Raw genomic sequence first — 115,343 nt, 5'->3', positions numbered from 1 at the left:
TTCAGTAGGGACATTTTTTTCATCTGCAGTTCCATCTCCGTCCGGATTAAAATAATAAATCGTCACCCCTTTGTTATATCGTAACATTCGGATTATTGCGACCAGCCAAATATTTCAGCCTTTTACCGAGTATTGCAGTTCTGTTCTTTACAAAAGGTAGTTTTTTCTGCTTTTGTGAGTCTTACAGGGTTGCAGATAAAGTGTAAAACGCCATAATCAGCCAATATCAGTGACTACAGGGGCATCGCGATGGAAATTCGTGGATTTCGCCAGGAAGATTTTGATGAGGTCATTACCTTATGGGAGCGTTGTGATTTATTACGTCCCTGGAATGATCCTGAAATGGATATTGAAAGAAAAATGCAGCATGACCCGGATCTGTTTCTGGTGGCTGTGGCCGGAGGGCAGGTGGTGGCTACTCTGATGGGCGGATATGACGGACACCGTGGTTCAGCCTACTATCTGGGGGTTGATCCCGATTTTCGGGGCCGTGGTTATGCCAATGCTCTGATGAACCGGCTGGAAAAAAAACTCATTGCCAGAGGATGTCCGAAAGTTCATCTGATGGTTCGGGAAGAGAATGACGCGGTGATGGGTTTTTATGAAAAGCTGGATTACGAAATCGTTGATTCCGTTCTTTTAGGGAAGCGGCTGATTGAAGATCGGGAATATTAAGATTAATGCGTGGGATTTTCACACTGTACCAGGATAACTGATTAACATTGATTCACTATTCTCCCGAAAATTATGACAGTGAAGGGCAGCTTAAACTGCCTTTTTTGTTCTGGCTGATTCTGATATTACAGGCACGTACCTGGATAGTCTTAGTGATTGCCGGTGCGTCAAGGCAACAGGGCGAGACATTGCTGAGTTTATTTTATCCGGACAGGCAAGGTTTTTATCCTGGTCTGGCACTGGGACTGATCGCTGTGGCTGCATTTTTACTTAGTGGTTACCGTCAGCGGATGATGCGTCTGTGGTCGGCCTGGCGTTGGGTGCTGGTCGCCGGTTCATTGATAACATTCGGCTGGCAACTGACACAACTCAATTATGTTCTGTTAGAGCAGTCGCCGGCGCCGGTCATTTTACTGATCTGTGACCTGTTATCCGCTTACTGGCTACTCGCGAACCACAGATTACGGGACTGTTTTATACCCGACTCTTCTGCCGGCGAATAAACTTTTTACGGTTTTATCACTCCAAGCTGACATTGAGCAAATGTAAAAGGGACAGAAATGTCGATGAAATTATTGAAAACCACACTGCTAACTGGTGTGCTGATCGTGAGCGGTTGTGCCGGTACTGCGCAAACCAGTCATAGTACCGATAGTGTTAAATGGTGGAACCCGCTGACGTATTCCTGGTCATCTGCATTGCCCTGGCACTGGTTTGGGTCTTCACTGGAGGTGACTGAACAAGGAGTTGACGGGTTAAACAGCATGACACCCATGACTGAGTCCGGCATTCGTAGCGGATTAGGCAGTCATTATCAGTTGCGGGAGGGTATGCGTACCGAAAAAGGCGAGATTGTCACTTTCTGGCAGGCTTTGAAAGACGGTCAGGTAATGCTGAACATTCAGGGCCAGAGTACGGTCTCGCGTATCGAGGTATCTGACCCCGGAGTCGCTACCTCTGACGGAGTGAAAATTGGCAGCAAGTTCTCCCGGGTTTACAGCAAAGCCTTTGGTCATTGCCAGCCAACGGCTAATGGTGATGTTGTCAGTTGCCGGGCGCCTGATAGCCAGCATATCCTTCTGGAATATCAGGGAGAATGGCATGGTCCACAGGGGATAATGCCGGCCGACGATACACTGCAAAACTGGACCCTGTCACGGATTATCTGGCAGCAATAGTCGCGGATGATTCGCTATTACTCAGATGAAATAATCTTCTGATCTACAATAAGTTTTTGAATCACATTTCCGGTATAATTAATTAAAAATTAACTGTTTTTACTTAATTCCGGAGATGTGAGTAGTGGCAGACTATCAGAGTGGTATATTGCCTGAACATTGTCGTGCAGGACTTTGGCTGGAGGGATTTTTTAGAGCTGATACGGCGCAAGCCGGACCTCAGATACGTTTATTCCTCGATCGCCAGGCAGAATTGCAGCAAAAATATCCTGATGCCCGCCTGGGTAGTGTGATTGCTTTTGGCGATGAGATATGGCGTAAAATGAACGCTTCATCAGCGTCGGCCCCGGAGCTGAAGCCGTTTCGGGCGCTGGGTAAAGGTATGGCTCCGGCAACCCAGAGTGACGTGCTGATTCATATTCAGTCACAACGTCAGGATGTCAATTTTGCACTGGGTCAGATTGCTATGGAGCTGTTCGGCCCATTACTGGATATTCGCGAGGAAACGCAGGGCTTTCGCTGGGTTGAAGATCGCGACCTGAGTGGTTTCATTGATGGAACCGAAAATCCTCAGGGAGAAAAACGTCATCAGGTAGCGATTATTGCCGACGGTGAAGATGCCGGGGGCAGTTATGTGCTGACTCAGCGCTGGATACATAATCTCACCCCCTGGAATAAACTGCCGGTGGAAAAACAGGAAGCGATGATTGGTCGTACAAAACAGGCCAATGAAGAGTTGCCGGCTGAATCCCGGCCAGTGACTTCTCATCTGAGTCGCGTCGATCTGAAAGAGGATGGGGCAGGGCTGAAGATTTTACGCCAGAGTCTGCCCTACGGATCGGTTAGCGGGACGCATGGACTCTACTTTATTGCTTACTGTGCACGTCTGCATAATATTGAGCAGCAATTGCTAAGCATGTTTGGTGAAACGGACGGTAAATACGATGGATTACTGCGTTTCTCTAAACCAGTCAGTGGCAGCTACTTCTATGCCCCTTCGCTCAGTCAGTTAACCCGCCTTTGATTTCAATTCACAGCCATGGTCGCCGGTATCTCTGAATGTTATAAGAGGGCTATGGCTGTTAGTTTTTTCCCGAAGTCCTGAAGTTTGACCTGCAGTTGGTCCGCAATTCCATCCCCTTATGCATTTTTAAACTTTTAAAGCAATAAACGGTATATAAAACCGCTACAGCTTTACCCTGAGAAATAAATACACTAATTATGCGGCTAACGGGTGCCGCTCAAGTGCTCAGAGGTTGGCCAATGAATATTATGGGAAAAAAATGGATCGGTGCTGCATTACTGACGTTGATGACGGCTGGTGCAGCCAATGCTACAACTTTACTTAACAGTTCTTATGACGTTTCCCGTGAATTATTCACTGCATTGAATCCGTTATTTGAAAAGCAATGGGATCAGGCTCATCCCGGAGATAAACTGACAATACGTCAGTCTCATGGTGGCTCATCAAAGCAGGCTTTGGCTATTTTGCAGGGATTACGAGCCGATGTGGTGACTTATAATCAGGTTTCTGATGTACAGATTCTGCATGATCGTGGCAATCTGATCCCCGCAAACTGGCAAACCCGTTTGCCCAATAACAGTTCACCGTTTTATTCCACCATGGCGTTCCTCGTCCGTAAAGGAAACCCTAAACATATTCATGACTGGGCTGATTTAACCCGCAGCGGAGTTCAACTGATTTTCCCTAATCCCAAAACCTCCGGAAATGGTCGTTATACCTGGCTGGCAGCCTGGGGCGCCGCCTCCAAAGCTGATGGTAATGATCAGGCAAAAACCGAAGCCTTTATGACGCAATTTGTGAAAAACGTTGCAGTATTTGATACCGGCGGCCGGGGAGCGACTACGACCTTTGCTGAGCGTGGGCTGGGGGATGTCCTGATAAGTTTTGAATCAGAGGTGAATAATATTCGCCTGCAATACCCTAAATCTGAGTTTGAGGTTGTGGTTCCGAAAACCAACATTCTGGCAGAATTCCCGGTTGCCTGGGTAGATAAAAACGTCAAAGAAAATGGGACTGAGGACGCAGCAAAACAATACCTGCAATTTCTCTACACTCCACAGGCCCGCAAGGTCATTCTTGGCTTCTATTATCGTGTTAACGATCCGAAGCTAATGGCTGAAAATAAAGCACGTTTCCCGGATGTTTCGCTATTCCGTGTTGAAGATGTTTTTGGCAGTTGGGATAACGCTATGAAGACTCAATTCGCCAATGGCGGAGAATTTGATAAATTGCAGTCAGCAGGACATGAGTAATGAAATCTGTGCGTCATAAACGGGTGTTGCCCGGATTTGGATTAAGTCTGGGTACCAGTCTCTTTTTTACCTGCCTGGTATTATTACTGCCGATGAGTGCGTTGGTCATTCAGCTTTCAAAAATGACCTGGGCTGATTATTGGCACGTAGTGACTGAACCGGAACTGGTAGCCGCGTATAAGGTCACTATTTTATCAGCCGCACTGGCATCAGCATTTAACGCGGTGTTTGGCATGCTGATGGCCTGGATACTGACACGCTATCAGTTTCCGGGGAAAACGCTGCTTAACGGATTAATGGATCTGCCGTTTGCTCTGCCGACCGCTGTGGCAGGTCTGACGCTGGCGGGAATTTTTTCGACGACCGGCTGGTATGGCGAATGGCTGGCACAGTTTGGAATTAAAGTGTCCTATACCTGGCTGGGTATTGCAGTTGCTATGGCATTTACCAGTATTCCTTTTGTGATTCGTACCGTGCAACCGGTACTGGAGGAACTGGGACCGGAATATGAAGAAGCCGCAGAAACACTGGGCGCCAGCCCCTGGCAGGCTTTTTACCGTGTGATACTCCCTGAAGTCGCTCCGGCCTTGCTTGCCGGTACCGCGCTATCGTTTACCCGTAGTCTGGGTGAATTTGGCGCAGTCATCTTTATTGCCGGGAACATTGCCTGGAAAACCGAGGTGATTTCGCTGATGATTTTCATTCGGCAGCAGGAGTTTGATTTTCCGGCATCCACCGCGATTGCTTCGGTGATTATGGCGGCGTCATTGTTACTCTTATTTGGGATTAATGTACTGCAGAGCCGTTACGGTCGTCGCCTGGGAGGCCACTAATGACTGAATTAACTTCCGGCAGTTATGCGGCTAAATCACAGTTTCGCTGGGGCCGCTTTTTGCTGATTAGCCTGGGGGTACTTCTTTCGGTTCTGATGCTTGTTGTGCCTTTAATCTCCATCTTCTGGCAGGCATTGGGTAAAGGAGTAGTCGCGTCATTACATAGTCTGACCGATCCGGACATGTTACACGCCATCTGGATGACGGTAATGATTGCTCTGATCACTGTGCCGGTAAATCTGGTGTTCGGGATCTTACTGGCATGGTTGGTCAGCCGGTTTAATTTTCCAGGTCGTCAGTTATTACTGACGTTATTTGATATCCCGTTTGCTATTTCTCCGGTTGTCGTCGGTTTACTGTACCTGTTGTGCTGGGGAGTTAATGGCCCGCTGGGGCACTGGCTGGATGCTCATAATATTCAGATTATGTTCGCCTGGCCGGGTATGGTTCTGGTCACCATTTTTATCAGCTGTCCGTTTGTTATTCGCGAGCTGGTCCCGGTGATGTTGAGCCAGGGGAGCCAGGAGGATGAGGCCGCAATCCTGTTAGGTGCCAGTGGCTGGCAGATGTTCCGTCGGGTCACCTTGCCAAATATTCGTTGGGCATTGCTGTATGGACTGGTACTGACCAATGCCAGGGCGTTAGGTGAATTTGGAGCAGTATCGGTAGTCTCCGGATCTATTCGCGGTGAAACCTATACCTTGCCATTGCAGGTTGAACTCATGCACCAGGATTACAATGAAGTCGGGGCATTTACGGCTGCGGCATTACTGGCTCTGATGGCCATTGTGACATTATTTTTGAAAAGCGCACTGCAATGGCGACTGGAGCGTCAGCAACAGCGTCAGCAACAGGACGGCAACTATGAGCATTAATATTCATCAGATTAATAAGTCTTTCGGCAAAACCCCGGTACTGAACGATATTGACCTGGATATTTCTTCAGGAGAAATGGTGGCCTTGCTGGGGCCTTCAGGTTCCGGAAAAACCACCTTATTACGCATTATTGCCGGACTGGAACATCAAAACAGCGGTCGTATTTCCTTCCATGACCGCGATGTCAGCCATTTGCATGCCCGCGATCGCCATGTTGGCTTTGTGTTCCAGCATTATGCCCTGTTCCGGCATATGACGGTGTTTGACAATATTGCTTTTGGCCTGACCGTCTTGCCTCGCCGGGAACGTCCTTCCGCGGCCGATATCCGTAAGAAGGTGCTGAATTTGCTGGAGATGGTTCAGTTGTCTCATCTGGCAGGACGCTATCCGGCACAATTATCTGGCGGCCAAAAACAACGGGTTGCGCTGGCAAGGGCGCTGGCGGTTGACCCACACATCCTGTTGCTGGATGAACCCTTCGGGGCTCTGGATGCTCAGGTGCGTAAAGAATTACGCCGCTGGTTACGTCAGTTGCATGAAGAGTTACAGTTCACCAGTGTGTTTGTCACCCATGATCAGGAAGAGGCGATGGAAGTCGCTGATCGCATCGTTGTGATGAGTCAGGGAAATGTAGAACAAACCGGTACTCCGGAACAAGTCTGGAAGCAACCCGCATCACGATTTGTACTGGAGTTCCTTGGGGAGATTAATCGTCTGCAGGGTCACCTTGTCGGCAATAAGCTGCAGGTCGCTGGCCACCAATGGCCGCTGGATTTTACCCCTGCTGTTCAGGGAGAAGTGGATTTGTTTCTGCGTCCGTGGGAAACCGATATCAGCCGCGACCAAAGTGAAGCGACACCTCTGCCTGTTAAAGTCGTGGAGGTAAGTCCGCGGGGCCATTTCTGGCAATTAGTCGTTCAGCCGGAAGAGTGGGCAGAGGGAGATTTAACGCTGGTCTATGAGCATGAAGATCATCCCCCTGTCCGTGGTGATAAATTGTATATCGGAGTGAATAAAGCCAGAGTCTATCAGGGCGAACAGTTAGTTCAGCCTGTTGCCTTTGCCAAAACTGCCTGATATTTTCATTCCATCGTCTGTAAAACAGCCTGGCGCTATCACAGTGAACAGGCTGTTTTCGTTTCTGAATGCAGGGATCTCCCCCGTGATTACTCTGGAAAATACTATAGGTAATACCCCGCTGGTACGGTTGCAGCGGTTGGTGGTTGATAATGGCAGTGAAGTTTGGGTGAAACTGGAAGGGAATAACCCTGCCGGGTCAGTCAAAGATCGTGCGGCATTCTCAATGATCCACCAGGCTGAGCTGCGGGGAGAAATAGCCCCCGGAGATACATTAATCGAAGCTACCAGTGGCAACACAGGCATTGCTCTGGCGATGATTGCCGCCATGAAAGGTTATCATCTGAAACTGCTGATGCCTGACAACATGAGTATGGAACGTCAGGCCTCGATGAAAGCTTATGGTGCCACTCTGGTCCTGGTGAGCCAGCAGCAGGGGGGGATGGAAGGAGCCAGAGATATTGCCGCTGAAATGGCAGCCTGTGGGGAAGGTAAAATACTCGATCAATTTAATAATCCCGATAATCCGCTGGGTCATTATCTGACTACCGGACCGGAAATCTGGCAGCAGTCACAGGGCAGACTGACACATTTTGTCTCCAGCATGGGGACGACCGGGACTATCAGTGGTGTGGGGCGTTATCTGAAAGAACAAAATCCTGCGGTGCAGGTGGTGGGATTGCAACCCGAAGATGGTGCGCAAATTCCCGGGATCCGTCGCTGGTCAGAGGCTTACCGGCCGGGGATTTTTCAGGCTCAATGGGTCGATCGAACGATTGATATGTCTGAAGAATTAGCGACTGAAACCATGCGTCATCTGGCTCGCAGAGAAGGTATCTTCTGTGGCGTAAGCTCAGGTGGGGCTGTGGCCGGAGCACTGCAGATTGCTATTGATGAGCCGGGATCCCGGGTGGTGGCCATTATCTGTGATCGTGGTGATCGTTACCTTTCGACCGGGGTTTATCAATAATTCCCCCGGGATTAACTGAATTTGCAGCTACTGGATAATAATCATGTAAGGATAGTGAAAATCCTGCAGTAACTACCAGATTCTGCGGTCAGAATAGAGTCAATTTACAGAAAGGGAGCATTTCATGAAAATTTTGCTGGTCGATGACGATCATGAACTGGGAACCATGCTTAGCCAGTACCTCGAAGGGGAAGGATTTGCGACAGAGTTGGTCACTACCGGTAAAGAAGCGATCTGTAGTGCCACATCTGGTCAGTACAGCGCAATGATTCTGGATATTATGCTGCCAGATATGAGTGGCATTGATGTGCTGCGTCAAATCCGGCAACGTAGTCGTTTGCCTGTGATTATGCTCACTGCTAAAGGCGATAATATTGACAGAGTTATTGGTCTGGAAATGGGGGCTGATGATTATGTGCCTAAACCGTGCTATCCACGTGAGCTGGTCGCCAGATTACGTTCAGTGATGCGCCGTATTGATGAACAGCCTGCACCCGCAGAGAAAAAAGATATTCTGATGCGGGGTGAGCTGACACTTAATCCTGCGACCCGGGCGACAGCATGGAAAGGCGAAGCTTTCGATCTGACGGCTTCAGAATTCAATTTACTGGAACTGCTGATGTCTGCCAGCGATCGGGTGGTCTCAAAGGATGAGTTGTCTGAGAAAGCCTTAGGCAGACAGCGTGAAGCTTATGACCGAAGTGTCGATGTGCATGTCAGTAATATCCGACAGAAACTGAGCAAACTGACTAACGATCAACTAAATATCGAGACTGTCCGCAGTATCGGTTATCGTATCCGATGAGCAACGATTATCCCGGACGTTTGTTCTGGAAAATGCTTCTTGGCTTTATGCTGGTGTTCCTGGTGATTAGCCAGTTAATGTGGCTCGGGTTTAGTTTGTTGGGTTCTGAACCACCGGAACAAAGACTGACGCGTCAGTTATTGTCCACTCAACTGGAATTGGCTGCCGATCGGGTTGAGCTACAAGGACCGTCAGGTTTTCAGCAAGTAACTTCCAGATGGCCGGAATTGCTCCGCTCAGCCACTCTGTTCCGTGAGACTTTTCAACCGACAACACCTGCGGTCGCGCCGAATAATACGGATAATCAACCCGAAAATGACAAACCTGATTCTGGAAGGCCAGATCCAATGCTGACCAGGGTGGTACAGGCCCCTGATGACAAACACTATCTGATTTCGATTGATATGCGCCTGCTACATTCAGGCAGAGAATGGAAAACGTTGCCTCTCATTCAGCGCTTTTTGCATGTGCCGATGCCGGTGCTTATTTTTATTATTCCTATGGGCTTGCTGTTTAGTCTGCTGCTTGCCTGGAATTTGATCCGTCCAATGCGTCAGCTAAGGGATGGTTTCGGGCAAATTTCCAGTGGTGACCTCAGTGTCAGGTTGTATCATAAAATGCAGCGTCGACATGACGAGTTTTCTGTGGTGGCCAGGGAATTTGATGCCATGGTGGAACGATTGGATGTGCTGGTCAAAGCCAGAGAAGAGCTTCTGCACGATATCTCGCATGAATTGAGAACGCCGCTGGCCCGGCTTCAGCTGGCGACAGCGCTGGCTCGTCAGGCTCCGGCAAATGTTAATGATTCACTGGAACGGATAGATAACGAAGCCCAGAAACTGGATAAAATGATTGGCGAATTGCTGACATTATCTCGAGCTGAGCATGGGCATTCCGAACAGGACCAGTATTTTGATTTAACCAGTTTACTGGATGTCGTAGTGGCTGATGCCCGATTCGAAGCACAGGTTCCGCAGGTGAAAATTAATGTCAGCTATGATTTAAATGCTGACTTTATGGTGCAGGGTAATGCGGAGATGGTCCGTCGCTGTATCGAGAATGTGTTGCGTAATGCACTGCGTTTCTCATCTGCAGGTCAGACTATCGATATCACGATGAATTCCGGACAGGACTGGCTGACATTACTGATTAAGGATCAGGGGCCTGGAGTCGAACAGGATAAGCTTTCCAGTATTTTTGATCCCTTTGTACGGGTGAAAACGGCCAAATCAGGAAAGGGATATGGATTAGGGCTGGCGATTGTACGTAAGGTTATACTGGCCCATAATGGTGAGGTCAGAGCGCGCAATCGTCCTGAAGGGGGACTGGAGATTGCATTGCGGTTACCTCACTGGCACCCAGACTGAGCAGATGCTGGCAGGAGTCCTGCCTGTCTTGTCATCGTTTAGCTGAAGGCATACACACCAGCATCACCCCGCAAATGACAGATAAAATACCCGCCAGTGTGGTTAATGAGAAGCGTTCTCCCCAAAAGCCCAGAGTTACCGCTATGGCCCAGACAATAATATAACTGAGACTGAGTAATGCATAGGCCTTGCTCAGGGGCAGACGTTTCAGAGCCAGAAACCAGCATCCCATCGACAGAGCGTAGCCTGCAAGACCGGCCAGCAGCCATCCGGCGTCAGTCGGATGCCCGGATAACTCACGGATGATGTCCGCGATACCGGCACTGGCAGGGAAACGGCTCATCGCGTATTTCATGGCGACCTGAGCAAAACTGACCAGTAGCACACTACAGATAGCTGGGATATAACCCATCAGACAGCTCCGCTGATTAACACAATGCCGAGAATAATCAGACCTGTACCGCACCAGTGGCGCAGGCCGACAGGCTCACCCCATAGCCAGTATGCTGAAAGAGTTATCCAGATAAAATTCATGCTTAGCATCGGATAAGCAATCCCAACCGGCAGAGAACGTAACACCTGCAACCACAACAGCATAGCCAGCCCCAGGCACACGATAGCTAATCCCAGCCAGCGAATCAGATGGCCGCGACGGGAAGAGCCTGACACGGGGGCGGCAGCCTGTTTCTGACACAGCTGCCCAAGGCAGCTGATCAGGCTGGAAAGTATCAGCAACAACCAGGTCATTTCACCGGGCCGTATTCAACATACAACAGACGTCCCTGCTGATAACTAAAGTCTGGCACCGGGAGCTGTAATTGCTGCAACGCCTGGTTTTTATTTAATTTCAGTACCAGAGATACACCTTTACTGCGATGGGTGGCCAGCCAGTCAGGAAAAGCGCTGCGACTGATCAGCCGTCCCTGACCGTTCGGGTAGGCCAGCCCGTAGGCCATTTCTCCGGACTGATTGTACAGATTAATATCTGATCGTCTGAGCTGCCAGGCAATCCCTGAAGCCAGACCCACGCCATCAGCCAGAATGTAACCACTATTTTCCATACGGTCGCTGACCTTACTCAGAAAATCCTGCGGTTGTTTAGAGTCGCGAATCCGTTCAGGGATGGCATAACCCATCGTGAGAACCAGCACTAACGGGCAAAGTACCGCAACATGCCAGTATTTTTCGGCTTTCATCAGGGTCACCGCACCGATGATGGCCCAGAAAAGAAACGCCAGCATTCCCAGTGTGAAACCCATGACCTCGCCTGGTGCAAATAGTGGGTGCGATGGCAGCAAGCGGCAAACCAGCAAGGCTGCCATTCCCAGCACACCAAACATCAGATTAATCCAGCCGTTAGCCTTAGCGCTGCCCCTGATTTGTTGATATCCACCACAGGCCACATTGGCCAGTAAAATAGCCATCGGCCCGAAGCAGGGCAGGATATAGGTGGGTAATTTCCCTTTGGCGATACTGAAAAACACTAACGGCATAATCACCCACCCTGCCAGGTAAATGGCTCCTGGGTTGATATGGCGTTGCTGCCAGCCATTTTTTAGAGCTGCCGGAAGATAACCGAGCCACGGCAATGTTCCGATCAACAGAATCGGGACGTAATACCAGAAGGGGGCTTTATGCTGGGCATTCGGTTCAGCAAAACGCTGAATATGCTCTATCCAGAAGAAATAGTGCCAGAAATCAGGCTCCCGGGCATTGATTGCCAGCGCCCAGGGTAGGGTAATAATAGTGGCGCTTATCACGGCAAGCGGGCCGTAAATCAGTACTTCCTTCCAGCGGCGGGTCACAATCATCCATGGGATGATACTGATCACCGGTATGGCCAGTGCGAGGAAACCTTTGGTCATCACCCCCATACCGCAGGTGACTCCCAGTAGCAGATAGCCGGCGGCTCTTTTCCCTGAACTCTTTGCTTCGCTGGCCAGCCAGAAAGCAGCCATGGCGGCACTCATCCACAAGGTAATCATCGGGTCCAGTACTGCATAGGTACCAATGCCATAAACCAGCATACAGCTTAAATAGATAACTGCAGCTAACAGCGTTACTTTCCGGTCGCGCCAGATATTGGATGCCAGCCAGCTGACCAGCATGGCACTGACAGAGATGGAGAACACTGAGCCAAAACGAACAGCAAAATTATTATGGCCAAAAAGCCACTGGCTAATATTATTGATCCAGTATCCGGCGATAGGTTTTTCAAAATAGCGCAGACCAAAGAAATGCGGCACTACCCAGTTATCTGTGGCCAGCATCTCACGGCTGATTTCTGCGTAACGGAACTCGTCAGGCTGCCACAGTGCGCGCATATCTAACGGCAGCAGGTAACAGAGTGCAAAAAGGAACAGCAGGATAAAACCGGTTTTTGTCACTTTCATTGGTTCAACGCCGTGTAACAGGAGTTTGACATCCCAGCCAGCCTTCCCGGCCAGGTATCGAATCCCGGGTAACTTTCCCTGCTGGCAGGGAATGATCGGACTCAGGCAGCAACTCACTGAGCGGAACAAATTCAATACCTTCTTCACGCGCCATTGACAGTAGCCGGACGAAATCATTCAGACCAATGATCCCTTCCACTTCCGCATGGATAGTATAAACAGGACTGCCCTGGTCTTTATGCATAGCATCCAGAATAAAACGGTTAAACCCGGAAGCTTCCACCTGACGACCGACAACCTCATCCCAGGTTGGTAAGGTTACCGGAATCTGAACCGTGCCAGATAAGGTCGAGGTCAGTTCCGGAAGAAACGGTGCTGTCCCCCGACAGTCGCTGTTATAGCGGAATTTAAAGGGTTGTTTTGCCCTGACGACCCGTTGGTCAGCCCGCCAGCCAGCGACTGCGGAACAGGTAACTTTGGTACCGATAATGGCTTCCAGTGCCTCTTTTCCGCGTCGAATATCTGCAGTTAACCGGGATTGATCCCAGACCCCGGCCCACATTTGCCAGGCATGGTGGTCCCAGGCGTGTAAGCCGGTTTCATGATGACTTGCAGTACGGCGAATAACTTCTGCATTGCCCGTACCAATGATACGCCCTGGCCAGGCGGTACCGGCCAGTAAAATATTCCAGCCATACAACGAGGGCGCCCCCGAACGCAGCATTTTCCATAAAAATGCCGGTTTAATCAGGCGCCACAGGTGACGCCCCATATTATCCGGTCCGACACTGAAGAATACTGACGCCCGGATACCGGCATTCTCCAGGGCATCCAGAAGTGCTGGCATTCCCTGACGGGTGCCCCGCCAGGTATCAACATCAATGCGCAGGCCGACTTTTTTCATGGATTTTTATCCGACGTAATGACTGTACTCAGGAAAAAATCCAGTGTTTGCTCTACCGTGGTTTCCATTTCGGTCTGTGGTGTCCATCCCAGCAGGCGACGGGCATTACGGATATCGGGTTTACGGTGTTCGACATCCTGGTAGCCTTTACCGTAATAGCTGCTGCTTTCCACTTCCCGGTAACCGGCGAATGGCGGGAAATGGTGACGCAGCGGATGACGTTCAAAGCAGCGATACAACATTTCGGCCAGTTCTCTGATACTGGCTTCATTCTCAGGGTTACCGATATTAATAATCTGGCCATCACACTGACCATTTTTATTTTCTATAATCCGGAATAGTGCTTCGATACCATCACTGATATCGGTGAAACAACGTTTCTGTGCTCCGCCGTCGATCAGTTTGATCGGCGAGCCTTCCACCAGATTCAGGATTAACTGAGTAATCGCGCGGGAACTGCCAATGCGTGCAGAGTTCAGGCTATCCAGTCGTGGCCCCATCCAGTTAAATGGACGGAACAGGGTGAACCTCAGATGTTCTTTTTCACCATAAGCCCAGATCACCCGATCCAATAGCTGTTTGGAGACAGAATAGATCCAGCGCTGTTTGTTGATCGGACCGACCACAAGATTTGAGTTATCTTCATCAAAAGTCTTATCAGTACACATACCATAAACTTCTGAAGTTGAAGGGAAAATAATGCGTTTTTTATGTTTCACACAGCCACGGATTATTTTCAGGTTTTCTTCGAAATCAAGCTCAAAGACCCGTAACGGGTTTCGGGTATATTCGACCGGAGTGGCAATGGCCACCAGGGGTAACACGACATCACATTTTTTGATGTGGTAATCGATCCATTCCGAATGAATGGTGATATCACCTTCAACAAAATGGAATCTGTCATTAGCCAGAAAACGGGATACCGCATCAGATCCGATATCCATGCCATAGATTTCGTAATTATCGTCCTGCAGCAGGCGTTCAGTCAGATGATTACCGATGAAACCATTCACCCCAAGAATAAGTACGCGGGTACGTTTTTTATCGCGGGTCACTGGCATATTGCTTAACATCGCACCTTCCACCAGTCCCAGGGTTTTTGCCAACTCGCTACCCTGCATGTACACACTGTTATCCGTCTGGCCGGTAACCACTTCCAGTGCCCCCTCTGCAGTGGCAATGATTAACGGTGAAGTAGCAAGCACTCTGCCCGGAACCGCAGATGGCAGATCCTGGCGGACACGTGATTTCCAGACAATAAACCGGGTGGTTCCGGAAAAACTGAAGGCTCCTGGCCAGGGTTCACTCACTGCCCGAACCAGATTGTGCAGTTCGTTCGCACTGCGATTCCAGTCCAGACGTCCATCTTCAGGTGTTCTGCGCCCCACATAGGTGGCTTTGGTTTCATCCTGCGGAGTTAACTGCGACTGGCCTTTTTGGATTAAAGGCAACTGTTCGGTTAACAGCTCCCTTGCCGTATGGGTCAGCTTTTTGTGCAGGCGTAAGGCATCATCAGTATCATCAATGGTGACTATATATTGGGCTGCGATGTCGCCGGCATCGGCACGGTGTACCATTTTATGCAGAGTGACGCCGGTTTCGGTTTCACCATTGACCAGTACCCAGTTTAACGGTGCTCGTCCACGATAACGGGGCAGCAATGAACCATGAAGATTGAATGCCCCCTGCGTGGGGATCGACAGGATTTCATCACAGATCAAATCACGATAGTAAAATGAGAAAATAATGTCGGGGGAACTCTGTTTAATCCGCTCTATCCACAGAGGGTGGTTGACGTTTTCCGGCGAAAAAACTTCGATATTATGCTCTGCTGCCAGATGGGCGACCGATCCAAAGAAATGGTTTTCACCAGGATTATCCAGGTGGGTATAAATTGCCGTTATCTGATACCCGGCGTCAATCAATGCTTCAATACCGACGCATCCCATGTCGTGATAAGCAAAGACAATAGCTTTCATTTTGTTTCTTCCTCAGTAGTTGAAGCCGTGGCGTGATTGACAACTCGTTGTACGAAATAGCGCGGACGGGCTCTGACATCACTGTATATCCGGCCGATATACTCGCCCAGTAAACCCATTCCAATAAACTGGGCTCCGATAAAAATAAACAGAATAGCGAACAGGCTAAAGACACCTTCTGCACCCCAGTAAGCACCGTAAATCAGGCGCAGCACCAGTAACAGGAATGCAAACAGAAAGCCTGCGCAGGCAATCAGTGCTCCAATGACACTCAGCATTCTCAGAGGTGTGGTGGTCAGGCAGGTGACAAGGTCATACATCAGGTTAATCAGCCGCATAAAGCTGTATTTTGAGGTACCGTGTTCGCGTTCAGCATGAAGCACCGGAATTTCGGTGGTATGTCTGGCAAATGTATTGGCCAGAATAGGAATAAAAGTGCTTCTCTCCTGGCAATGCAGCATGGCTTCAATAATCGAACGGCGATAGGCCCGCAGCATACAACCGTAATCGCCCATCGCTTTACCGGTGGTACTCTGAATCAACCGATTAATCATTTTTGAAGCAATCTTACGGAACGGGCTGTCCTGTCGGTTCTGCCGGACCGTACCCACTACGTCATAACCTTGTTCGGCAGTGGTGACCAGGCGGGGGATCTCTTCCGGAGGGTTTTGCAAATCAGCATCCAGAGTGACTATCAAATCGCCAGTGACATAGCTGAAACCGGCCATAATTGCAGAATGCTGACCATAATTGCGGTTAAGCAATACTGCCACGACTGAACTGCCAGGTTGTTCTGCTGCAGCGATAATTATCTGTGCAGAGTCATCGCTGCTGCCATCATCTACTAACAAAATTTCATAGGGTCTGTTCAGCAATTCACAGGCGGCAGTGGTTCTGGAAATCAGAAGCGGAAGACTGTCCTGTTCGTTATAAACCGGAATAACGACGGAGACTTTATTTACCAGGTAAGAATTTTGCATTTCAGCTCTCTGCAATCTCATGAATAGCGGCAATGACTCTGCTGCAATCAGCATCAGTCATGTCCGGAAACAGAGGAATGGAACAAATGCGGTCACTGTTCCACTCCGTTGCGGGGAGTTGTAATAACGGGTAGCGCTCACGGTAATACTTCTGGGTATGCACCGCCCGGAAATGCATCCCGGTGCCGATATTTCTTTCTTTCATTTGTTGCATAAACTGATCGCGATTCAGGCCACAACGTTGTTCATCAACACGCAGCACAAACAGGTGCCATGCATGCTGATGTGGCCAGTCAGGAGCTTTCAGTGGCATGAAAGGGGTATCGGCCAGTTCACTAAGGTAACGCTGAGCAATAGCTTCCCGCCGTGTATTTATTTGTGGCAGACGGCTAAGCTGATTCAGGGCTATCGCTGCCTGAATATCGGTCAGGTTGTATTTAAACCCCGGAGTGATGACCTCCGCCTGAGGCTTACGACCCAGCGTTTCACGGTCAAAGGCATCGACACCCAGTCCATGGAACTTCAGGGTACGGATACGGTTAGCCAGTTCTTCATCATTGGTGACAATCATTCCGCCTTCAGCACAGGTGACATTTTTTATAGCATGGAATGAAAAAATGGCGGTCTGATGGAGGCCGACATGCTGACCTTTGTAGTAACATCCCGCCGCGTGAGCAGCATCTTCAATGACCGGAATATTATGTTGCTCTGCGATGCTACAGATGGCATCAAGGTCAGCAGGAGCTCCTGCGAAATGCACCGGGATAATGGCTTTAGTTCTGGGGGTGATTGCTGCCTCAATGGCTTCCGGGGTCACCATCAGTGTATTAGGGTCAATATCGACCATTACGGGTTCGGCACCCAGTAATGCTATCATATTGGCTGTGGAAACCCAGGTGAGGGAAGGGGTAATCACTTCATCTCCCGGGCCAATTCCAAGTGCCATTAATGTCACATGCATCCCACCGGTTGCTGAGCTGACGGCAATAGCGTGACTGGCAGCGGTTAACTGTCGAAATTCGGCTTCCAGTGCCTGATTTTTAGGACCGGTGGTAATCCATCCTGATTGCAGTACATCCCGGATAGCTGATACATCATCTTCATTCAGTGCTGGCCGGGAAAAAGGGAGAAAGTCTGTCATACATTGTCCTGGCATTAAATTTAGTGCTCTCAATAAAATGGTCATGTCGAAACAAATAAATACCCTTTATGGAACGGGATTCTACCCATACACAGATACATCGTCCGTCAACAGGCTGGTATTAATTTAATTCAGGATGAAGAATTTACATTTGTTATGATAGCTAGTGAAGAGAAAAGTTCATGCTGGTGGATGAATTTATTTTATTGTTGAGTATGAAATAAAAACTTAATCTTTCCTTAATAATATCTTAATGGGGGAGGTTAAATGAATAATAAATAAAATCGATGTTTTATTCGATTCCTTAAACCAATCCTCATATTTCATCAGGAACAGGTTGACACTTTATCAGGGTTTATACTTGCCTGCCTGCCTGCCTGCCTGCCTGCCTGCCTGCCTGCCTGCCTGCCTGCCTGCCTGCCTGCCTCTGATGGTCATTCCCGGTTTCTATGTGAGATTCATCGGGAGACAATCCATCCCCGGGGAAACAGGTTAACGGAAGTAAAAAATAATTAACTTAAGTTGCTAATGTCAGCCAGTCGAAACGACACCCCCAATGAACCCGGTAGTCTGCTAGTATTTTTCAGGATTTAGTCGGGTAGAAAAGTATTTGCGAGTATGAATATACAAGGACACATGATTTTTAAATTGTTATTAAATGAAAGCGTTTATGAGGATGCACCCTGGTGAAGATATGCTTTAGGAGAGTATTAAGATAATATTAAATTGGATATCCTGATTCGGGAAATATCTTACCAGTTTAATAATTAAGTCATTTATTTCACATAGTAATCAACAGAAAACCAAAAAAAACAGCCAGAAAAAATTCTGGCTGTGAGTTGACTGCGTTGTACTGAGCGGAAACCAATTATTTTTTGATGCGAATCACCGGTGTTTCACCCGCGACTACCTGTCCGGTCAGTTTAACCAGTTCTTTGATTTCATCCATGTTTGAGATAACAACAGGGGTGAGTGTTGATTTTGCTTTCTCCTCCAGCAGTGGGAGATCGAACTCAATCACGATATCGCCTTTCTTAACTTTTTGTCCTTCAGAAGCGATACGCCTGAAACCTTCGCCTTTCAGTTCGACAGTATCAATCCCAAAGTGGACGAACAGTTCAATACCGTTATCAGACTCGATGGAAAAAGCATGGTTAGTTTCGAAAATTTTACCGATGGTACCATCTACCGGGGCAACCATGGTGCTACCATTCGGTCGGATAGCAACGCCATCGCCGACAATTTTCTCTGCAAAAACCACATCAGGCACATCTTCAATATTTACAATTTCGCCAGACAGAGGGGCAACGATATCAATCGTACCAGAGGTACTTTCTGCTTTGTCGCCAAATAATTTAGAAAACAATCCCATGATCTTCTCCTGAGCAGTAATTTCGGTCTTACGAATAGCAGACTAGCAGAGAGTTTTCTCTTTGATGAATTTGTTCACCAGATTCATCAGGTCTTCTGCTGTAGGCTGTTCCAGTGCCTGTTCTGCTAACGCTTTAGCGTCCCCAAAATTAGTATTGCGAATAATTTTTTTGATACGTGGAATTGAAATGGCACTCATACTGAATTCGTCCAGCCCCATTCCCAGTAATAATAGTGTAGCACGTTCATCACCAGCTAACTCACCACACATCCCTGTCCATTTTCCTTCAGCATGCGAGGCATCAATGACTTGCTTGATAAGACCCAGCACTGAAGGACTCATAGGATTATAGAGATGTGAAATTCTATCATTACCACGATCGACGGCCAGAGTATACTGGGTCAGATCGTTGGTGCCGATACTGAAAAAATCGACTTCTTTAGCAAGATGGCGGGAGATCACTGCAGATGCAGGAGTTTCCACCATAATTCCGATCTCAATACTTTCGTCAAAACTTTTACCTTCGTCACGTAATTGTGACTTAAGCAACTCGATTTCGTTTTTCAAAAAGCGGACTTCTTCGACAGCAATAATCATCGGGAACATAATTCGCAGCTTACCAAAACTTGATGCTCGCAAAATAGCTCTCAACTGTGCATGAAGTATTTCTTTGCGATCCATCGCGATACGGATGGCACGCCAGCCCAGGAACGGGTTATCTTCTTTCGGCAGGTTCATATAAGGCAGGTCTTTATCGCCACCGATATCCATGGTGCGAACAATTACCGCCTGCGATCCCATTGCTTCAGCGACCGCTTTATAAGCAACAAACTGCTCTTCTTCTGACGGCAGGGAATCTCTGTCCATAAACAAAAATTCAGTACGGTATAACCCAACACCCTCTGCGCCATTACGTTCTGCACCCGCAACATCACGTACTGTTCCGATATTGGCACACACTTCAACCTGGTGCCCATCCAGGGTAATGGCCGGAAGGTCTTTCAGTTTGGCCATTTCAGTTTTTTCGCTGAGGTACTGTTCCTGGATGTCTCTCAGTCCACTTACTACATCGGTTGGCGGATTGATATAAATCTGGTTGTTCACTCCGTCCAGTACCAGGAAATCGCCGTTACTGACCTGAGTCGTAATATTGCCGGTGCCTACGATGGCGGGGAGTTCGAGAGAACGAGCCATAATGGAAGTATGTGAGGTTCTGCCACCGAGGTCCGTAATAAATCCCAGTACTTTTTGCAGATTCAGCTGAGCGGTTTCTGAAGGGGTCAGATCTCTGGCGACCAGAATGGATTCTTCGGTAATCGCACTTAAGTCGACGATATGCAGTCCAAGAATGTTCTGTAGCAAACGTTTACCAATATCACGAACATCAGCGGCACGTTCTTTAAGATATTCATCATCCAGTTCTTCGAGCGCAACGGCTTGCCCTTCAATGACAGTATGAACAGCGGCGTCGGCAGATTTATGATCCTTTTTGATGAGATCAATAATTTCCTGCTCGAGTTCCTCATCTTCCAGCAGCATGATATGCCCTTCGAAGATAGCTTCTTTTTCGGCACCAAAAGTTTCACCGGCCTTAGTTTTTATGGCTTCAAGTTGAACGGCGGCTTTACTGCGCCCGTCGAGAAAACGGGTAACTTCTGACTCTACCTGATCATCAGCAATTTTTTTCTGGTTGATGACGATCTCATCTTCTTTCAGCAGTAGTGCTTTGCCAAAAGCGATACCTGGGGATGCGAGAATGCCTGAAATCATAACCTTACCTTTGAGTACGATGGCCAAAAAGAATGACGATGCGCCATTTGCCGTGATGTAGAACAATCTACGGAAAGAATAGCGCGGACAAATTGTCCGCGATCAAGACCTTTACAGAGTTTCAGTTTTATCTGCACTTACTGCTGGCAGAAAAAAGCCTTATTCCAGTTCAGCCATCAGTTTGACTAAATGTTCAACCGCTTGCTGTTCATCTTCTCCTTCGGCTGCGAGAGTGATAACTGTGCCCTGGGTCAGACCCAGAGTCTGCAACTTGAACAGGCTTTTAGCACTGGCTGATTTACCGTTTGACGTGACGGTAATTTCAGACTGAAACGCTTTCGCTTCTTTAACAAACTGCGCTGCAGGACGGGTATGCAAACCGTTAGGAGCTGTGATAGTGACTTCTTGCTGGAACATTTTTATTTCCCCAACGTTATCAGAGTTTATTGATGGCACCAGAGTCGGCGATGAACTGCGCAGAACTCTTGTCATCTGCAATTACATGGTATCCACTGCAGATGGCTGACCAGATTTAACCTCAGAACTTTCCGCAGACTAACGGAAGCTCTGCCAGTCATTATGCCGATGTTTTGAATTATGCCCTATCAGTAATTGTGCTGGTTTTGATCCGCTTCATAACAATGACTAATTATTTTGGGCTTCTAAATAAATAGTAGCGCGATAGCATACCCGCGAATATTAAATCCATCACATGTATAGTAAAAGTGAGATCCAGAGCACAAAAAAAAGCACCACCAGGGTGCTTTAGCATTTATCGTCATTTGACGCCAAATCTGGCAGCTTACTGATTTAATTCTTTCTCAGTAAACAGGTCGGCGAACAATGCCGTGCTCAGGTAGCGTTCACCGGAAGATGGCAGAATGACGACGATATTTTTATCGGAAAATTCGGGTTCCTGTTGTAACTGCAGCGCTGCAGCAACCGCTGCACCGGAAGAAATTCCGGCCAGAATACCTTCAGATTCCATCAACTGGCGGGCCGTCGCAATCGCATCTTCGTTGCTGATAGTCACTACACGATCGACCAACGAGAGATCCAGGTTACCCGGGATAAAACCGGCGCCAATTCCCTGAATTTTATGCGGGCCGGGTTTAATTTCTTCACCAGCCAGCGCCTGGGTAATGACCGGAGAATCGGTGGGTTCAACGGCAACACTGACCAGAGACTTTTTACCTTTGGTGTTCTTCAGATAACGGCTGACGCCAGTCAGAGTGCCGCCGGTGCCCACTCCCGCAATAAACACATCCACTTCACCATCAGTATCTTCCCAGATCTCAGGGCCTGTGGTTTGTTCATGAATTTGCGGGTTTGCCGGATTGCTGAACTGCTGTAGTAATACATATTTTTGGGGATCAGAGGCGACAATTTCTTCCGCTTTGGCAATTGCCCCTTTCATTCCCTGGGCGCCGCCGGTCAGAACCAGATTAGCACCTAAAGCTTTCAGCAGCTTACGGCGCTCGACGGACATGGTTTCCGGCATGGTCAGTGTGAGTTTATATCCGCGGGCTGCGGCGACATAAGCCAGGGCAATCCCGGTATTACCGCTGGTGGGCTCTACCAGTTCTACACCAGGTTTCAGGATACCGCGTTTCTCCGCATCCCAAATCATGTTGGCGCCGATACGACATTTAACGCTAAAGCTTGGATTACGCGATTCAACCTTCGCCAGAATACGCCCGTTACCAATGCGGTTTAATCTGACCAGTGGAGTATGGCCAATGGTTAACGAATTATCTTCGTAAATCTTACTCATAGCTTGTCCTTAACTCTTTGAAATATGGAGAACCCAATGAGAATACGCTTTCTGTCCTGACAGTGAAGTAAAGAAATAGTATATCGTTATGTCAGGGGGCAATAACGCCGCTCGTTTCATGGCTGTGACCGGCGGCTGTCCGCGGCCGATAATGGTCAACCCACATGGCGGTGGCACCACACACTGCAACCGGCATTATCACCAGATTAATCAGTGGAACTAAGGTAAAAATGCTGACCAGCGCACCAAACTGTAAATGTGCTGTTCTGTGCGTCGCGAGCATCCGGCGCATCTGCAGGAACGGTATGCGGTGGTTATCGAACGGATAATCACAATACTGAATGGCCATCATCCAGGCACCAAACAAAAACCATAGCAATGGAGCAAGGGTTTGGCCAATCACCGGAATAAAATGCACCAGTAACAGGACAATGGCCCGTGGTAAGTAATATTTCAGCTTCTGCCATTCGCGTAACATAATACGTGGCACATCTTTAATCAGCCCTTTCCAGCCACCGTCGGGCAGAGGGTGTCCGGTGAGGCGGCCCTCCAGTTGTTCTGCCAGCAGACCGCAAAAGGGGGCTGCTATCCAGTTAGCCAGAGTTGAAAAGAAGTAACCGAATATCAACAGCAGCGACAATATGGCCAATGGCCACAGCAGATAATCCAGCCATTGTAACCAGTGGGGAATGTGTCCCAGTAGTCTTGGGATCCATTGTTCAAGACGCAGGAAAAGCCAGGTAAACGCAGCTCCCATTAATAGGATATTAACCAGCAACGGCACGATGACATAACGACGAATACCCGGCAATGTCGCTAATTGCCACCCCTGACGGAAATAGTGGATTCCATTAAGCTCCGTTGCGGAATTCCTGTTCTGCATAATCGTTCTCTTATTAAGGCCGTGAGTGGGTCATCATAGCGTGGTTTGAGCGACGGGTAAGTAAAGTTTTGTGTGAAAAAGCAGCAGTCACGCGACGGATATCAGAATATTTGTCAGAAAATACTAAGCAGACTTGCACTTGTTGGGCCTGGCAAATACATTTAAGGGTAAAGGTGCCTTTAGCAGGGCAAAGTATTGGAACAACAGAGAATACAATGATGCAGGATTTGCGTCTGATATTAATCGTTGTTGGTGCGGTTGCCATCGTTGCACTTCTCCTTCATGGTCTTTGGACCAACCGCAAGGAGCGGTCTTCGGTTTTCCGTGACCGTCCGCACAAGCGTTTAAAGCAACGTGACAACGATGACCTGAGTAGCGAAGACGACGATATTGTAGATTTTCGTGCCAGCCGTGAAAATCATGAGGAAGATGAGGCACCTGCTTATATTCAGCAGAGGCGGAAGTCTGACGATGTGAACTCACCGGCACCGGCGGCGAAAACTTCATTGCGTCACCGGCAGGAACCTGTTGCTGATCCCTTAATGGATTCAGACCATGGTTATTCTTCTGCGCCAGAGCGCCAGTCTCAGGAGGTTTATCATGAGGAACCACGGGAACCCGAACCAGAACCCGCCGATCGTCATGCCTGGTCTGAGTCGCAGAAAACGCAGGTACAACGGCCACAGCCAGGGGTGACAGAAGTCCCGGAACATTATCGTGCTCCGACACCCACAGCGGCATCGTTGCATCCGGAACAGCCTGATACACATGTTGAGTCACACTCTCCCGTGACCTCATCCAATGAGGAAGAGCCTGAACCGGTGGTCGCAGATGCTCCGGAACAACCGGCAGCTAAAGAAGCTGTACTGGTTCTGCATGTTGCAGCACATACCGGAGGGGAACTGAACGGAGAATCTCTGTTGCAGGCTATTTTGCAGGCAGGTTTTCAGTTTGGTGAAATGAATATTTTCCATCGTCATCTGAATCCCTCTGGTAGCGGCCCGGTACTTTTCAGCCTGGCCAATATGCTGAAGCCCGGATCTTTTGATCCGGAGCAAATGGGGGATTTCACCACTCCGGGTGTCTCTATCTTTATGATGGTTCCATCCTATGGCGATGCACATCAGAACTTTAAACTGATGCTGCAATCCGCACAGCGGATTGCTGATGACGTCGGCGCCGTAGTACTGGATGATGAGCGTCGGATGATGACGCCACAAAAGCTCGAAGTCTACAAATCACGGATCCGGGAAGTGACCGACCAGAATTAATCCCGTTTCCCGGTTATCTCAACCCCCGCTTGTCGGGGGTTTTTTATCTTATGGGGTAGTATGAACGATATCCTGCAGCAGCTTAATGATCTGCGTACCCGGTTGCGTCACCACGAATATCTTTACCATGTGCTGGATGCGCCTGAAATCCCTGACGCTGAATACGATAAACTGATGCAGGCGCTGAAGGCGCTGGAAGAACAACATCCTGATCTCATCACCCGGGATTCCCCGACCCAACGGGTTGGGGCCACACCATTGTCTGCTTTTGAACAGGTGCGGCATGAAGTGCCCATGTTATCCCTCGACAACGTTTTTGATGACGAAGGGTTTCTGGCATTTAATAAACGAGTCATCGACCGGTTAAAGAATGATGCCTCGGTAGAGTATTGCTGTGAGCTAAAACTGGATGGGCTGGCGGTGAGCTTACTGTATGAACAGGGCGAACTGGTTCAGGCAGCCACCCGCGGTGACGGAACTACCGGAGAAAATATCACTGAGAACGTTCGTACCATCCGGGCGATTCCGTTGCGTCTGAGTGGAGAAGATATTCCGGCACGTCTCGAAGTCCGTGGTGAAGTGTTTATGCGGCAGCGTGGATTCGAAAAACTGAACAACGATGCACGTAAAACTGGCGGAAAAGCCTTTGCCAATCCGCGTAATGCAGCCGCTGGTTCACTGCGACAACTCGATCCGAAAATCACCGGAAAACGACCGCTGACTTTCTATTGTTACGGGATTGGGGTGGCGGAAGGCGGGGTTCTGGCTGAAGGGCACTATCAGCGTCTTCAACAGCTGAAAGGCTGGGGATTACCAGTTAATGACCGGGTAACCGTCTGCCAGACGCCGCAGCAGGTACTGGCGTTTTATCATCAGATTAATGAACAACGTGCTGAACTGGGTTTTGATATTGATGGTGTGGTCATTAAGGTGAACTCACTGGCTCTTCAGGAACAGCTCGGTTTTGTTGCCAGGGCTCCACGTTGGGCAACGGCATTTAAATTTCCGGCCCAGGAGCAACTGACCACCGTACGGGATGTGGAATTCCAGGTCGGCCGTACCGGTGCGATTACTCCCGTGGCTCGCCTTGAGCCGGTGCAGGTCGCCGGGGTAATGGTGAGTAATGCCACATTGCATAACGCCGATGAAATTGCCCGGCTGGGGATCCGTATCGGAGATACCGTCGTTATTCGTCGTGCCGGTGATGTTATCCCGCAGATTGTTAATGTGGTGACAGAAGATCGTCCCTCTGACAGTCGGGAAATCCTTTTTCCTGAACATTGCCCGGTATGTGGATCCGATGTCGAACGTGTCGAAGGTGAAGCCGTTACCCGTTGTACGGGAGGGCTTATCTGCGGTGCACAACGTAAAGAAGCACTGAAACACTTTGTATCCCGCAGAGCACTGGATGTGGATGGAATGGGCGATAAAATTATCGATCAACTGGTCGAGAAGGAGTATGTGCATACTCCGGCCGATCTGTTTCGCCTGAGTGCGGGTAAACTGACCGGCCTGGACCGGATGGGGCCAAAATCGGCACAGAATATTGTCGATGCGCTACAAAAATCCAAAACGACCACATTACCACGTTTCCTGTACGCGCTGGGAATTCGTGAGGTAGGTGAGGCTACTGCATTAAGTCTGGCTTCCCATTTTGAAACGTTACCAGCACTGATGGATGCGCCACTGGAATCTCTGACTCAGGTGGCCGATGTTGGACCGGTGGTCGCCAGCCATGTTCGCCACTTTATGGATGAGGAAAGTAACCGTGAAGTCATCCGCCAGTTGGTTGAAGATATTGGTATTCAGTGGCCGGATATGCCATCGCAAAATGCACCAGTGACAGATAACCCGTTTGCCGGTAAAACGGTTGTGCTGACCGGTTCACTCAACCTGATGACCCGGGATGAGGCCAAAGACCGTCTGACAGCGTTAGGGGCAAAAGTCAGTGGTAGTGTTTCGAAAAAAACCGATCTGCTGATTGCCGGTGAGGCTGCCGGTTCTAAGCTGGAGAAGGCGAATGCTCTGGGGATTCAGGTCATTGATGAACTGCAGATGATTGAGTTACTGGGAGGATGATGCTGGACAAGCACAATCTGCTGGAACTGGCGAACACCAGGATGCCGTTTGGTAAATATCAGGGCAGGGTTCTGATTGATTTACCTGAGGAGTATCTTCTGTGGTTTGCCCGTAAGGAGGCATTTCCTGAGGGCCATCTTGGCTCACTGTTGCAACTGGCTCTGGCAATTAAGATCGAAGGTTTGCAGGCACTGGTTGATCCGCTCCGAAAATAATCCCGCCCCCTGCTTCAGGGGGCGTATTGAATATTACTGACTGTCAGTGGTGACTCCTGTTTTCGGTGTATCTCCAAAAACATGATAGTCAGGGAGTGTCACTTGCTGGTATTCCTGCCATCCCCCACCCAGCGATTTATATAAAGCGACCAGGTCGGTTGCTGCCGTCGCCTGAACCTGAACCACCTGCTGTCTGGTTTGTGCTAACTGCCGTTGGGCATCCAGAACATCTATGTAGGTGGTAATGCCTTTCCGGTAACCTTCAGAGGAAAGTGACCAGGCCTGTTGCAACGCGTTTTCTGAAGCCTGTAATGAAATGAGCTGCTGCTGATCGGCCCTGTAACTGACCAGAGCATTTTCTACTTCCTGTAATGCTGTCAGCACTGTCTGGCGGTAACTGAGCGCTGCATTAGCTTGCTGAGCTCTGGCCAGTCGAACATTAGAGACCAGTTGACCGCCCTGGAAAATAGGCAGTGAGATACCCGGACCAATACTGTAGAAATGACTGCTCCAGTTATCCAGATAGCTGGCATCGGTATTACGTACCCCCAGTTGCCCGGTAAGAGAGATACTCGGGAACAGCTGAGCGACCGATACACCGATATTCGCTGTCTGAGCATGAAGTGTCGCCTCAGCCTGACGAATATCAGGGCGGCGGCGGGCCAGTTCCGAAGGAACTCCCACTGACACGACATTCGGCAGGGCAGGTAGCGGACGCACCGTTTGGAGTTCATTATCCAGTGCTCCCGGCGTTTTTCCGAGCAGAACCGCCAGCCCATTCATTGCCTGAGCAATCTGAGACTGATAGCCAGGAAGTTGTGCCTGTAATGAAGTGACGCTGGCGGTCGCATTCTCCAGATTGGCCGCTGGCGCCAACCCGTTTTCTAACTGGCTGGCAGTAAGTTGGGCGGTCTGCTGTGCAATGGATATCTGTTGTTCTGTCACCTGCGTTATGGCCTGTGCGGCACGTAATTGCAAATAGGTACGGGCGACTTCAGCTTCCAGTGAGACCATCGCATCATTACGTTGTTCGATAGCGGCCTGTTGTTCCGCTACAGCCATTTCCCTCGTACGGCGGACTTTGCCCCACAGATCCAGTTCCCAGCTGGCATCGAACCCGCCCTGGTAAAAATTAACACGACCGGTAGCCTTATTGACCAGACTGGTTTCATCGTCAGTCAGGTTGTCATAGACATGGTGGGATTTTAGTATGCCTTTCAGTCCCGGCTGTTGAAGAGCATAGCTGGCCTGGGCGTTGAGCGACGGCATCAGTGCTCCTGTGGCCTGAGCAACCTGCTCACGTGCTCCGGCGATACGTAATACGGCCTGTTGCAGGGTCAGATTGCCGGCAATAGCCCGGCTGATCAGGCTATCTAATTGCGGATCTTTGAAATTACTCCACCAGTTCACTGCAGGATCTACCGCCAACGGGCGGGATTGCTGATTAGAGGCCATATCATGCCACTGAGACGGCAGTTTATTGGCCGGGGGACTGAAGTCAGGCCCGACGCTACAGCCGGCCAGTAACAGGCTGATAAACAGTACACCGAACCGGTAACTGACAGGTTGCATAGTAAATTCCTTCATTTTAATGGCCTCCGGCACTGCCTTCGCTCTTGACCGGGGAGAGCAACAGACAGAATGGAATCATTACCAGCCCGATAAGGCAAAGCCCGGAGAAAACATCAACATAGGCCAGAAAACGCGCCTGGCTTATCATTTGTTTATACAGTTGCCCCATTGCCACTGAACCGGCATCCCCGGCAATACTGGTAAAGTTTTTAACAGCGTCAGTCATCTGGGTAACTGCCTGATTAAACGGCTGATCAAGGGTACTCATATGGACCGATAAGTCAGCGGACCGGGCTTGCTGGCGCTCCGTAATGGCTGCAGTGGATAGCGAAATACCTATCGAACCCGCTACGTTTCTGAACATCGTGAACAGTGCCGAAGCATCACCATTCAGACGTTGAGGTATGGTGATAAAGGCAATAGTCGTCAGCGGCACAAACAGGAACCCAAGACCTATCGACTGAAAACTGCGCATAAATACCAATGCTCCAAAATCAAGGTCCGGAGTCAGGTGAAGGGCCGAGAAATAGAACGAAGCAGTCAGACACATAAAACCAAACATAATGATAAAACGTGTCTGCACTACCGGCATCAGTCGGAGAACCAGAGGAATGGTCAGAATAATACAGATGGCTCCGGGGGTAAGTACCAGTCCGGCCAGTGTGGCGGTGTAGCCGAGATCCTGCTGGGCCAGTTGCGGAATGACCACCGAACTACCATAAAGAATGAAGGCCATGCCCGCCATCAACAGACCAGACACCCAGAAATTCCGGTCACGCATCACCAGAATATCTACGACGGGTTTTTTTGCGTACATTAACCAGTAAATCGCGCCGACAATACCAATTGCCGCGAGTGTTGCGAACAAAATGATGAAGTTTGAATTAAACCAGTCTTCATCTTCTCCGCGGTCAAGGAATACCTGCAGGCAACCAAGCCCTAAAGTGATCAGGCTGATCCCGATATAATCGACTTTCATTCGCCCAGCCGATTTTTTCTCCCACGGCGGATCTTCCAGCAACTGGTAAATCGCCAGTGCAGTCATAATGCCAACAGGTATGTTAATAAAAAAGATCCAGCGCCAGCTATAGTTATCAGTGATCCAGCCACCCAGTGTCGGGCCAATCACCGGAGCGACAATAATCGCGATGGAAGATAAACCAAACGCTTTACCACGGTCCTTTTTACTAAAATAATCGAGTAGTACAGATTGTTGAACTGGCTGGAGACCTCCACCAAAAAATCCCTGTAGAATGCGGAACAGAATTAACTGCCACAGTTCTGTAGCAATACCGCACAGGAATGAGCACAAAGTAAACATGACAATACACAGCAGGAAGTAATTTTTCCTGCCAAAGTAGCGGCTCAGAAAGGCCGAAATAGGCAGTACAATACCGTTTGCCACGAGGTACGACGTCAGAACCCAGGTAGACTCATCATAACTTGAAGAGAGTGACCCTGCGACATGAGGCAGGGCGACGTTGACGATAGTGGTATCCAGCACTTCCATAAAAACCGCCAGCGTCACCGTCAGGGCGACCAGCCAGGGGTTACTGGACGGCCTCCAGCTCTCTGAGGCACTCATTTCACTGTGACCTCTGGTTCAACGGATAATCCCAGCGGCAACGGATGGTTCGGGTCCAGTCCCTTATCAATCACAATTTTAACAGGCACACGCTGGACAATTTTTACAAAGTTACCGGTGGCATTTTCTGCAGGGAAGGCTGAGAAATGCGAGCCTGATCCCATCTGAATACTGTCTACATGCCCTTCAAGTTTCAGGTCAGGATAGGCGTCAACGCTGATGCTGACGTGATCCCCCGGCTTCATATACTCGAGTTGTGATTCTTTGAAGTTGGCGGTGACCCAGATGTTCGGTGATACCAGTGAGAACAGAGAACTTCCGGCCTGAACCAGACTGCCCAACTCGATATTACGCTTGGTAATATATCCACTATAGGGGGCAGTCACCCTGGTATAGGAAAGATTCAGATTCGCAGTTTCCAGTTGAGCCTCTGCCTGACTCACTTGCTGTTGACGGGCTTCAACATTAGTTTCCTGCTGACGAATCTGTAAAGCAACCTGAGATGCGATTTCTACCTGAGCGGTAGCATTCTGATATTCAGCCTGAGCTGAGCGCCACTGAGCGGTAGCACTGTCGATATTGCTCTGAGTCGTCGCTTTTGGATCAACCCCATGTTGACGGCGATAAGCGGCTTGCGCATTTTGTAACTGAGCACGGGCCTGGGCCTGGCGCGCTAATGCCTGATCTCGCTGGGCAGGGTACTGAACTTTTGACAGCGCCAGCTGAGCTTCTGCCTGATGAAGTTGAGCGATTGCCAGCCCAAGCTGCGCCTGCGCCTGCGCCCGTTGAGCAGTGGCATCTTGCGGATCAATTACTGCCAGCAAATCACCTTTATTGACTCTCTGGTTATCATTGACCAGTAACCGGACGATATATCCGGAAGTTTTAGGTGAAATAATGGCAGCATTACCGTCAGTAAATGCGTCATCTGTAGTTTCCAGACCGCGGTTCATCAGCCAGTAAACAATGGCTGTAATCACGACAATGATGACAATAATGACCAGAATGATGAGGGGTTTTTTGCCCGGTCGCTTACGTTCTTCTTCTGCTTCAGTACCTTTAGCCTGAGTTTGTTCGGCGTGCGCAGAAGATTCTTCCGATGACTGCTGTGAGTCATCCTCATGTGTCTGTTGATTCATATCTGTTCCTGCCATTAAAGGTGAAGGTACAACCCGTTGAGTGCTCAGTTAGTTTTTTTGGTATGGATGATCCGGGCTGATGTATTGCCATAACAATCATTTAATCATTGTCATAAGCTTCAGAAAAATCAACAGGAAGAAATGTCGTGTGCGTGACAATCTGTTAGGTATAGTGACGAGAGAGCCGGGGAATAACAGAGATCAGGGTTGCTGAGACAGCACTGGTGCTGCCTCAGACGGGTGTCTACTGACTTTCAGAAGCTTTAGCGGTAACGGATGGTTGCTGCTGATTTTTTTTCTGATAACGCTGAGCAATATAGGAGCACGTCATCAACTGAACCTGATGAAATACCATCAGAGGCAGCACAATGATACCGACGGCACTGGCCGGGAATAAAATATTGGCCATAGGCACACCGTTGGCCAGACTCTTTTTTGAGCCACAAAACAGGATAGTGATTTCATCAGGGCGGCTAAAACCACAAGCGCGGGCAACGATGACGTTGATCAACAGTACTATCGATAACAGCAACAAGCTACCGGCAATAATCCACAGCAATGTGCTGACTCCGACCCGGTGCCAGATACCATTGACTACAGCTTCACTGAAGGCAGAATAAACAACCAGCAGTATCGATGTCTGGTCGGTTTTACCAATCAGACTACGGTGTTTTTCGACCCATCCGGCAATCCAGCGTCGTGAAAAATGGCCGATCAGGAATGGTACCAGCAGTTGCAGCATGATTTTTCCAATCTGCTCCAGACCATTACCAGGCATGCTGCTATGAACATTCATCACCAGATTAACCAGCAGCGGAGAGATAAACACTCCCAGCAGGCTCGACGCTGAGGCACTACACACAGCGGCGGCGACATTTCCTCCCGCCAGTGAAGTAAATGCAATGGACGACTGCACGGTTGCCGGCAGAATGCACAGATAAATAAAACCGGTATAGATTTCCGGAGATACATCGACCGGATGCCACCATACCAACAGCAAACCGAGGATCGGGAACATGACAAATGTACTGAATAAGATCCACAGATGAAGCCGCCAGTGGCTGCTGCCGGCGATAATTTTATCACGGGATAGTTTGGCGCCATGCATAAAGAATAGCAGGGCAATGGCGGCAGTGGTCAGCCATTCGAAAAAAGGAACAAAAATCCCTTTTGCTGGCAGAAAGGTGGCAAGCAGTACAGTAATAATCAGTTTGATCATCATCGGATCGAGACGAAAGATGCCCATCGGTAGTTTCCGGTCTGAAAAAAAAAAGATTGTGCTGGATCAGGGCTTAGAAATAAAATTGATTTATTAAATCTATATATGAATTTAATGCATGAATTATACCTTACGTCAGTTAAGAGTGTTTGCCGCCGTAGCCAGTCAGCGCAGTTTTAGCCTGGCAGGACAGGTTATTGGTTTGAGTCAGTCTGCGGTCAGTCACAGTATTAAAGAACTGGAAGCTGAGATAGGAGTGAAACTTCTGGACAGAACCACGCGGGAAGTCGTGCTGACTCATGCGGGACAGCGGCTTGCTTCACGTCTGACGGTGCAACTTGAGGAACTTAACAGCACGCTACTGGAGTTACGACGTTATGGCGGAAATCGTAGCGGTACCGTGAGGCTGGCTGCCAGTCAGACTATTTCAGCGCGGCTAATGCCATTATGTCTGGCTGAGGCCCAGATCTGTTATCCGGAAATTCGTCTGATGTTGCAGGACAGTGTTCAGCAATCAGTGCTACACAGTGTGCTCAATGCGACGGTAGATTTTGGTATTGTCATTGAGCCACAGGTCGGGGAGTTTGAGTCACAGCCAGTATTGTATGACCCCTTTCTGCTGCTCTGCCGTCAGGATGATCCGCTAAATCGGGTGGAAAGAGTGGAATGGCAGCATCTGCAAGGCCGGCGTATGGTTTTGCAGGATTATGCTTCGGGTAGCCGCGCGTTGGTGGATCGTATTTTCCAGCAACAACAGGTGACTCCGGAAGTCATTCAGCAGGTGGGTCACCCCGTTACCCTCTATCCTATGGTGGAGGCCGGTATTGGTATCAGCATTTTACCGGGTCTGGCGTTACCCCTACCTTCCGGCAGCGCATTACAGGTGCGGCGTATTTATCCTGAAGAGCACCGTACGTTAATGCTAATCCGCAGGAAGAACCGTTCTCTGAGTCCGGCGGCAGAAGCTATCTGGCAACTGGTCAGCGATCAGGCAAAACTTTTAAGCCAGCAAAGCAGGCTGTTACCGGACAGGTAATCCGTGGCGAGAAATAAGTGCGGAGCAGCAGTCAGTGACGTGATTATCTGTAATACTGAGACGGGGATTAAACTTTTGTCTGAGATTGAGATAAGCGATGAACCAGAAAATGAATGATGATTTGCCCGTTTACCGGTTACTGACGGGGCCTGATGGTGCAGGTTTCTGCCGCAGAGTCAGTGAGGTACTGAATAAAGATTATCAGCGGTATGGTTCACCCCGGTCACTTATGACCCGGAGAAGAAAACAGTCATTGCAGCACAGGCAGTGATCCGTATTACAGATAGCAGAGCATTCCTTAACCTGCCGGAGTGATTTTCTCTGTGATGCAGGAAATTCCTTTTACCTTAATGTCCGGCAAAAACAGGCATTAACTGTCAACTTAAAGAATGTAATTGTTCAGCCAGTAATATCAGTGATACGACTATCATTGTTCCGCCTGAAATTTTACTGACTATGCGCGCTGCCTGTGGGCGTGTCGATAACAACCCTCTGGCGGTGTAACCCACGCCGAAATAGATTGATGAACAACTCACAAGATGTAGCCCTCCCAGTAACATCAGTTGCAGACTGACCGGCCACTGCCCGTCAGCCCTGATAAATTGCGGCAGTAGTGCGAGAAATAACAGAAACACTTTGGGGTTCAGGCCGCTGATACACAATCCCCTGGTAGCCCATTGCCGTTGTGTCTGCCTGACGGATGATGTTGTGCTGGTGATATCTGCCGGCTGATGTAACACGTTATAGCCCAGCCAAAACAAGTAGGCAGACCCCGCGAGGGTCAATGTATTGAGCACGGCAGGGTGGCTGGCGACCATGCCTCCCACACCAGCGATCACAATGACTAGCGCCAGAAAATGCCCGGACATTAGCCCGCAGACAGCTGCTGTAATTTTACGACTGTCAATGCCAGAGGCAATAACATATGCCCAGTCTGCTCCGGGGGTGAGACTCAGGAGTAACGAAATCATCCAAAATCCCAAAACCATTTCTGAATTCACCGCATTATCTCCGTTTATGATTTACACTCAGTAGAAGAATACGCTTGTCCGACGGGGATTGATTTTTATAATTACCCCTAAATCATCTAATTACAGGAAGGAAAAACCTCATTGGATACCACAGACAGAAAGATTCTTGCTGAGCTTCAGTTGGATGGTCGTCTTTCTTTGACCGAACTGGCTGACAGAGTGAATTTGAGTCTCTCGCCATGCCATCGCCGGGTCAGAGCCCTCGAGCAGGACGGGGTCATTACTGGCTATCGGGCAGACCTTGATCCAGGTAAGATGGGTTTTAACTTTGTCGCTATTGTGTTCGTCACATTAAAGGAAGGAGATAAAAAAGCGGTCGAGACCTTTGAACGGGCGGTAGCAGATATTCCGCAGATTATCCTGGCGCAGCGTCTGTTTGGTGACCCGGATTATATGATGCAGGTTGTGACTACTGATCTTGCCGCTTTTCGGCAATTATATGATGGCAGGTTGTCAGCAATGCCTGGTGTTCTGCACCTTCGCTCAACATTAGTGATGAAAACAGTGGTCCAGGATCGGCCTTATCCGTTAGGGGTTGTTACATGGTAAAGCTGCAATGTCCGGTGACCTTCCAGATAGTTTGTCAGGTACTTTGTCACTCTCTGTCAGGTTGCGATTAGAATCATCATCTCAGTTTCCAGCATTGGTACTGTGCACCGGGGTGGTTTACCGATCCCCTGGCGCTTACCAGCCTGCCCTTTATCAGGGAAAGATTTTTAAACCGCTGAATGAAGGGCGATAACACGGTCCTGGTAGGACTCACGGTATCCGTGTGTTGGCCTGAAACATTCTGCGATCACCATGACTTCACTCCGCTATGCAAGCAACCCCCTCATATCGCGGTTTCCAGCCTGATTTAACCTTAGTATTGCGTCGTGGCAGATATCACCCCGTGCGATGAACTTGTAAGATCAGGTAGTGGATAAATATTTTTGCTGTATTATGATCTTTATTGCGATATTTTGCGGTTTTTGGTTTATCTATGCATAAAACAGCCAGGCAGAAGTTACTTATGGAACTGCTTCTCAGAGAGGGGCAGGTGGGGATTCGCCAGTTAGTGGAGCAACTTCAGGTTTCCGCAGATACTGTGCGACGTGACCTGGCAGAACTTGAAAAGAAAGGTCTCGCTCAGAAAAATCATGGCGGGGCCGTGGCTCTTGATCTTTCCGCGATGAGCCGGCATGAACGAAGTGTGCTGATTCCGACGGTCAAGGCAAATCTGGGAAGCTATGTTGCAGATAAAATTCCTGCAGGGTCGACACTATTCCTCGATGCGGGCAGCACAATATTCGCCGTGGCATCAATGCTGAAAGGACCTGCGACGGTAATTACCTCATCACTGGATATCGCGTATCACCTTAGTGACAAACCTGATATTGATCTGATTGTTTTGGGTGGGCAATGGGACAAACAACAACGCTTATTTTCAGGCAGTGCCACACTGACACTGCTGGAAAAATACCGTGCAGACATTGCTATTTTAGGCGCATGTGCGTTGCATGCTGAGTTCGGACTGAGTGCCAGTCAGGAGGGGGATGCAGAGGTCAAACGCGCAATGTTGGCGGCCAGCAGTGAGCACTGGGTGGTGGCCGATCATATGAAGCTCAACCGATGCGAGCCTTATCTGGTCGCTCAACTCACGGAGATTCAACAGCTTTTTTTGAATTCTCCGTGGAATGAGTTTGAAGGGGCAGGTTCGACTCAGGTCAGTATCTCAAACAATTAATGGTATGGAGAAAGCAATGACGACCAAAAGAGACATCAACGTTGCACTGATTGGCTATGGATTCGTAGGTAAGACATTTCATGCACCTTTGATTGCTTCAGTTCCGGGGTTACACCTTCTCGTGGTTTCATCCGGCAGTGAGGATAAAGTCAAAAAAGACTTACCCGCTGTTAAGGTCGTTGCTAAAGCAGAAGCGGTCATCAAAGATCCTGAGGTTGATCTGGTCGTTATCGCATCGCCGAATGATACGCACGCACCGCTGGCAAAGATGGCACTGAACGCGGGTAAACATGTGGTGGTTGATAAACCTTTTACGCTAAACCTGGATGAAGCCAGGGCTCTGGCCCTTCTGGCTAAAGAAAAAAAATTACTGCTCTCAGTCTTTCAGAACAGACGCTGGGATAGTGATTTCCTCGGCATCCGAAAGGCGATCGATTCCGGAATGATTGGTCAGGTGAAGCACTTCGAATCTCATATAGACCGGTTCCGTCCGGAAGTGCGTGACCGTTGGAGAGAGCAGGATTTACCCGGCAGTGGATTATGGTTTGATATCGGCCCCCATATTGTTGATCAGGCTTTACAGATTTTCGGCTTACCCGACTCTGTCTCCGGCGATTTAGCCATTCTGCGTCCGGGCGCCAGCATTAATGACTGGGCTCATGTCACCCTGAGCTATCCCGGGCATAAGGTCATTCTTCATGCCTCAATGCTCGCTGCCGGAGGTGTGTCTCGTTTTACGGTGCACGGTGATAGAGGCAGTCTGATTAAACAAAATGCGGATCAGCAGGAGAAACAGCTAATTGCAGGCATATTCCCGGGTTCTGAGGAGTGGGGGAATGACGGTGATGACCTGGTTGTTTTTGATGGCCATCAACAAAAAACCAGGGTACAAACTCCGCGGGGAGATCAGCGTCAGTACTATCTTCAGGTTTATGATGCATTAAGCCACGGAAAAGCTAATCCGGTATCGCCGGTTCAGGCGATTGCTGTGATGGCGGTACTGGAAGCTGCTGTGAAATCATCTGACACAGGTACTGTGCAGAAGGTGGGGTTAACTGAAGATGAAGTGGCAGAGTTTCATAAAAACTAACTCTCAATGCTGACGGGCTGAACTCTGAAACGAAAAAAGCACACCGCTGTTTATAACAACGGGGTGCTCTTTTCTGAATGGGTGGGTCGTGCAGGATGACTCGCTTCGCTCGCCCTGCGGGCCGTTGTTAAACAACGTTGTCTCACTGCGTTCGACCCGAACCTGCGGCAGGTTCTCATCCTGCACGTTTTATTTCTGTGCCCAGAAACGAAAAAAGCACCCTGAAGGGTGCTCTTTTCTGAATTGGTGGGTCGTGCAGGATTCGAACCTGCGACCAATTGATTAAAAGTCAACTGCTCTACCAACTGAGCTAACGACCCGAGTGGTGGGTGATGACGGGTTCNNCTACCAACTGAGCTAATCACCCCCGCTGTGTGGAGTCGCATTATAGGGATAGTTGAATATGAGTCAACGATTTTTCTGAGGAAAATGTTTGTTCGTCTTAAATTTAGCCATCATGCGGGGTTTTCAGGCAGAATGTTTATTTTTTTACCGGAATGAAAAGATTAAACGCGCCGATACTGCGAGCAATGATTGAGGATTCACTGCCAGGTGTTAAAATGAAGCCACTGAATTCCGCTTTTTTTTCTGGTTTTTGGCGTTTGTGATCGAAAACCCGCGTCCTAAGGCAATGTTTAATGAAGATTAAGACTCGTTTTGCGCCAAGCCCTACCGGCTATCTCCATGTCGGTGGTGCACGTACTGCCCTTTATTCCTGGTTATATGCCCGCCACAATAAAGGTGAATTTGTTCTGCGTATTGAAGATACCGACCTGGAACGTTCAACCCCGGAAGCGATAGAAGCAATTATGGACGGTATGAACTGGCTGAGTCTCGACTGGGATGAGGGTCCTTATTACCAGACCAAACGTTTTGACCGCTATAACCAGGTGATCGATGAGATGCTGGACGCGGGCACTGCGTATAAATGCTATTGCTCAAAAGAGAGGCTGGACGCGTTGCGTGAGCAACAGATGGAAAACGGTGAAAAACCACGTTATGACGGTCATTGCCGTGACAGCCATGAACATCACAGTGATGGTGAACCTTGTGTGGTGCGCTTTCGTAACCCACAGGAAGGGTCGGTTATCTTTGATGATCAAATTCGCGGGCCGATCGAATTTAGCAACCAGGAACTGGATGATTTAATCATTCGCCGTACCGATGGTTCACCGACCTATAATTTCTGTGTCGTCATTGATGACTGGGATATGCAGATTACCCATGTGATTCGTGGTGAAGACCATATCAACAATACCCCGCGTCAGATAAATATATTGAAAGCGATTGGTGCTCAGGTACCAGTGTACGCACATGTCTCAATGATTCTTGGAGACGACGGTAAGAAGTTGTCCAAGCGTCATGGCGCGGTAGGGGTGATGCAATATCGTGATGACGGCTATCTGCCGGAAGCCTTACTCAATTATCTGGTGCGTATGGGATGGGCTCATGGTGACCAGGAAATCTTTTCCATTGCAGAAATGACTGAGTTATTCCGTCTGGAATCAGTGAGCAAATCGGCCAGTGCGTTCAATACCGAAAAACTTCAGTGGCTGAACCATCACTATATTAACAACCTGCCGGCTGAATATGTGGCGACTCAACTGCAATGGCATATTGAGCAGCAGAATATTGACACCAGCACCGGCCCTGAACTGGCTGAACTAGTGAAATTGCTGGGTGAACGTTGTAAAACACTCAAAGAAATGGCCGAAAGCTGCCGTTACTTCTATGAAGACTTTGATGAGTTTGACGCAGATGCAGCGAAAAAACATCTGCGACCTGTCGCCCGTCAGCCTCTGGAGTTGGTGGCTGAGAAACTGGCAGCAGTAACCGACTGGACCGCTGAAAATGTGCATCAGGCGATTCAGGATACTGCCACCCAGTTAGAGGTAGGTATGGGAAAAGTAGGCATGCCGTTACGTGTTGCGGTTACAGGTGCAGGACAGTCACCGGCACTGGATGTCACGGTGACTGCAATTGGTCGTAAACGTAGTATCGAACGCATCGGTAAGGCACTGAACTATATCAGCGAACGCGAAGCACAGTCATAACAAGCCGTCTGCGGCTTGGCACCGGGAGCCTGCGGGCTCCGGTGTTTTCTATTCCCGTGCATCAATTTCCAGCCGTTTCAGCACTCCTTTAATTCCTTCACGTAACAACAAAGCACTGAACTGATCTTTTTCATGGGTATTCATCTGACTGATGCTGCTTAATAACAAGCTGGCAAGAGTGTCATTGGCCGCAAAATACTGGCCACTCGGTTCGGCAACATGGCGGATAGCATGCAGAAACGAAGTGACATTTTCGTCGATATGAATAAGCCGGGCTTTACCACCCTGTACGCCAGGTTTCGGTAGTGTTGACCAGCCTTCACGTTTAATCCATTTATTAATTGTCTGGCGGCTGTAACCTGTTTCCAGCGCCAATTCTTCCGGAGTCATCCATTCCTTTTTCACGGTATTTCCCTTTCGTGGTTAATGTAACAATGGCATTTTACAATGAAAGGTAACGTGAACCTTAAAAAAAGAAAAGATTTTCACTCGACTGCTATGTGCCGTTTCACCTTTTTTGTGGTGAATGCCGGTAATTCACCCTGTGAATGTGGCTGACTGTGGACGATGATGGTGTCTTTTTCAGCAATCAGACACAGATTCGTAATTTGCCGTTGACACCTACCGACCGGTTTCATATTATGCCGTCCGTCAGGTTGACCCTGACAACTTTTCGGCCTGGGGGTATAGCTCAGCTGGGAGAGCGCTTGCATGGCATGCAAGAGGTCAGCGGTTCGATCCCGCTTATCTCCACCAAACTCTTTAGTTTTAGAGTTCAGGCACCGAAAAGATTCCAGATGTGGGGGTATAGCTCAGCTGGGAGAGCGCTTGCATGGCATGCAAGAGGTCAGCGGTTCGATCCCGCTTATCTCCACCATTTCTGCACTATTTTTTATAACTTCCTTTCGTTTCTATACCCTGTTATCGACATTTTCTGTTTGTTCACGAATAGTTGATTGCGACTGTTAATCAGCTATCACCACTACGTTTACTTCAGTTTTCCTCCCACTTACAACTCATAAAATTTTACCGATCAATTGTTGTAATATTAAGGTTATTTACTACATTTAACAGCAGGTTAATTGTGCCGGGAGCACTCCATGAAAGTGAAGGGAATTAACGAAGGTTTCTTTGTACTGCTGCTGCTTCTGAGTACACTGGCCTTCTGTATGGTACTTAAGGCTTACTACTCATCTATATTTTGGGGCGTGATCCTCGCGCTGTTGTTTTATCCGCTCAAAACCCGGATCCGTAAGGCCCTGGGAGATAAGAACGGACTCGCTGCTTTTCTGACTCTGCTGATAATCTGCCTGATAGTGTTCATTCCTTGTGTGATTGTCATGACTTCACTGGCTTATGAAGGTAATGAGCTGTACAACAATATTCAGCAAAATAATCAGGCGTTGACTACGTCAATTACCAACGCTTTAAATCATTTGCCTGGTTTTGTTCAGGATTTCCTGAACCGGTATGATCTGAATAACGTTGATAAATTACAGCAAAAGATTTCCGGACTGGCGATGCAGGGTAGCAGAACCATTGCCGGCAGTGCGTTGGTGATAGGCCAGGGGACCTTCAGTTTCACCGTTGGGTTTGCGATCATGCTATATCTGCTGTTTTTCTTCCTGAAAGACGGTTCTTATCTGATCAACCTGATGCTGGATTCTTTACCGCTCACTGATTATGTAAAACATCATCTGTTCAAAAAACTGGCCGCGGTATCTAAAGCGACAGTCAAAGGCACCGTAGTGGTGGCTCTGGTTCAGGGGGCATTAGGTGGTCTGGCTTTTTGGTTCCTTGGCGTGCAGGGAAGTGTATTGTGGGGCGCGTTAATGGCTTTCCTGTCATTGGTGCCCGCCATTGGTTCGGCAATTATCTGGGTACCTGTGGCTATTTATTTTCTGGCCGCGGGTCCGTTGTGGAAAGGTATTTTTCTCGTCGTGTTTTTTGTGGTGGTTATCGGACTGGTAGATAACATATTACGTCCGTTACTGGTCGGTAAAGAGACCAGAATGCCGGATTATCTGGTGCTGATTGCTACTCTCGGTGGTATGGAATGGTTTGGGATTAATGGGTTTGTTATCGGTCCATTGATTGCGGCTCTGTTTATTGCCTGCTGGAATCTGTTATCTGGTCGCGATAATGAAGAAAACTCTGATCAACTTGATGCCGGATTTATCGCTGAAGGGGAGGAGGAAAAACAACATCAGGAAGAGAACAATAAACAAGAACAGCCGGGAACGGCTGGCTAACCACCAAAAATGCCTGATGCCTGTCGGAAGCCCATGTTTACATGGGTTTTTTTTTCGTTTCAATCAATCTCAGCTTTATCACCGGAGTTGAAATATCCTGCAGCAATTGATGTTATAGCATCGTATAAAGCACGTATCGATAAAAAATAGATGAATTTGAAGCCAGTGAATGTCAGGGAATCAAAATTGTAATCCGTGGTTATCAGGCTGGTGACCGCTGATAACCACGGATTACAGCTCTGGCGGGCTGAATTATGAGCCGGTTAACCGGTGAGGGATGAAGATGATGGTATTTAGGCAATGGTATGAAAATATTAATTATTTGCAGAGATAATATCGGGGATTTGATCATGATTACCTCGTTGATTGCTTCCCTTGCCCACATTTTGGTGGAACAGTTGATGAACTGGTGAATACTTATCATCAGGCGGTACTGAAGAATAATCCTCATATCGGCACCGTACATCTGTACAGTAAATTGCACTATCGTCACAGCGGGCAGTCCTCACCCGGTGTGATATTTAACCGGTTAAAAACGTCGTTGCAGCTGCATCGTGCAGGTTATGATGTGGTCATTATTGCCAAAGAACACTGGGATAAGCGGCCTTTATAGTGGGCAAGATTCTCTGGTGCTAAAAGAATTATCGCTGTTGGTAATCAGGCACCTTCAGCCATTACTGATTTAATTCCAAAACATTGTTGAACCGCTTTTGCAACTGGCGCAGCCTCCGGGAGTCTCGTTGCCGCCTGCCGGGCTGGAACTCTATCACGGAGAAGAAGAGGTCTCTGTATTGCGTCAGCGCATCGAGTCCACCGAAGGATTACCGGTATACGGGGTTCAGAACAGTGTGCGTAAACCCGGTTAACGTTGACAGACAGAAAAATTTATCCGGTTCATACATGAAATTGCCGCACAACATCCGTGTCAGTTCCTGCTGTTCTGGTTACCGGGAACGGCAGATAATAAAAGCCATCCGGGAGATGATGAGAAAGCCAGAGAGATTCTGGAGCATGGCACCGATATTAAGGTGACCGCGGAACATACCGCGGGATTACGTGAACTGATAGCCGGAATGTCAATACCTGCAAATTCTGACCAGTGACGGTGGAGCATTGCATGTGGCCGCCGGCATTAATGTGCCGATGGTCACCATGTTTGGTTACAGCGATGCCAGGTTTTGGGGGCAGTGGGGAATTCCATCGGAAATGCTGGAGATGCCGGGTCAGGATGTTGCACAACTTACCGCTAACGGCACAGCCGGCGATGGCAGCCAAAAAAAACGGGGCAACCAGAGCCCCGCATTTCTTTTGGCAGTTACCAGGCCAGTACCAGGCCGGCAATTGCAGCGGAAAGCAGGCTGACCAGGGTTGAGCCATAAAGTAATTTCAGTCCGAAGCGTGAAACCACATTTCCCTGCTCTTCGCTTAAGCCTTTAATCGCACCGGCAACAATCCCGATAGAAGAGAAATTAGCAAAAGAGACCAGGAAAACCGACAGGATGCCTTCTGAGCGTGGAGTGAGTTGTCCTGCCATTTTTTGCAAATCCATCATTGCCACGAATTCGTTAGAGACCAGTTTGGTCGCCATCACACTGCCGACTTTTAATGCTTCATCAGCCGGAACACCAATAACCCAGGCAAAGGGATAGAACAGATAGCCCAGCACGCCCTGGAAGCTGATGCCAAAAATAGTGCTAAACAGAGCATTAATCGCAGAAATCAGAGCGATAAAACCTATCAGCATGGCGGCCACGATGATAGCGACACGGAAACCGGCAATAATATACTCGCCCAGCATTTCGAAGAAACTCTGTCCTTCATGGGTGTTTTTCAGTTGTAAATCTTCTTCCTGATCCACTTTGTACGGGTTAATCAGTGATAACACGATAAAGGTGCTGAACATATTCAGGATCAGTGCTGCAACCACATATTTCGGTTGCAGCATAGTCATATATGCGCCAACGATGGACATCGAAACGGTAGACATCGCAGTGGCTGCCATAGTGTACATACGGTTCTTAGACATCTTGCCCAGAATATCTTTATACGCAATAAAGTTCTCTGACTGACCAAGAATCAGGGAACTGACGGCGTTAAATGATTCCAGCTTACCCATCCCGTTAATTTTGGACAGTAGGGTACCAATTGCCCGTATCACCAGCGGCAGAATTCGGAAATGCTGCAAAATACCGATCAAAGCAGAAATAAAGACAATAGGACATAAAACATTGAGGAAGAAGAAGGCCATGCCTTTGTCATTCATGCCTCCGAACACAAAATTTGTACCTTCTGCGGCATATTTCAATAGTGTGTCAAAAAACGCGGCAAACCCTTTTACAAAACCCAGGCCAGCTTCCGAGTTGAGGAAAAACCATGCCAGCAGCACTTCAATCACCAGTAACTGAGCCACGTAACGTAAGCGAATCTTTTTCCTGTCCTTACTTACCAGCAGGCAAAGTACGGCAACCACCACCAATGCCAGAATAAAATGGAAAATTTGTGACATACAGACTCCAAGTTTGAGGAGAGTTATATTTTGTTATGTATTCTATGAAACGTTACATATAAAAACGAGAGCAAAAACCCATTATAAGTAAGAGATCTCGTTAATTTTCTGAAAATTGTTGCTCTGTACTCACTTTTCGGCGGCGGTGGTTATTTTTTGGTATGTGGAATGTTGTGGACATTTTTCTGACCGATGGCCGTACAGTTAACGTCCTGCTAAGCTCCAAAAAGCGATTGCTCAAATTTTGTTAATCAGGTAACGTTGCTGACTGATTTATAGCAATGGCTATACTTTTTAGCATAGTCTATTGAATCGATAAATATTACCGATTTAACGGCTCTGTCCGGGACAGGTAAAGTGACGAAATCACAGAGAATTACGGGGATGTCAGATGTCAGAAGGTCAGACCGCCGACAGTAACAAGAGGCAGAGAAAAGTTAAGCTCGCGTTGATGGGCCCTGCATTTATTGCGGCAATCGGCTATATCGATCCCGGTAATTTCGCCACAAATATTCAGGCAGGCGCCAGTTACGGCTATCAGTTACTTTGGGTGGTCGTCTGGGCCAATATTATGGCTATGCTGATCCAGTTGTTATCAGCAAAGCTGGGGATTGCGACCGGGAAAAATCTGGCGGAACATATTCGTGATCGTTTTCCACGCCCTGCTGTCTGGTTCTACTGGGTGCAGGCTGAACTGATTGCGATGGCGACGGATTTGGCTGAGTTTATCGGCGCAGCGCTGGGTTTCAAATTGTTGTTCGGCGTTACCCTGTTGCAGGGGGCTATTATAACCGGAGTCGCAACTTTCCTGATTCTGATGTTGCAGAGCCGGGGTCAGAAGCCACTGGAGTGGGTGATAGGCGCAATGTTGTTGTTTGTTGCCGGGGCGTATGTAGCAGAAATGTTTTTTTCCCAGCCTAATCCCGGCGGACTCCTCCGTGGCATGGCATTACCTGTATTGCCGGATTCTAACGCACTGTATCTGGCCGCCGGGGTACTTGGAGCGACCATTATGCCGCACGTCATTTACCTCCACTCGGCGCTGACCCAACAGGATGATGGTGCCAGTAAAAAGCAGCGTTATGCCTCAACCAAACTCGATGTCGCCATTGCTATGACGATTGCCGGATTTGTCAATCTGGCAATGATGGCCACAGCTGCTGCCGTGTTCCATTTCAATGGTCATACCGGAATTACCGAACTTGATGAAGCTTACCTGACACTGAAACCTCTGCTGGGAAGTGCTGCTGCCCTGGTATTCGGTCTGAGCCTCGTGACTGCCGGTTTATCTTCTACTGTCGTAGGGACTTTGGCAGGGCAGGTCGTCATGCAAGGCTTTGTTCATTTTACTATACCGTTATGGGTTCGCAGGGTAGTCACGATGCTGCCATCATTTATTGTTATTTTTGCCGGAATGGACCCCACCAGGGTACTGGTTCTGAGCCAGGTATTCCTGAGCTTCGGTATTGCACTGGCATTAATCCCCCTGCTGGTTTTCACCGGCAACCGGCAATTAATGGGCGCACTCACCAATAAAAGAAAAACGCATATCACCGGTATTGTGATTGTGGTTCTGGTCATTGTGCTAAATGTGGTTGTGCTGAGTGGAGAGATACCGGAGATGTTCTGACAGGCCTTTATATGCCGGGCGACTATGGTTACCGCCCGGCAGACGAAACCATGATATAGTGTTTTTTTTTCCGGTTTTATACCTTTATTTTGTTGCAGCCATGCGCGGTTCTGCCAGTGATTATTCAGCATCTTACCTATGTGCATTGGCTGGCAGGCGAGGTATGGTAGATGACTGTGAAAATGATGAACTAATTTCACCTGGTTACCGGTGACCAGCAGATTTGAAGAAGGCGAACCCGTCTTCACCATTAATTACCCCCAAGCGGAGTAGCATAAGAATGACAAACTATGCCTTGGTCGGCGATGTAGGCGGAACTAACGCCCGTCTTGCGTTGTGTGATGTGACTGACGGCAGCGTCTCGCAGGCCAAAACCTTTTCAACCGATGATTATCAGAGCCTGGAAGATGTTATCCGTGAGTATCTGGCGGATCAACAAGCTATCACCTGTGCATGTATCGCCATCGCCTGTCCGGTGAAAGATGACTGGATTGAAATGACTAATCATAGCTGGGCGTTTTCTATCAGCGAGATGAAACAGAATCTCGGGCTGGAACATCTGGAAGTGATTAACGATTTCACTGCGGTCTCCATGGCCATCCCGATGCTAAGCAATGATGATGTCATCCAGTTCGGTGGTAGTGAACCGGTGAAAGATAAACCTATTGCTATCTATGGTGCCGGGACAGGATTGGGAGTGAGCCATCTGGTACATGTCAACAAACGCTGGGTCAGTTTGCCAGGTGAGGGTGGGCATGTTGACTTCACCTGCGGGACCGAAGAAGAAGACATGATCATGAGTGTTCTTCGTGCCGAACGTGGCAGAGTTTCAGCTGAACGGGTACTCTCAGGTAAAGGTCTGGTAAATATCTACCGGGCTATTGTCATTTCTGACAGTCGTGTGCCTGAACGACTGCTCCCACAGGACGTGACCGAACGCGCACTCTCCGGTAGCTGCACAGACTGTCGGCGTGCGCTGTCACTGTTTTGTGTCATCATGGGGCGTTTCGGTGGAAATCTGGCACTGACCCTTGGGACTTTCGGTGGCGTATATATTGCCGGGGGAATTGTGCCACGTTTCCTGGAGTTCTTTAAAGCTTCCGGTTTTCGGGCTGCATTTGAAGACAAAGGACGTTTCCGTTCTTACGTACAGGACATTCCGGTCTATCTGATTACACATGACCAGCCCGGACTGCTGGGGGCAGGCGCCCATATGCGTCAGACTCTGGGGATGGTACTGTAATTTCTGTGTCATTCCTGAGCCGTGTGGTGTTTGCCACACCGGCCAGGAATGCATTCTGCTACAAATGCATCAGCTGACGAAATTCTTTGACCTTACTGCGGCTGACTGGGATCTGAAACTCCAGTTCCCGTAATTTAAGAATATAAGTATTGTTAAACCACGGCTCTATTTCGCTGATTTGATTCAGGTTTACGCAATATGATCGGTGGCAGCGAAAAAACTGACTCTCTGGCAGTCTCTGACAAAACTCACTAATACTCATCGACATAATAAACTGATCCCGTCGGGTGTAGACGATGGTGAGTTTTTCGTGCGCTTCTGCGTAACAAATATCGTGAATATCCGTCACGATGATCCTGTCATCTTTTACCAGGTTGATAGTCTGCTGTATTGTCGAATGATTTTGCGCAGAGATAGCATTTTGCTGGTGATGCCAGCCAGCTTCCAGCTTATTCAGCATGCTGATGATTCGGGATTCCTGATAGGGTTTCAGAATATAATCAAAAGCATCCAGCTCAAAGGCTTCCACGGCATGCTCTTTCCAGGCCGTAATAAACACAATCAGAGGCTTAATCGCAAACTGACTGATATTTTTTGCCAGTAGCATGCCGTCAAGTGATGGAATGTTAATATCCAGAAAAATAACATCTGTCTGATGTTGTTGAAGATACTTAAGAACATCCAGACCGTCAGTAAAACAGGCTTCAATGCTGATGTGACTGTACTGTTGTATCATCCAGCTGAGTTCCTGCTGGGCCAGGTACTCATCTTCGACAATGATAGCCTTCACGTTACATTCTCCGTACTGAATTGTCTTTTACTGTTGTCTGCCACACTGGAAGGGGAGGTTTTGCTGACAGTAAAACTGATTTCGGTGCCAGGGGATAGGCGGCGAATTTTCAGACCCTCTCCGTATAGCAATCTGACCCGATGATGAACGTTTAGCAAACCAATCTTATTACCTGGCATTTCGTTATTCGCCACTCTGCGGATGACTTCCTCGCTGATACCTTCCCCGGTATCCCTCACTGAGATGAGGACGTTATCTTCACAATCTCCCTGGCGGATAGTTATGGTCACCACGCCTTTTCCCTGGGTCCGCTGAATTCCATGGACAATGGCATTTTCAACCAGTGGCTGGATAAGCAGGCTCGGGATTTTACAGGAAATTTCTTCATCGATGTCATAGATTATCGATAGCTTGTCGCCAAACCTGGCTTGCTCGATAGCAATATAATCCATTACCTGGTACAGCTCTTTCCTGATATCAATCACTTCATCATCACTAAGTTCCAGGTTGTAGCGCAGATAGCGCGACAAGTTAATGACTAACTGACGGGCAGTATCCGGATTCATGCGGATTGACGAGGAGATAGCATTTAGTGCATTAAACAGAAAGTGCGGGTTGATTTTACTCTGCAGGGCGCGCAATTCGGCTTTATTTGCCATCTCACGTAACTGCTCAGCCCGGGAGACTTCCAGTTGTGTTGAGATGATTTGTGATAAACCGACGGCCATCTCTTTCAGTGAACCCGTAATCCGGTGTGCCCGACGGTAATAAATCTTCAGGGTGCCGGCAACCTCACCTTTTTCCCGCAGTGGTATCACCAAAATAGAGTGGATATCCCGCGTCCGGTTGGCTTCATCATTATTACGAATAATAATTTTTCCGCTGGTAATCGCGAGCGTGGTGGTGGTGCTCAGACCAATATTGCCGGTCTGATACTGCTCTTCACCATAACCGACGTAAGCAAGAATTTCCTGGCGATTGGTCAGTGCTACCGCATCGGCATTGATATCGTGGCGAATAATTTCGCAGACCTGGCGTAATGACTGGCTGTTGATGTTCCTGAATAATGGCAGAGTTTTATTGGCAATATCCAGGGCCAGTTTCGCCTGACGTGCCGCCTGCGCTTCACGCTCTCCCTCAACGCTTTGTACCAGCAATACAATCAGCCCGATGCTGGTCGCACCCAGAATCATTGGCAGCGCAATTTCACTGACAATTTCTATGCCCAGACTGGTGGGGCGGGCCAGTAATACAATCAGGATCATTGTCAGGCTTTCACATAACATGCCACAGAGGATACCAACGCTCCAGCGCCGTGATTTTTCGATATGCCTGTATATGAGCCCGGAGACCACACCCGCCAACACACTGGTTATCAGGCAGGGCAGGGCGGTCACACCGTGAACATCGATTAAAAACCGGTGTAATCCGGCTATGACCCCGGTGGTAATGCCTACCCAGGGCCCAAACAAGATTCCCCCGGACATGACCGCAATGATTCGCACATTGAGCAGCGACCCATCCACATTGATTCCGGTCCAGGTGCTAAACAGCGCAAACAGAGAAAAGATGGCTGTTACGGCCATTTTTTCTGGCACGGTATAATCATCTTTTTGTAACAGTTGGCGGAAGGGCGCTGCACGGGTCAGAAAAAACAGGCAGATCAGCATTAATGCTGCACGGTCAAAAACCGCCAGTAACTTATCCAGATGGAGGAACATCGCGGCGGGCCTTAGGTGAAAAAACAACAAAACAGGCAGTTATGATAGAAAAATTCCCTGTCCTGCACCAGCGCTTCACCTGGATAATTTGCGTAAAACAAAATCAGGATCAATTCCGGGTTATCGGTTAAAAAATATCTGTATCGTCTGAAGAGCATTTGCTGGACAAACACTGAACCCGGCAGGTATGTTGATTTTACTCCATTCGGAGTGCGTCGCTCGGACGGTCCGGGCGCTAACGTTTAACGGAGTTTTTTATGTCAGATAATCAGCCAGTCCGTCGTTTTACCCGTATTGATCGCCTGCCTCCTTATGTTTTCAATATCACCGCAGAATTAAAAATGGCTGCCCGTCGTCGGGGCGAGGATATTATTGATTTCAGTATGGGGAATCCGGATGGCCCTACACCACCACATATTGTCGAAAAACTCTGTCAGGTCGCACAGCGCGAAGATACCCATGGTTATTCCACCTCCAAAGGTATTCCCCGGTTACGCAGAGCGATTTCCCGCTGGTATGCAGATCGTTATCAGGTAGATATCGATCCAGAATCTGAAGCCATTGTGACTATTGGTTCGAAAGAGGGGCTGGCACACCTGATGCTGGCTACACTGGATCACGGTGATACCGTACTGGTACCTAACCCAAGTTACCCGATTCATATCTATGGCGCGGTTATTGCCGGTGCACAGGTGCGTTCGGTACCGCTGGTATCCGGCGTTGATTTCTTTGCAGAACTTGAGCGGGCCATCCGTGAAAGTTATCCAAAACCGAAAATGATGGTTCTGGGATTCCCGTCAAACCCGACAGCACAGTGTGTTGAGTTGGACTTCTTTGAGCGGGTTGTTGCTCTGGCTAAACAATACAATGTGCTGGTGATACATGATCTGGCCTACGCAGATATCGTTTACGATGGCTGGAAAGCACCTTCAATTATGCAGGTTCCTGGTGCCCGTGACGTTGCTGTCGAGTTCTTTACGCTGTCGAAAAGTTACAATATGGCCGGTTGGCGAATTGGATTTATGGTGGGCAATAAGGAGCTGGTTTCGGCGCTGGCAAGGATTAAAAGCTACCATGACTATGGTACCTTTACCCCGTTACAGGTTGCGGCGATAGCGGCACTTGAAGGAGATCAGCAATGTGTCCGTGATATTGCCGAACAATATAAGCGTCGTCGCGATGTGCTGGTGAAAGGGTTGCATGATGCTGGCTGGAGGGTGGAAAACCCGAAAGCATCGATGTATGTCTGGGCAAAAATTCCAGAGCATTATGCCCATCTCGGATCGCTGGAGTTTGCTAAGCTGCTGCTTGAAGAAGCAAAAGTGTGCGTTTCCCCCGGAATCGGCTTTGGCGATTATGGTGATACTCATGTCCGGTTTGCTCTGATAGAGAACAGTGATCGCATCCGCCAGGCGGTGCGTGGCATCAAAAACATGTTCCGTGCCGCAGGATTGGCTCCCCAAAATAGCAGTGAAACTGTCTCTCCGGAGAGTTCAGCGCCCTGATAGTTTTGCTCAGGGGAGAATCCCCTGAGCTTCCCCGGTTTGTGCCCCAAATGAATCTTCTCTGACAGCCACAGGCCACTAGTGTGGTCGTTACAGCTGGTAACTTCGCTACATCAATCGTTGTGGTTTTGAAAATTAATTAAAATCTGTTTTTCCCCCTGCAGTCCTGGCTTTAAAATTAACTGTATTTCTCTTTGCTACGGCATTTTTCCGGCAGGAGTGAGAAAATCAGCCAGGTAATACTCTGACAATTAAAGCAAATCAGGATACATTAACGGGGAGCATATCACGGGCGGTGTCAGGAGCCTGTTGTTCCGGGCAGTCTTTACAGGTCTGATACCGGTATCTACTACTCTCCGGAAGGGAGCTGGATAATGAAAACATTATTAATGGCTATTGATCGCCAGGCCTCAATGGCGGAAAAAATTATCAGAACCACCCTGGATCAGGCTCAGGCGCATCAGGCGTCGGTGGTTATTGTGTGTTGTGTGATGTCTGATGATATTTCCGGCAGCCAGCCGATAGAAATTGATACTGCAGAGAGCGGGTCATTGTTGCTGAATGCCAGAGACAGCCAGAATTCGGCAGAACAGATGCTGCGCTTTGCGCTGTATCCGTTTGCTCAGGCTGGAATTCCCGCTCGCGGATTGATCTGCAGTGGCGAACCGGCTACCACCATAGTCGAACAGGCTGATCGTATACAAGCCTCAATGATCATTATGGGACGTCGCCATCTTTCTTCTTTCAACCGAATTCTGAAAGGCTCAGTGAGTGCTGCTGTTATTGAACGAGCCCATTGTCCTGTTCTGGTTGATGTTACCCAAGAGACTTCGTCTACGGTATGACCGAAACACTACTCCCTTCTGTCATCAGCCTGATTGTTTTAGGGCTAATACTGACTGTCATTGTCAGAAAGCATCGTCTTTCGCTGGTGGCTGCTATTTTACTGACGATTGTTCCTGTAGTAGCAGGAAATCTGTGGTGGTTTTACGCCTATAAACCACAGCATGATGCTGAACTTTTGGCTCAGCACTCGCTGGCAGAATTATCAGCAATACCCGGTTACCGGATTCTGAAACAGCAGGAACCGAAACTCTGGTCGGTTTTGCAGCAATCTTTTCTGCGCTCGATAAACCAGGGGATGAGTGTACCCCTCGCCATCGGGCAGTTGCGTGGCATGCTGGCTGATGTGGTGAATCAGCGAATTGGCCGTGCCAGTGACCAGGCGGTTATTGATTATGTCACGGTCAATGTGGACGAAATGATTGCGCTGGAGAAAATCTCACCGGAATACTGCTTTCGCTTTCTGTATCCACAGGTTGAAGGTGGCGTCAATCTGATGCAGGTACTCCCGCAGTCGCTGAATGATCGTGATTCGGCGGCAATGGAACAGTTGTTACTGACCAGCGAAGGGCCTGATAAACCACTCAATAAAACTCTGGCCAGTGAAACGTTGAAACAAGTCGTGAGTACCCTGTACTCACGCTGGGGCGACAAGCTGAAGCAGCTCAATGAGCCGGGTGACACATCTTCTGATCATCAGTCACTGTGCGCGATGACGATTGATTTGTACCAGACCATCCTGAAACTGCCGGCGCCTCAGTCGGCCAACCTGTTACGTATGATGGTCGTCAGTGCAGATTAGTCCCTGAACACTGTCTGCCGGCGGGTGGCAGACAGAAATCTCTGATTTCTCCATCCTGATGTGGGCTTACGGTCTAATCCGATGTGCAACCACCGGAGGAGGGATACATTACTATGCCTGTAAATTTTACTTTTCGGATAACAGTTCTGAACATGACGAAAAATCTTAGAGTTCTCTGTATGGCGGGAGTGCTGAGCACTCTGCTAAGTGGCTGCGCACATCAGTATCCCGGGGGGTACACACAGGTAGACAATGATAAAGCTTCCCACAGTCTGCAGTTTCGTTACAAACCTTCACAGGTCAATCTGACCGCTCTCAACACCACAGTGGCAGATTATTGTCACCAGCATGGTTTTGATAAAGTTGAACCGCTTCCGGAAGAAAACAGCGCCTGGCCAGGAGACAAAACCCGTTGGTTCCAGTGCAATTATTCGGTAGATAATTAACAGCAGCGAAGTCAGGAATACTCGTCACCGGGAAGCAGGGGCAATACTATGATTTTCTCCCACAGGAGTTTTGCACATTGATCGGTGAAAAACTGTTGAATCCGGTAAACCGCTATCGCAAGTGGCTCAATATTCTCTGGACGATTCCTACGTTATTTATCTGGGCGATGGTGGGGGCACGCGTGGGGATGCAATACGATCCTGATGCCCCCGGTGGCATCTATATCTTTGCCGGAGTAATGGTATGGTTTTTTGTGCATCTTCTGTCGGTTATGGTTTTGGCGATAGTGCTGGCGATTTACCGCCGGAGAGTCAGGACTGCGTTAAGAGTGAAGTGATTTTTCGGGAAATAGTGTCAGACAAAGACAATATTATGCCCCGGCAGGCGGGGCATCACGAAATAACAGGCAGGTTGTCAGTTTTGTACCAGTGTGGCAGGTTGTTCTGAATTTTGGCCCGGCTGTCGAACGGTCAGCGACAGGATCAGTGAAACGGCCAGTAGTACCATGATCACTGCAAATGTCACCATAAATCCGCCGAAAATTGACGCGACCAGTGAACCAAGAATACTGCCAACGCCAAAACCGAGATAAATAACGCCGTAGTTTTTTGTCAGATTATTCAGACCAAAGAAATCGCTGACCAGTGACGGGAATACGGTAATCGAACCACCAAAGCTGAAAGCGATACAGGCAACAGCGAAGAAAAATGAATCCTGTTGTAGTCGGGTAAACAGCAGCAGACTCATCCCTGCCAGTGAGACGATCTGCGCCAGTGAAATCACGCGGATACGTGGCAGCTTGTCGGATAACACTCCCAGCACCAGACGACCCGCCAGATTGGCCATGGCTATCACCGTCACTGCGTTGGCTGCGGCCAACGCGGGTAAATGCACCAGATTCTGGCCGATGTCTTTGGCGATCCCGATGACATATAAGCCGCTCATACAGGCAGTCAGGAACATTAACGCCAGCATCCAGTATTGTGGCTGACGCATAGACTCTGCAAGGGTAAAGTCACCCGCGGAGTCACTACCTTGCTGAACCTCTGTACGCGGAGCATCTTTCATCAGCAAAGCACCGACCGTCACTATCACCAGAGTGATCGCTCCCCACAGCATAAAGGTATGCTCCAGACTCTGATGGGCCAACAGATAGCTAAAAATAAATTTAAAGCCCAGGCTTCCTAAACCATAAGCACCGATAGAGCATGCAGAAATGACCCCTTTACGCTCAGGAAACCATTTTACGCAGTTGGATAATATCAGCAGGTAGCCGGTGCCATCAGCCAGACCGACCAACACTCCGGCACTCAGATACAGCATGCCGATGGAACTAGATTCTGCGGTTAGAAACAGGCCGATAGCCAGTAAAATACCGGCACTGAGGGTCACGTTACGTACACCAAATCTTTCCTGTAGTTTACCCGCCATAGATGATGCCAGAGCGAGGGTGAGGCTGAGGATACCAAAGGACAGAGCGATTTTGCTGACCGGGGCGGAGAGTTTCTGAGACAAGGGCTGATTAAACAAACTCCAGGTATAAACAGATCCTAATGCAAACTGGGTAATCACAGTCCCGCACAGTGTCAGCCAACGGGTAGCTGATGGCGGTTGTTTGGTGGTGTTCATGTTCGCGCTCCGCGAGAGATTCAATTTCTACGGACAGGATAATTAATTACCGGGAGTTTGTGTGGGATTATGGTATGAGCTGCCGTTTCCGCGGCATGAAATGCATGATACAGGGTATGAATGACGTTTATCGGGTATTTATGCCATCCATATCACCTTGTTTTCAGACTGCTCGTGCGCGTCGGCCTGCCGGTAAGCGGACAAACATCATCAGGTTCGCGAGAGAAATACTCATCAGTCCGAGGACGGCATGGGGTTGCCAGATAAAACCTTCAAACTCCGCAGATAATGCCAGTGCGACTAACGGAAATAATAAGGTACTCCATGCGGCCTTTGCCGCACCGATTCTGCCCAGCAGGGTAAAGTAGGCACCGAAACCACACACCGACCCTATCACTGCCAGATAACCAACGGCTGCCAGCCAGTGAGTATTCAGTGACGGTGCCAGAGACTGGCCGGAGAACAGGCTGAGCAGGGCCATGACCAGGGCTCCGTACAGCATGGCATACCCGGTGGTTGTCATGACATCCTGTTTCTGGCGCTGGTGGCGCACACTCAGCATATTTCCCAGCGAGAAACCCAAGGTCCCCAGAGCGGATAAACCAATACCTGCCAGCAGTTGAACTGAATAATGGTTGGCCTTCAATTGTGGCCAGAACATCACAATCATCCCTCCGAGGCCGAAGATCAGCGCTGGAATAAATTGTACCGGTGGTTTCTGACGAAAGAAGATCCAACTATTGATGGCGTTATAAATCACCGCCATTGAAAAAATCACAGATTCGAGACCACTGTTAATCCACTGAGCAGCAGTATAAAAGCAGATAAAATTTACGCCAAAGATACAGCATCCCTGCAGCAAACAGTAAAAATGGGTCTGACGGGATAGTTTTTTCAGGCGGTGAGTCAGCTTTAGCGCAACCAGCAGTAGGATTGCCGCCAGCAAAAAACGCCAGAAGACGGAGGTCATCACCGGAACACCAGCAGAATGTTGCTGGACAAAAATAGCTATCCACGTGGTGCCCCAAATCAGTACTACGGTAAAATACAGAACGATGTTCATTTGATCTCCTCCCTACGCTAAGCTGCCATTATGGCGGGCTGCTGAGAAGACCGTTGATACCGGTTTGCGGTCAGTTTGCATAATCCTGCGGTTTTTTTTCTCTTAACAGAGTCAACACTGGCAGCTGATAAGACACCCGATTACACTGAGAAAGTGACAGCGGAGGACCGGAGAAACGATGTCTTATCAGACTTTTGATATTTTACGACACCACAAGACAAAATTGCGTGAAGCAGTCACGCTCGACAGTGGCATACAGTTAGCATCGTGGTTCAACTGTCAGGACATGGTGACAAATCTGAGTGATCACCATACTCTCAGTTTGTATATAGCCGATGGCTACGACACCTGGCATAAAACTCCGCATGGCTGGCGTAATGGCGGTGGACCAGATCGTTTCTGTCTGATGCCCGCTCACAGTGAGTCCTGCTGGGATGTCCGTGCGAGACTTTCGTTTGTTCATCTTTATTGCACCGAACAACATTTGATGAAACTGGCGGGTGAAATTTGGGATCGCAGCCCGCAGATGATTTCGCTGGATGAACAGGTTTTCGCTGAAGATCCACGAATTACTCAGCTGTATCGCCACTTTATACTCAGTTGCGACTGGCAACAACCGGCGAATCATCTGATGCTGAGTACCGCCACCACATTATTAATGACGAGTTTAGTGCAACAATACAGTACCGTTAACTGGCAATTGCCTAAAGTTCGAGGTGGGCTGGCACCAAAGGTGCTGAAAAGGGTGGATGAATTTATTACCTCACAGTTAAGTTCACCTTTAACTCTGGCAGAACTGGCCGCAGAAGCAGCATTAAGTGATTATCATTTTGCGCGGATGTTTCGTCAGAGTACCGGTCAGTCGCCACATCAATATGTGATGATCAAACGGATGAACACGGCAGAGCAGTTACTTCTGAATACTCCGTTGTCACTGACGGCTATTGCGGAGGAATGCGGCTTTTCCTCTCTGAGCCATTTCAGTCACCGGTTTCGTGCTCACTTTGGTCAGAGCCCGTCAGTCTATCGTCAGGCACGGCCATAGAGCCGTGTCTGTTGCTGATAAGTCTTAGTTTTTATCATCACTTTCGCCCAGGAAAAAGTACCAGAGCGGAATGGAGAGCAGGCCAGTGAACACAGCAGTGTAGATGACAATCATAAAACATTGTGTCAGATACAGGTCGGCAGGCCACTGACTGAAGGGAATATGATATTCGTCGATCACACCTCCGATAATCGCCCGGGTCATAATGGTACCAACGATTAAAGCGACCACCACCACGCCACTAATAAAGTGACGGGTTTTTTTATTCTTAAACATAATCACCGTACCTCTCCCTGGAAAAAAACGCATAAATATACATTGTTACTCACCGTTATTAATGAATATTCCGGACTATGAATTATTTAGCCGATATAGTGTAACCCGGTCAGGAATAAAATCCGACGCCTGTCAAACGGTATATTGCCTGTTAATATTTAAATGATATATCCGTCATGATTTTAATTCTTTATATCCATATGCAGGGACCAGGACATCTGGCGGAAAATCCACCTGTCGGGGAGATTAGAGATGGCGTGTTCTGGTGAGTACGGGAATCTGATTTTAATTAATGAATTGAAAAATATGATTTTTATTTTAGCCCGTGATAAAAAAAGCCAGTGTTTGCATCACTGGCTGTCAAAAAGGTGGTTGGCTATCATCATTTTTAAGTTATTGAACAGTAATTAAACACAGTTGTTGTATGTTGTTAAATATGATTTTTGTATTAATTAATCTGCCTCTACCGGTGGGCGGACATGTCCTACCTACTGGCACTTTACGCTTCTTCAAAACTCAGGGGTGATGAAGCTTCTCTCTGTGCTCAGCCACTTTGATGAAAGTCGGGGATGGGTGTGCCTGAGCTCTGACTCAACGACAAGAGGGGAGGGGAGAATGAGAGCGATCATGAATTACGTTCACAGCCGTTGATCTGAAATTTTGCGCTTAGTGACTGCCTGCTTTCATTGTGCTACGGCAGCAGAAGCCATTAACCAAACGACCAGGTTTTAGGGCCCTTTGCAACTCTGGCGGGGGTATTGCTTCTGACATGCAAAACGCCGGGTCCCGGGTAGCTGATAAAGCTTCAGAGGTCACCGGAGATACTGAAGCCAGAGAAATGAAAATTTGCTGTATTTAATAAAATTATATCATGCTTATAAATGGTAAATATTCTTATTCTCATCTTCACGATGTTAATGAAAGGTTATTTAAGTTATAAAGTATCGAGCCAGGTGTATTTTATGTTTATGCGCTGATAACTTAATTGAAGTTTTATTTTGATCGTTATCTGTTTTTATATTACCTGTAGGTTATTGAAAATATTATCTGATCCAGAATTGTTTTCTTAACTGAATATATAAATAGTTAACGATATGTGCTAGTTCGTTGTGGTTTTTTTTGTATGTGGCTGATTTAAATGGTTAAAACCAACATTAATTTATCGGTTTTTGACCGTGAGGCGATGTTTGAATTGCCGCAGATTAAAAATTAATTTTCGTTTGGTTACAATTGCATTATTGAGTGGGGAATATTTTGTGCGGTGTGAATGAATATAATACACCGTGCAACAAAAAAGCGGTTTACCTACATTTTTCTTGACAAGATCCGGGTGCGGAGGAATATACTTGGGCTCATTCGGACTACACAGAACCAGTATTGTGCTCTTTTATGACAATATTTGCGTCTCGAATATCTGGGTATATCTCTATATAAACAAATTCAGATTCTGCAGTAATTTGCTTGTCGTCAATACTGCATAGCGCTTATCAAATAAGCTTTGCCGACAAAAGCTCCGTAGTGAGTGATGTGACAGGTTCCATCTCTGTGAGGAAATGGACGTGGTGGCGATTTTTTGTTCTTCTTTCCGGTGGGAAGCAGAGATATGTGCTATAGAAACAGTATGACGTTTAGAGGAAAGGATGGTGCGACACCTGATTCTACTCTTCCTGTCTCATCTCTTATCATTCTACCTGCCTGGTAAGAGACAAGGCACCTGGGTGTCGTGGGCTAATACGGTCACTTAATACAAAAGAAGATAGCAATGTTAAGCAATGATCTCACATCGCTGATTACGCGGATTGACTTCGCGCTAATCTCATCAATTCATATCATCTATCCGCCACTGACCATCGGTCTGGCCTTGCTGCTTTTCATCGCGGAAGCAATGTGGGTCAGGAACAATGATGAGAAGTGGTATCGCATTTGTCGTTTCTTTGAAAAGCTGTTTATCGTGAACTTTGGTGCCGGTGTGGCTACCGGGGTCACGATGGAAATGGCGTTTGGTATCCTTTACGGCCGTTTCTCACAGGCTGCCGGACCTTTCTTTGGTCAGGTGTTAGGATACGAAACCATTACCGCCTTTATGTATGAAGCCGGATTCATCGGCTTGATGATTTTTGGCTGGGGTAAAATCAGTCGCAAAATGCACCTGTTTGCGACCTTTAACGTTGCTCTTTCCTCAACTCTTTCGGCAATGTGGATTCTGGTAGCCAACTCCTGGATGCAGACACCGACCGGTGTTCAGTTGAAAAACGGCATTTTCGTCGTGACTGACTGGGTTGCGGCGCTGTTCAATGCCAACGTACGTTCAGCCTTCCCACACATGTTACTGGCGAGCTTTGAGCTGTCACTGACTTTTGTGGTGGCTGTCTGTGCATGGTTCGTCCTCAAACGTCGCAATGTTGATATTTTCCTGCGTCCTTTAAAATATTCACTGGTTGCGCTGGCAGTAGTTGCTGCAGCACAGGTCTATATGGGTGACGTTTTGGGTGAAAACACCCTGGAAAACAAACCTGCGGCGTTGGCAGCAATGGAAGGTCAGTATGATGCTTATGATGCTCAGGGCAATGTTAACAATGCCTGGAACATTATCGGCTGGCCGAACAAAGAAGGCACGGGTCTGGCGTGGTCCATTTCTATTCCACACGGTCTGAGCCTGATTGAAACCAAAACCTGGAACGGTCCGGTTCGTGGTCTGAACAGCTTCCCTAAAGACGAACAGCCACCCGTGGTTCTGCCGTTCTATGCCTTCCGTGCGATGGCCGGAGCAGGTGGTGCACTTCTGCTGGTGAGCCTGTGGGGGGTCTGGTTAATCGCTCGTCGTCGTATGACTCCGGAAACTGCATCTTCTAACAAGTGGTTCCTGATGATTGCCGTGGCTATGGTTGTACTGCCGTATATTGCAGTGATTGCCGGCTGGTGGACACGTGAGATTGGTCGTCAGCCATGGATCGTTTACGGACTGATGCGTACTGAAGATGGTATGAGTGCAATGACGACGGGCCTGGCAATTTTCTGGTTTGTTGGTTTTGCAATTTTCGAATCAGCGGTTGTCACCGGGACAATCTGGTTCCTCGCGAAAGTCGTTCGCCTGGGTCCTGATTTATCCAGCAAAATCCCTGGTGAAGGTCATGAACATCTTGGTCAACTGGATCTTCCGGAAGGCGAAGAGCACGCTGACCATCCTGAATACATAAGACCGGTCTGATACGGAGAGAACACTCATGGATATGCTAAATCATACTCAGCATTTTTTGATTATTGCCTGGTGGCTGGCTTTTGGTATCAGCGTACTGTTATACATTGCGCTGGATGGTGCAGACCTTGGTGCAGGGATTTTCTCGCTGTTCGTCAGAGATCATCATGAACGTGGTGCTATCATGGCGGCAATGGCCGGTACTTGGGATGCTAACGAAACCTGGCTGATTGTTGCGGGTGGTATTATGTTTGGTACCTTCCCGTTTGTTTACGGTTCTGCGTTTAGTTACCTGATGGTGCCCATGGCACTGGTGTTGTGGGGCATTATGTCCCGTGCCGTAGCTCTGGAATTTCGTCATCTGGCATCGCCATTCTGGCAGAAATTTTCTGATGGCGTGTTTGGGATTTCCAGCCTGACGGTGACTTTCTTCGGTGGCATGAGCGTGGGTGCTGTACTGCAGGGCTTTGCGCTGGATAATCCGGCACAGGGTGTTCCGCACTATGCGGGCGGGGCGTTTAACTTTATTACGCCTTTCTCAATCTGGACCGGTGTTGCTTCCTGTATTGCCATGGTTCTTGCTGGTGTGCTGTTTGTCCGCGCACGATTTGAAAAGAGTGAACCACTGCGTCAGATTGCAGCCCGCTGGACGGCGGTAACTTTCTGGTTAGCGATTATTGCGGTCGTGGTCACCTGGATCTGGAGTGCATTCGACTTTGACTGGGCCCGTGCTAAGTGGTTTGGTCCGCACTTCTGGATTTGGGGACTGTTTGGTCTGATAGCGCTGTTCTGTATTGAACAGGTACGCCGTGATACGCTGAAAGACAAAGATCTTGCTGCTATCCTGTGGTTTAATGCTGCTGCGCTGATCCTTGGTTTCGGTATGCTTCTCACCATGTTCCCATGGATTGTACCTAACACCTGGACCATTTGGGCCGGTGCGACCCCACAGGTTTCCCTGATTACCTTCACTCTGACCATGGGTGGATTTGTTCCGGTCATGCTGATGTATAACTGGTACCAGATCTGGGTATTCCGCGGTCGTATCTCTAAACTGGTCGGTTACGGACACTAATCTTATATGTCGTCTCGCCCACCCCTCAGTGGAGCGGCCGCTCGCCTGGCAGAACGCTGGCTTTCAAGCCAGCGTCGCCAGGCTGGTGCGCTCTTTTCTCTGTCAGTTGTCATGGCTACCCTGAATGCGGTAATGATGATTGCTCAGTGCTGGTTACTGGCATGGCTGATTGACAGTGTGGTTATTGGTGGCAAAGAGCTGTCGGGGTTATTCCCGGCACTCTGGTTATTGCCGCTGGTGATGTTACTGCGTGCTGCTCTGGAAATGTTACGCCAGGGTTTTGCGTTTGAAAGCGCCGCACGTATCCGTCAGACTCTCCGCTCCACCTTACTTGAACGTATTTCAGCTCTTGGACCCTCCTGGAGCCAGCAACAACGCACCGGCAGTATCGCAAGTACGCTGGGTGAAGGTGTTGATGCTATCGAAACTTACTTTTCTGCTTTCCTGCCACAGAAAATTATTATCGGTGTCGTTCCGCTGGCGATTCTGGTCGCATTGTTTCCGTCGGACTGGGTGTCCGGGCTGATTATGTTGATCACCGCGCCACTGATACCGATCTTCATGATTATTGTCGGCAAAGGTGCAGAAAAAATCAGTCTCAAACAGTGGCGTAAGCTTAGCCTGATGAGCGCCCACTTTTTTGATGTGATTGCCGGACTGACCACGTTGCGTCAGACCAATGCTGCCCGTCGGCAGGCTGAAATTATTGCAGCAATCTCAGAAAACTATCGTCAGACCACGATGAAGGTATTGCGTGTTGCATTCCTGTCCTCGCTGGTACTGGAATTTCTTGCCACGATCAGCACAGCGATGGTAGCCGTTTATGTCGGTTTCCGGCTCTATTACGGCGATCTGGCCTTTTTACCTGGTTTATTTGCACTGTTACTTGCCCCTGAATTTTTCCGACCTCTGCGTGATCTGGGAGCCCATTATCATGCCCGTATGGATGCTATTGGTGCCACAGAAGGCCTGCTGGATATTCTTAACACCGAACTGCCGGAACAGACTCCGGGTCAGGCATTGTCCGTTGCAGAACCACAGGAAATCCGCGTGGAAAACCTGGGTTATCAGCATCCGGAAGGTGGCGGTATCGAAGATATTTCATTCACATTGCGTCGTGGCGAAACACTGGCAGTTGTCGGGTCGAGCGGGGCAGGTAAAACCACGCTGGCCAGATTATTGCTGCGATTTATCAGCCCGAACCGTGGGAAGATTTTGATAGACGGGGTGGATCTTTCTCAACTGGATCTGCCGGAGTGGCAGAAACAGATTGGCTGGTTACCGCAACGTCCGACACTGTTTGCGGGATCGATTGCCGATAATATCTGTCTCGCCCATCCACAGGCCAGTGACACTGAGCTAAAGAAAGCGGCACAGCTTGCACAGGCTGACGGATTCATCAACGGATTCGCTGAGGGTTATGCCACTCAGCTTGGAGATGGTGGACAGGGATTGTCCGGCGGCCAGGTACAACGCGTGGCCATGGCAAGAGCCCTGCTGACCACACCCCCGGTGATGATCCTCGATGAACCGACCTCCTCTCTTGACAGCCATACTGCACATCAGATGATGTCGGCCCTGGTGAAAGCTTTCCCGGATTCTGCGCGGCTGGTGATTACACACGATACCTCTGTGGCTGTGATGGCCGATCGGGTGGTGGTGCTGGCTCAGGGCAGGGTGATTGAATCCGGAACTCCGGCTGAGTTGCTGCAAAGCGGCGGAGTGTTGGCTGAACTTGAACGTTTGCAGAAAGGAGCAACAGAATGAACGAATTACGTCATCTGTTAGCACTGGCCCGTCCGTGGCGGGCACGGATGGCTATCGGCATACTCCTGTCAGTGGTCGTCATTCTGTCGAACGTATCGCTGCTGGCGCTTTCCGGCTGGTTTATCGCTTCGATGGCGCTGGCCGGTGTGGGTAAAATGACTCTGGAGTTTTTCACCCCTGCCGCCGCTATCCGCGGTCTGGCAGTGCTGAGAACTTTAGCCCGCTATCTGGAACGCGTGGTTACCCATGATGCCACTCTGCGTTTACTGGCAGTACTGCGTGTCTGGTTTTATAAACACCTGGAACCGCTGGCGCCTGCCAGACTGCAGGAGTTTCGTGACGGTGATCTGCTGACCCGGCTGAGAGCCGATATCGACAGCCTGGATAATTTCTACCTGCGCATTCTGGCTCCGGCAATTGCCGCACTGATCTCTTCAGTCGCCATTTTATGCGTACTGTTCTGGTTTTCTCCGGCAGTCGCAGGGATTGATGCAGTGATGCTGCTGGTTGCTGGTGTAGTGATTCCGGTCATTGTCGCTTCACTGACCCGGGCCTCGGGCAACGCAGTGACCGGATTAAGGTCATCTTTGCAGGTTGCCTCCACAGACTTAATCCGCGGTCTTGGTGAGTTACAGATAGCCGGGGCCGTTAACCGCCAGACTGAACACCTGAGCCGACTGTCTCAGCAACTGATTGCCGCGCAGCGTCGTCAGGCGTGGATTGCCGCTGCGGGTAATGCGCTTTCCGCACTGGCAGGCCAGATTGGCATGTTCTGTACGTTGATCCTGTTGATCAGTGCCGCTCATAACGGTGCTCTGGCAGGTAACGATTTTGTCATGCTGATCTTTGCGGTGCTTGCCAGTACCGAGGCCGTTGCTGCATTACCGGCTGCCTTTGCAGCCCTCGGCGTAACCCGCGAAGCCGCGCGCCGTATCTTTGCCATGGCAGAACTCACTCCTGCCATTCGTTTGCCGGCCTCCAGTGATAAACCGGAACGCTTCGATCTGACCTTCTCTGCGGTCACTATGCGTTATGCAGCAGATAAACCCGCTGTACTCGACTCTATGAGCTTTAAGGTGCCGGAAGGACACTGCCTGGCGCTGCTTGGCCCGAGTGGTGCCGGAAAAACCACCATCCTTAACCTGATTCAGGGGTTCTGGGAATGTGAACAGGGCACGATTTCGATTGGCGGGCATCCCGTCAGGGAGTTATCAGATCAGGTATTGCGGCAGACCATTTCAGTGGTCGGCCAGAAAACCTATCTGTTTAATGCTTCAGTACGCGATAATCTACGGATGGTGGCTCCTGACTCCGATGACGATACCCTTTGGCAGGCTCTGGCTAAGGCTTCTCTGGCCGATGAAATCAAAGCTTTCCCTCACGGCCTGGATACGCTGGTCGGTGAATTAGGTGCTCGTTTATCAGGTGGGCAGGCACGTAGGATTGCCATTGCCCGTGCGTTCTTGTCTGATGCTCCGGTTATCCTGTTGGATGAACCGACTGAAGGGCTGGATGCCACAAATACCGGGCTGGTACTGCATTCTCTGCAACAGTTGGTTAAAGGCAAAACAACCTTACTGGTCACTCACCAGATTCAGCCACTGGTGCTGGCAGACAGCCGGCTGGTGCTGGAAGGCTGATGTACCGCCAGACCTGTACAGAGAGTGAAATTTCTGTGCAGGTCTGCGTAATGTTGCCGGAACGTTTTGCACCTCAGTCTGACCCCGCGTTTTTTATTTACCCGAAAACCCCGTGTTCTTCCTTCAGTGGCCGTGGCTTCTGATGTGTCTTCGGACTCCGCCTGATGCAATCTGCGACATAACTGACTAAAATAGCAGCACTGTATCAGAGGTGACTTATTTTATGAGAAACAGGCGGACCGACTGGCAACCTGAAGCGATTCCTTTTGTTTATCCCCATAATCTGCGAGAAGAGGCCGCAAATGTCCCGGCGACACCCGGGGTCTATTTTTTCTATGGCGAAAGTGACAGCATGCCACTGTATATCGGAAAAAGTGTCAACCTGCGGGCGCGGCTACTGTCCCATTTCCGTAATACTGATGAAGCCAAACTGTTACGCCAGACCCGTTACATACGTTATCAGCAGACTGCCGGTGAAATTGGTGCATTGCTGCTCGAAGCGCAGCTGATTAAACAGCTCAAACCTCTGTTTAATAAAAGATTACGTAAGACCCGTTTGCTGCACACTCTGAAACTGACAGATCAGGGAGTGAGTGTTATTGCTCTCACCTCACAGGAAATGGACAGCGCGGAAGATATCTACGGCCTGTTTAAAAACCGTTATAGCGCACTGGGAGCCCTGAAGGAGATAGCCGATCAGAATTCACTCTGCTACGGCTTACTGGGGATTGAAAAAAATCCCCCGGGGCGGGCTTGTTTTCGTCATGCCTTACGTAAATGCTCGGGCGCCTGCTGCGGAGTAATTTCTGCTGAGCAGCATCACGCACAGTTAACGCAGGCGGTCGCTGCCCTGAAAATCGTCTGCTGGCCATGGCCGGGGCGGATTGCCTTGCGTGAAGGTGAAAAGTATCAGGTGATCGATCACTGGGTATGGCTGGGAGAAGCCGACAGTCTGACCCGCGCGCGTGAACTTTCCGGAGTCCGTGACGGCTATGATATTGATGGCTACAAGATCCTCTGCAAACCGCTACTATCGGGAAAATATGAGATTATCCCACTGGACGATTGATCCTGTTGATCGGAAACTGTAGCCTTGCAATCCGGTTAACCAGGGAGGCTGTCAGTGATCTGTCTTTGATGCGGAAGTCAGCATATTAAACACAGTATCCAGAAAATTATCTCGTAATGGATCTTTTATCCGGGGATCCCAGGCGATACCGGTCTGCCAGTGGCTGTTTTCTCCAACCACAGGATGTAAACTCACCCCCTGAGGCAGTATATTTGCTACGCTGGCGGGCAGAAGTGCGATGCCTTCTCCCGCAGAGACACGAGCCAGCAGAGTCTGGATATCATCCGCTTCTGAAACAGATTGTGGCACTAACTGATTGGCTTTCAGGAACATAGTGATTTGAGCGAACAACCCTTCGCCCCGGATTTTCGTCAGCTGTAACAACCGACATTGGCTAAGCCAATCACCGGTGGACCGGGTTACTGAGACACTACCTTCACTGGCGACAGCCAGTACCAGATTTTCCTGCGCCAGCACCCGGCTGCTGAGCGGTTCGGGGGCCGGTAGTCGTACAAATCCCGCCTGTAACTGGCCCTCAGCTAACCGCTGATATTGCACCACTGAAGAGATATCGTTGAGTGACACCTGAACCTGAGGAAAACGTAGACGGAATCCGGCAACCATTTTCGGGGCAATACGGAATGACGATACCCCGAACCCGAGATTGAGTACTCCTACATTTCCACGCTGAATTTCTGCAACCTGACTGACAAAACTGTCGAAGTGTGCGATGACGCCTGCGGCCTGTTCCAGAAGCTGATGGCCGCTAATCGTCAGCCGTGCTCCCTGGCGGCCCCGCTGAAACAGAGTCATTCCACAATGGAATTCCAGGCTCTGGATTTGCTTGGTCAGAGCGGGCTGGGTGATGCACAATTTTTCTGCCGCCGCACGGTAATTGCCAAGCCGCGCGAGCGTTACAAAGGCACGCAGTAATTTAATATCCATTCCGTCAGGTTATCGAAGCTGGAAAAAACGTGATTATACATGCTGGCGGGAGATCGGGTGAAATTGCGCTCATAACTTGCCGACAGGAGTATGTCATGAATCAGCAAATTCGTGCAGCCAGTGTGCAGTTCTGCCACCGTGCCAGCGATAAACAGTACAATTTGTCAGTGATGGAAGAGATGTGCCATCAGGCGCACAGGGAGGGGGTTAACATTCTGGTCTTTCCGGAAATGTGCATCACCGGTTACTGGCATGTACCGGAACTGGACCGTCAGGCGCTGGAACAACTGGCAGAACCGGCGGCAGACAGCCCGTCTTTGGCGCGTATAGCCAGACTGGCGGAACAGTATCAGATGATGATTGGTGCCGGCTTTATTGAACGGGCTCCGGACGGCCGGTTATACAATGCTTATGCGATATGTATGCCCGACGGAACCCGTCCGGTACACCGTAAGCTGCATGCTTTCGAGCATCCGGAGATTTCTCAGGGGGATCATTTTACGGTGTTTGAAACCCCGTGGGGGGTTAAAGCGGGGATACTGATTTGCTGGGATAATAATTTGACCGAAAATGCCCGGATCACTGCACTGTTGGGGGCAGAGATACTGATTGCTCCGCATCAAACCGGTGGAACCCATTCCCGCAGTCCGTATGGTATGAAACCACTGCCTGTCAGTTTATGGGAAAATCGTCACAGAGATCCGCAGGCTCTGGAACAGGCGCTCAGTGGTGAGAGTGGTCGTGGCTGGCTGATGCGCTGGTTACCCTCCAGGGCACATGATAACGGCATGTTTATTCTGTTCAGTAACGGCGTCGGATTGGATAATGGTGAAATTCGTACCGGTAACGCGATGATCATCGATCCTTATGGGCGCATTGTGAATGAGACCGGTAGCTATCTGGATACGCTGGTTTGCGCCAATTTAGATCTCAGCCTGTTGCCAATGTCTACCGGACGTCGCTGGATCCATGGCAGACGTCCGGCACTGTATGGCCTGCTGTCTGAAGTTCATGGTTACGAACGTGATGCCCGTACTGCCCGTTTTTCCGAAGAACTTCCGGTTTTCAGCCATCCGAATGAGGTTGTCCGCAATCCGCAAAAATAATCGAAGAGTATTTTTAAATTAAATAATATTAATATGTTACAGTAATTATCCTGCCAGTAGCCCCGGATACACCACTGCTACTGGCGGGATTTTATTTTCAGGAAGATACCGCTGATGATTCAACCAAAGACATTCAAAATTTGCAAAGTCATATTGTTGCTGTTAACTGTCTTATCACTAACGGCGATAGTATTTAATATTATCGATCTTATGAACGGAGATGCTGGCACCAGTCATTCGATGCTGATCACCTCTTGTTTCCAGACGCTTATCTATATTTTTTTGTATATCAGACTAAATCGTCGGCAGGCACAGTCACAGGCACAGGCGCAGGCACAAACGGGTACAAAATAATCTGTATCCACAGCGATGGCACTGGTCGATGGTTAGCCCGGTCCGGTGGATAAAATTTCAGGAGTTACCAGACCCGATGAGCTGGTCACTGGCGGTAATATAAGTCAGCTGGTTGCCGATCACAGCTAGCTACGGCCCCTGGCAAAAATGGGAAGGTGCGGGGCCAGAGGCGTCAGATATTTTTGCTGGCTCGCGGGATGACATCTCTGCTTCGGAATATTACCGGGTTGAATTTGTGGTCTTCCCGGAAGAAATTTAGGCAGCTTTAACTATCGCCAGTACAAAACCATCCCAGCCTTTCTCTCCCACGGTTTGTATTGCAGTGGCTTCAAGCTGTGGATTTTCTGAAATCATCCGGATAAATTCCCTCAGGCCCTGTACGTGAGGATCATTACTGGAAGAATGAATGACACGTCCACCACGCACCGTATTATCTCCGACAATCACTGTACCGGGTCTGGATAATTTCAGAGCCCATTCCAGATAATCAGGATTGTTGGCTTTATCAGCATCAACAAAAATAAGGTCAAAGGGGCCGGTGAGTGTAGGTAAAATGTCCAGTGCAGCGCCGGTATGTTGTTCAACGCGTTCAGAGAGACCGGAATCAGCAATATTTTGCCGCGCAATCTCTGAATGATGTTGATTAAACTCTATAGTTGTTACACTACCGTGTGATGGTAATGCTTTAGCCATCCAAAGAGTGCTGTAACCCCCGAGTGTACCGATCTCCAAAACCCGCGTTGCACGGACCATCTGAACAAAAATTGCCAACATTTTTCCCTGTAAAGCTGAAACATCGTGGGCAGGTAATCCTTGCTCAGTATTCTTCTCCAGAGTGCGTTGCAAAGCGGGGTAGTCAGGGATAAGTTTTTCTGTAAACCATGCGTCCACTTCAGCGGCCTGGTTACTATCGGGGAGTGAATAATCAGGAGTTCTTATCGCAAACATTTCTCAGTTAAGGGCCCGAAACAGTTTAAACCTTAATTGTGACAGTTATTCGTTGCGGAATTACTCAGGTAATAGCGGGTACCGGAGATTGTCGCCCTGCCATATTGCTCAGTTCTGATGTGTATTATCTTAATTACTGATTAACCAGAAATGACCAGTTTGGTTGGTGGGTGGCTGTCTCAGTGGCGACCAGGTGGCTGATTAACTATGAAAAGATGTTTTCAGAAGTAATGGCTGATTGCTGCTAAAGTCGAATGCGGATCGCTGTTTAGCGCAAAATTGCCAACAGCCATATAGACAGAACTACTCTGCTAGTTTTCGGCACATACCTTTGAGTCTGTAATGCTGTTTTCTGAGATTTGTCACCTGCAATCAGCTTTTTTGTGCCTCCCGAAGTCGAAAAATGAGATTGCCGTCAAAGAATTACTGATGATCCTGAGGGTTGTATGTTCATGTGTTCTGTAAGTGATAAAATGTTCAAATGCAGGTCAGGCTCTGAATAAGCCCAGGTGAGCCCCCGCAAAAAATCAACCCGCGTTACCTTTCAGGAGGCAGTCGAATTCTATGAATACCCAATTATATCCTTCCGCACATATTGCGGAATTATTCTTTCCTGAAATGACTCAGGAAACTAAAGTTGCGGATATTGTCCGCCGGATTGCTGATATCGGTTATTACCGGGGCTTCGAAACCGGGATTATTCATCAGCCGGAAATTGCGCGTCAGATTCGTACCGTCGCTGAAGAGCGTCGCCTGAATGTGACACAGTGGCTAACTTTCGAGTTATTAAAAGATAACTTAAATATGTGCAGCCTCGATGCTGAACTACGTAAAAAGTCGATGCTGCGGGCCTGTGAGCTGGTACATCTGGCGGCGGAATGCGGCACGACTAAATTATCACTGGTCAGCGGTAGTGATCCAGGCCCGGAACAGCGTGAGGAAGCAAAGAAAGTATTTGGTGAGGTACTGGTGCAGATTGGTGAAGTGGTGCGTCAATATCCGGGCATGATTATGCAGATTGAACCACTGGACCGTTTTGCCCATAAATGCCAGCTGATTGGTCCGACGCCGGAAACTGTGAGTTGGATGAACGAGCTGAAAGCTGACTGCCCGGATCTGTATATGGCATGGGACAGTGCTCATGTGGCATTGAATGAGGAAGACCTGGCTGAATCACTCACTCTGTCGGCACCGCTGATTGGCCAGTTACATCTGGCCAATGCCATCCTCGATCCGGCTGCGAAAGGGTACGGAGACTGGCATATGAAATTTGGTGAGCCGGGTTTCCTTACTACGGAAGTTGCAGGCAATATTATTGCGACGGCGCTCAGTCTGCCATTGCCGATGCACAACGGACCGGTTTCGATCGCCGTAGAAATGCGAACTACAGCTCAGGATGATCTGTGGGATAATGAACGGCAGTGTCGCGAGTTTTTACAGGCGGCATGGCGGGTAGCTCTGGGGCTGTAACCTGAACATAAGCGCCTTAACGGGGGCTAAGCAGCCACAAAAAACCTGATATTCTGCACCGCAGAAATCAGGTTTTTTTGTGCCGGTTGACCGGTATCAGGCTTTCGGTGTTACCGGAGTCAATAATGGCTGCCCGTTAAGAAATGCTGTGATGTTGTCAGTGACCAGTTTGGCCATATCGGCCCGGGTTTCATGAGTACCGCTGGCAATATGAGGAGTCAGCACGACTTCCGGACGATTCAGCAGTGCTTCCGGCACTGACGGTTCTGCGGCAAATACATCCAGCCCGGCGCCACCAATGTCTCCGTGGGTAATCGCGTCGACTAAAGCAACCTCATCAACCACGCTGCCACGTGAAATATTAATCAGAATTCCCTGTGGGCCCAACGCCGTTAGCACCTGTTTGTTAATCATACCCCGGGTCTCAGGGTTGGCGCTGACACAGACCACCAGAATATCACTGTGATGGGCCAGCTCAGTCAAATCGCCATACCACTTAACGTCCTGATCACTGACCGGATGTCGGCTGAAGCAGGCAACAGACATTGAAAAACCGCGCGCCCGTTTAGCAATCGCCTGACCAATCCTGCCGTAACCCACAATGCCCAGACGTTTACCGGTAACTTTACTGGCCAAAGGAAAAGAGCCTGAGGCCCAATGACCTTGCTCAATAAAGCGCTGGGCGGCATTGATACGTCGGGATGCATTAAGGAGCAGTGCAAATCCAAGATCGGCGACATCATCGGTTAAAATGTCCGGGGTATTGGTGACCTGGATATTTTTGCTGATGGCGGTGGCGACATCAATTCCGTCGTAACCGACGCCGAAAACCGCAATCAGTTTTAAATTCGGAAAACGGCTGATCATCTCTGCATTGACCGTCGACTCTCCGCTGGCCACGATGATTTCAGTCTGTTCACTTATCGCCTGAATCTCTTCAGGCGATAAGTGAGTGTAGAAACAGAGCTGATAATCGTTTGCCAGTTTTTCTGCCAGTGCCGGTGGAACTTTGTCGGCTAACACCAGGGAAGAAGACATATTTTTATCCTGTATTAAAGAGAGTGTCCGCCGGCAACCGAAGATTATTTCTGGAACGATAATTGTTTTCCGGTTACCGGAAGTTTATTAAAATTAATACATAACGTTCCCAGTGTATAGCATCCTGCACATATCGCAAAATAGACTAAAACACTTTCGTAACTGCCGGTGGTCTGCAGGATAACCCCCACCAGAATCGGTACCAGGATACCGGCAACACTGTTAGCCATATTCATTAATCCGCCGACCATACCTACACGGTCTTTTGGTGCAAGAATCGCAGGAAAGCTCCAGTATAAGCTGCCAAAAGTCAGAAAGAATGCAGCGACCGCCAGTAACATGACCGCTTTTTGTGGGTCAGTAATGGAAGATAAGGCATACAGAGCGCCCAGGCAGACAATACCCGCCAGTGATAACATTCCCTTCAGAGCAACGCCATGGCTGACCCCTTTTTTTACCAAAAAGTCAGTAAAGAATCCGCTGAACAAACAGCCGACGGTTCCGGAAATAAAGATCAGGAACGTTGAATTGCCAATAGCCGCCAGTTCCAGCCCCTGGGCCTGAGCCAGATAACTGGGCCCCCAGGTCAGTAGCCCCCAATACACCATGCCCCAGGAGGCACGACCGATCATAATGGCGATCATCGTCAGCCAGCTAATCCCCAGGCCTTTGGTAGGTTGTTCGTCGGTGTCTGTGGCGTCAGTCAGATTACCTGCTTTGATAACATCAAGTTCCTGCTGGTTTACTTTCGGATGCCATTCCGGGCGATCCCGGATGATTCTCCATGCGAAGAACCCCAGCAGCATGGTGAACAGTCCTACCACGACGAAAGTCACTCGCCAGGAGTCCAGTAACACAATCAGGTGGGCGACAATAATACCGCCAAAAGCCACACCGAGTGGGCTGCCGGAATCCATGATGACCGCACCGCGTCCTCGTTCGTTTTGGGTAAGCCAGGTGGAGCTTAGTTTCGCGCCACTGGGGGAGACCGGGGCTTCCATCATTCCCAGGCCGATACGGGCCAGAATCATGCTGATACCGCCGGTGGCAAAACCGATAATGGTCTGGAAGAATCCCCAGCCAAACAACGCCCCGGTCACCACCTTACGTGGGCCGAAACGGTCAAGCATCCAGCCGCCGGGAATTTGTAATAATGCATATGACCAAAAGAAACTGCTGAGTATCAACCCTTGCATGGCCGGGGAGAGTGAGAATTCGTCTTTAATATAGGGCATACCAATCGACAGAGTAATACGGTCCATCAGGTTTACCGCGAGTAAAAAGAACATAGCGCCAAACATTATCCAGCGAAAACGTGTGGGCTTATGATTATTTGCAGGAGTCAGTGTAGAGTCAGACATAATTAACCTTCAGTTTTAATCATTTTGGAATAACAGCAGGGGTCAAAGAGTTTGAATTCAACTCTGCTGTGAACTTTGGTTAGGTCTTTTTATTGTTTTTTCAGTCAGCCAGCGTAAACAGATAATTAACTGCCAGGCTTACTACCAGAACAGAAGTGTGCCGCCGGGAGGCAATCCCCGGGACAGCTAGTTGCTCAGTGAATAACCCAGCCAGCTTTCCAGTTGCTGACGTGATTGCTGCAGCACCGTCAGACTGATGGCCGGATCGACCGGAGAATCACCCCGCAGCGGATAACTGTCGCGTTGGCGATGCATACGCAATGGTATTTCCAGGCTGCAAGGGATTCCACGTTGTTCCAGTAGTTTAAGCATAGGAACGTAGTCGAGTTGGCCCTGGCCTATGGGGGTAAACCACACTTCGCCGTCGCGTACTTCAAGGTCTTTCAGGTGACAGTGAGCGGCCAGCGGCAGCATCTCTATGGCTGCCTGAATGGGATCGACTTCCGGAATCAGTGACACGATATTACCGGCATCAACGTTAACCGATACAGCAGGGCTGCCTACGGCCTCGACCAGTGCGGCGCCGTCATCAGCCAGACGGAACACGTCATAATTAGGGTCCCCACCGTTTTCCAGACAAATAATGCAGTTTTCCTGCTCCGCTATTGGTGCCAGTTCACGCAGGTTGCTGATAATGTTCTGCCGATCTTCTTTTTTACCGACACAGACATTGATCCATTTTGCTCCAATCATTCCGGCAAAACGAATGCGGCGGGTAAATTGCTCCACAGCATCGGTAGCACCGAAGTTCATGGTGGCTCCCAGTGAGTGGGTCAGCAATTGATGCTTATCCAGCAACCGGCGGATTTCACGGGCATTATCTTCGGAAAATAATTCCGGAGGCATATGTCCTACGTAGCCCTGGTTATAGGCCAGTTCTACATAGCGGAAACCTGATTCGCGGATAGTGCCGAAAGCGATATCAGGCTCAATACCATCGAACATTGCCGTATTTACGCCAACAATGAGTTTACTCATATAGTGGACTCCTTAATGAACGGTGCACATCAGCGGGAGAGAGTGATACCCGCTGGTGCGCTGACTGTGACCTGATGCAGTGAGTTCAGAGATAAGTTCGCTGCGACTGCATCTGTGGTTTATTTTTCAATCCGCCCGGTCCCGGCAGGGTGCAACAGAGTTTCGTAGTATCCAATACGCTCTACTTTTGGTCCTGAACGTCCGGCTTCGAATTCAGAGTTCAGCCAGGTATCCACCAGCATCAATGCCAGTTCACTACCGATGACCCGGGCGCCCAGCGTCATAATCTGTGCGTTATTACTTTTACGGGCACGTTCTGCCGAATAAACATCATGACATTGCGCGGCACGAATGCCCGGCACTTTATTGGCCACAATGGCCATCCCAATCCCGGTACCACAGAACAAAATACCTCGCTCGAAAGTCCCTTCACGGATAGCCGTGGCCAGGTTGAAGGCAATGTCCGGGTACATTTGATCGTTACCCTCGATATCGTGGCTGAAGTCAGTCACTTCGATACCGCGTTCTGCCAGGTTTTTTTTCACCAGGTTTTTTAGATCGGTGGCGGCATTGTCTGCGCCGATAGCAAGTTTCAGCATTTCTCTTTCCTCATGACTGATAACGTATTCATTGAACTTATGCTCGGATGTTGTTCATGTGATGGTTCCGGGCTTAACATTGAGAACTATTATTGTACTAAAGTTCAATGAATGAACTAATGATATTAGTAATAGCAGGGAAAAAAGTGGGAAAAAAGTGTGTGAAAGGCAGTTTGTGGGGCATTTTACGAATTTAAGACTCCGCTCACAAAATCATATTATGAACATTTGATTGGGTGGTGGCTTCTGCTAGCTTCAGGGGGTGATGGTTTCAAAACATGCCAGTTGCTGGTTACCGGGCTTGGAAATGTCAAATTTTGTGGAGAAACAAACATGACCTGGATTTTTAACCGCCCCTCAGATTTTGCTAAAGAGATGGTCGCAGGATTTGTAAACGCTCATTCCTCTATGGTGCGTCAGGTTCCCGGCGGTGTTGTGCGTAATACCAAAAGCAAACCAGGCAGTGTTGCCGTCGTCGTCGGCGGAGGTTCCGGACATTACCCGGCATTTGCCGGTCTGGTAGGGCAGGGGCTGGCTCATGGTGCAGCAATGGGCAATCTGTTTGCGTCACCTTCAGCGCAACAGATCTGTTCAGTGGCCCGTGCGGCTAACAACGGTGGCGGTGTGCTGCTGATGTTTGGTAACTACGCCGGGGACGTACTACATTTTGGTCTGGCGTGCGAACGCCTGCGCGCAGAGGGTATTCCGTGCGAAGTGATGCCGGTCACCGATGATATTTCCAGTGCACCTCTTGCCGAAAGAACCAAGCGCCGTGGGGTTGCCGGCGATTTGGTCGTATTTAAAACGGCGGCGGCGGCTGCAGAACGTGGTGACTCACTGGCTGAAGTCCTGGCTGTGGCTCGTCATGCCAACGATAATACCCGAACTCTGGGCCTGGCATTTTCAGGTTGTAAATTCCCCGGGGCGGAACAGCCGTTATTTACTGTGCCGGAAGGAAAAATGGGCTTTGGCCTGGGGATTCATGGCGAACCTGGTATCAGTGAACTGCCAGTCAGTTCTTCCCATGAAATAGCCTCAAAACTGGCGACCAAACTATTGGAAGAACGCCCTGAAAGCATTCCACAGACCCCGGGAGCCCGGTTAGGTGTCATTATTAATGGCCTGGGTTCGGTAAAATACGAAGAATTATTTGTCTTATGGAATGATATACAGCCCCTGCTCGAAAATGCTGGTGTGGAACTGATTGATATTCAGATTGGTGAATTTGTCACCAGTTTCGATATGGCCGGGTTCTCGGTGAGTTTTGTCTGGTTCGAAGGGGATTTAGAGGAACTGTGGCTGGCACCGGCAACCACTCCGGCTTTCAGCCGGGGTTCAGTTCTGCCACATGAACCTTTGGATCCGGTACAGTTACAACAATCCGGTGAAGTAAAAATTCCTGAAGCGACGGAAGAGGCTAAAGCCGCCGCGGCAAACACCATGGTTATCCTGAATGCGCTGGAAACCCTGTTGACTGAAAAATGCGACGAACTGGGCCAGATTGATGCCATTGCCGGTGATGGTGACCATGGTATCGGAATGCTGCGCGGTGTGGTCGCCGCCTGCAAAGCGGCAAACCAGGTGCTTGATCAGGGCGCAGGGGTTGGGTTCCTGTTACAGACAGCGGCGGATGCCTGGTCTGATGATGCGGGCGGAACCTCCGGAGCTATCTGGGGGGTGATTCTGAATACGCTGGGAACAACACTGGGTAATAGTGAAAAACCGACCGTCACCAGTGTAGCCAAAGGGGTGGTACAGGCTAACCACGGGGTGATGCATTTCGGTAAGGCGAAACCCGGTGACAAAACGCTGGTGGATGTGCTGTTGCCATTCAGTGAAGCTTTGGACAGTGCTGCGGCGGAAGGTCTTACTCTGGCGGATGCCTGGCACAAAGCTGCTCTGGTGGCAGAAAAGAGTGCCGCTGAAACGGCCCAACTGGTGCCAAAAATTGGCCGTGCCCGTCCGCTGGCTGAGCGGAGTGTCGGAACACCAGATGCGGGTGCTGTGTCTCTGGCATTGATGATTGCGACAGTCGATAAACACCTGAGTCATAAGCATCAAAATGCCCGACAAGGGGAGCAGGTATGTCAGTAAATATGGTGATTGGCACCAGCCATAAAACCTATTTTGGTTACCAGCAAACCCGCCAGTGGTGTCGCCAGGTGGCGGAAATTTTACAACATCAGTCGCCGGAACTGCTGGCACAGCTGGAGTTGTTTACTTTCCCTGCCACCCCCGCACTGGAAAGTGCGCTGCAATGTTTCTTGGGTACGCCAATGGCGACCGGTGCGCAGAACATCTGTGGCGCACCTCAGGGGGCATGGACCGGCGAGAATTCGTCAGAAATGGTCAGTGAGATGGGGGGACGTTATGCCGAAATCGGTCATGCCGAACGCCGCCGTTACTTTGCTGAAACCACTGAACTTATTCAGCAAAAAATTGCCCGGGCTTTCGCCAGTCAGTTAACGCCGGTCATTTGTATTGGTGAGGAGCAGGAGGTCAGTCCACAACAGGCCGCAGACATCGCGATTCAGCAGGTCGATGAACTGCTGGTAGCTTTTGTCAGTGAGCCTTTGCCGGCGACTATTTTTGCCTGGGAACCTCAGTGGGCAATCGGTGCCGAAAAGCCAGCCAGTGATGGCTATATTCGTTATGTCTGTAAAACACTACGCAGCCATCTTCATGAGCAATATGGCCGTCAGTGTCAGGTCATTTATGGTGGCAGTGCCGGTCCCGGGTTGCTCAGTCGGTTATGGCCGGATGTAGACGGTATTTTCCTGGGACGTTTTGCGCATCAGCCTTCTGCCTTCGGTGAGATTCTGGCAGAAGCAGGGAAAATTCTTGGCAAAAACTAATCACTATGGTCGCGGCTTTGTACACCGACGCACTGCGCTTTCGTTGCCTGAAAGCGCAGCATCTCTGTTATACTTCACGCATATGTTCACCCTTTAAACACTTTTGTTGAATGGAGAAACTGGCGGATGGAAAAATCAGGAATGTCCAGGGATTATGAATTACTGACCGAAATCGCAGTCGCTTATTACTGCGACGAAGTGACTCAGGAAGAAATTGCCAATAAGTTCGGTTTCTCACGGATCAAAGTCGGAAGATTGCTGAAAAAAGCTAAAGAGGAGGGGATTGTTGAAATTAACGTCCGCTACCATCCGGTTTTTAGTACTCAGCTTGAAAAACAGCTCAAAGAGCGTTTTCCTGTGACCCGGGCCCTGATCGCCCTGGATCATAATGATGAAGAAGAACAACGACGTCAGGTCGCCGCTCTGGTCTCAGCACATCTTAATAATGTACTGAAAGACAACATGGTGGTTGCTGTCGGGCAGGGGCGTAATGTTGCTGCTGTTGCTGAATCATCAGGGACTATACAGCCAAAAGATTGTCGGTTTATTTGTGGTATTGGCGGCACACATCGACCGGGGGATATCATCAACGCTGACCATATCAGTCGTTTATTATCGAAAAAGTTTGGTGGCAGTAGCGAATCGCTTTACGCCCCGGCGTATGTCGAAAACATACAGATTAAAGAGTTATTGTTGCAAAACGGTACAATCAAAGAGACTTTGGATCGCGGCCGTAAAGCGGATATTGCTCTGGTCGGTATTGGCGACATGAATGAAGATAGCTATATGGTCAAACTGGGTTGGTTCACCCCGCAGGAAATTAACGATGCCAGCCTGACCCAGGGGGTGATCGGGGATATTGCCGGATATGACTTTTTTAATGCCCGCGGCGAACATGTCAATACAGTCATGGATAACCGGGTGATAGGTCTGAATGTCGAAGAACTCCGACAGATCCCATGCGTTATTGCGATCGCTTCAGAAAATACCAAAGCAATGGCCATCATGGGGGCATTGCGCACCGGAGCCATTGACATTATTGCCACCAGTGCACGTAATGTGCGATCAATACTCAGTATGAGTCAGTAATTCCCCGACATGCACAGTCAGGGAAATGCAGACCGTCAGGCGGTTACCTGAGGCAGTGCCAGTGACACTGCCTGCTGTATATTCCTTCTTTGTCACGACCTCTTATTTTGTTTTACCGATAAAACCCCTTCCGGTGCCAGACATTTGATCCGGGCGTTTTTCCTGATCTTTTTATTCACTGCGGCCGGTTTTTTTGGCCAAAAGTGCTAACAAAATCTTTACTTAACTTTCTTCGCGATCTGGCGTTGGTTTTACCAATCCTTGTCTATGATTAACTGTGTAAGCGGTGATTTCCGGCACAAACAGGATTGTTGTCGGAGGTCCGGGAGAGTGGTGTTTTTGCTGATATTTGTTAACAGAATGCTGCAAAAGGCGATTCTTTTGGATTATCTGTTCATCGGCCAATGTCAGGAAGACTTTCCGGCAACAGGGAAACTGGCCCGGGCCGACAGACTGATTTTTGAATAGCTGATTTAATTATCAAAGGATGAACGCTATGCCAGTAGTCCCTGACCAGCAGGTTATTCGTCAGATCATCTCCGGGCACTATGCCGATCCATTTTCGTTTTTGGGAATGCATTTGGTGGCGGCCAGTGTAGAAGTGCGTGCCTTGTTACCCGATGCCGATCAGGTGTGGGTTCTCGACTCCAAAAAACAAAGCCGGGTGGCTGAACTCCAGCGTTACGATGACGGTGGGGTATTTATTGGAGTGATTCCGCGCCGAAAAAAAATGTTTCGTTATCAGCTGGAGGTTCGCTGGGGCGATGATACTCATCTGCTCGATGATCCCTACCGTTTTGGCACCCTGATTCAGGATATGGATGCCTGGTGGCTGGCCGAAGGTAACCATCTGCGTCCTTACGAAGTGCTCGGTGCCCACCCGACGGTCTACGATGAGGTACCGGGCGTCACCTTCGCCGTATGGGCCCCGAATGCACAGCGGGTCTCCGTCGTCGGAGAATTCAACTTTTGGGATGGCCGCCGTCATCCAATGCGGTTGCGCCGGGAAAATGGTATCTGGGAATTGTTTATTCCGGCGGTACAGGAAGGGCAGTTATATAAATTCGAGATTATTGACTGTCATGGGAATACCACTCTGCGTGCCGACCCTTACGCTCTGGAAACCCAAATGCGGCCGGAAACGGCATCACTGGTTCGTCGGTTACCGGAAAAATCCCCCGTTTCTGAGCAGCGTCGCCAGGCAAATGCACTGACCTCGCCGGTCTCCGTCTATGAGGTTCACCTGGGATCCTGGCGTCGTCATACCGACAATAATTACTGGCTGAGTTATGGGGAACTGGCCGAACAACTGGTTTCTTATGCCAAATGGATGGGGTTTACCCATATTGAGTTGATGCCGGTCAGCGAACATCCGTTTGATGGCAGCTGGGGGTATCAGGCACTCAGTATCTACTCTCCGACCCGGCGTTATGGTTCACCTGATGAGTTTAAAGCGTTTATTAATGCTGCTCACGAAGCCGGTCTGAACGTTATCCTGGACTGGGTACCGGGACATTTTCCTTTTGATTCACACGGTCTGGTGCAATTTGATGGCACGGCACTGTATGAATATGCTGACCCCCGGGAAGGGTTTCACCGCGACTGGAACACGCTGGTTTATAATTTTGGCCGCAACGAAGTACGTAACTATCTGGCCGGGAACGCTCTGTACTGGCTCGAACGCTATGGGATAGATGGTCTGCGGGTCGACGCTGTTTCCTCCATGATTTATCGCGATTACAGTCGTCCGGACGGAGAGTGGTTGCCAAATTATTATGGTGGTCGTGAAAATCTCGAAGCTATCGCTTTTCTGCGTTATACCAACCATACCATCGGCAGTGAAGCCCGTGGGGCAATAACTATGGCCGAAGAATCCACCGACTACCAGGGAGTCACTCTGCCGCCGGAACACAATGGGCTGGGCTTTCATTACAAATGGAACATGGGCTGGATGAATGATTCATTGCGCTATATGCAAATGGATCCGGCATATCGCAAGTATCACCACAATCTGATGACCTTCGGTATGGCCTATGCCTATACCGAAAATTTTATGTTGCCGCTGTCCCATGACGAAGTGGTACATGGTAAAGGTTCATTACTGGATAAAATGCCCGGTGATTGCTGGCAAAAATTCGCCACTCTGCGAGCTTACTTCGGTTATATGTGGGCACATCCGGGTAAAAAGTTACTGTTTATGGGCAGTGAATTTGCGCAGGGCCGGGAATGGAATGTGAACCAGAGCCTGGACTGGCACCTGTTGGAGGAGCCGGCAGGCTGGCATAAAGGCGTTCAGTCACTGGTGCGTGACCTGAATCACTGTTACACCGGACATCCGGCGATGTATCAGCTGGACTTCGATCCGCGAGGCTTCGAATGGTTGGTGGTGGATGATAGTGAAAATTCGGTTTTTGCTTTTGTCCGTCGGGATAACGAAGGTAATGAGATGTTGGTGGTCAGCAACTTCACCCCGGTAGTCCGTTATGACTATCGCATTGGTGTGGCAGACCCCGGGCGCTACCATGAAGTGATCAATACCGATTCTGTCTATTACCGTGGCAGCAACCTCGGTAATCAGGGAGAGGTCATCACGACTGATGAACCGATGCATCAGCGCGAATATTCGCTTTCACTGCTACTGCCCCCACTGGCCACGTTGTATCTGTGGCGGGAGGCGATGTAATGAGCGTACTGTTGCCGGGCAAACCTTATCCTTTTGGTGCCAGCCTGCAGGACAACGGGGTAAATTTCTGCGTTTTCTCGGCAGCCGCAGAGAAAATAGAGCTATGCCTGTTTGACAGTAAAAACAACGAACAAAGACTGGAGATGCCAGCCCGCACCGGCAATCTGTGGCATGGATTTTTGCCGGAGGCTAAAGCCGGTCAGCGCTATGGTTATCGTGCTTACGGCACGTTTGACCCGGTACGTGGTCTGCGGTTTAACGGCCAGAAACTGCTGATTGACCCCAGTGCCCGGGCGCTGGAAGGCTCACTGAATGATGATGCCCATCTCAATAGCGGCATACACCAGCCCGAACCGGTGGATACCGCCTACCGGGTCCCCAAATCCGTGGTCACCGACGAACATTTTGACTGGGAAGACGATACCCCTCTGCTGACTCCGTGGGGGCAGACCGTTATTTATGAGGCCCATGTGCGTGGTCTGAGTATGCTTCATCCGCAGATTCCCGAAGATATCCGTGGGACTTATCTGGCTCTCGCCCATCCTGCCATGCTGGCTCATTTCAAAAAGTTGGGTGTTACTGCAATAGAACTGTTGCCGGTTGCTCAGCATTGTGATGAGCCCCGGTTGCAGCACAGGGGATTGCACAATTATTGGGGCTATAACCTGCTGGCGGCCTGGTCACCGGAACCACTTTATGCCACCCATCGACAGGGGAGTTCTGCAGCAAAAGAACTAAAAACGGCGGTGAAAGCTCTGCATCAGGCGGGGATTGAAGTGATCCTGGATGTGGTGTTTAACCATACCGCTGAACTGGATATCGATGGCCCGACACTCTCGCAGCGTGGCTTAGACAACACCAGCTGGTACTGGCTGAATGCTGATGGCACGAATAATAATGTCACCGGTTGTGGAAATTCGATGCGGCTGACAGATAACGATGTGGTTGGCTGGGTATTGTCATGCCTGCGTTACTGGGTCGAACAGTTTCATATTGATGGTTTTCGTTTTGACCTGGCACCGCTGCTGGGACGCATCCCGGAGTTTCGTAGTGACTCGCCAATGCTGCGGGCAATCACCACCGATCCGTTGTTGAGCCGTTGCAAACTGATTGCCGAACCCTGGGATATAGGCCCCGGCGGTTATCAGCTTGGGAATTTCCCGGCACCTTTCGCCGAGTGGAACGACCAGTGGCGGGATGGGATGCGAAAATTTTGGTTGCACGGGACGCTGACAATCGGGGATTTCGCCGGAAAACTTTCCGCATCTGCGTCTTTGTTCCGGCACACAGGCCGGTTGCCGAATGCGACCATCAATATGATTACGGCGCATGATGGTTTTACCCTGCAGGATTTAGTCAGTTTTAACCACAAACATAATCATGCTAACGGTGAAAACAACCGTGACGGTCATGATGATAATTACAGCCAGAATCATGGGGCTGAGGGGCCTGAGGCCAGTGACAGCGTTATTGTTCAACGGCGTCTCAGTCAGCGGGCGTTACTGGCAACCTTGCTGCTATCCCAGGGGACACCGATGCTGTTGGCCGGAGATGAAATCGGCCATAGCCAGCAGGGAAATAATAATGCCTATTGTCAGGATAACCGGTTGAGCTGGCTCAACTGGCAACAGGCTGATTACGCACTGGCTGACTATGTGAGTGATCTGATTAGCTTAAGAAAAAAAATTCCGGCGATCACGCTTAATCGCTGGTGGGCAGAAGGTTCCGGGGATGTGGTATGGCTTAACAGTCACGGACAACCAATGACGACAGATCAGTGGCTGCAACCCGGATTGCAGTGTCTGCAAATATGTTTATCTGACCGCTGGTTAATGGTGGTCAATGCCTCGCTTAATGACGTCGATATGACATTACCCACGGGTAGCTGGCATGCCGTTGCACCCTTTGATAATCCTCTCCGTACCCTCGCTGACGGCTTATCCTGTCGGTCTATGGCAAAAACAGTCTGTGTATTCACCCGGGATCTACCAATAACACCAGGAAGGATTCAGCCATGACTACATTAGAGATGAATGATCGCATGATGCTGGCCCGGCAGTTACCGGGAAAATCAGTCGCACTGATTCTGGCCGGTGGTAAAGGGTCAAGATTACAGGGGCTGACAGCGACCCGTGCCAAGCCGGCAGTCCACTTTGGCGGCAAATTCCGTATCATCGATTTTGCCCTGTCAAACTGTCTGAACTCAGGGATTCGACGAATCGGGGTGATCACTCAATATCAGTCACATACGTTGGTACAGCATATTCAGCGTGGCTGGTCCTTCCTGAATGAAGAGATGAATGAATTTGTCGATTTGTTGCCGGCACAACAACGGCAAAGTTCCGGTCACTGGTACAGAGGCACGGCAGATGCCATCTGCCAGAATCTGGATATTATCCGCCGCTACCGTGCGGAATATATAGTGGTGCTGGCAGGGGACCATATCTACAAAATGGATTACTCCCGGATGCTGATTGACCACGTAGAGAAAGGCGGAGAGTGCACCGTGGCCTGTATTGAAGTCCCGCGGCAGGAGGCGGGTGCCTTCGGTATTATGGATGTCGCGCAGGACGGTCAGATCCTGTCTTTTCTTGAAAAACCAGCAGATCCGCCAGGTATTCCCGGACAGCCGGATAAATCGCTGGCCAGTATGGGGATCTATATTTTTAATGCCGCTTATCTGTTCCGCTTACTGGAACAGGATATGGCAGATGAACAATCCAGCCATGATTTTGGCAAAGATATCATCCCGCTTATTACGCGGGAAGGTAAAGCCCGGGCGCATTCTTTTAGTCTCTCTTGTGTGACATCCAGCGATGATCTGCCGCCTTACTGGCGTGATGTCGGTACGCTGGACGCTTACTGGCGGGCAAACCTCGATCTGGCCTCTGTGACACCAGAGCTGGATATGTATGACAGTCACTGGCCGATCCGCACCCATATGGAACCTCTGCCACCGGCAAAATTTGTTCAGGATCGTTCCGGCCGGCATGGAATGACGCTGAATTCGCTGGTCTCCGGGGGATGTGTTGTTTCCGGATCGGAAGTGGTGAATTCGGTTTTATTTTCACGTGTCCGGATCAACTCATTTTGCAATATTGATACCAGCATCCTGTTACCTGATGTTGTGATTGGCCGATCCTGTCGTCTGCGCCATTGCATTATTGATCGCGCCTGTCAGATCCCGGAAGGCATGGTTATCGGTGAGAATGCCGAAGAAGACAGTCGCCGTTTTTACCGCACGGAAAGCGGTATTGTGCTGGTCACCCGCAGAATGCTGGAAAAATTATAACGCGCGGTGTGCCCGCCGGATTACTGTACAACGCGCCATGCGGATTGGCTGACGCGAGACAAATCAGGAGCTCAAATGCGAATATTACATGTTTGTTCCGAGCTGTTTCCTCTGCTCAAAACCGGTGGTCTGGCTGATGTTGCCGGGGCATTACCTGCGGCACAGATTGCCGGTGGTGACGATGTTCGTGTCCTGATTCCGGGCTTTCCGGATATCAAAAAAGGGCTGGGAGAAACCCACCGGGTCACGGGTATTGATACCTTTGCCGGATATGTTGAATTGCGCTACGGCACTTTTCAGGGGGTGGGCATCTATATTATTGATGCGCCCGGTTTGTATGACCGGCCGGGCAGTCCGTACCATGATCAGTCGTTAAATGCCTATGGTGATAACCATCTGCGTTTTGGAGTGCTTGGCTGGGTGGCCTGTGAACTGGCATGTGGGGCTGATTATTTATGGCGACCTGAAGTGGTGCACTCCCATGACTGGCATGCCGGACTGGCCTCTGCCTATATTGCGGCGCGCGGGTACCCGGTAAAGACCGTGTTCACGGTACATAATCTGGCCTATCAGGGGCTGTTTTATGCTCATCATTTACATCAGTTGTGGCTACCGGATGATTTCTTCAGGATGCATGGTCTGGAATTTTACGGGCAGATCTCATTTCTGAAAGCCGGTCTGTTTTATTCAGACCATATAACGACAGTCAGCCCGACCTATGCGCGGGAGATAACCCGACCTGAATTTGGTTATGGGATGGAATCTCTGCTCTCAGAGCGTCAGTCCCAGGGCCGGCTGACCGGGATTCTGAATGGTGTGGATGAGGATATCTGGGACCCGGATAATGACCCATTGCTCACCGCGCGCTACAACGCTGAGCATTTGCAGTCTAAGACGCAAAATAAAACATCGCTGCAACGGACGATGGGGCTGGACACTGACAGTTCACGGCTACTGTTTGCAGTAGTCAGCCGGCTGACCAGCCAGAAAGGATTAGATCTGGTGCTGGAAGGATTACCGGAGTTACTTTCCCAGGGCGGGCAACTGGTATTGCTGGGCGCTGGTGACGTACCTCTACAGCAGGCATTTCTGGCGGCGGCGGCGGAACACCCTGGTCAGGTCGGGGTGCAACTGGGCTATCACGAGGCTTTTTCACACCGGATTATGGCCGGGGCAGATGTGATTATGGTCCCCAGTCGTTTTGAACCCTGCGGACTGACCCAGTTATACGGACTGAAATACGGCACTCTCCCTCTGGTCAGACGTACCGGTGGTCTGGCGGATACTGTGGTGGATTGTGCTATCGAAAATCTGGCGGATAACACGGCCAGTGGTTTTGTGTTTGAGGAGAGTAACGGTAAGGCCATCAGTAATGCCATCCGCCGTGCTTTTGTGTTGTGGAACCGCCCACGCCACTGGCGCAACGTTCAGCGCCATGCAATGCGTCAGGATTTTAGCTGGTCGGTTGCTGCACGAGTCTACCAGCAGCTTTATCAGCGTTTAACCGGCACAGAATTTCAATGACGGTTAGCGGCGACCTTTACCTGTTTGATTTGTGAAACTGCACACCAGCATTAAGGAATACAACGCTATGACATCACCGTTTATTTATAACGCTCCAACCGTCAGTGTGGATGCGCTTAAGCATTCCATTGCTTATAAGCTAATGTTTATTCTCGGTAAAGATCCTGCCATCGCGACGAAGCATGACTGGCTAAATGCCACGCTGTTTGCGGTGCGTGACAGGATGGTTGAACGCTGGCTTAAATCTAACCGGGCGCAGCAGTCTCAGGATGTGCGCAAAGTCTATTATTTATCAATGGAGTTTCTGATTGGTCGTACCCTGTCCAATGCGCTTCTGGCACTCGGGTTGTACGATGACATCAATAAAGCGTTAGATGAGATGGGGTTGGACCTCGAAGATCTGATCGATGAGGAAAATGACCCGGGGCTGGGTAATGGTGGTTTAGGGCGTCTGGCGGCCTGTTTCCTTGATTCACTGGCTACCCTTGGCTTACCGGGCGGGGGTTACGGGATTCGCTATGAATACGGGATGTTTGCCCAGAAGATTGTTGATGGTCAACAGGCCGAATCTCCCGATTACTGGCTGGAGTATGGTAACCCGTGGGAGTTCCAGCGCTACAGTACCCGTTATAAAGTCCGGTTCGGTGGCCGTTTGCAACACGAAGGTTCGAAAACCCGCTGGCTGGAAACCGAAGAAATTGTCGCGGTGGCGTATGACCAGGTGGTCCCGGGATTTGATACTGATGCCACCAATACCCTGCGGTTGTGGGGGGCTCAGGCCAGTAACGAAATTAACCTGGGTAAATTTAATCAGGGTGACTATTTTGCTGCGGTGGAAGATAAAAACCATTCCGAGAACGTGTCGCGGGTACTCTACCCCGACGACTCTACTTATTCGGGGCGGGAGCTGCGCTTGCGCCAGGAGTATTTCCTGGTATCGGCGACAGTACAGGATATTCTTAAGCGACATCATCGCACTCACCAGACCTACGATAATCTGGCGGATAAAGTCGCCATTCACCTGAATGATACTCATCCGGTACTATCGATTCCTGAACTGATGCGACTGCTGATTGATGAGCATAAATTTAGCTGGCAGAAAGCCTGGGATACGGTCAGTAAAGTTTTTTCATATACTAACCACACCCTGATGAGCGAAGCGCTGGAGACGTGGCCGGTCGATATGCTGGGGAAAATTCTGCCGCGTCATCTGCAGATCATTTTCGAAATAAATGAATATTTCCTTAATGAAGTGGAAGAGAAAGTCCCGGGTGACGATGACCTGAAACGTCGCGTATCGATCATTGACGAGAACAATGGTCGCCGCGTTCGTATGGCCTGGCTGGCGGTGGTGGCCAGCCATAAGGTGAACGGGGTCTCTGCACTGCACTCCGACCTGATGGTACAGTCTTTGTTTGTCGATTTCGCGCGGCTTCACCCGGATCGTTTTCTGAATATGACCAACGGGGTGACACCGCGTCGCTGGCTGGCGCTGGCCAACAAGCCGCTTTCCGATCTGCTGGACGATGCCATTGGTCAGCACTGGCGTACCGATTTAAGCCAGCTGGAAGAACTGAAACAGGATATTGATTACCCAAGCTTTTTACAGGCACTGCAGAAAGCCAAACACGACAATAAAAAGCGGCTGGCAGGTTACGTCGCCGATAAACTGGAGATAGTGATCGATCCACACAGTCTGTTTGATGTGCAGATTAAGCGTATTCACGAGTACAAACGTCAGTTACTGAATGTGCTGCATGTGGTTACCCGCTACAACCGCATTATCGATGATCCGGAAGCGGAAGTGGTACCACGTACCGTCATTTTTGCCGGTAAAGCGGCCTCGGCCTATTATGCAGCTAAACAGATTATCCATCTGATCAACGATGTTGCCACGGTGATTAACAATGATCCCCGTACCCGTGAAAAACTGAAAGTAGTGTTTATTCCTAATTACAGCGTCAGTCTGGCACAGTTGATCATCCCGGCAGCGGATCTGTCAGAGCAGATCTCTCTGGCAGGAACTGAAGCTTCCGGGACCAGCAATATGAAGTTTGCCCTGAATGGTGCGTTGACCATCGGAACCCTGGACGGGGCTAACGTCGAAATGCTGGAGCATGTGGGTGAAGATAATATCTTTATTTTTGGTAACACCACACCGCAGGTCGAAGATCTGAGGAAAAATGGTTATAACCCACATGATTATTATGACAAAGATCCCGAACTGCACCGGGTACTGACGCAGATTGCGACCGGCACCTTCAGTCCTTCAGAACCAAAACGTTATCATAATCTGTTCGACAGCCTGGTCAATCTGGGGGACCATTATCAGTTGCTGGCAGACTACCGTAGCTATGTTGATACCCAGGATAAAGTGGATGAGCTGTATCTGCAAAAAGATGAATGGTCACGCCGGACCTTACTGAATATCGCCAATATGGGGTATTTCTCGTCCGATCGTACCATCAGAGAATATGCAGAGAAAATCTGGGAAATCAGCCCGGTGAAGATGTAACTCCGTAACGGCGGGGCAGGGTGTTTCTGCTCCGCCGTATGATCCCACAAATAAAACCCCCCATACTCAGGTGAAGTTCACCCGTTCAGCTTGTTCCGTTTTTCAGCATTCAGTATTCCTGGCATAGCTAACTCATCCAGGCCGGAGCATTGGATTAACAGACTGTTTTCCTGTCTTTGGCGATCACATTAGCGTACACAAATCTGTTTGGTGCAGAGGTTACCGGCGGCGTATAACATGCTGAGTGATTGTTTCTTAAAATGCTGCTTCTGCTGTTACCGATATCAAAAATTTCGGCAATTCCGGCACCCACCACAGGATTCTTTTTCGATATGCATACAGATAAAAAATTTCGGTTATATCGTCCGCTGAAAGGGATAACTCATACTTTCGGTGATGAATGGTTTGCATTAAAAGCAGAAGCTTTCGCCCGTTTTTTCGGGACACCCACCTTTCTGATTGGTCAGACCATCGCGGTGATCGTGTGGATTGTGCTGAACGTTGCAGGCCTGCTTAAGTTTGACCCTTATCCTTTTATTCTACTCAACTTAGCTTTTAGCATTCAGGCGGCTTATGCTGCCCCCTTGATCCTGTTGGCGCAAACCCGCCAGGCAGAGCGCGATCAGGCACATGCACTGGCCGATGCACAACACCGTGAAGATCTGGATGCTGCGATGGCAGGTCGCCAGGTGTTATCTGAAGAGTTGTCTGAACAGCTGCTCGAATTGCTGAAGCAAAATACTCAACTGACCCAACAGACCCTGCAAATGGCTGAGCGTATCGAAACATTAACCCGGCAGCTTGAGCAGAGATAATCGTGTTATTTTTACCCGGAGACTACAATGACCCGGATGCTGACCAACAGAAAAAGCGCAACAACAAAATGCATGCATTCTCCGACAGGAGTAGGGGTGTTACAGGGATAACCCCGGGCTAAACAGGGCAAAGCTGCTGTTTAGTTATCTGAAACACAGGTAACACTTGTAAAAACCTGAGCCTTTACGGTAGGATACCCACCGCTGTCAGGCGTTAGCCAACGTTGCCGCCAGAGTCCTCTTAGTTAAATGGATATAACGAGCCCCTCCTAAGGGCTAGTTGCAGGTTCGATTCCTGCAGGGGACACCATCGTACCTTTCAGGACCCTCCATACACCTCAGCGAATTCCTGATAAACACTGACTCCAGCTGGATTTAATTTCCATACCCGTCCATACATATTCATTGACAGCCGCATACTATCCTGGGTAAAAATTGGTTAAAGTTCATTTACCCGCAAAGCATTTCTGTTTCATCCTCTGTTATCCGTCACCGGTGAGGTTGCAGGATACATTTTCGCCGGCTGTAGTTACCGACGAAGCCGGTATGAATGCTGTACCAACGGCCGGAAAGAAGCTTAGCGGAGCAGATTTTCAGTTACGGTTTATTTACCTGTTTATCCGGATAAAGTATCTTCAGAACATCTTGTTTCGAAAGGTCAAAAATATCAAGATCCTGATTATCATCTCTTCCCTGCATATAAATAGATTTTTCATTTTTAAAATTCTGGTGATGAGTCATAAAGAGTGCCATCAGATAATCGATATCTTTGGCATTCAGGGATGTTTTTAATTTTATTACCTTGTTGTAGCACTCAGGATCATAATCACCGGTTCTGTCTTTCAGCAAACATTCACTTAACATAAATGAGGGTTCGCTATGACCCAGGTTATATATTGAAATAATATTAATTGCTTCCCGGTACTCCCCGGATGAAGCAAGTATTCCGGAGTACATGCGCAGGATGTTGATGTTTTCGGAATTATCTTTGTACAGCTGATTTAATTGCTTCATAGCCAGAGTCTTAGAAGATTTATCATCAGACATTATGTACTCTCTGACCAGGCCAGAGGCAGTAATAGTTGATAAGTCCTGACTGGATTCAGCAGAAATCCAGGGAGTTAGTATAAACAATGCCGGTATTAATAATTTTTTTATGCTCATATCATCCTCTGCAGAACGGTGTCAGAAGTATGGTTTTTCTGAGAGAGGATGGTACAGGAACAGCACTGCCAGTATACCCTGATTCATAAATATATCCGGCGGTGATTTCTATTTTTGGTGACTGAATTGTATTACTGTTTATCAGAAAGCGAGTGGTTCCAATAAAAATGTCATTATTGCCTGTAGCAACATACTCACCTGATTGTCTTTGTAAAGAGTATTCTCTGTAACTTAATAAATCCCTGACCTTACACCAAAATAAAACATGACCATTTCCAGCAGCCCTGGCTGCATTGGTTGCGCCGGTCGCAGATACTGAAAGCTGTTTTCCGGCCGGAATATTTTCGTCATAAACGGTTAACTTCACTGAAAAACTGGCATGTATACCCACACCCTCAATTCTGAGGTCGGCAAACTGAGAATAATACAATGATTTTATAGCCATAACAGATTCACTCCCTGTGAAAAATGTTCACCGTACCCTAGCAAAAATGTAACGTTGTTCATAGGCCTGCGGGCAGAGCGGGTTTGTCTGTGATGGCAGCGAACTGCTTTATCTTTAGCGTGAGTTTTTCCCCGGGTCCCCTGGTTTTGAGGGGCAGTCGGGCAAAAATGGAGATGAAGAATGAGTTTTGGCCATTGATTCAGTACTATCACAAATGGCTGGCTGACGTCTTTCTATGGCCTTAAAATAACTCCGGTGAATCCAGTCTGCCTGCCGCTACTCTGCCTTACTCAAATGGTTCTTTCCGCCATAATTGTTTCGGTAAATAACGCAAATTGCCGCGCCTTGGCACTGGTCAGTCTTCCGGAAGGGAATACCGCCCACAGATCGATGTCAGGCAATGCCCAGTCGGTTAATACTTTCACCACCTCACCGGAACGTAACTCTTCGTAAAACATCCAGTCTGAGGCGATACATAATCCCATATGATTCAGGACTGCGGCGCGTTGTCCTTCGGCAGCACTGACCCGCATCCGTCCCTGAAGGCTGGCAGAAACCGTCATCTGCTGGCGGGTAAAAGTCCAGACCGTAGGTTGTGCAGTATAGAGGATGGCCTGATGCTCAGAAAGATCTGTCGGAGTTAAGGGTTCGCCACAGGTTTTCAGATATTGCGGAGTGGCAATCACCGAACGTTTAGCGGTCGCCAGCTTACGGGCAGTCGCGGAAGAGTCTGCCAGTTTGCCCATTCGCAATGAAACATCGACCCCCTCGGCCAGCAAATCAATGACCCGATCATCGAGGATCACTTCTGTGTGAAGTTCCGGGTGGCTGTCCAGAAAAAGAGGTAACTGAGGAATAATATGGATTCTGGCAAAAGTGGTCGCAGCTGAAATACGCAACTGACCGGATAAGCCACTGGCCGAATGGCGGGCGGCCAGTTCTGCTTCGTCAGCTTCATCCAGGGCTGTTTTGGCACGTTCATAATAGCGCTGTCCGGCTTCTGTGGGAGTCAGCCCATGTGTGGTCCTGGCCAGCAACCGGGTATTGAGGTGGCTTTCCAGCCGGGCAATCAGTTTAGAGACTGCCGGCTGGCCAAGACTGAGTTGACGAGCCGCAGCGGAAAATGAACCGGTTTCTACTACCCGGACAAAAGTCGCCATGGCCTGAAATCGATCCATAATATTCCTTCAGGGAACAGAGAGAGTCTGAAAGCAGACTCTACCATTCCCTGAAGGCTCCCACCAGTCGCAGATCCGGGGGCTCAGACATGACTGTGCGTTATCAGGATTTAGGAGGATGTCCTGCCTGTAACTTTTTTTGCTCACTGAAATCATTACGGATCTGTACATGGCTCAACAGAGCAAAAATAAAGGTTCCCCCGGTGATATTACCCGCCAGAGTCGGCAGAGCAAAAGGCCACAGAAATTCTGACCAACTGAGGTGGCCGTTAAATACCAGGTAAAAGGCCTCTACTGATCCCACGACAATATGCGATAAGCCAGCCAGTGACATTATCCAGGTGATCATAATAATCACCAGAATTTTAGCTGCACCTGAGTGAGGAAACATCCACACCATCGTGGCAATCAGCCAGCCGGAAACCAGCGAACCGCAAAACATTTGTCCGGCATCATGATTTACCGCCTCTTCACTCAGATGGGTAAACGAGTTTTGCAGTTCGTCAGTAAATACTGGCATATGATTAAATGCCAGAGCTACCAACGCAGTACCTATAAAATTCCCAGCCAGTACCAGCCCCCAAAGCCGCATCAGTAGTTTGAAATTATTCATCACGGGTTTATGCATCACCGGCAATACGGCAGTGATGGTGTTTTCAGTAAACAATTGCTGATGGGCGATAATCACAATGATGAAGCCGACACAATAGCCGAAGTTTTCCAGCAAAAAACTACCTGGCAGTCCTTCGGTATGTACCTGCAACAGGCCCTTTACCAATAGTGAGGTGCCCATCGACAATCCCGCAGCAATCGCTGACAGGAGCAGTGCCATACCGTCGCGTTCCAGCTCTTTCTCGCCGTTCTGGCGTATGGTTTCATGAATAGCAACGGCTTTCGAAGGCAGTTGTTCCTCTTCTGTATTTATTGATGTTTCGTTGCTTTTTTCTTCGCTGTCGACCTGATTGTCACGGTTAGCTGAAGAGTGGGAATTTTGCACGTGGCCTCCGGTGAAAACAGATGAATATTTCATAGTTCTGAGTGTAGTATTTTTCAGCACTTTTGATGGGAAAATTAGTAGTAGTTGTTGTTATTGCGATGTTGTCTTAATGAAGGTGAGGTGAAATTCAGTTGTAAAAGCCGGAGTGGGGGGAGACAACACCATTTGGGCTGTTTTTACAGCACGAATAGCACAAACCCGCATGGTAATTGATGTCGCATCTGGTAGGATTTAGCGCCGGACGATAAATAGCTGTGCTGAAACCCCGCGAAAATGAGAGCCGTAAACTGTGGGGAAATCACAATAAGCGTAACAAAGTTTTATCATTGGCTGGTTTTTAGGCAGAAAAGTTGTCGTTGAGGGACTTTTAAGTAACCGTTTCCATTTTCGGCATTCGGCAGTGAGTTTCCTTATGGTATAGTGCGGCCTTCATAACGTAATCGTGAATATAAGTTACATGCTGGAAGCCAAAGATCTTACCTGTGCCCGGGATGAGCGGGTGTTATTTTCACAGCTCTCATTTACGGTCGGTGCCGGCGATATTGTCCAGATAGAAGGGCCTAACGGGGCTGGTAAAACCTCCTTATTACGTATCCTGGCAGGCCTGAGCCGCGCGGAGTCCGGAGAGATTCTGTGGAATCAAACGGCAGTTAGCCGGCAGCGTGATATCTGGCAACGTGAGATGTTATATCTTGGACATCTGCCAGGGGTAAAAGGGGTATTGTCTCCGCTGGAGAATCTGCGTTTTTTTCATCCGGATTGTCGAGACGAGCAAATTTTTAATGCACTGGATGAAGTGGATTTGACCGGTTATGAAGACGCGATAGTTGCCCAGCTTTCTGCGGGCCAGCAGCGCAGAGTCGCACTGGCCAGACTATGGCTAAGCCAGGCGCGGTTATGGATACTGGATGAACCGCTAACGGCCATCGATAAAGCCGGAGTGGAAAAAATAATGTCACAATTTGCCAGTCACGCAGGGCGGGGAGGATCCGTTATCCTTACCACCCATCAGGATCTGCCCGATCAACAGGATGTGGTGCGTAAAATTCGCCTGACAGCGGAAGGACGTGACGAATGCTGGTAAGTATTATTCGCCGTGAACTTAAAATTGCCTTTCGCAGTGGCTCGGAAATTATTAATCCGCTGTGGTTTTTCCTGATAGTGATTACGTTGTTTCCGCTGGGAATTGGCCCCGAATCAAAATTACTTGCCAGAATTGCACCGGGTATCGTCTGGGTGGCGGCATTGCTGTCATCATTACTGGCACTGGAACGCTTGTTCCGTGATGACTTTCTGGATGGTTCACTGGAACAGTTGGTGTTATTACCGACCCCGTTACCCTTAACGGTACTGGGAAAAGTCATAGCCCACTGGCTGGTGACCGGGGTACCGTTAATTATTTTGTCGCCCCTGGCCTCGTTATTATTGTCGCTGAATTTTCAAGGCTGGTACGGGCTGGCGATGACACTGCTACTGGGTACGCCGGTGTTGAGTTTTATCGGTGCTATCGGAGTAGGGCTGACGGTGGGGCTCAGGCGTGGCGGCGTATTATTGAGTTTACTGGTTTTGCCTCTGGTCATTCCGGTGCTGATTTTTTCAAGTGCAGCCATTGATGCTGCCAGTCAGGGATTATCGATAAGTGGTTACCTGGCCATATTAGGCGCAATGCTAATCGCCAGTATTACTCTGGCACCTTTTGCCACAGCCGCAGCGGTACGTATTAGTCTTCAATAAACTGCGAGTTGTGCTGCTTTTAGTAAATATTAGTGAGCAATACAAAATGTGGAAATGGTTACACCAACTGGCAAAGCCAGAACGGCTTTATAACATCTGCGGCAGGTTTATTCCCTGGGTAAGTCTGGCGGCGTTGATTACTTTACTGCTCGGATGGATTTGGGGATTTGGTTATGCCCCGCCGGATTATCAACAGGGCGACAGCTACCGTATTATGTATATTCATGTGCCGGCAGCGATGTGGTCGATGGGTGTTTATGCATCAATGGCCATTGCGGCATTTATTGGTCTGGTCTGGCAGATGAAAATGTCTGATCTGGTGGCCTCAGCCATGGCTCCCGTCGGGGCGGTATTCACCTTTATCGCTCTGGTGACCGGCTCTGCCTGGGGCAAACCGATGTGGGGCACCTGGTGGGTCTGGGATGCACGTCTGACATCGGAACTGGTACTGCTGTTTATCTATATGGGTGTCATTACTCTCTATAATGCCTTTGATGATCGTCGGGTTGCGGGGCGTGCCGCAGGTATCCTGATTCTGGTCGGGGTAGTAAACCTGCCTATTATCCATTACTCGGTTCAGTGGTGGAATACCCTGCATCAGGGCTCTTCCGGTATTTTGCAGCAGGACATTGCTCCGTCGATGCGTACCCCGTTACGCTGGGCTATCCTCGGTTATCTGCTGGTCTTCATTTCTCTGACGCTGATGCGCCTGCGTAACCTGATCCTGGTCACCGAACGAAATCGTCCCTGGGTTTCTGCTATTGCGAATAAGGGGCGTAGCTCATGACACCTGCTTTTTCTTCATGGTCCAGTTTTTTCCAGATGGGAGGCTATGCCTTCTATGTCTGGCTTTCTGTCGGTATGACCTTACTGGCACTGGGATGTCTGATCATCCATACCCTGGTACAACGAAAACAATTATTAAAAGAAATAAGACAGCGTGAATCCCGTGAACGCAGGATCAGCGCTGCAAAACGAAAAAAAACCGCCGCTAACACGGCAGGAGATCACTTGTGAACATTCGTCGTCGTCGCCGCTTACTGGTTGTGGTGGCAATACTGGTCGGCCTCGGTCTGGCGACTGGTTTAGTTATGTATGCACTGCGTTCAAACATTGATTTGTTCTATACACCCAGTGAAATTCTGAACGGACGTGGTCCTGAGCATAAGGATATACCTCATCCGGGGCAACGGTTACGGATTGGCGGTATGGTTATGCCAGGCAGCGTAAAACGTGATCCGAAAAGTCTGGCAGTGGAGTTCAAACTGTATGACGCCAACGGAGTTGTCAGTGTGAGCTATGTCGGTATTCTTCCTGATCTGTTCCGTGAAGGGCAGGGGATTGTCGCAGAGGGCGTGCTGGAAGATGGCAACCTGATCAAGGCTGATCAGGTGCTGGCCAAACATGATGAGAAATACACGCCACCAGAAATTGAAGATGCAATGAAACAGAACCACAAAGGGCCTGCTAAACGCTATCAGAACCCACAAGGTGAGCAACAATGATACCTGAAATAGGCAGTTTTTTGTTATGCCTGGCCCTTGGCCTGGCTGTGTTACTGAGTATTTACCCGCTATGGGGAGCCGCGCGACAGGACAGTCGTTTGATGGGACTGGCCCGGCCTCTGACTTATGGTTTGTTTACCTGTATTGCGGCAGCATTTCTGATTCTGGTTCATGCTTTTATTGTTAACGACTTTACTGTGGCCTATGTCGCTGAGAACTCCAATACCATGCTGCCAATCTGGTACCGTATTGCAGCAACCTGGGGGGCTCATGAGGGATCGTTACTGCTGTGGTTACTGATGCTTAGTGGCTGGACACTGGCGGTAGCGTTGCTGAGCCGTGGTATGCCACAGGATGCCATTGCCCGGGTGCTGGCGGTGATGGGCATGATTAACCTTGGCTTCCTGCTGTTTATTACCCTGACCTCCAATCCGTTTATCCGGACATTGCCTGATTTCCCTGTTGATGGCAGCGATCTCAACCCAATGCTCCAGGATATCGGACTGATTTTCCACCCGCCATTACTCTATATGGGGTACGTCGGATTTTCAGTGGCATTTGCGTTTGCCATTGCTTCACTGATGACCGGGCGGCTCGATACGGCATGGGCCCGCTGGTCACGTCCATGGACGACAGCGGCGTGGATTTTCCTGACCATCGGGATTGTTTTAGGGTCAGCCTGGGCCTATTACGACCTGGGCTGGGGAGGCTGGTGGTTCTGGGATCCGGTAGAAAATGCCTCGCTGATGCCGTGGCTGGCCGGAACCGCATTAATTCACTCACTGGCGGTGACAGAGAAACGCGGGACCTTTAAATCCTGGACCGTGTTACTGGCTATTACCGCCTTCTCACTGAGTCTGTTGGGGACCTTCCTGGTACGTTCAGGTGTACTGGTATCGGTTCACTCGTTCGCGTCAGATCCTTCCCGTGGTATTTTTATTCTGATATTCCTGGTGATTGTCATCGGTAGTTCGTTACTGCTGTACGCTATCCGTGGCGGACAGGTGCGTAGCAGGGTACAGAATGAAGGCTGGTCGAGAGAGTCCTTCCTGTTAGGAAATAATGTTCTGTTGATTGCCGCTATGCTGGTGGTATTGCTGGGGACTTTGTTACCCCTGGTACACAAGGAACTGGGGCTGGGCAGTATTTCGATTGGTGCACCGTTCTTCAATACCATGTTTACCTGGCTTATGGCGCCGTTTGCTCTGATGTTGGGTATCGGACCTCTGGTACGCTGGCGTCGTGATGAACCTCAAAAATTGTATAAGCGGTTAATTATTGCGGCAGTTGTCACTCTGATTGCTTCCATTGCTCTGCCATTACTGTTGCAGGACCGTATTGAAGCGATGACGGTGGTTGGTCTGCTGATGTCAGTCTGGGTTATTGTACTGACGCTGATGGAGCTTCATGAACGTGCAACCCATCGCCATACTTTTTTCCGTGGACTGGGACATCTGTCCCGCAGTCACTGGGGCATGGTTCTGGGGCATCTTGGCGTGGCGGTGACGGTGATTGGAATAGCGTTCAGTACCCAATACAGTGTTGAACGCGACGTCCGGATGAAAGCCGGTGATAACGTCGATATCCATAATTATCATTTTGTTTTCCGTGATGTTCAGCGCCTGGTGGGTCCTAACTATACCGGGGGGGTGGCGATTATTGATGTCACCCGCAACGGAAAACAAGAAGCTGTGTTGCATGCGGAGAAGCGTTTTTATACCGCCGCCCGCACTATGATGACGATGGCCGCAATCAGTGGCGGTTTTGGCCGCGATCTTTACGCAGCCCTGGGTGAAGAGATAGGCCAGGGTTCATGGGCCGTTCGTCTCTATTACAAACCTTTTGTTCGCTGGATTTGGTTCGGTGGTGTGTTTATGGCGGTTGGCGGTATTTTGTGTCTGCTCGACCCGCGGTATCGCTCCCGCAAGAAAGCACAGGCACAGGAGGAATCACTGTCATGAATAAAAAAATTCTGTTCATCCCGTTAGTGCTGTTTCTGCTGCTGGCGGCGGCGCTACTGTGGCAGCTGAACCGGAATGCAGACGGGGATGATCCGACGCTTCTGGAATCAGCGCTGGTCGGCAAACCGGTACCGGTGTTTAAACTGGAATCACTTCAAAACCCCGGACAACTATACAGTCAGAAAGCGCTGATCAATGGTAAGCCGTTATTGCTGAATGTCTGGGCCACCTGGTGCCCTACCTGCCGTGCTGAGCATGAGTACCTGAATACGCTGGCTGAGAAGGGGGTTCGGGTCGTCGGACTGAACTATAAAGATAACCGGGTGAAAGCGATTAACTGGCTGAATACTCTGGGGAACCCTTATGCTCTGAGCCTCTATGATGGCGACGGAATGCTGGGGCTGGATTTAGGCGTTTATGGTGCGCCGGAAACCTTCCTGATCGACGGCAAAGGTATTATCCGTTATCGCCATGCTGGCGATTTGAATGCTGAAGTCTGGAAAGATGAAGTCCAGCCGTTATGGAACAAGTACAGCAAGTTGGCGGAGGATTAACCCGAATGAAAAAGCTGATCCTTTTCCTGGCGGCAATGATGACCAGTTTTAGTCTCTGGGCAGCGATAGATACTTATCAGTTTAAATCTCTGGCACAGGAAGAACAGTATCGGGATCTGACGCAGTCGCTACGTTGTCCAAAATGTCAGAATAACAGCATTGCTGACTCCGGCGCGATGATCGCTGCAGATATGCGTCAGAAGGTTTATGAACTGATGCAGCAGGGGCAAACCCGCCAGCAGATTGTCGAATATATGGTGAAACGTTACGGGAACTTCGTCACTTATGAACCTCCGGTGACACCGTCCACCATTATTTTGTGGGTCGGTCCGCTGTTATTTGTAGTTGCAGGTGCTGCGATAATTATTATGCGTAGCAGAAGAAAAAAAACGCGGGCTGAGCTGGACAGTACAGAACAGCAAAGACTGGCTGCGTTACTGGATAATGACGGGAAACCGCTATGAGTGCCCTTTGGTTAAGTATTTGTATTTTATTACTGGCGGCGTGTGCTTTAATTCTCACCAGTGGCTGGCGTTCAGGAAAAGACACCAGTAATCAGCGTGATCAGCTGAATAAATCTTTTTATCGTCAACGTCTGACAGAGCTGGAAGAGGACGAACAGCAAGGGGTAGTGGCTGAGAAACATGAAATGATTGCTGAATTACAGCAAACATTACTGACCGATATTCCGGAAAATCAGCAGCAGGCTAAAGCGCGGACTTCCGGTCGCTGGGTACTCTGGCCCGGGCTTATCGTCTTAGTACTGATCACCCTCGGTATGTATCTGAAAACGGGTGGGTTGTTGCAGGTCATGCAGTGGAATCAGATCCGTAATGATTACCCGGCGTTGCGCCAGCGGTTAATGGATCCCAATGCTAAAAACCTGAGTATGCAGGAATTACAGGAATTCGAGGTTGGACTGCGGACTTCTCTGCAATCAGACCCGGATAACCTGAATGACTGGGAAATGCTCGGCCGTCTGGGGATGGTGCTGAATAATGTTCCCCTCTCCAGCCAGGCCTTTCAGCGGGCGTTGAAATTGTCACCCAATAATACGGCGTTGAAACTGGATTATGCGGAAGTCCTGGTGCGGTCACCGGACCCTGAAGATAACCGTCAGGCAGAGGTCATGCTGGGTGATATGCTGAAAGCTGAGCCGCAAAATCTCCGAATCCTGAGTCTGCTGGCGGCCGATAGCTTTACAGAGCAAAACTATGATAAAGCCATTGGCTATTGGCAAAAAATGCTGACCATGATCCCTGCCGATTCTAAGGAAGCAGACGCGGTACGTAAAGGCATAGAGCAGGCCCGGACCAATGCTGGGCAGCAAACCAGCAAGCTGACATTGAATATTGCAATTGCGCCTGCAGCAGAAAAAATGTTAACACCTAACGGAATATTGTATATTTCCGTAACTGACGGTGTTTCTCCGGTTCCGGTTGCGGTGAAACGACTGCCGTTAAGCCATTTCCCGCTGACGATTACGCTCGATGACAGTAATGCGATGATGCCGGAACGTTTGTTATCTGCACAGCATACTATTCAGGTCCGTGCGCGGATTTCCCGTAACGGAGCAGCGAATCCTCAGTCTGGGGACTGGTTCGGCCAGACTGATAAAATTCAGTATAACGGTCAACAGACAGTGGCTGTTGAAATCAACCAACAGCAGCCCTGAACTCACCAATCAATCATTGCAGAGGGAGCTCAGCATGCATTACCGCCTGACCAGTCTGGGGGTGGCCAGTTTACTTCTGGTAGGGTGCGCCGGCAGTAAACCGGCCACTGACAACACAACGCAGGTCACGAAGCCTGAGACGCAACAAATAGCGAAATCTGCTGTTGCGGCCCCGCAGTCACAACCTGCAGCCTCAGGGGCCGGGCAGCGTAGTGATCCGTTGGAAGGTTTTAACCGCACGATGTTTAATTTTAACTACAACGTGCTGGATCCTTATGTACTTCGTCCTGTGGCGGTCGCCTGGCGTAATTATGTCCCGGTGCCTGCCAGAACGGGATTGAGTAATGCGTTGAGTAACCTTGATGAGCCTTCCAGTATGGTGAACTCCCTGTTACAGGGACATGTAAACCAGGCGGCTATCCATTTCACCCGCTTTTTCCTTAACTCTACACTGGGGTTGGGCGGATTTATTGATGTGGCCGGTAAAGCTAACCCTAAACTGGCTCGTGAACATGCCAATGGATTTGGTACTACGCTGGGTCGTTACGGTGTTGGTTATGGCCCGTACGTGGAACTGCCTGCGTATGGCAGCTTCACTGTTCGCCAGGATGGCGGCGATATGGTTGACACTCTGTATCCGCCATTGAGCTTCCTGACCATCTGGCTTTCTGCCGGGAAATGGGCGCTGGAAGGTATTGAATCGCGCGCCGAATTACTGGATTCAGATGCCATGCTGAAACAGCAAAGTGATCCGTACTCGTTTATCCGAAATGCATACTTCCAGCGTTACGATTTCCTTGCTAACGGCGGAAAACTTAAACCTGAGGTTAACCCGAATGCTCAGGCGATTCAGGGGGATTTAAGCGAGATTGATTCTGACTAACTGGGTGTTTTATCACAGTTGATCAATTAAAGGGCCGGAGAAATCCGGCCCTTTTTTTAGAAACGATAGTTAAAGCCGGCACCGTACAGCCAGGCTTTACCCGTAGAATTAAAGGTATAAGGACCTTCATGAATGGTGACATGCTGTCCATGCATATAGGAAACACCGACATCCACTGAGGCATCCGGGGTAAAGGCGTAGGATGCGCCAGCACTCAGCCAGACTCTGTCCTGGTCAGGAATTGAAATGCTGCGATAGTTCGCTGATGCCGGGCTGTCATCAAAGGCGATACCGGTACGGAAGGTCCAGTTGTCATCATAGAAATAGGTGGTACCTAATGCCAGACGATAGGCATCGCGGAATTTTTCATCTTTCTGCATCAGTATCTGGCCATTATCACCGGTTCCTTTCAGTTCCTGGAACTGACTCCAGCTGGTGTAAGCCATACTGTAATGTACCGCCCAACGGGGTGCCACTTTATGCCAGCCGGAGACTTCCCACATTTCAGGTAAATTCAGTGTCAGAGCACCAGGGATACTGCTGCCATTGGTGCCATACAACCCCGCCTGTTGCCAGACGGCATTGTAGGCGGAAGGTAGCTGACTGCTGTAGTTGCCATGAAATTTCACTTTGACTTCGGAGCGATAAGTAAAGCCGAAACGATTGTTCTGGTCCACTTCGTACAATATTCCCGCGTTCCAGCCATATGCCCATTTGTTGCCTTTCAGATGTGAAATCTGAGTGTTGGCAGGGATGCCGTAAGCGGCAAAACTCTCTCCGGCATATCGTTCCAGTTTAGCTTTGGAGTAGATGGCATCGAAACCCACACCAAAACTCAGATGGCTGTTCATCCGCCATGCGGTACTTAGATTGAGGTTAGTGGTCGTTAAATCGGTGTTGCCGCCATAAGGCCCGGCGGTATAGCTGCTGGGAAATTCAGTGGCGAGGCCGTAGTTGGAGGTGGCCGAAGCGCCAATCCACCACTGATCATTGATTGGCTGAATATAATGGATATCCGGGACCCAGGCGGTTGGAGCGATATTATTAGCTTCCAGACTGGCTCCCGACGGACTGGTACCGCTAATGTTGACGTCAGGGTCAATAAATACTGCACCAACCGAGAATGCCGGGCGGTCGAAAAGGGCCATTGTCGCGGGGTTACGGCTGGCGGATGCGGCAGTATCGCCCATCGCGCCCTCACCGGAATAAGAACGCCCCAGTCCGATGGCTGAAAATTCATTTAACTGGTATCCGGCCGCCAGCACCTGGCTGGTTGCCAGTGTTACCCCGATAGCCACGGCGGTTTTTAACCACTGCTTATTAGGTGTCATAAGTTTAACCTCATGTTATTTTTGTATTTTCTGCAACCAAAGCTATCAGGATATGTTGCAGTGTAGGGTTCAGTCTCAACTACTCTGACCAGTTCGATGAGTATAGGTCCGACCTGTTGCTGTGTTGCAATATTGTTATTTAAATATTTCTATGTCGATCATAAAAATGAATAAAAATTATCCAAAACCTGATAAAGCAAGCGGGCTTTGAAATTCATGGAGCAGGGTTGTTGCGTTGGATCAAGCTTTGCGCGTTCTTCGGTCACGGAGGGTGCTTTCGTCTGGAACCGTAGCTTACCGGAGGCGTACACTGTGTTAAGAAATTCACAACCGCACCGGAGCAGATGATGACTGATGCAATAAAAAAATGTAGTGCCAACGAAACCGCAGCCTGTTGTTGTGTGGATGTTGGTACGGTGATGGATAACAGTGACTGTACTGCCAGCTGGTCAGCGAGCTATGCTGATCGAAATGCGGCTGAGTCGGCGCTGGCAACTCTGACGGCCAAAGCCCGCGCAGTAGAATCTTCGCCTTGTGAAATTCAGGCGAAATTTAATAATGAAGCAGAATCTGTCCGGCTGGACGCGGAATTTATTTTTAGCTGCCAGGCTGAAAGTATGATTTTCCAGTTAGGTCTGCGTTAATTCCTGCCTGAGCCGCTGCCGCGGCTCTCTGTTCTTTCAGCAATGAGTCAGGTTTTCAGCCCTGGCCGTTCGTATCAATTCGTGTTGCTTCTCTCATTTTTTGTTACCGCTATTGGCGTAAAAATCGCATCCGGGCAACACTGACAAGCAGGTCAGACCTCTTCGCTGACAAGCCACAGCCGTCACAAGGAAACCGAATGAATAAATCCCAGCCTTTACGTACGCGACAGGGCGAACGAATTGTATTTACTCATGGTTTACGCACACCGTTTGTCCGCCAGGCGACCGATTTTCACGGGTTGCCTGCGCTGGAGTTAGGTCGGATTTTAATCTCAGAGCTGATGGCACGCAGTGAGCTATCCCCCGAAATTATTGACTTGCTGGTATTTGGGCAGGTGATACAAATGCCGGAGGCACCCAATATTGCCCGTGAGGTGGTTCTCAGTAGTGGTTTACTGCCGCGGACTGATGCGTACAGCGTTAGCCGTGCCTGTGCTACCAGCCTGCAGTCCGTTGCCAGTGTGGCTGAGAATATGGTGGCGGGTCACTGTAAAGCCGCCATTGCGGGCGGTGCTGACTCATCGTCGGTATTACCGATAGGAGTATCGCGGCCACTGGCAAAGGCTTTACTGGATATGAGCAAAGCCAAAGGCTGGTCTAAGAAACTGGCATGTCTGTCCGGCATGGGATTACGTGATTTTCTGCCTCAGCAGCCGTCGGTGGCAGAATATTCGACAGGATTACGGATGGGCGATACCGCCGAGCAGATGGCAAAAAGCTATCATATCAGCCGACAGGACCAGGACAACTATGCCAGAAAATCACATCAGCTGGCGGCACAGGCCTGGGATAGCGGGCAGCTGGATCAGGAAGTGATGACTGTCTGGCTGGCCGGAAAATCAGCACCGGTCAGCCGGGATAACACGGTGCGTGCTAACAGTTCTACAGAAGATTATCAGCGCCTGAAACCGGCGTTTGATCGCCGGCATGGCAGTGTGACGGCGGCCAACAGCAGTATCCTGACCGATGGCGCGGCAGCAGTGATAATGATGACTGAATCGCGGGCACGTGATTTGGGACTCCGGCCCTTGGGATTCTTACGGAGTTATGCTTTCACCGCGATCGATGTATGGCGCGATATGCTGCTGGGGCCCGCTTATGCATCACCGCTCGCTCTGGAACGAGCCGGTATTACTCTGCAGGATTTAACGCTGATCGAAATGCATGAGGCTTTTGCTGCGCAGGTATTGGTCAATCAGAAAATGTTCAGCGATCAACAGTTTGCCAGCGAGTCGCTGAAAAGGAAGCAACCTCTGGGTGACATCGACCCACTGCGCTTCAATGTGCAGGGCGGGTCGCTGGCTTACGGTCATCCGTTCGCCGCCACCGGTGCGAGGATGATTACCCAGACGCTTCACGAGCTACGACGCCGTGGTGGAGGGTTGGGGCTGGTCACTGCCTGTGCGGCAGGGGGGTTAGGTGCGGCAATGGTCCTGGAGGTCGAATAATGACGACAGATACTGCGTTCCGTCTGACGATAGGCGATGATCATGTTGCCGTGATTACCCTCGATGTGGTGGGGGAGAAGGTGAATACCCTGAAAGCAGAGTTCGTCGATCAATTACGGACAATGATTGATGTGGCCCGTGAAGATCCTCAGCTGGCCGGGCTGGTATTCATTTCCGGGAAGAAGGACAGTTTTATTGCCGGTGCAGATATCCGGATGATCGACAATTGTCAGAGTGCCGGTGAGATAGAAACTATTTCACAACAGGCTCAGTCGGTGATGGCTGATATTGCCGCATTGCCGGTACCGGTTGTGGCAGCTATCCACGGCGCCTGCCTTGGCGGCGGTCTGGAGTTCGCTCTGGCCTGTGATATTCGCATCTGTACCGATGACGTGAAAACCCGCCTTGGGTTGCCGGAAGTACAGCTGGGGCTGTTGCCCGGGGCAGGGGGTACTCAACGCCTGCCGGCGCTGATTGGACTGGCGGAGGCGCTGCCGCTGATCCTTACCGGAAAAACCCTTAGGCCTCGTCAGGCATTGAAGATGGGTCTGGTGGACGAGATTGTCAGCCCTGAAGGGTTGCTACAGATAGCACGGCAGAAAGCCATGGCCGGGAAAACGACATCCCGCCGACCGGATATCAGACAGCGTCTGTTGTCTGTCGGGGTAATACGGCGACTCTATTTCCGCCTGGCAAGACGACAGGCTGAACAAAAAAGCCGTGGTCATTATCCGGCTGTCGCACGGATACTCTCTCTGTTGGAAAACCATCGTGCTGTGCCTTCCGCCCGAGATTATCAGCAGGAGAGTCGTTATTTTGCGGAACTGGCGATGACCCCGGTGTCTGTTGCATTACGTCGGTTGTTTTTTATCTCTACAACCCTGAAGAAACCGCAGGAATTACCGCCGGGAGTGGTTCCGGTGAATCGTGTCGTTGTGCTGGGGGGCGGACTGATGGGGGGTGGGATTGCCGCCATCAGCGCACTAAATGCCGGCGTGGCGGTGCGTATTAAAGATATCACGCCACAGGGTGTCCGGCATGCTATCGATTATAGTGCCGCGATTCTGAAGAAAAAAGTGCAGCGCAAACATTTACGCAAGGCAGAGATGGCTCAGCAGATGTCGCGGATTACCGGAGACACTGAATGGCGGGGAATGAGCCACAGTCCGCTGGTGATTGAAGCTGTGTTTGAGGATTTGCCGACTAAACAACAAATGGTGGCTGAAACCGAGCAGCGTTGTTTGCCGGCCACTGTGTTTGCGTCGAATACCTCCTCGTTATCACTACAGGATATTGCACGGTATGCAGAACGCCCCGAAAATATTATCGGACTCCACTACTTCAGTCCCGCGGAGAAAATGCCGCTGGCTGAGATTATCCCGCAACCGGCAACTTCCGAAAGGACACTGGCGCTGACTCTGGCATTTGCCAGACAGCAGGGCAAAATTCCGCTGGTAGTCGCTGACCGGCCGGGATTCTATGTAAACCGTATCCTGACTCCCTACCTGAATGAAGCAATGCACTGTCTGCTGGAAGGTGAACCGGTGGAAGTCATCGATCAGGCGCTGGTCGATTTTGGCTTTCCCCTCGGTCCGTTTCAATTGCTGGATCAGGTAGGGATTGATGTCGCAGCCAAAATATCTCCTGTGTTGTATCAGGCTTATGGTGAGCGTTTTCAAACGCCTGAGCGAATTTCAGCTATGATTAATGACGGGCGAAAAGGCCGTAAAAATGGTAAGGGATTTTACCTCTACCCGGCAAAAAAAACGTGGTTCCCCCGTAAAAAGCAGGCTGACCCGGCAATCTATGCATTACTGCATGTGAAACCTCATGCACAGCAGGCTCCGGCAGACATCGCACGGCGTTGCGTACTGATGATGCTGAATGAGGCGATGCGTTGCCTTGACGAGCAGGTGATCCGTAATGAGGAAGACGGTGATGCCGGGGCGGTATTTGGTATTGGCTTTCCCCCCTATCTGGGTGGGCCGTTTAACTATATCCGTCAACAAGGGGAAGCTGAAATTTTACGGCAACTGGAGCAGGCAGCCAGCCGGTACGGTGATCGTTTTATTCCTTGTCGGCCAGTTTCTGAGCCCTGAGCGGATATGCAAATATCCTATGGTGAAGTTTGCCCGGGCTGCTGCTATTTTAACTGGCGCGCGGTTAACTGAAGCTTAGTGTGGTAGCCGGGAAAGGGCAGGATTTGCGCCGGGTCAATATGAGAGGAGATAGGTTGTTCAGTAAATAAACAATTGGTTGACTGTAGCACAGGCTTTAGGTAAAACACCTGCTTCATTGCTTTTTGCAGTTTGCTGCAGGTAATGAAACCGTTCTTTTTTCAATTAACAGCGGTGCCATATGCAAGTTTATATCATGCGTCACGGTGAAGCGGCGCTCGAAGCGGACAGTGATTCAGTCAGACCCCTGACGCATTGCGGTTGCAGTGAGTCACGACAAATGGCCAGTTGGCTGGGTAAACAAACTGTCGATATCGAACGAGTGCTGGTAAGCCCTTATCTGCGTGCTGAACAGACCCTTTCTGAAGTCCGTGGCTGTCTTAAGTTACCGAAAGAGTTTGAAGTATTACCTGAGCTGACTCCTTCCGGAGATGCAGCAAGTGTGGCCAGTTATCTTGAGGTTCTGGCGAAACAGGGCGTAAGCTCGGTATTAGTCGTTTCTCACCTCCCGTTAGTCGGTTATCTGGTGTCAGCGCTCTGTCCACAGGAAGCTCCACCGATGTTCGCCACCTCAGGTATTGCCTGTGTCCGCTTTGACGAAAAGAGCGGGCTGGGGGAGCTGCTGTGGCAGGTCAGCCCGTCAAGACTTGATAAAGCAATGTAACCGGAACTGACCCGGGGGCAAGCCCCGGGTCAGGGTAGTTCCGGAGGCTGCCACTCTTCTGTCTCAATTAACACCAGTAACGCGGCATCACCTCCAAAAAGGCGAGGGGCCTGGTGAAAGGCCATCACATAGGGATGCTGAGCCAGCCACAAAGGTGTCTGTTGCTTCAGGATGTGCTTACCGTGCCCATGCATGACACTGGCACAAAACAGATGCTCCCTGCGGCAGGCGGCGAGTAATGCCCCCAGTTCCTGTTTTGCCTGTTGCTGTGTCAGACCATGCAGGTCGAGAAATATTTCCGGCGTGTAATCCCCGCGACGTAGTTTCTTCAGCTCATAATGACTGACATCGGCCCGCACATAGCGCACAGGACCTTCCTCAGCCAGCAGCGGCTGGAATTCATCAGAAAAATAGTGACTGTTATCTGCCTGTTCCGAGAGTGCGCGTTTTTCAGTAATTTTACGCCCCGATGCCCGTAAGGGGGTATGCAGGACGGTATCCTGTTTCAGGCGTCGGGTATCTGACATCAGTTGCCGGAACAACGCCTGGTCTTCATGAGCTGTTTTTTTTGAATTCATATGACCACTGGATCTGTCAGGGGGGATAAAAGCGTATTTTCCCTGCTTCCTGTTAAATTGCAAATTCGATTCAGATCTGTGACTGTCGGCTTTGGTTATCAGCGGCTGCCGGTCAGAACACAGACCATATAACAAATGTATTTTTGTCGCTTTGGATAAGTCGATTAAGGATAGCAGATAAAAGGTGGCTTTTTATCATCAGGACGCTGAATTCTGAGTCACTTCATGGCAAACTATCGCCAGTTTTTGGTTATCGCCCCCGGAGGGCAATGTGGACAAAATTTTCGTCGATGAGGCAGTGAACGAACTGCACACCATTCAGGATATGCTGCGCTGGGCAGTAAGCCGCTTTTCAGCGGCTGATATCTGGTACGGGCATGGCACAGACAATCCCTGGGACGAAGCTGTTCAGCTGGTTTTGCCAACGCTCTATCTTCCGCCTGAAATTCCGGAAGATATGTATACTGCGCGCCTGACCAGTAGTGAGAAAAAGCGTATTGTGGAGCGGGTGATCCGCCGGGTTAACGACCGGGTGCCGGTCGCTTATCTGACTCATAAAGCCTGGTTCTGCGGACATGAATTTTATGTGGATGAGCGTGTACTGGTCCCGCGCTCTCCAATCGGTGAGCTGATTAACCATCGTTTTACGGGCCTGATTAATATCCAGCCTGAGCGTATTCTTGATATGTGTACCGGCAGCGGTTGTATCGCCATCGCCTGTGCGTATGAATTCCCGGAAGCAGAAGTGGATGCCGTAGATATTTCGGCAGATGCCCTGGCCGTAACCGAACAGAATATTGAAGCGCACGGTTTGCTGCATCAGGTGACTCCTTTGCGTTCTGACCTGTTCCGTGATTTACCCGCTATCAAGTATGATTTAATCGTGACCAATCCGCCGTATGTTGATGCTGAAGATATGGATGATTTGCCGGATGAATATCGCCATGAGCCGGAGTTAGGGCTGGCAGCCGGCAGTGATGGCCTGGTGCTGGTACAGCGAATACTGGCGAATGCCGCAGATTATCTGACCGATGACGGCGTACTGATTTGTGAAGTCGGTAACAGCATGGTGCATATGATTGAGCAGTATCCTGAAGTGCCTTTTACCTGGCTCGAGTTTGAAAATGGTGGTGACGGGGTGTTTATGCTGGACAGGCAGCAACTGATCGAGGCGACGCCTTACTTCAGACAGTACCAGTTTTAATTTCAGGATAGACCGGTGGCCTGCCGGTTTGTGTTGCAGAATTGAGGAACGACCATGGCCGGAAATAGTATTGGACAGCTTTTCAGAGTCACCACCTTTGGTGAATCACATGGGATTGCCCTGGGATGTATCGTGGATGGTGTCCCGCCAGGCATCCCGCTCACTGAAGCAGATATTCAGCATGATCTGGACCGCCGCCGTCCGGGGACTTCGCGTTATACCACTCAGCGGCGTGAACCGGATCAGGTGAAAATCCTGTCAGGTGTATTTGAAGGAGTTACTACCGGGACCTCTATTGGCTTATTGATCGAAAACACCGATCAGCGTTCTCAGGATTATAGTGCGATTAAAGATCTGTTCCGTCCGGGACATGCCGACTACACCTATGAACAAAAATATGGCCTGCGTGACTATCGTGGTGGTGGTCGTTCATCCGCCCGTGAAACTGCAATGCGGGTTGCGGCCGGAGCTATTGCGAAAAAATATCTGCAACAGGCTCATGGTATTGTCGTTCGTGGCTATCTGGCTCAGATGGGTGATGTGCGTTGTGAATTGCGTGACTGGCAGCAGGTAGAACAGAATCCTTTCTTTTCAGCAGATGAGACTGTGCTGGATGCGCTGGATGAACTGTTGCGTGGCCTGAAGAAAGAGGGTGACTCCATTGGCGCTAAGGTCAGTGTCGTGGCGGAAGGTGTTCCTCCTGGGCTCGGTGAACCCGTGTTTGACAGGCTGGATGCCGATCTGGCACATGCCCTGATGAGCATTAATGCCGTGAAAGGCGTTGAGATTGGTGACGGATTTGCGGTGGTCAGCCAGCGAGGTAGTCAGCACCGGGATGAAATCCGCCGTGATGGTTTTCAGAGTAACCATGCAGGTGGCGTTCTGGGGGGGATCAGCAGTGGGCAGTCGATTCTGGCGACCCTGGCGCTGAAACCGACGTCCAGCATTACGGTACCGGGTAAGACTATCACCCGTCAGGGTGAAGAAGTAGATATGATCACCAAAGGGCGTCATGACCCTTGTGTGGGGATCCGTGCGGTGCCAATTGCAGAAGCAATGATGGCAATAACTTTGATGGATCATCTGCTGCGTCATCGTGCTCAGTGCGCTGACGTGCAGAGTAGTGTTCCTCGCTGGTAAATACGATGAAAAAAATTGCGCTCGCGGTTCTGATGTCGCTGCTGAATGTCAGTGCTGTGGCAGCAACACCCTGGCAGCAGATTCAGAAACCTGTCAGTGGTCCGCCACAATCCATTGGTAGTTTTGCTAACGGTTGTATTATTGGCGCTCAAAGCCTGCCTCTGAATGCAGAAAATTATCAGGTGATGCGTCAGGATCAGCGGCGTTATTTTGGTCATCCGGATTTGATCCAGTTTATTCAGCGCTTTAGTGCCCGGGTTGCCGAACAGCGACTGGGTGAAGTGCTGATTGGTGATATGGGAATGGCTGCGGGTGGTCGCTTCAGCAGCGGCCATGCCAGCCATCAGACCGGCCTGGATGTTGATATCTGGTTGCAACTGCCTAAGTCACGCTGGACGGCACAGCAGCTTTTGCATCCCCAGCCCCTGGATCTGGTTTCTGCCGATGGTAAACATGTGGTTGCCAGACACTGGACTCCTGCAGTTGGACAGATGATTAAACTGGCCGCAGAAGATCCACAGGTCACCCGTATTTTTGTGAATCCGGCAATTAAGCAGCAACTTTGTCTGGAGGCTGGCAGCGATCGTAACTGGCTGAACAAAGTTCGTCCGTGGTTTGCTCACCGGGCACATATGCATGTCCGGTTGCGTTGTCCTCCGGGCAGTACTGAATGTCAGGATCAGCCACCACCACCGCCAGGTGACGGATGTGGTGCTGAACTTCAAAGCTGGTTCCAGCCAGCTAAACCTGGCAGTGGTGCTCCGGTCAAACGGACACCTCCGCCGTTACCTCCTTCCTGCCAGGCATTGCTCGATAAACATTTATTGTAAGGAACACTATGGAGTGGTTTTTGGTCTCACCCGGGACGGTTGCTCTGTTATTTCTGGTGGCGGTTGCTGCTGCGTTTATAGACTCGATTGCCGGGGGCGGTGGATTGTTAACCGTCCCGGCGCTGTTGGCCGCCGGACTCTCACCGGCTAACGCCCTGGCCACTAATAAGTTGCAGTCGGTGGGAGGCTCTTTTTCAGCCAGTCTCTATTTTATTCGCCGTGGCGCGGTCACGCTGTCTGAACAACGCCTGAATATCGCCATGACTTTTATCGGTGCCATGATAGGCGCCACGGTGATTCAGCATTTAAGGGCTGATTTGCTGCGCCAGTTGTTACCGTTATTGATGATTGGTACCGGTTTATGGTTTTTACTGATGCCGAAAGTCGGGGAGACTGATCGTTCGTCAAGACTCACGGGCCTGGGGTTCGCACTGGTGGGTGGCGGATGTGTCGGCTTCTATGACGGATTTTTTGGACCCGGTGCAGGCTCGTTTTACGCACTGGCGTTTGTGACCCTGAGTGGTTTTAATCTGGCTAAAGCCACCGCTCATGCCAAGTTGCTGAATTTTACCTCTAACTTTGCCAGTCTGCTGTTTTTTATGTTTGGTGGCAAAATTATCTGGGGGCTCGGTGCCGTGATGTTGCTGGGGGCATTTTGTGGCGCACGGCTGGGGGCCAGGTTGGTACTGACCCGTGGACAGCAATTGATCCGGCCGATGGTCGTAATTGTTTCGCTGGTCATGAGTCTGAAACTTTTATGGGACAGCCACGGTCAGGCGATTCTGCAGGCTTTAGGGCACTGAATCCGACCCACAGGGAGCAGAGTCGCACTACATGCGACTTAAAGTGACGTAAATCAGGTAAAGAGTAAGCAATGACAACGCATAATTATCAGGATCTGATGGTCATTTTTGAGCAGTGTTTTTATCAGGATTTTAATACCCGGCTGGTAAAAGGGGATGATGAACCTGTTTATCTGCCGGCAGATCAACACATTGATTTTAACCGGATCGTTTTCGCCCACGGTTTTTACGCCAGTGCTTTGCATGAGATCTCTCACTGGTGTGTCGCCGGTGAAGCCCGTCGTAAACTGGTGGATTTTGGTTACTGGTATTGTCCTGATGGCCGCGATCAACAGACCCAGCAGCAATTTGAAGCTGTAGAAGTGACACCACAGGCCTTTGAGTGGATGTTTTCGGTGGCCGCCGGATTTCCCTTCAATGTCAGTTGTGACAACCTGGAAGGTGACTGTGAACCTGACAGGGTCGCTTTTCAGCGCAAGGTTCATCAGAAAATAGCGGGTTTACTGACCCATGGAATTCCTGAACGCCCCTTGCGGTTTATTACGGCATTAAATCGTTTCTATGCGACTCCGGTGCTGAATGCTGGACAGTTTCCGTGGCCGGAAGAGCTGTGCTGAGTGGTATTTCCCTGAATAAGAGGTTCTGAGTAATGGTAGAAATTGAAGCGCATATTCTGGCAATGATCGATGATATGGTGGAAAGCGCTTCCGATGATCAGTTATTTGCCGGTGGCTATTTACGCGGGCATCTGACTCAGTCGGTTGCAGAACTGGAGCTGCAGGGAGAAAGCAGCCCGCAGGCATTGAAACAGAAGGTTGAACAGAGCCTGCAGGCAGCTATCCGCCAGCAGGAGTTATCGCCGCCCGACCAGGTACTGGTTCTGAGCCTGTGGGAAGAGCTTTATCATAAGGCCAGCAGTGCTGTAGCTGGCTGAGTCACAGAAGCCGTCGCTATCATCCGTTGACCGGGCGGCCTTTCAGTAATTTTCTTATCCAGAAACGGTTTGGCTGTAAGGCATCAAGGGTCGTGGCATCCAGAGGCTGAGGCTCACCACTGATCTGTGCCGCCAGAATTTCGGCAGCCAGAGGGGCACTGCATAATCCCCGGGAACCCAGTGCTGCCAGCACGAAGAGTTGTGGCCAGACCGGCGCTGCAGCGACCAGTTCCGGTTTGCGGCTTTGTTGCTGCAATGCCGAATATTGAGTCAGAGTAGCATCATAATCGGGCAGAGCCCCGGTCATGGGTAAGTGGTCGCGGATAGCGCAACGCACACCGTTTCTTGCCTGGTGTAGTGAGACATCAACTTCAGTGGTCCATGGGCTGTCTGGCAGGCAGTTAATGAGCCGCTGACGGTTTTCCTGTTGATCTGTTTCGCTGAATTGAGCGTTCTCTTCCCCCCGATGATAACTGGCACCAATACAGTGGGTCTGAAACTGTGGGCTGAGTGGGGTCAGATATCCGTCGTAACAAAGCACGGTTTTCAGTGCGGACAAGCCCGGGGATGCGGGGACATGACTGACCTGGCCTGCGACCGGATAAACCGGCAAACGTGCCGACTGGGTCAGTTGGCTAACCCGGTGACCGTTGGCCAGCACCACCGCAGTGTGTTGTTTAGCCGGATGGGATGTGAAATTTAACTGCCAGCCTTCATTCTCTGGTTGCAATGACAGCAGGTCATGCTGCCAGTAACAGGTCATTCCCTGTTGCTCCGCCAGCCCGATCAGATGGGTCGTCAGTTGTGCGGGATTGAGCCAGCCTCCCTGCGGATAAAAAATGCCGCCACAGTCCAGCGAAACTCCGGCCAGTTCACTGGCCTGTTTAGCGTCAACGTTACGGGCAATAGAAAAGGGTAAATCCATCTCCAGCATCTGTTCTATTTTACGCTGACTCTTATCATCCCATCCCAGTTGCAGTACTCCGCTCCAGTCATGTTCAAATTCACAGGGCAGGGTGTCATAAAACCGCCGTGCAAAACTGAATGCGGTCGGGAAAAAAGTGGCCAGCACCGGATCATGGCTGTTCAGCAGAGGATAGAGCGCACCCTGCCGGTTGCCTGAGGCATTGGCTGCCGGAGTCTCATCCGCGCAATACAGGCTGACCCGGTAATCCCGACGTAGCAGAGCGAGTGCCAGGCAGGCACTGGCAATGCCCCCACCAATAATCGCAACTTCTTTTCCATTGACCGCTGGCCGGTGAAACCAGGGACGTGAAACCGGAACAGGCACAGCCTGAGGCAGGTTTCCACAGAGCATTTCCCGTTTGCGTCCAAAGCCTTTGCGCTTTTCGGCATGAAAACCGGCCTGTTGCAGGCCGCGGCGGACAAAACCGGCCGCGGTAAATGTGGCAAAGGTGCCTCCCGGGCGTGACAGACGAGCCATCGCGGAAAATATCCGATCATTCCACATCCGGGGATTCTTTGACGGGGCGAAACCATCCAGAAACCATGCATCGACCTGATGATTCATGCTGTCATCAAATGTATCAATCAGCAGGTTAATATCTCCCAGCCACAGGTCCAGGGTGACCTGCCCATGATTAAACAGCATTCTCTGGCCACCGGATAACGCTTCAGGCCATTGTTGTTGTAGCTGGTGGGTATATTCAGCCAGTTCCGGCCAGTGCCGGTGGGCCGCAACGATATCCTGGCGGGTCAGCAAATATTTTTCACAGCTGATGAAGTGCAGACGCTTAACGCTGGCTTGTGGATTCTCAGCCAGCGCACGGTCAAATGCCTGCCAGAGTGTCAGAAAATTGAGGCCTGTACCAAAACCGGTCTCAGCAACAATAAAAAGATCGCCTGGATGGTCGGAAAAACGTGCCGGGAGCTGGTTTCCGCCCAGAAAAACATAACGGGTTTCATTAAGACCGTCGTCATTGGAAAAATAGACGTCATCAAAAAATTCAGAAACAGGTGTACCCTGTTCGTTCCATCGGAGGGTAGCATGTTCTATTCGGCAGGGCTTCAC

At 49.7% G+C, this 115,343-nt stretch carries 105 protein-coding genes, 4 tRNA genes, 1 other RNA gene and 1 pseudogene (1 of these 111 only partly in view); 71 read left to right on the top strand and 40 right to left on the bottom strand.

Annotated elements, in window-relative coordinates; genetic code table 11:
* Positions 1 to 14, bottom strand: the start of a protein-coding gene (gene amiA / locus B3Z23_RS02355) for an N-acetylmuramoyl-L-alanine amidase AmiA (protein ID WP_294901092.1). It extends 844 nt beyond the left edge of the window; the window shows 14 of its 858 coding nt (coding positions 1-14); the start codon lies at positions 12 to 14; the stop codon falls past the left edge of the window.
* A 235-nt stretch (positions 15 to 249) separates the two neighbouring features.
* Between amiA and B3Z23_RS02350 the strand changes: the two genes are divergently transcribed.
* From B3Z23_RS02350 to B3Z23_RS02300, 11 genes are all read left to right on the top strand, one after another.
* Positions 250 to 675 carry a GNAT family acetyltransferase gene (locus B3Z23_RS02350; protein WP_294901057.1) on the top strand — a complete coding sequence of 142 codons (426 nt, stop codon included), beginning with the start codon at positions 250 to 252 and terminating at the stop codon, positions 673 to 675.
* Between the two features lie 47 nt (positions 676 to 722).
* Positions 723 to 1,178, top strand: a complete 456-nt coding sequence (locus tag B3Z23_RS02345; protein ID WP_294901054.1) for a DUF2919 domain-containing protein — start codon at positions 723 to 725, stop codon at positions 1,176 to 1,178.
* Positions 1,179 to 1,241: 63 nt separating this feature from the next.
* Entirely contained in the window at positions 1,242 to 1,853 is a 612-nt protein-coding gene (locus tag B3Z23_RS02340) for an RpoE-regulated lipoprotein (protein WP_294901050.1), read from the top strand.
* A gap of 124 nt (positions 1,854 to 1,977) precedes the next feature.
* A complete protein-coding gene (locus B3Z23_RS02335; protein WP_294901047.1) occupies positions 1,978 to 2,877 on the top strand; it encodes a Dyp-type peroxidase in 900 nt (299 codons plus the stop codon).
* Between the two features lie 248 nt (positions 2,878 to 3,125).
* Entirely contained in the window at positions 3,126 to 4,130 is a 1,005-nt protein-coding gene (gene cysP / locus B3Z23_RS02330) for a thiosulfate ABC transporter substrate-binding protein CysP (RefSeq protein WP_294901089.1), read from the top strand.
* Positions 4,130 to 4,963 (top strand): sulfate/thiosulfate ABC transporter permease CysT, encoded by an 834-nt coding sequence (cysT, locus tag B3Z23_RS02325; RefSeq protein WP_038022062.1) that lies wholly within the window; start codon positions 4,130 to 4,132, stop codon positions 4,961 to 4,963. The genes cysP and cysT overlap by 1 nt, the downstream gene beginning before the upstream one ends.
* The gene (gene cysW / locus B3Z23_RS02320) at positions 4,963 to 5,838 is read left to right on the top strand and encodes a sulfate/thiosulfate ABC transporter permease CysW (protein WP_038022061.1); all 876 of its coding nucleotides are present in this window, start codon (positions 4,963 to 4,965) and stop codon (positions 5,836 to 5,838) included. Before cysT ends, cysW begins: the two co-directional genes overlap by 1 nt.
* On the top strand, positions 5,828 to 6,916 hold the full coding sequence (cysA, locus tag B3Z23_RS02315) for a sulfate/thiosulfate ABC transporter ATP-binding protein CysA (RefSeq protein ID WP_294901043.1): 1,089 nt from the start codon (positions 5,828 to 5,830) through the stop codon (positions 6,914 to 6,916). The genes cysW and cysA overlap by 11 nt, the downstream gene beginning before the upstream one ends.
* An 85-nt stretch (positions 6,917 to 7,001) precedes the next feature.
* On the top strand, positions 7,002 to 7,886 hold the full coding sequence (gene cysM, locus B3Z23_RS02310; protein ID WP_294901040.1) for a cysteine synthase CysM: 885 nt from the start codon (positions 7,002 to 7,004) through the stop codon (positions 7,884 to 7,886).
* 124 nt (positions 7,887 to 8,010) lie between these two features.
* Positions 8,011 to 8,691, top strand: a complete 681-nt coding sequence (locus B3Z23_RS02305; protein WP_294901037.1) for a response regulator transcription factor — start codon at positions 8,011 to 8,013, stop codon at positions 8,689 to 8,691.
* Positions 8,688 to 10,058, top strand: a complete 1,371-nt coding sequence (locus B3Z23_RS02300; protein ID WP_294901034.1) for an ATP-binding protein — start codon at positions 8,688 to 8,690, stop codon at positions 10,056 to 10,058. Before B3Z23_RS02305 ends, B3Z23_RS02300 begins: the two co-directional genes overlap by 4 nt.
* Positions 10,059 to 10,089: 31 nt before the next feature.
* On the opposite strand, the gene arnF is transcribed toward B3Z23_RS02300, so the two are convergent.
* The 12 genes from arnF to cysZ form a co-directional block, all read right to left on the bottom strand.
* Complete coding sequence (gene arnF / locus B3Z23_RS02295; RefSeq protein WP_294901031.1) at positions 10,090 to 10,470, bottom strand: 4-amino-4-deoxy-L-arabinose-phosphoundecaprenol flippase subunit ArnF; 381 nt, start codon at positions 10,468 to 10,470, stop codon at positions 10,090 to 10,092.
* Complete coding sequence (gene arnE, locus B3Z23_RS02290; RefSeq protein WP_294901028.1) at positions 10,470 to 10,805, bottom strand: 4-amino-4-deoxy-L-arabinose-phosphoundecaprenol flippase subunit ArnE; 336 nt, start codon at positions 10,803 to 10,805, stop codon at positions 10,470 to 10,472. The genes arnF and arnE overlap by 1 nt, the downstream gene beginning before the upstream one ends.
* A complete protein-coding gene (gene arnT, locus B3Z23_RS02285) occupies positions 10,802 to 12,451 on the bottom strand; it encodes a lipid IV(A) 4-amino-4-deoxy-L-arabinosyltransferase (protein ID WP_294901025.1) in 1,650 nt (549 codons plus the stop codon). Before arnT ends, arnE begins: the two co-directional genes overlap by 4 nt.
* Before the next feature lie 4 nt (positions 12,452 to 12,455).
* Complete coding sequence (arnD, locus tag B3Z23_RS02280; RefSeq protein WP_294901022.1) at positions 12,456 to 13,355, bottom strand: 4-deoxy-4-formamido-L-arabinose-phosphoundecaprenol deformylase; 900 nt, start codon at positions 13,353 to 13,355, stop codon at positions 12,456 to 12,458.
* Positions 13,352 to 15,334 carry a bifunctional UDP-4-amino-4-deoxy-L-arabinose formyltransferase/UDP-glucuronic acid oxidase ArnA gene (gene arnA, locus B3Z23_RS02275; protein WP_294901019.1) on the bottom strand — a complete coding sequence of 661 codons (1,983 nt, stop codon included), beginning with the start codon at positions 15,332 to 15,334 and terminating at the stop codon, positions 13,352 to 13,354. Before arnA ends, arnD begins: the two co-directional genes overlap by 4 nt.
* Entirely contained in the window at positions 15,331 to 16,314 is a 984-nt protein-coding gene (gene arnC / locus B3Z23_RS02270) for an undecaprenyl-phosphate 4-deoxy-4-formamido-L-arabinose transferase (protein ID WP_294901016.1), read from the bottom strand. Before arnC ends, arnA begins: the two co-directional genes overlap by 4 nt.
* Before the next feature lies 1 nt (position 16,315).
* Entirely contained in the window at positions 16,316 to 17,455 is a 1,140-nt protein-coding gene (gene arnB, locus B3Z23_RS02265; protein ID WP_294901013.1) for a UDP-4-amino-4-deoxy-L-arabinose aminotransferase, read from the bottom strand.
* Positions 17,456 to 18,323: 868 nt separating this feature from the next.
* Complete coding sequence (crr, locus tag B3Z23_RS02260) at positions 18,324 to 18,827, bottom strand: PTS glucose transporter subunit IIA (protein ID WP_294901010.1); 504 nt, start codon at positions 18,825 to 18,827, stop codon at positions 18,324 to 18,326.
* Positions 18,828 to 18,869: 42 nt separating this feature from the next.
* Positions 18,870 to 20,597 carry a phosphoenolpyruvate-protein phosphotransferase PtsI gene (gene ptsI, locus B3Z23_RS02255; protein WP_414716448.1) on the bottom strand — a complete coding sequence of 576 codons (1,728 nt, stop codon included), beginning with the start codon at positions 20,595 to 20,597 and terminating at the stop codon, positions 18,870 to 18,872.
* A gap of 159 nt (positions 20,598 to 20,756) precedes the next feature.
* Positions 20,757 to 21,014, bottom strand: a complete 258-nt coding sequence (gene ptsH / locus B3Z23_RS02250; RefSeq protein ID WP_038022729.1) for a phosphocarrier protein Hpr — start codon at positions 21,012 to 21,014, stop codon at positions 20,757 to 20,759.
* A 385-nt stretch (positions 21,015 to 21,399) separates the two neighbouring features.
* The gene (gene cysK / locus B3Z23_RS02245; RefSeq protein ID WP_294901005.1) at positions 21,400 to 22,371 is read right to left on the bottom strand and encodes a cysteine synthase A; all 972 of its coding nucleotides are present in this window, start codon (positions 22,369 to 22,371) and stop codon (positions 21,400 to 21,402) included.
* Positions 22,372 to 22,462: 91 nt separating this feature from the next.
* Positions 22,463 to 23,254: a sulfate transporter CysZ gene (gene cysZ / locus B3Z23_RS02240; RefSeq protein WP_294901002.1), complete on the bottom strand. Its 792-nt coding sequence runs from the start codon at positions 23,252 to 23,254 to the stop codon at positions 22,463 to 22,465.
* A 215-nt stretch (positions 23,255 to 23,469) separates the two neighbouring features.
* On the opposite strand from cysZ, the gene zipA reads away from it, so the two are divergent.
* The 3 genes from zipA to B3Z23_RS02225 are packed head-to-tail and all read left to right on the top strand — an operon-like array spanning position 23,470 to position 26,819.
* Positions 23,470 to 24,525: a cell division protein ZipA gene (gene zipA, locus B3Z23_RS02235; protein WP_294900999.1), complete on the top strand. Its 1,056-nt coding sequence runs from the start codon at positions 23,470 to 23,472 to the stop codon at positions 24,523 to 24,525.
* Between the two features lie 60 nt (positions 24,526 to 24,585).
* Positions 24,586 to 26,604, top strand: coding sequence for an NAD-dependent DNA ligase LigA (gene ligA / locus B3Z23_RS02230; protein WP_294900996.1), 2,019 nt, complete (start codon positions 24,586 to 24,588; stop codon positions 26,602 to 26,604).
* Positions 26,605 to 26,606: 2 nt separating this feature from the next.
* A complete protein-coding gene (locus B3Z23_RS02225; RefSeq protein WP_294901085.1) occupies positions 26,607 to 26,819 on the top strand; it encodes a DUF3820 family protein in 213 nt (70 codons plus the stop codon).
* Positions 26,820 to 26,852: 33 nt separating this feature from the next.
* On the opposite strand, the gene B3Z23_RS02220 is transcribed toward B3Z23_RS02225, so the two are convergent.
* From B3Z23_RS02220 to B3Z23_RS02205, 4 genes are all read right to left on the bottom strand, one after another.
* Positions 26,853 to 28,406 carry an efflux transporter outer membrane subunit gene (locus B3Z23_RS02220; RefSeq protein ID WP_294900993.1) on the bottom strand — a complete coding sequence of 518 codons (1,554 nt, stop codon included), beginning with the start codon at positions 28,404 to 28,406 and terminating at the stop codon, positions 26,853 to 26,855.
* Position 28,407: 1 nt separating this feature from the next.
* Entirely contained in the window at positions 28,408 to 29,976 is a 1,569-nt protein-coding gene (locus tag B3Z23_RS02215) for a DHA2 family efflux MFS transporter permease subunit (protein ID WP_294900990.1), read from the bottom strand.
* Complete coding sequence (locus tag B3Z23_RS02210; RefSeq protein ID WP_294900987.1) at positions 29,973 to 31,115, bottom strand: HlyD family secretion protein; 1,143 nt, start codon at positions 31,113 to 31,115, stop codon at positions 29,973 to 29,975. The genes B3Z23_RS02215 and B3Z23_RS02210 overlap by 4 nt, the downstream gene beginning before the upstream one ends.
* A gap of 244 nt (positions 31,116 to 31,359) precedes the next feature.
* On the bottom strand, positions 31,360 to 32,361 hold the full coding sequence (locus tag B3Z23_RS02205; RefSeq protein WP_294900983.1) for a bile acid:sodium symporter family protein: 1,002 nt from the start codon (positions 32,359 to 32,361) through the stop codon (positions 31,360 to 31,362).
* A gap of 91 nt (positions 32,362 to 32,452) precedes the next feature.
* On the opposite strand from B3Z23_RS02205, the gene B3Z23_RS02200 reads away from it, so the two are divergent.
* A complete protein-coding gene (locus B3Z23_RS02200) occupies positions 32,453 to 33,370 on the top strand; it encodes a LysR family transcriptional regulator (RefSeq protein WP_294900980.1) in 918 nt (305 codons plus the stop codon).
* 97 nt (positions 33,371 to 33,467) lie between these two features.
* Entirely contained in the window at positions 33,468 to 33,641 is a 174-nt protein-coding gene (locus tag B3Z23_RS02195) for a DUF1737 domain-containing protein (RefSeq protein WP_349677199.1), read from the top strand.
* Between the two features lie 106 nt (positions 33,642 to 33,747).
* Here the strand turns inward: B3Z23_RS02195 and B3Z23_RS02190 are convergent, their stop codons facing one another.
* Entirely contained in the window at positions 33,748 to 34,371 is a 624-nt protein-coding gene (locus B3Z23_RS02190) for a LysE family translocator (protein ID WP_414716447.1), read from the bottom strand.
* Between the two features lie 111 nt (positions 34,372 to 34,482).
* On the opposite strand from B3Z23_RS02190, the gene B3Z23_RS02185 reads away from it, so the two are divergent.
* From B3Z23_RS02185 to B3Z23_RS02175, 3 genes are all read left to right on the top strand, one after another.
* Complete coding sequence (locus B3Z23_RS02185) at positions 34,483 to 34,950, top strand: Lrp/AsnC family transcriptional regulator (protein ID WP_294900974.1); 468 nt, start codon at positions 34,483 to 34,485, stop codon at positions 34,948 to 34,950.
* A 433-nt stretch (positions 34,951 to 35,383) separates the two neighbouring features.
* Positions 35,384 to 36,127 (top strand): DeoR/GlpR family DNA-binding transcription regulator, encoded by a 744-nt coding sequence (locus B3Z23_RS02180; RefSeq protein WP_294900971.1) that lies wholly within the window; start codon positions 35,384 to 35,386, stop codon positions 36,125 to 36,127.
* A gap of 16 nt (positions 36,128 to 36,143) precedes the next feature.
* Positions 36,144 to 37,217 (top strand): oxidoreductase, encoded by a 1,074-nt coding sequence (locus B3Z23_RS02175; RefSeq protein ID WP_294900968.1) that lies wholly within the window; start codon positions 36,144 to 36,146, stop codon positions 37,215 to 37,217.
* 79 nt (positions 37,218 to 37,296) lie between these two features.
* On the opposite strand, the gene B3Z23_RS02170 is transcribed toward B3Z23_RS02175, so the two are convergent.
* Both B3Z23_RS02170 and B3Z23_RS02165 read right to left on the bottom strand, forming a co-directional pair.
* A non-coding RNA gene (locus B3Z23_RS02170) (RtT sRNA) lies at positions 37,297 to 37,417 on the bottom strand.
* 44 nt (positions 37,418 to 37,461) lie between these two features.
* Positions 37,462 to 37,537 (bottom strand) — tRNA-Lys (locus B3Z23_RS02165).
* A gap of 318 nt (positions 37,538 to 37,855) precedes the next feature.
* Between B3Z23_RS02165 and gltX the strand changes: the two genes are divergently transcribed.
* Complete coding sequence (gene gltX, locus B3Z23_RS02160) at positions 37,856 to 39,271, top strand: glutamate--tRNA ligase (protein WP_294900965.1); 1,416 nt, start codon at positions 37,856 to 37,858, stop codon at positions 39,269 to 39,271.
* 48 nt (positions 39,272 to 39,319) lie between these two features.
* On the opposite strand, the gene B3Z23_RS02155 is transcribed toward gltX, so the two are convergent.
* Complete coding sequence (locus B3Z23_RS02155; protein WP_294900962.1) at positions 39,320 to 39,676, bottom strand: YfeC-like transcriptional regulator; 357 nt, start codon at positions 39,674 to 39,676, stop codon at positions 39,320 to 39,322.
* A gap of 275 nt (positions 39,677 to 39,951) precedes the next feature.
* Between B3Z23_RS02155 and B3Z23_RS02150 the strand changes: the two genes are divergently transcribed.
* The 6 genes from B3Z23_RS02150 (at position 39,952) to B3Z23_RS18710 (ending at position 42,885) form a co-directional block, all read left to right on the top strand.
* Positions 39,952 to 40,027: transfer RNA gene (locus B3Z23_RS02150), tRNA-Ala, on the top strand.
* Between the two features lie 45 nt (positions 40,028 to 40,072).
* Positions 40,073 to 40,148 (top strand) — tRNA-Ala (locus tag B3Z23_RS02145).
* A 223-nt stretch (positions 40,149 to 40,371) separates the two neighbouring features.
* Positions 40,372 to 41,523, top strand: coding sequence for an AI-2E family transporter (locus tag B3Z23_RS02140; RefSeq protein ID WP_294900959.1), 1,152 nt, complete (start codon positions 40,372 to 40,374; stop codon positions 41,521 to 41,523).
* Between the two features lie 409 nt (positions 41,524 to 41,932).
* Complete coding sequence (locus tag B3Z23_RS02135; RefSeq protein ID WP_294900956.1) at positions 41,933 to 42,136, top strand: hypothetical protein; 204 nt, start codon at positions 41,933 to 41,935, stop codon at positions 42,134 to 42,136.
* Positions 42,137 to 42,233: 97 nt separating this feature from the next.
* Positions 42,234 to 42,389, top strand: a complete 156-nt coding sequence (locus B3Z23_RS02130; protein ID WP_294900953.1) for a hypothetical protein — start codon at positions 42,234 to 42,236, stop codon at positions 42,387 to 42,389.
* 253 nt (positions 42,390 to 42,642) lie between these two features.
* Complete coding sequence (locus B3Z23_RS18710; RefSeq protein WP_414716446.1) at positions 42,643 to 42,885, top strand: hypothetical protein; 243 nt, start codon at positions 42,643 to 42,645, stop codon at positions 42,883 to 42,885.
* On the opposite strand, the gene B3Z23_RS02125 is transcribed toward B3Z23_RS18710, so the two are convergent.
* A complete protein-coding gene (locus tag B3Z23_RS02125) occupies positions 42,839 to 44,029 on the bottom strand; it encodes a NupC/NupG family nucleoside CNT transporter (protein WP_294900950.1) in 1,191 nt (396 codons plus the stop codon). The two genes, B3Z23_RS18710 and B3Z23_RS02125, sit on opposite strands and share 47 nt — an antisense overlap.
* A gap of 391 nt (positions 44,030 to 44,420) precedes the next feature.
* Here B3Z23_RS02125 and B3Z23_RS02120 point away from each other — a divergent pair, with 391 nt between their 5' ends.
* Positions 44,421 to 45,659, top strand: coding sequence for an Nramp family divalent metal transporter (locus B3Z23_RS02120; RefSeq protein WP_294900947.1), 1,239 nt, complete (start codon positions 44,421 to 44,423; stop codon positions 45,657 to 45,659).
* Positions 45,660 to 45,939: 280 nt separating this feature from the next.
* On the top strand, positions 45,940 to 46,902 hold the full coding sequence (gene glk / locus B3Z23_RS02115; protein ID WP_294900944.1) for a glucokinase: 963 nt from the start codon (positions 45,940 to 45,942) through the stop codon (positions 46,900 to 46,902).
* 58 nt (positions 46,903 to 46,960) lie between these two features.
* On the opposite strand, the gene B3Z23_RS02110 is transcribed toward glk, so the two are convergent.
* Both B3Z23_RS02110 and B3Z23_RS02105 read right to left on the bottom strand, forming a co-directional pair.
* Complete coding sequence (locus B3Z23_RS02110) at positions 46,961 to 47,692, bottom strand: LytR/AlgR family response regulator transcription factor (RefSeq protein ID WP_294900941.1); 732 nt, start codon at positions 47,690 to 47,692, stop codon at positions 46,961 to 46,963.
* Positions 47,689 to 49,413 (bottom strand): sensor histidine kinase, encoded by a 1,725-nt coding sequence (locus B3Z23_RS02105; RefSeq protein ID WP_294900938.1) that lies wholly within the window; start codon positions 49,411 to 49,413, stop codon positions 47,689 to 47,691. The genes B3Z23_RS02110 and B3Z23_RS02105 overlap by 4 nt, the downstream gene beginning before the upstream one ends.
* 257 nt (positions 49,414 to 49,670) lie before the next feature.
* On the opposite strand from B3Z23_RS02105, the gene alaC reads away from it, so the two are divergent.
* From alaC to B3Z23_RS02080, 5 genes are all read left to right on the top strand, one after another.
* Positions 49,671 to 50,918, top strand: coding sequence for an alanine transaminase (gene alaC, locus B3Z23_RS02100; protein WP_294900935.1), 1,248 nt, complete (start codon positions 49,671 to 49,673; stop codon positions 50,916 to 50,918).
* 374 nt (positions 50,919 to 51,292) lie between these two features.
* On the top strand, positions 51,293 to 51,763 hold the full coding sequence (locus B3Z23_RS02095; protein ID WP_294900933.1) for a universal stress protein: 471 nt from the start codon (positions 51,293 to 51,295) through the stop codon (positions 51,761 to 51,763).
* Positions 51,760 to 52,563: a hypothetical protein gene (locus B3Z23_RS02090; RefSeq protein ID WP_294900930.1), complete on the top strand. Its 804-nt coding sequence runs from the start codon at positions 51,760 to 51,762 to the stop codon at positions 52,561 to 52,563. Before B3Z23_RS02095 ends, B3Z23_RS02090 begins: the two co-directional genes overlap by 4 nt.
* A 152-nt stretch (positions 52,564 to 52,715) precedes the next feature.
* Complete coding sequence (locus B3Z23_RS02085; RefSeq protein WP_294900927.1) at positions 52,716 to 53,009, top strand: hypothetical protein; 294 nt, start codon at positions 52,716 to 52,718, stop codon at positions 53,007 to 53,009.
* Between the two features lie 77 nt (positions 53,010 to 53,086).
* The gene (locus tag B3Z23_RS02080) at positions 53,087 to 53,347 is read left to right on the top strand and encodes a hypothetical protein (RefSeq protein ID WP_294900924.1); all 261 of its coding nucleotides are present in this window, start codon (positions 53,087 to 53,089) and stop codon (positions 53,345 to 53,347) included.
* Positions 53,348 to 53,424: 77 nt separating this feature from the next.
* On the opposite strand, the gene B3Z23_RS02075 is transcribed toward B3Z23_RS02080, so the two are convergent.
* Together B3Z23_RS02075 and B3Z23_RS02070 are read right to left on the bottom strand one after the other, a co-directional pair.
* The gene (locus B3Z23_RS02075) at positions 53,425 to 54,639 is read right to left on the bottom strand and encodes an L-lactate MFS transporter (RefSeq protein WP_294900921.1); all 1,215 of its coding nucleotides are present in this window, start codon (positions 54,637 to 54,639) and stop codon (positions 53,425 to 53,427) included.
* 163 nt (positions 54,640 to 54,802) lie between these two features.
* On the bottom strand, positions 54,803 to 55,702 hold the full coding sequence (locus tag B3Z23_RS02070) for a DMT family transporter (protein ID WP_294900918.1): 900 nt from the start codon (positions 55,700 to 55,702) through the stop codon (positions 54,803 to 54,805).
* A 178-nt stretch (positions 55,703 to 55,880) separates the two neighbouring features.
* Here B3Z23_RS02070 and B3Z23_RS02065 point away from each other — a divergent pair, with 178 nt between their 5' ends.
* Complete coding sequence (locus B3Z23_RS02065; RefSeq protein ID WP_294900915.1) at positions 55,881 to 56,747, top strand: helix-turn-helix transcriptional regulator; 867 nt, start codon at positions 55,881 to 55,883, stop codon at positions 56,745 to 56,747.
* A gap of 24 nt (positions 56,748 to 56,771) precedes the next feature.
* On the opposite strand, the pseudogene B3Z23_RS02060 reads toward B3Z23_RS02065, so the two are convergent.
* A pseudogene (locus tag B3Z23_RS02060) lies at positions 56,772 to 57,017 on the bottom strand (DUF2534 family protein); the annotation flags it as partial.
* 1,768 nt (positions 57,018 to 58,785) lie between these two features.
* Here B3Z23_RS02060 and B3Z23_RS02055 point away from each other — a divergent pair.
* From B3Z23_RS02055 to cho, 5 genes are all read left to right on the top strand, one after another.
* On the top strand, positions 58,786 to 60,231 hold the full coding sequence (locus tag B3Z23_RS02055; protein WP_294900912.1) for a cytochrome ubiquinol oxidase subunit I: 1,446 nt from the start codon (positions 58,786 to 58,788) through the stop codon (positions 60,229 to 60,231).
* Between the two features lie 16 nt (positions 60,232 to 60,247).
* Entirely contained in the window at positions 60,248 to 61,294 is a 1,047-nt protein-coding gene (locus B3Z23_RS02050) for a cytochrome d ubiquinol oxidase subunit II (RefSeq protein WP_294900909.1), read from the top strand.
* A 6-nt stretch (positions 61,295 to 61,300) separates the two neighbouring features.
* Positions 61,301 to 63,061, top strand: coding sequence for a thiol reductant ABC exporter subunit CydD (gene cydD / locus B3Z23_RS02045; protein WP_294900906.1), 1,761 nt, complete (start codon positions 61,301 to 61,303; stop codon positions 63,059 to 63,061).
* Positions 63,058 to 64,701 carry a thiol reductant ABC exporter subunit CydC gene (gene cydC / locus B3Z23_RS02040; protein ID WP_294900902.1) on the top strand — a complete coding sequence of 548 codons (1,644 nt, stop codon included), beginning with the start codon at positions 63,058 to 63,060 and terminating at the stop codon, positions 64,699 to 64,701. The genes cydD and cydC overlap by 4 nt, the downstream gene beginning before the upstream one ends.
* Before the next feature lie 223 nt (positions 64,702 to 64,924).
* The gene (gene cho, locus B3Z23_RS02035) at positions 64,925 to 65,770 is read left to right on the top strand and encodes an excinuclease Cho (RefSeq protein ID WP_414716445.1); all 846 of its coding nucleotides are present in this window, start codon (positions 64,925 to 64,927) and stop codon (positions 65,768 to 65,770) included.
* 51 nt (positions 65,771 to 65,821) lie between these two features.
* On the opposite strand, the gene B3Z23_RS02030 is transcribed toward cho, so the two are convergent.
* Complete coding sequence (locus B3Z23_RS02030) at positions 65,822 to 66,715, bottom strand: LysR family transcriptional regulator (RefSeq protein WP_294900897.1); 894 nt, start codon at positions 66,713 to 66,715, stop codon at positions 65,822 to 65,824.
* 95 nt (positions 66,716 to 66,810) lie between these two features.
* On the opposite strand from B3Z23_RS02030, the gene B3Z23_RS02025 reads away from it, so the two are divergent.
* Positions 66,811 to 67,821 carry a nitrilase family protein gene (locus B3Z23_RS02025; RefSeq protein ID WP_294900894.1) on the top strand — a complete coding sequence of 337 codons (1,011 nt, stop codon included), beginning with the start codon at positions 66,811 to 66,813 and terminating at the stop codon, positions 67,819 to 67,821.
* Positions 67,822 to 68,430: 609 nt separating this feature from the next.
* On the opposite strand, the gene B3Z23_RS02020 is transcribed toward B3Z23_RS02025, so the two are convergent.
* Positions 68,431 to 69,114, bottom strand: coding sequence for an O-methyltransferase (locus B3Z23_RS02020; RefSeq protein WP_294901079.1), 684 nt, complete (start codon positions 69,112 to 69,114; stop codon positions 68,431 to 68,433).
* Between the two features lie 573 nt (positions 69,115 to 69,687).
* On the opposite strand from B3Z23_RS02020, the gene B3Z23_RS02015 reads away from it, so the two are divergent.
* Positions 69,688 to 70,593, top strand: coding sequence for a sugar phosphate isomerase/epimerase family protein (locus B3Z23_RS02015; RefSeq protein ID WP_294900891.1), 906 nt, complete (start codon positions 69,688 to 69,690; stop codon positions 70,591 to 70,593).
* Between the two features lie 96 nt (positions 70,594 to 70,689).
* Here B3Z23_RS02015 and B3Z23_RS02010 read toward each other — a convergent pair whose 3' ends face one another.
* The 4 genes from B3Z23_RS02010 to B3Z23_RS01995 form a co-directional block, all read right to left on the bottom strand.
* On the bottom strand, positions 70,690 to 71,631 hold the full coding sequence (locus tag B3Z23_RS02010; protein WP_294900888.1) for a 2-hydroxyacid dehydrogenase: 942 nt from the start codon (positions 71,629 to 71,631) through the stop codon (positions 70,690 to 70,692).
* 44 nt (positions 71,632 to 71,675) lie between these two features.
* On the bottom strand, positions 71,676 to 72,992 hold the full coding sequence (locus B3Z23_RS02005) for an MFS transporter (protein WP_294900885.1): 1,317 nt from the start codon (positions 72,990 to 72,992) through the stop codon (positions 71,676 to 71,678).
* A gap of 186 nt (positions 72,993 to 73,178) precedes the next feature.
* Positions 73,179 to 74,030 (bottom strand): sugar phosphate isomerase/epimerase family protein, encoded by an 852-nt coding sequence (locus tag B3Z23_RS02000; RefSeq protein ID WP_294900882.1) that lies wholly within the window; start codon positions 74,028 to 74,030, stop codon positions 73,179 to 73,181.
* A 119-nt stretch (positions 74,031 to 74,149) separates the two neighbouring features.
* The gene (locus B3Z23_RS01995) at positions 74,150 to 74,629 is read right to left on the bottom strand and encodes an RpiB/LacA/LacB family sugar-phosphate isomerase (protein ID WP_294900879.1); all 480 of its coding nucleotides are present in this window, start codon (positions 74,627 to 74,629) and stop codon (positions 74,150 to 74,152) included.
* Between the two features lie 333 nt (positions 74,630 to 74,962).
* Between B3Z23_RS01995 and B3Z23_RS01990 the strand changes: the two genes are divergently transcribed.
* The 10 genes from B3Z23_RS01990 (at position 74,963) to B3Z23_RS01945 (ending at position 89,712) form a co-directional block, all read left to right on the top strand.
* On the top strand, positions 74,963 to 76,723 hold the full coding sequence (locus B3Z23_RS01990; RefSeq protein WP_294900876.1) for a dihydroxyacetone kinase family protein: 1,761 nt from the start codon (positions 74,963 to 74,965) through the stop codon (positions 76,721 to 76,723).
* A complete protein-coding gene (locus tag B3Z23_RS01985) occupies positions 76,714 to 77,484 on the top strand; it encodes a triose-phosphate isomerase family protein (protein WP_294900873.1) in 771 nt (256 codons plus the stop codon). The genes B3Z23_RS01990 and B3Z23_RS01985 overlap by 10 nt, the downstream gene beginning before the upstream one ends.
* 126 nt (positions 77,485 to 77,610) lie before the next feature.
* Positions 77,611 to 78,573, top strand: coding sequence for a sugar-binding transcriptional regulator (locus B3Z23_RS01980; RefSeq protein WP_294900870.1), 963 nt, complete (start codon positions 77,611 to 77,613; stop codon positions 78,571 to 78,573).
* A gap of 496 nt (positions 78,574 to 79,069) precedes the next feature.
* Positions 79,070 to 81,256 carry a 1,4-alpha-glucan branching protein GlgB gene (glgB, locus tag B3Z23_RS01975; protein WP_294900867.1) on the top strand — a complete coding sequence of 729 codons (2,187 nt, stop codon included), beginning with the start codon at positions 79,070 to 79,072 and terminating at the stop codon, positions 81,254 to 81,256.
* Positions 81,256 to 83,274 (top strand): glycogen debranching protein GlgX, encoded by a 2,019-nt coding sequence (gene glgX / locus B3Z23_RS01970; RefSeq protein ID WP_294900864.1) that lies wholly within the window; start codon positions 81,256 to 81,258, stop codon positions 83,272 to 83,274. Before glgB ends, glgX begins: the two co-directional genes overlap by 1 nt.
* The gene (gene glgC / locus B3Z23_RS01965; protein ID WP_294900861.1) at positions 83,271 to 84,548 is read left to right on the top strand and encodes a glucose-1-phosphate adenylyltransferase; all 1,278 of its coding nucleotides are present in this window, start codon (positions 83,271 to 83,273) and stop codon (positions 84,546 to 84,548) included. Before glgX ends, glgC begins: the two co-directional genes overlap by 4 nt.
* 75 nt (positions 84,549 to 84,623) lie before the next feature.
* Positions 84,624 to 86,072 carry a glycogen synthase GlgA gene (gene glgA, locus B3Z23_RS01960; protein ID WP_294900858.1) on the top strand — a complete coding sequence of 483 codons (1,449 nt, stop codon included), beginning with the start codon at positions 84,624 to 84,626 and terminating at the stop codon, positions 86,070 to 86,072.
* Between the two features lie 67 nt (positions 86,073 to 86,139).
* A complete protein-coding gene (gene glgP, locus B3Z23_RS01955; protein ID WP_294900855.1) occupies positions 86,140 to 88,587 on the top strand; it encodes a glycogen phosphorylase in 2,448 nt (815 codons plus the stop codon).
* Positions 88,588 to 88,919: 332 nt separating this feature from the next.
* Positions 88,920 to 89,402 (top strand): DUF1003 domain-containing protein, encoded by a 483-nt coding sequence (locus B3Z23_RS01950; RefSeq protein ID WP_294900852.1) that lies wholly within the window; start codon positions 88,920 to 88,922, stop codon positions 89,400 to 89,402.
* A 235-nt stretch (positions 89,403 to 89,637) separates the two neighbouring features.
* Positions 89,638 to 89,712: transfer RNA gene (locus tag B3Z23_RS01945), tRNA-Arg, on the top strand.
* Between the two features lie 287 nt (positions 89,713 to 89,999).
* On the opposite strand, the gene B3Z23_RS01940 is transcribed toward B3Z23_RS01945, so the two are convergent.
* The 4 genes from B3Z23_RS01940 to B3Z23_RS01925 form a co-directional block, all read right to left on the bottom strand.
* The gene (locus B3Z23_RS01940; protein ID WP_294900849.1) at positions 90,000 to 90,566 is read right to left on the bottom strand and encodes a hypothetical protein; all 567 of its coding nucleotides are present in this window, start codon (positions 90,564 to 90,566) and stop codon (positions 90,000 to 90,002) included.
* 1 nt (position 90,567) lies between these two features.
* Positions 90,568 to 91,011, bottom strand: a complete 444-nt coding sequence (locus tag B3Z23_RS01935; protein ID WP_294900845.1) for a hypothetical protein — start codon at positions 91,009 to 91,011, stop codon at positions 90,568 to 90,570.
* A 290-nt stretch (positions 91,012 to 91,301) separates the two neighbouring features.
* The gene (locus B3Z23_RS01930) at positions 91,302 to 92,189 is read right to left on the bottom strand and encodes a LysR family transcriptional regulator (protein ID WP_294900842.1); all 888 of its coding nucleotides are present in this window, start codon (positions 92,187 to 92,189) and stop codon (positions 91,302 to 91,304) included.
* A gap of 103 nt (positions 92,190 to 92,292) precedes the next feature.
* Complete coding sequence (locus tag B3Z23_RS01925) at positions 92,293 to 93,186, bottom strand: formate/nitrite transporter family protein (protein WP_294900839.1); 894 nt, start codon at positions 93,184 to 93,186, stop codon at positions 92,293 to 92,295.
* 457 nt (positions 93,187 to 93,643) lie between these two features.
* On the opposite strand from B3Z23_RS01925, the gene ccmA reads away from it, so the two are divergent.
* The 10 genes from ccmA to mlaA are packed head-to-tail and all read left to right on the top strand — an operon-like array spanning position 93,644 to position 101,498.
* The gene (ccmA, locus tag B3Z23_RS01920) at positions 93,644 to 94,270 is read left to right on the top strand and encodes a cytochrome c biogenesis heme-transporting ATPase CcmA (RefSeq protein ID WP_294901076.1); all 627 of its coding nucleotides are present in this window, start codon (positions 93,644 to 93,646) and stop codon (positions 94,268 to 94,270) included.
* The gene (gene ccmB, locus B3Z23_RS01915; protein WP_038021875.1) at positions 94,261 to 94,920 is read left to right on the top strand and encodes a heme exporter protein CcmB; all 660 of its coding nucleotides are present in this window, start codon (positions 94,261 to 94,263) and stop codon (positions 94,918 to 94,920) included. The genes ccmA and ccmB overlap by 10 nt, the downstream gene beginning before the upstream one ends.
* Before the next feature lie 46 nt (positions 94,921 to 94,966).
* A complete protein-coding gene (locus B3Z23_RS01910) occupies positions 94,967 to 95,707 on the top strand; it encodes a heme ABC transporter permease (protein WP_038021873.1) in 741 nt (246 codons plus the stop codon).
* Positions 95,704 to 95,937 carry a heme exporter protein CcmD gene (ccmD, locus tag B3Z23_RS01905; RefSeq protein WP_038021871.1) on the top strand — a complete coding sequence of 78 codons (234 nt, stop codon included), beginning with the start codon at positions 95,704 to 95,706 and terminating at the stop codon, positions 95,935 to 95,937. Before B3Z23_RS01910 ends, ccmD begins: the two co-directional genes overlap by 4 nt.
* A complete protein-coding gene (gene ccmE / locus B3Z23_RS01900; protein ID WP_038021868.1) occupies positions 95,934 to 96,425 on the top strand; it encodes a cytochrome c maturation protein CcmE in 492 nt (163 codons plus the stop codon). Before ccmD ends, ccmE begins: the two co-directional genes overlap by 4 nt.
* On the top strand, positions 96,422 to 98,386 hold the full coding sequence (locus B3Z23_RS01895) for a heme lyase CcmF/NrfE family subunit (RefSeq protein ID WP_294900830.1): 1,965 nt from the start codon (positions 96,422 to 96,424) through the stop codon (positions 98,384 to 98,386). The genes ccmE and B3Z23_RS01895 overlap by 4 nt, the downstream gene beginning before the upstream one ends.
* Positions 98,383 to 98,940, top strand: a complete 558-nt coding sequence (locus tag B3Z23_RS01890; protein WP_038021863.1) for a DsbE family thiol:disulfide interchange protein — start codon at positions 98,383 to 98,385, stop codon at positions 98,938 to 98,940. Before B3Z23_RS01895 ends, B3Z23_RS01890 begins: the two co-directional genes overlap by 4 nt.
* A gap of 5 nt (positions 98,941 to 98,945) precedes the next feature.
* On the top strand, positions 98,946 to 99,404 hold the full coding sequence (locus B3Z23_RS01885; protein WP_294900823.1) for a cytochrome c-type biogenesis protein: 459 nt from the start codon (positions 98,946 to 98,948) through the stop codon (positions 99,402 to 99,404).
* Positions 99,401 to 100,615 carry a c-type cytochrome biogenesis protein CcmI gene (ccmI, locus tag B3Z23_RS01880; RefSeq protein WP_294900820.1) on the top strand — a complete coding sequence of 405 codons (1,215 nt, stop codon included), beginning with the start codon at positions 99,401 to 99,403 and terminating at the stop codon, positions 100,613 to 100,615. The genes B3Z23_RS01885 and ccmI overlap by 4 nt, the downstream gene beginning before the upstream one ends.
* A 34-nt stretch (positions 100,616 to 100,649) precedes the next feature.
* The gene (gene mlaA / locus B3Z23_RS01875) at positions 100,650 to 101,498 is read left to right on the top strand and encodes a phospholipid-binding lipoprotein MlaA (RefSeq protein ID WP_294900817.1); all 849 of its coding nucleotides are present in this window, start codon (positions 100,650 to 100,652) and stop codon (positions 101,496 to 101,498) included.
* Between the two features lie 56 nt (positions 101,499 to 101,554).
* Here mlaA and fadL read toward each other — a convergent pair whose 3' ends face one another.
* Positions 101,555 to 102,829, bottom strand: coding sequence for a long-chain fatty acid transporter FadL (fadL, locus tag B3Z23_RS01870; RefSeq protein WP_294900815.1), 1,275 nt, complete (start codon positions 102,827 to 102,829; stop codon positions 101,555 to 101,557).
* Positions 102,830 to 103,176: 347 nt separating this feature from the next.
* Between fadL and B3Z23_RS01865 the strand changes: the two genes are divergently transcribed.
* From B3Z23_RS01865 to sixA, 4 genes are all read left to right on the top strand, one after another.
* Positions 103,177 to 103,473 (top strand): YfcZ/YiiS family protein, encoded by a 297-nt coding sequence (locus tag B3Z23_RS01865; RefSeq protein WP_294900812.1) that lies wholly within the window; start codon positions 103,177 to 103,179, stop codon positions 103,471 to 103,473.
* 197 nt (positions 103,474 to 103,670) lie between these two features.
* Positions 103,671 to 104,981 carry an acetyl-CoA C-acyltransferase FadI gene (fadI, locus tag B3Z23_RS01860; protein WP_294900810.1) on the top strand — a complete coding sequence of 437 codons (1,311 nt, stop codon included), beginning with the start codon at positions 103,671 to 103,673 and terminating at the stop codon, positions 104,979 to 104,981.
* Entirely contained in the window at positions 104,981 to 107,080 is a 2,100-nt protein-coding gene (gene fadJ, locus B3Z23_RS01855) for a fatty acid oxidation complex subunit alpha FadJ (RefSeq protein WP_294900808.1), read from the top strand. The genes fadI and fadJ overlap by 1 nt, the downstream gene beginning before the upstream one ends.
* A 259-nt stretch (positions 107,081 to 107,339) precedes the next feature.
* A complete protein-coding gene (gene sixA, locus B3Z23_RS01850) occupies positions 107,340 to 107,822 on the top strand; it encodes a phosphohistidine phosphatase SixA (RefSeq protein ID WP_294900804.1) in 483 nt (160 codons plus the stop codon).
* Positions 107,823 to 107,851: 29 nt separating this feature from the next.
* Here sixA and smrB read toward each other — a convergent pair whose 3' ends face one another.
* Positions 107,852 to 108,400, bottom strand: a complete 549-nt coding sequence (smrB, locus tag B3Z23_RS01845; protein ID WP_038021846.1) for an endonuclease SmrB — start codon at positions 108,398 to 108,400, stop codon at positions 107,852 to 107,854.
* A gap of 271 nt (positions 108,401 to 108,671) precedes the next feature.
* On the opposite strand from smrB, the gene prmB reads away from it, so the two are divergent.
* The 6 genes from prmB to B3Z23_RS01815 all read left to right on the top strand — a co-directional run bounded on the left by prmB (position 108,672) and on the right by B3Z23_RS01815 (position 113,311).
* Positions 108,672 to 109,604, top strand: coding sequence for a 50S ribosomal protein L3 N(5)-glutamine methyltransferase (gene prmB / locus B3Z23_RS01840; RefSeq protein WP_294900799.1), 933 nt, complete (start codon positions 108,672 to 108,674; stop codon positions 109,602 to 109,604).
* A 54-nt stretch (positions 109,605 to 109,658) separates the two neighbouring features.
* The gene (gene aroC, locus B3Z23_RS01835; protein WP_294900795.1) at positions 109,659 to 110,744 is read left to right on the top strand and encodes a chorismate synthase; all 1,086 of its coding nucleotides are present in this window, start codon (positions 109,659 to 109,661) and stop codon (positions 110,742 to 110,744) included.
* A 5-nt stretch (positions 110,745 to 110,749) separates the two neighbouring features.
* Positions 110,750 to 111,574, top strand: coding sequence for a penicillin-insensitive murein endopeptidase (mepA, locus tag B3Z23_RS01830; protein WP_294900792.1), 825 nt, complete (start codon positions 110,750 to 110,752; stop codon positions 111,572 to 111,574).
* 8 nt (positions 111,575 to 111,582) lie between these two features.
* Positions 111,583 to 112,377 carry a TSUP family transporter gene (locus tag B3Z23_RS01825; RefSeq protein WP_294900790.1) on the top strand — a complete coding sequence of 265 codons (795 nt, stop codon included), beginning with the start codon at positions 111,583 to 111,585 and terminating at the stop codon, positions 112,375 to 112,377.
* 71 nt (positions 112,378 to 112,448) lie between these two features.
* Positions 112,449 to 112,994, top strand: a complete 546-nt coding sequence (locus tag B3Z23_RS01820; protein WP_294900788.1) for an elongation factor P hydroxylase — start codon at positions 112,449 to 112,451, stop codon at positions 112,992 to 112,994.
* A gap of 32 nt (positions 112,995 to 113,026) precedes the next feature.
* A complete protein-coding gene (locus B3Z23_RS01815; protein ID WP_294900785.1) occupies positions 113,027 to 113,311 on the top strand; it encodes a YfcL family protein in 285 nt (94 codons plus the stop codon).
* A gap of 19 nt (positions 113,312 to 113,330) precedes the next feature.
* On the opposite strand, the gene mnmC is transcribed toward B3Z23_RS01815, so the two are convergent.
* On the bottom strand, positions 113,331 to 115,343 hold the full coding sequence (gene mnmC / locus B3Z23_RS01810) for a bifunctional tRNA (5-methylaminomethyl-2-thiouridine)(34)-methyltransferase MnmD/FAD-dependent 5-carboxymethylaminomethyl-2-thiouridine(34) oxidoreductase MnmC (protein WP_294900783.1): 2,013 nt from the start codon (positions 115,341 to 115,343) through the stop codon (positions 113,331 to 113,333).

Origin of the sequence: Tatumella sp. UBA2305 (assembly GCF_002345795.1) — a bacterium.
Taxonomy (GTDB): Bacteria; Pseudomonadota; Gammaproteobacteria; order Enterobacterales; family Enterobacteriaceae; genus Tatumella; species Tatumella morbirosei.
This window is presented reverse-complemented; position numbering and strand designations above follow the sequence as displayed.

Bases quoted from the DNA above. Each gene is read 5' to 3' on its own strand.
- B3Z23_RS02350 (WP_294901057.1), top strand. From the start codon at position 250: ATGGAAATTCGTGGATTTCGCCAGGAAGATTTTGATGAGGTCATTACC.
- B3Z23_RS02340 (WP_294901050.1), top strand. From the start codon at position 1,242: ATGAAATTATTGAAAACCACACTGCTAACTGGTGTGCTGATCGTGAGC.
- cysP (WP_294901089.1), top strand. From the start codon at position 3,126: ATGGGAAAAAAATGGATCGGTGCTGCATTACTGACGTTGATGACGGCT.
- cysT (WP_038022062.1), top strand. From the start codon at position 4,130: ATGAAATCTGTGCGTCATAAACGGGTGTTGCCCGGATTTGGATTAAGT.
- cysW (WP_038022061.1), top strand. From the start codon at position 4,963: ATGACTGAATTAACTTCCGGCAGTTATGCGGCTAAATCACAGTTTCGC.
- cysA (WP_294901043.1), top strand. From the start codon at position 5,828: ATGAGCATTAATATTCATCAGATTAATAAGTCTTTCGGCAAAACCCCG.
- B3Z23_RS02305 (WP_294901037.1), top strand. From the start codon at position 8,011: ATGAAAATTTTGCTGGTCGATGACGATCATGAACTGGGAACCATGCTT.
- B3Z23_RS02300 (WP_294901034.1), top strand. From the start codon at position 8,688: ATGAGCAACGATTATCCCGGACGTTTGTTCTGGAAAATGCTTCTTGGC.
- arnF (WP_294901031.1), bottom strand. From the start codon at position 10,470: ATGGGTTATATCCCAGCTATCTGTAGTGTGCTACTGGTCAGTTTTGCT.
- arnE (WP_294901028.1), bottom strand. From the start codon at position 10,805: ATGACCTGGTTGTTGCTGATACTTTCCAGCCTGATCAGCTGCCTTGGG.
- arnT (WP_294901025.1), bottom strand. From the start codon at position 12,451: ATGAAAGTGACAAAAACCGGTTTTATCCTGCTGTTCCTTTTTGCACTC.
- arnD (WP_294901022.1), bottom strand. From the start codon at position 13,355: ATGAAAAAAGTCGGCCTGCGCATTGATGTTGATACCTGGCGGGGCACC.
- arnA (WP_294901019.1), bottom strand. From the start codon at position 15,334: ATGAAAGCTATTGTCTTTGCTTATCACGACATGGGATGCGTCGGTATT.
- arnC (WP_294901016.1), bottom strand. From the start codon at position 16,314: ATGCAAAATTCTTACCTGGTAAATAAAGTCTCCGTCGTTATTCCGGTT.
- arnB (WP_294901013.1), bottom strand. From the start codon at position 17,455: ATGACAGACTTTCTCCCTTTTTCCCGGCCAGCACTGAATGAAGATGAT.
- crr (WP_294901010.1), bottom strand. From the start codon at position 18,827: ATGGGATTGTTTTCTAAATTATTTGGCGACAAAGCAGAAAGTACCTCT.
- ptsI (WP_414716448.1), bottom strand. From the start codon at position 20,597: ATGATTTCAGGCATTCTCGCATCCCCAGGTATCGCTTTTGGCAAAGCA.
- ptsH (WP_038022729.1), bottom strand. From the start codon at position 21,014: ATGTTCCAGCAAGAAGTCACTATCACAGCTCCTAACGGTTTGCATACC.
- cysK (WP_294901005.1), bottom strand. From the start codon at position 22,371: ATGAGTAAGATTTACGAAGATAATTCGTTAACCATTGGCCATACTCCA.
- cysZ (WP_294901002.1), bottom strand. From the start codon at position 23,254: ATGCAGAACAGGAATTCCGCAACGGAGCTTAATGGAATCCACTATTTC.
- zipA (WP_294900999.1), top strand. From the start codon at position 23,470: ATGATGCAGGATTTGCGTCTGATATTAATCGTTGTTGGTGCGGTTGCC.
- ligA (WP_294900996.1), top strand. From the start codon at position 24,586: ATGAACGATATCCTGCAGCAGCTTAATGATCTGCGTACCCGGTTGCGT.
- B3Z23_RS02220 (WP_294900993.1), bottom strand. From the start codon at position 28,406: ATGAAGGAATTTACTATGCAACCTGTCAGTTACCGGTTCGGTGTACTG.
- B3Z23_RS02215 (WP_294900990.1), bottom strand. From the start codon at position 29,976: ATGAGTGCCTCAGAGAGCTGGAGGCCGTCCAGTAACCCCTGGCTGGTC.
- B3Z23_RS02210 (WP_294900987.1), bottom strand. From the start codon at position 31,115: ATGAATCAACAGACACATGAGGATGACTCACAGCAGTCATCGGAAGAA.
- B3Z23_RS02205 (WP_294900983.1), bottom strand. From the start codon at position 32,361: ATGGGCATCTTTCGTCTCGATCCGATGATGATCAAACTGATTATTACT.
- B3Z23_RS02200 (WP_294900980.1), top strand. From the start codon at position 32,453: ATGAATTATACCTTACGTCAGTTAAGAGTGTTTGCCGCCGTAGCCAGT.
- B3Z23_RS02195 (WP_349677199.1), top strand. From the start codon at position 33,468: ATGAACCAGAAAATGAATGATGATTTGCCCGTTTACCGGTTACTGACG.
- B3Z23_RS02180 (WP_294900971.1), top strand. From the start codon at position 35,384: ATGCATAAAACAGCCAGGCAGAAGTTACTTATGGAACTGCTTCTCAGA.
- B3Z23_RS02175 (WP_294900968.1), top strand. From the start codon at position 36,144: ATGACGACCAAAAGAGACATCAACGTTGCACTGATTGGCTATGGATTC.
- gltX (WP_294900965.1), top strand. From the start codon at position 37,856: ATGAAGATTAAGACTCGTTTTGCGCCAAGCCCTACCGGCTATCTCCAT.
- B3Z23_RS02140 (WP_294900959.1), top strand. From the start codon at position 40,372: ATGAAAGTGAAGGGAATTAACGAAGGTTTCTTTGTACTGCTGCTGCTT.
- B3Z23_RS02125 (WP_294900950.1), bottom strand. From the start codon at position 44,029: ATGTCACAAATTTTCCATTTTATTCTGGCATTGGTGGTGGTTGCCGTA.
- B3Z23_RS02120 (WP_294900947.1), top strand. From the start codon at position 44,421: ATGTCAGAAGGTCAGACCGCCGACAGTAACAAGAGGCAGAGAAAAGTT.
- glk (WP_294900944.1), top strand. From the start codon at position 45,940: ATGACAAACTATGCCTTGGTCGGCGATGTAGGCGGAACTAACGCCCGT.
- B3Z23_RS02105 (WP_294900938.1), bottom strand. From the start codon at position 49,413: ATGTTCCTCCATCTGGATAAGTTACTGGCGGTTTTTGACCGTGCAGCA.
- alaC (WP_294900935.1), top strand. From the start codon at position 49,671: ATGTCAGATAATCAGCCAGTCCGTCGTTTTACCCGTATTGATCGCCTG.
- B3Z23_RS02095 (WP_294900933.1), top strand. From the start codon at position 51,293: ATGAAAACATTATTAATGGCTATTGATCGCCAGGCCTCAATGGCGGAA.
- B3Z23_RS02090 (WP_294900930.1), top strand. From the start codon at position 51,760: ATGACCGAAACACTACTCCCTTCTGTCATCAGCCTGATTGTTTTAGGG.
- B3Z23_RS02085 (WP_294900927.1), top strand. From the start codon at position 52,716: ATGACGAAAAATCTTAGAGTTCTCTGTATGGCGGGAGTGCTGAGCACT.
- B3Z23_RS02075 (WP_294900921.1), bottom strand. From the start codon at position 54,639: ATGAACACCACCAAACAACCGCCATCAGCTACCCGTTGGCTGACACTG.
- B3Z23_RS02070 (WP_294900918.1), bottom strand. From the start codon at position 55,702: ATGAACATCGTTCTGTATTTTACCGTAGTACTGATTTGGGGCACCACG.
- B3Z23_RS02065 (WP_294900915.1), top strand. From the start codon at position 55,881: ATGTCTTATCAGACTTTTGATATTTTACGACACCACAAGACAAAATTG.
- B3Z23_RS02055 (WP_294900912.1), top strand. From the start codon at position 58,786: ATGTTAAGCAATGATCTCACATCGCTGATTACGCGGATTGACTTCGCG.
- B3Z23_RS02050 (WP_294900909.1), top strand. From the start codon at position 60,248: ATGGATATGCTAAATCATACTCAGCATTTTTTGATTATTGCCTGGTGG.
- cydD (WP_294900906.1), top strand. From the start codon at position 61,301: ATGTCGTCTCGCCCACCCCTCAGTGGAGCGGCCGCTCGCCTGGCAGAA.
- cydC (WP_294900902.1), top strand. From the start codon at position 63,058: ATGAACGAATTACGTCATCTGTTAGCACTGGCCCGTCCGTGGCGGGCA.
- cho (WP_414716445.1), top strand. From the start codon at position 64,925: ATGAGAAACAGGCGGACCGACTGGCAACCTGAAGCGATTCCTTTTGTT.
- B3Z23_RS02030 (WP_294900897.1), bottom strand. From the start codon at position 66,715: ATGGATATTAAATTACTGCGTGCCTTTGTAACGCTCGCGCGGCTTGGC.
- B3Z23_RS02025 (WP_294900894.1), top strand. From the start codon at position 66,811: ATGAATCAGCAAATTCGTGCAGCCAGTGTGCAGTTCTGCCACCGTGCC.
- B3Z23_RS02015 (WP_294900891.1), top strand. From the start codon at position 69,688: ATGAATACCCAATTATATCCTTCCGCACATATTGCGGAATTATTCTTT.
- B3Z23_RS02010 (WP_294900888.1), bottom strand. From the start codon at position 71,631: ATGTCTTCTTCCCTGGTGTTAGCCGACAAAGTTCCACCGGCACTGGCA.
- B3Z23_RS02005 (WP_294900885.1), bottom strand. From the start codon at position 72,992: ATGTCTGACTCTACACTGACTCCTGCAAATAATCATAAGCCCACACGT.
- B3Z23_RS02000 (WP_294900882.1), bottom strand. From the start codon at position 74,030: ATGAGTAAACTCATTGTTGGCGTAAATACGGCAATGTTCGATGGTATT.
- B3Z23_RS01995 (WP_294900879.1), bottom strand. From the start codon at position 74,629: ATGCTGAAACTTGCTATCGGCGCAGACAATGCCGCCACCGATCTAAAA.
- B3Z23_RS01990 (WP_294900876.1), top strand. From the start codon at position 74,963: ATGACCTGGATTTTTAACCGCCCCTCAGATTTTGCTAAAGAGATGGTC.
- B3Z23_RS01985 (WP_294900873.1), top strand. From the start codon at position 76,714: ATGTCAGTAAATATGGTGATTGGCACCAGCCATAAAACCTATTTTGGT.
- B3Z23_RS01980 (WP_294900870.1), top strand. From the start codon at position 77,611: ATGGAAAAATCAGGAATGTCCAGGGATTATGAATTACTGACCGAAATC.
- glgB (WP_294900867.1), top strand. From the start codon at position 79,070: ATGCCAGTAGTCCCTGACCAGCAGGTTATTCGTCAGATCATCTCCGGG.
- glgX (WP_294900864.1), top strand. From the start codon at position 81,256: ATGAGCGTACTGTTGCCGGGCAAACCTTATCCTTTTGGTGCCAGCCTG.
- glgC (WP_294900861.1), top strand. From the start codon at position 83,271: ATGACTACATTAGAGATGAATGATCGCATGATGCTGGCCCGGCAGTTA.
- glgA (WP_294900858.1), top strand. From the start codon at position 84,624: ATGCGAATATTACATGTTTGTTCCGAGCTGTTTCCTCTGCTCAAAACC.
- glgP (WP_294900855.1), top strand. From the start codon at position 86,140: ATGACATCACCGTTTATTTATAACGCTCCAACCGTCAGTGTGGATGCG.
- B3Z23_RS01950 (WP_294900852.1), top strand. From the start codon at position 88,920: ATGCATACAGATAAAAAATTTCGGTTATATCGTCCGCTGAAAGGGATA.
- B3Z23_RS01940 (WP_294900849.1), bottom strand. From the start codon at position 90,566: ATGAGCATAAAAAAATTATTAATACCGGCATTGTTTATACTAACTCCC.
- B3Z23_RS01935 (WP_294900845.1), bottom strand. From the start codon at position 91,011: ATGGCTATAAAATCATTGTATTATTCTCAGTTTGCCGACCTCAGAATT.
- B3Z23_RS01930 (WP_294900842.1), bottom strand. From the start codon at position 92,189: ATGGATCGATTTCAGGCCATGGCGACTTTTGTCCGGGTAGTAGAAACC.
- ccmA (WP_294901076.1), top strand. From the start codon at position 93,644: ATGCTGGAAGCCAAAGATCTTACCTGTGCCCGGGATGAGCGGGTGTTA.
- ccmB (WP_038021875.1), top strand. From the start codon at position 94,261: ATGCTGGTAAGTATTATTCGCCGTGAACTTAAAATTGCCTTTCGCAGT.
- B3Z23_RS01910 (WP_038021873.1), top strand. From the start codon at position 94,967: ATGTGGAAATGGTTACACCAACTGGCAAAGCCAGAACGGCTTTATAAC.
- ccmD (WP_038021871.1), top strand. From the start codon at position 95,704: ATGACACCTGCTTTTTCTTCATGGTCCAGTTTTTTCCAGATGGGAGGC.
- B3Z23_RS01895 (WP_294900830.1), top strand. From the start codon at position 96,422: ATGATACCTGAAATAGGCAGTTTTTTGTTATGCCTGGCCCTTGGCCTG.
- B3Z23_RS01890 (WP_038021863.1), top strand. From the start codon at position 98,383: ATGAATAAAAAAATTCTGTTCATCCCGTTAGTGCTGTTTCTGCTGCTG.
- B3Z23_RS01885 (WP_294900823.1), top strand. From the start codon at position 98,946: ATGAAAAAGCTGATCCTTTTCCTGGCGGCAATGATGACCAGTTTTAGT.
- ccmI (WP_294900820.1), top strand. From the start codon at position 99,401: ATGAGTGCCCTTTGGTTAAGTATTTGTATTTTATTACTGGCGGCGTGT.
- mlaA (WP_294900817.1), top strand. From the start codon at position 100,650: ATGCATTACCGCCTGACCAGTCTGGGGGTGGCCAGTTTACTTCTGGTA.
- fadL (WP_294900815.1), bottom strand. From the start codon at position 102,829: ATGACACCTAATAAGCAGTGGTTAAAAACCGCCGTGGCTATCGGGGTA.
- B3Z23_RS01865 (WP_294900812.1), top strand. From the start codon at position 103,177: ATGACTGATGCAATAAAAAAATGTAGTGCCAACGAAACCGCAGCCTGT.
- fadI (WP_294900810.1), top strand. From the start codon at position 103,671: ATGAATAAATCCCAGCCTTTACGTACGCGACAGGGCGAACGAATTGTA.
- fadJ (WP_294900808.1), top strand. From the start codon at position 104,981: ATGACGACAGATACTGCGTTCCGTCTGACGATAGGCGATGATCATGTT.
- sixA (WP_294900804.1), top strand. From the start codon at position 107,340: ATGCAAGTTTATATCATGCGTCACGGTGAAGCGGCGCTCGAAGCGGAC.
- smrB (WP_038021846.1), bottom strand. From the start codon at position 108,400: ATGAATTCAAAAAAAACAGCTCATGAAGACCAGGCGTTGTTCCGGCAA.
- aroC (WP_294900795.1), top strand. From the start codon at position 109,659: ATGGCCGGAAATAGTATTGGACAGCTTTTCAGAGTCACCACCTTTGGT.
- mepA (WP_294900792.1), top strand. From the start codon at position 110,750: ATGAAAAAAATTGCGCTCGCGGTTCTGATGTCGCTGCTGAATGTCAGT.
- B3Z23_RS01825 (WP_294900790.1), top strand. From the start codon at position 111,583: ATGGAGTGGTTTTTGGTCTCACCCGGGACGGTTGCTCTGTTATTTCTG.
- B3Z23_RS01820 (WP_294900788.1), top strand. From the start codon at position 112,449: ATGACAACGCATAATTATCAGGATCTGATGGTCATTTTTGAGCAGTGT.
- B3Z23_RS01815 (WP_294900785.1), top strand. From the start codon at position 113,027: ATGGTAGAAATTGAAGCGCATATTCTGGCAATGATCGATGATATGGTG.